The organism is Mycobacterium sp. E787, assembly GCF_001668725.1.
GTDB lineage: Bacteria > Actinomycetota > Actinomycetes > Mycobacteriales > Mycobacteriaceae > Mycobacterium.
In genome coordinates, this window is the sequence record NZ_LZKL01000042.1 from 1 (window position 1) to 100,707 (window position 100,707).

General features: G+C 68.4%; 92 protein-coding genes and 1 pseudogene. 54 read left to right on the plus strand and 39 right to left on the minus strand.

What is annotated here, in order from left to right; translation table 11 throughout:
• On the plus strand, positions 1-77 hold a 77-nt coding region (locus A5705_RS28480), incomplete at its 5' end, for a hypothetical protein (RefSeq protein ID WP_231982335.1).
• Between the two features lie 114 nt (positions 78-191).
• Here the strand turns inward: A5705_RS28480 and A5705_RS08740 are convergent.
• The 3 genes from A5705_RS08740 to mhuD are packed head-to-tail and all read right to left on the minus strand — an operon-like array spanning position 192 to position 2,611.
• Positions 192-947 (minus strand): hypothetical protein, encoded by a 756-nt coding sequence (locus A5705_RS08740; RefSeq protein ID WP_067872942.1) that lies wholly within the window; start codon positions 945-947, stop codon positions 192-194.
• Between the two features lie 4 nt (positions 948-951).
• A complete protein-coding gene (locus tag A5705_RS08745) occupies positions 952-2,280 on the minus strand; it encodes a serine hydrolase (RefSeq protein WP_067872957.1) in 1,329 nt (442 codons plus the stop codon).
• Positions 2,281-2,290: 10 nt separating this feature from the next.
• Positions 2,291-2,611, minus strand: a complete 321-nt coding sequence (gene mhuD, locus A5705_RS08750) for a mycobilin-forming heme oxygenase MhuD (RefSeq protein ID WP_067872960.1) — start codon at positions 2,609-2,611, stop codon at positions 2,291-2,293.
• Positions 2,612-2,674: 63 nt separating this feature from the next.
• Between mhuD and A5705_RS08755 the strand changes: the two genes are divergently transcribed.
• Positions 2,675-3,442: an alpha/beta fold hydrolase gene (locus tag A5705_RS08755; RefSeq protein WP_068276873.1), complete on the plus strand. Its 768-nt coding sequence runs from the start codon at positions 2,675-2,677 to the stop codon at positions 3,440-3,442.
• Here the strand turns inward: A5705_RS08755 and A5705_RS08760 are convergent.
• Positions 3,426-5,123, minus strand: coding sequence for a GMC oxidoreductase (locus A5705_RS08760; protein WP_156738224.1), 1,698 nt, complete (start codon positions 5,121-5,123; stop codon positions 3,426-3,428). The two genes, A5705_RS08755 and A5705_RS08760, sit on opposite strands and share 17 nt — an antisense overlap.
• Positions 5,116-5,904, minus strand: a complete 789-nt coding sequence (locus A5705_RS08765) for a gluconate 2-dehydrogenase subunit 3 family protein (RefSeq protein ID WP_067872968.1) — start codon at positions 5,902-5,904, stop codon at positions 5,116-5,118. The genes A5705_RS08760 and A5705_RS08765 overlap by 8 nt, the downstream gene beginning before the upstream one ends.
• Before the next feature lie 174 nt (positions 5,905-6,078).
• Between A5705_RS08765 and A5705_RS08770 the strand changes: the two genes are divergently transcribed.
• The 7 genes from A5705_RS08770 to A5705_RS08800 are packed head-to-tail and all read left to right on the plus strand — an operon-like array spanning position 6,079 to position 13,431.
• Positions 6,079-6,414 (plus strand): lsr2/espR transcriptional regulator, encoded by a 336-nt coding sequence (locus A5705_RS08770; protein WP_067872971.1) that lies wholly within the window; start codon positions 6,079-6,081, stop codon positions 6,412-6,414.
• Positions 6,415-6,419: 5 nt separating this feature from the next.
• Positions 6,420-6,899 carry an NADH-quinone oxidoreductase subunit B family protein gene (locus tag A5705_RS08775; protein WP_068276876.1) on the plus strand — a complete coding sequence of 160 codons (480 nt, stop codon included), beginning with the start codon at positions 6,420-6,422 and terminating at the stop codon, positions 6,897-6,899.
• 41 nt (positions 6,900-6,940) lie between these two features.
• On the plus strand, positions 6,941-8,872 hold the full coding sequence (locus tag A5705_RS08780; RefSeq protein ID WP_067873276.1) for a proton-conducting transporter membrane subunit: 1,932 nt from the start codon (positions 6,941-6,943) through the stop codon (positions 8,870-8,872).
• Positions 8,873-8,877: 5 nt separating this feature from the next.
• A complete protein-coding gene (locus A5705_RS08785) occupies positions 8,878-9,828 on the plus strand; it encodes a respiratory chain complex I subunit 1 family protein (RefSeq protein ID WP_068276958.1) in 951 nt (316 codons plus the stop codon).
• Positions 9,825-10,487: a hypothetical protein gene (locus A5705_RS08790; protein WP_067872976.1), complete on the plus strand. Its 663-nt coding sequence runs from the start codon at positions 9,825-9,827 to the stop codon at positions 10,485-10,487. The genes A5705_RS08785 and A5705_RS08790 overlap by 4 nt, the downstream gene beginning before the upstream one ends.
• Positions 10,487-11,956 (plus strand): proton-conducting transporter membrane subunit, encoded by a 1,470-nt coding sequence (locus tag A5705_RS08795; protein WP_067872979.1) that lies wholly within the window; start codon positions 10,487-10,489, stop codon positions 11,954-11,956. The genes A5705_RS08790 and A5705_RS08795 overlap by 1 nt, the downstream gene beginning before the upstream one ends.
• On the plus strand, positions 11,953-13,431 hold the full coding sequence (locus A5705_RS08800; RefSeq protein ID WP_067872982.1) for an NADH-quinone oxidoreductase subunit C: 1,479 nt from the start codon (positions 11,953-11,955) through the stop codon (positions 13,429-13,431). Before A5705_RS08795 ends, A5705_RS08800 begins: the two co-directional genes overlap by 4 nt.
• A gap of 20 nt (positions 13,432-13,451) precedes the next feature.
• On the opposite strand, the gene A5705_RS08805 is transcribed toward A5705_RS08800, so the two are convergent.
• Positions 13,452-14,351 carry an A/G-specific adenine glycosylase gene (locus A5705_RS08805; protein WP_067872984.1) on the minus strand — a complete coding sequence of 300 codons (900 nt, stop codon included), beginning with the start codon at positions 14,349-14,351 and terminating at the stop codon, positions 13,452-13,454.
• Here A5705_RS08805 and A5705_RS08810 point away from each other — a divergent pair.
• Complete coding sequence (locus A5705_RS08810; protein ID WP_067873279.1) at positions 14,350-14,967, plus strand: carbonic anhydrase; 618 nt, start codon at positions 14,350-14,352, stop codon at positions 14,965-14,967. The genes A5705_RS08805 and A5705_RS08810 overlap by 2 nt on opposite strands.
• Before the next feature lie 105 nt (positions 14,968-15,072).
• Complete coding sequence (locus A5705_RS08815; protein ID WP_156738229.1) at positions 15,073-15,888, plus strand: hypothetical protein; 816 nt, start codon at positions 15,073-15,075, stop codon at positions 15,886-15,888.
• Positions 15,889-15,894: 6 nt separating this feature from the next.
• On the opposite strand, the gene disA is transcribed toward A5705_RS08815, so the two are convergent.
• From disA to A5705_RS08830, 3 genes are read right to left on the minus strand one after another with little or no spacing between them, the layout of a single operon-like run.
• Positions 15,895-16,968: a DNA integrity scanning diadenylate cyclase DisA gene (disA, locus tag A5705_RS08820; RefSeq protein WP_067872989.1), complete on the minus strand. Its 1,074-nt coding sequence runs from the start codon at positions 16,966-16,968 to the stop codon at positions 15,895-15,897.
• Positions 16,969-16,995: 27 nt separating this feature from the next.
• Positions 16,996-18,399: a DNA repair protein RadA gene (gene radA, locus A5705_RS08825; RefSeq protein WP_068276879.1), complete on the minus strand. Its 1,404-nt coding sequence runs from the start codon at positions 18,397-18,399 to the stop codon at positions 16,996-16,998.
• A 59-nt stretch (positions 18,400-18,458) separates the two neighbouring features.
• Positions 18,459-18,977, minus strand: a complete 519-nt coding sequence (locus A5705_RS08830) for a hypothetical protein (protein WP_067872996.1) — start codon at positions 18,975-18,977, stop codon at positions 18,459-18,461.
• 321 nt (positions 18,978-19,298) lie between these two features.
• Here A5705_RS08830 and carD point away from each other — a divergent pair, with 321 nt between their 5' ends.
• The 6 genes from carD to A5705_RS08860 all read left to right on the plus strand — a co-directional run bounded on the left by carD (position 19,299) and on the right by A5705_RS08860 (position 24,434).
• The gene (carD, locus tag A5705_RS08835) at positions 19,299-19,787 is read left to right on the plus strand and encodes an RNA polymerase-binding transcription factor CarD (RefSeq protein ID WP_003419482.1); all 489 of its coding nucleotides are present in this window, start codon (positions 19,299-19,301) and stop codon (positions 19,785-19,787) included.
• A gap of 15 nt (positions 19,788-19,802) precedes the next feature.
• Positions 19,803-20,483: a 2-C-methyl-D-erythritol 4-phosphate cytidylyltransferase gene (gene ispD / locus A5705_RS08840; protein ID WP_067872999.1), complete on the plus strand. Its 681-nt coding sequence runs from the start codon at positions 19,803-19,805 to the stop codon at positions 20,481-20,483.
• Positions 20,480-20,959: a 2-C-methyl-D-erythritol 2,4-cyclodiphosphate synthase gene (gene ispF, locus A5705_RS08845; RefSeq protein ID WP_067873002.1), complete on the plus strand. Its 480-nt coding sequence runs from the start codon at positions 20,480-20,482 to the stop codon at positions 20,957-20,959. The genes ispD and ispF overlap by 4 nt, the downstream gene beginning before the upstream one ends.
• 110 nt (positions 20,960-21,069) lie before the next feature.
• The gene (cysS, locus tag A5705_RS08850) at positions 21,070-22,476 is read left to right on the plus strand and encodes a cysteine--tRNA ligase (protein WP_067873005.1); all 1,407 of its coding nucleotides are present in this window, start codon (positions 21,070-21,072) and stop codon (positions 22,474-22,476) included.
• Entirely contained in the window at positions 22,477-23,406 is a 930-nt protein-coding gene (gene rlmB / locus A5705_RS08855) for a 23S rRNA (guanosine(2251)-2'-O)-methyltransferase RlmB (protein ID WP_067873008.1), read from the plus strand.
• Positions 23,407-23,480: 74 nt separating this feature from the next.
• Positions 23,481-24,434 (plus strand): glycerophosphodiester phosphodiesterase, encoded by a 954-nt coding sequence (locus tag A5705_RS08860; RefSeq protein WP_068276882.1) that lies wholly within the window; start codon positions 23,481-23,483, stop codon positions 24,432-24,434.
• 62 nt (positions 24,435-24,496) lie between these two features.
• On the opposite strand, the gene A5705_RS08865 is transcribed toward A5705_RS08860, so the two are convergent.
• Positions 24,497-25,891, minus strand: a complete 1,395-nt coding sequence (locus tag A5705_RS08865; protein ID WP_068276961.1) for an NAD(P)/FAD-dependent oxidoreductase — start codon at positions 25,889-25,891, stop codon at positions 24,497-24,499.
• 300 nt (positions 25,892-26,191) lie between these two features.
• On the opposite strand from A5705_RS08865, the gene A5705_RS08870 reads away from it, so the two are divergent.
• From A5705_RS08870 to A5705_RS08880, 3 genes are all read left to right on the plus strand, one after another.
• Positions 26,192-26,389 carry a hypothetical protein gene (locus A5705_RS08870; RefSeq protein ID WP_068276885.1) on the plus strand — a complete coding sequence of 66 codons (198 nt, stop codon included), beginning with the start codon at positions 26,192-26,194 and terminating at the stop codon, positions 26,387-26,389.
• Between the two features lie 102 nt (positions 26,390-26,491).
• Complete coding sequence (locus tag A5705_RS08875; RefSeq protein ID WP_067873017.1) at positions 26,492-29,119, plus strand: LuxR family transcriptional regulator; 2,628 nt, start codon at positions 26,492-26,494, stop codon at positions 29,117-29,119.
• 87 nt (positions 29,120-29,206) lie between these two features.
• A complete protein-coding gene (locus A5705_RS08880) occupies positions 29,207-30,574 on the plus strand; it encodes a cytochrome P450 (RefSeq protein WP_067873020.1) in 1,368 nt (455 codons plus the stop codon).
• On the opposite strand, the gene A5705_RS08885 is transcribed toward A5705_RS08880, so the two are convergent.
• The 4 genes from A5705_RS08885 to A5705_RS08900 are packed head-to-tail and all read right to left on the minus strand — an operon-like array spanning position 30,571 to position 34,259.
• On the minus strand, positions 30,571-31,812 hold the full coding sequence (locus tag A5705_RS08885) for an SLC13 family permease (protein ID WP_067873023.1): 1,242 nt from the start codon (positions 31,810-31,812) through the stop codon (positions 30,571-30,573). The two genes, A5705_RS08880 and A5705_RS08885, sit on opposite strands and share 4 nt — an antisense overlap.
• Before the next feature lie 5 nt (positions 31,813-31,817).
• Positions 31,818-32,738 (minus strand): MBL fold metallo-hydrolase, encoded by a 921-nt coding sequence (locus A5705_RS08890; RefSeq protein ID WP_067873026.1) that lies wholly within the window; start codon positions 32,736-32,738, stop codon positions 31,818-31,820.
• Positions 32,738-33,496, minus strand: a complete 759-nt coding sequence (locus A5705_RS08895; protein WP_068276887.1) for a LamB/YcsF family protein — start codon at positions 33,494-33,496, stop codon at positions 32,738-32,740. The genes A5705_RS08890 and A5705_RS08895 overlap by 1 nt, the downstream gene beginning before the upstream one ends.
• Positions 33,497-33,548: 52 nt before the next feature.
• The gene (locus A5705_RS08900) at positions 33,549-34,259 is read right to left on the minus strand and encodes a sensor domain-containing protein (protein ID WP_068276891.1); all 711 of its coding nucleotides are present in this window, start codon (positions 34,257-34,259) and stop codon (positions 33,549-33,551) included.
• A gap of 252 nt (positions 34,260-34,511) precedes the next feature.
• On the opposite strand from A5705_RS08900, the gene A5705_RS08905 reads away from it, so the two are divergent.
• Entirely contained in the window at positions 34,512-35,591 is a 1,080-nt protein-coding gene (locus A5705_RS08905) for a LacI family DNA-binding transcriptional regulator (protein ID WP_068276895.1), read from the plus strand.
• A gap of 7 nt (positions 35,592-35,598) precedes the next feature.
• On the opposite strand, the gene kstR is transcribed toward A5705_RS08905, so the two are convergent.
• Positions 35,599-36,204, minus strand: a complete 606-nt coding sequence (gene kstR, locus A5705_RS08910; RefSeq protein ID WP_197507172.1) for a cholesterol catabolism transcriptional regulator KstR — start codon at positions 36,202-36,204, stop codon at positions 35,599-35,601.
• 280 nt (positions 36,205-36,484) lie between these two features.
• Between kstR and A5705_RS08915 the strand changes: the two genes are divergently transcribed.
• The 7 genes from A5705_RS08915 to A5705_RS08945 all read left to right on the plus strand — a co-directional run bounded on the left by A5705_RS08915 (position 36,485) and on the right by A5705_RS08945 (position 50,738).
• Positions 36,485-38,608 carry an acyl-CoA dehydrogenase gene (locus tag A5705_RS08915; protein WP_068276898.1) on the plus strand — a complete coding sequence of 708 codons (2,124 nt, stop codon included), beginning with the start codon at positions 36,485-36,487 and terminating at the stop codon, positions 38,606-38,608.
• A gap of 407 nt (positions 38,609-39,015) precedes the next feature.
• Positions 39,016-40,308 carry a cation:proton antiporter gene (locus A5705_RS08920; RefSeq protein WP_067873039.1) on the plus strand — a complete coding sequence of 431 codons (1,293 nt, stop codon included), beginning with the start codon at positions 39,016-39,018 and terminating at the stop codon, positions 40,306-40,308.
• 284 nt (positions 40,309-40,592) lie between these two features.
• Positions 40,593-42,359 carry an NAD(P)/FAD-dependent oxidoreductase gene (locus A5705_RS08925; RefSeq protein WP_068276901.1) on the plus strand — a complete coding sequence of 589 codons (1,767 nt, stop codon included), beginning with the start codon at positions 40,593-40,595 and terminating at the stop codon, positions 42,357-42,359.
• 142 nt (positions 42,360-42,501) lie between these two features.
• Positions 42,502-48,069: a type I polyketide synthase gene (locus A5705_RS08930; protein ID WP_082956380.1), complete on the plus strand. Its 5,568-nt coding sequence runs from the start codon at positions 42,502-42,504 to the stop codon at positions 48,067-48,069.
• Positions 48,066-48,917: an ABC transporter ATP-binding protein gene (locus tag A5705_RS08935; protein WP_067873060.1), complete on the plus strand. Its 852-nt coding sequence runs from the start codon at positions 48,066-48,068 to the stop codon at positions 48,915-48,917. The genes A5705_RS08930 and A5705_RS08935 overlap by 4 nt, the downstream gene beginning before the upstream one ends.
• Before the next feature lie 113 nt (positions 48,918-49,030).
• On the plus strand, positions 49,031-49,771 hold the full coding sequence (locus A5705_RS08940; RefSeq protein WP_231964208.1) for an ABC transporter permease: 741 nt from the start codon (positions 49,031-49,033) through the stop codon (positions 49,769-49,771).
• A 154-nt stretch (positions 49,772-49,925) separates the two neighbouring features.
• Positions 49,926-50,738 (plus strand): slipin family protein, encoded by an 813-nt coding sequence (locus tag A5705_RS08945; protein WP_067873066.1) that lies wholly within the window; start codon positions 49,926-49,928, stop codon positions 50,736-50,738.
• 49 nt (positions 50,739-50,787) lie between these two features.
• Here the strand turns inward: A5705_RS08945 and A5705_RS08950 are convergent, their stop codons facing one another.
• Both A5705_RS08950 and A5705_RS08955 read right to left on the minus strand, forming a co-directional pair.
• Positions 50,788-51,321 (minus strand): hypothetical protein, encoded by a 534-nt coding sequence (locus A5705_RS08950; RefSeq protein WP_067873068.1) that lies wholly within the window; start codon positions 51,319-51,321, stop codon positions 50,788-50,790.
• A gap of 28 nt (positions 51,322-51,349) precedes the next feature.
• Positions 51,350-52,432: a ferredoxin--NADP reductase gene (locus A5705_RS08955; RefSeq protein ID WP_067873070.1), complete on the minus strand. Its 1,083-nt coding sequence runs from the start codon at positions 52,430-52,432 to the stop codon at positions 51,350-51,352.
• A gap of 147 nt (positions 52,433-52,579) precedes the next feature.
• Here A5705_RS08955 and hsaA point away from each other — a divergent pair, with 147 nt between their 5' ends.
• The 5 genes from hsaA (at position 52,580) to A5705_RS08980 (ending at position 57,019) form a co-directional block, all read left to right on the plus strand.
• Positions 52,580-53,764 (plus strand): 3-hydroxy-9,10-secoandrosta-1,3,5(10)-triene-9,17-dione monooxygenase oxygenase subunit, encoded by a 1,185-nt coding sequence (gene hsaA / locus A5705_RS08960; protein WP_067873074.1) that lies wholly within the window; start codon positions 52,580-52,582, stop codon positions 53,762-53,764.
• Entirely contained in the window at positions 53,764-54,642 is an 879-nt protein-coding gene (gene hsaD / locus A5705_RS08965) for a 4,5:9,10-diseco-3-hydroxy-5,9,17-trioxoandrosta-1(10),2-diene-4-oate hydrolase (protein ID WP_068276908.1), read from the plus strand. The genes hsaA and hsaD overlap by 1 nt, the downstream gene beginning before the upstream one ends.
• Positions 54,639-55,553 (plus strand): iron-dependent extradiol dioxygenase HsaC, encoded by a 915-nt coding sequence (gene hsaC, locus A5705_RS08970; protein ID WP_067873081.1) that lies wholly within the window; start codon positions 54,639-54,641, stop codon positions 55,551-55,553. The genes hsaD and hsaC overlap by 4 nt, the downstream gene beginning before the upstream one ends.
• 10 nt (positions 55,554-55,563) lie before the next feature.
• The gene (hsaB, locus tag A5705_RS08975; protein ID WP_067873084.1) at positions 55,564-56,127 is read left to right on the plus strand and encodes a 3-hydroxy-9,10-secoandrosta-1,3,5(10)-triene-9,17-dione monooxygenase reductase subunit; all 564 of its coding nucleotides are present in this window, start codon (positions 55,564-55,566) and stop codon (positions 56,125-56,127) included.
• Positions 56,128-56,188: 61 nt separating this feature from the next.
• Entirely contained in the window at positions 56,189-57,019 is an 831-nt protein-coding gene (locus A5705_RS08980) for a CHAD domain-containing protein (RefSeq protein ID WP_231982392.1), read from the plus strand.
• 60 nt (positions 57,020-57,079) lie between these two features.
• Here the strand turns inward: A5705_RS08980 and A5705_RS08985 are convergent, their stop codons facing one another.
• The gene (locus tag A5705_RS08985; RefSeq protein ID WP_067873090.1) at positions 57,080-57,535 is read right to left on the minus strand and encodes a hypothetical protein; all 456 of its coding nucleotides are present in this window, start codon (positions 57,533-57,535) and stop codon (positions 57,080-57,082) included.
• A gap of 102 nt (positions 57,536-57,637) precedes the next feature.
• A pseudogene (locus A5705_RS28080) lies at positions 57,638-57,919 on the minus strand (kelch repeat-containing protein); the annotation flags it as partial.
• A 449-nt stretch (positions 57,920-58,368) separates the two neighbouring features.
• Here A5705_RS28080 and A5705_RS08995 point away from each other — a divergent pair.
• Together A5705_RS08995 and A5705_RS09000 are read left to right on the plus strand one after the other, a co-directional pair.
• Positions 58,369-59,199 carry an arylamine N-acetyltransferase gene (locus tag A5705_RS08995; protein WP_067873096.1) on the plus strand — a complete coding sequence of 277 codons (831 nt, stop codon included), beginning with the start codon at positions 58,369-58,371 and terminating at the stop codon, positions 59,197-59,199.
• Positions 59,200-59,307: 108 nt separating this feature from the next.
• Entirely contained in the window at positions 59,308-61,140 is a 1,833-nt protein-coding gene (locus A5705_RS09000; RefSeq protein WP_231982394.1) for a fatty acyl-AMP ligase, read from the plus strand.
• On the opposite strand, the gene A5705_RS09005 is transcribed toward A5705_RS09000, so the two are convergent.
• From A5705_RS09005 to fadD3, 5 genes are read right to left on the minus strand one after another with little or no spacing between them, the layout of a single operon-like run.
• Positions 61,130-62,299, minus strand: coding sequence for a pyridoxal phosphate-dependent aminotransferase (locus tag A5705_RS09005; protein WP_156763071.1), 1,170 nt, complete (start codon positions 62,297-62,299; stop codon positions 61,130-61,132). The two genes, A5705_RS09000 and A5705_RS09005, sit on opposite strands and share 11 nt — an antisense overlap.
• Positions 62,296-63,264 carry an acyl-CoA dehydrogenase family protein gene (locus tag A5705_RS09010; protein WP_067873102.1) on the minus strand — a complete coding sequence of 323 codons (969 nt, stop codon included), beginning with the start codon at positions 63,262-63,264 and terminating at the stop codon, positions 62,296-62,298. Before A5705_RS09010 ends, A5705_RS09005 begins: the two co-directional genes overlap by 4 nt.
• On the minus strand, positions 63,261-64,196 hold the full coding sequence (locus A5705_RS09015; protein WP_067873105.1) for an acyl-CoA dehydrogenase family protein: 936 nt from the start codon (positions 64,194-64,196) through the stop codon (positions 63,261-63,263). The genes A5705_RS09010 and A5705_RS09015 overlap by 4 nt, the downstream gene beginning before the upstream one ends.
• On the minus strand, positions 64,196-65,329 hold the full coding sequence (locus A5705_RS09020; RefSeq protein ID WP_067873109.1) for an acyl-CoA dehydrogenase family protein: 1,134 nt from the start codon (positions 65,327-65,329) through the stop codon (positions 64,196-64,198). The genes A5705_RS09015 and A5705_RS09020 overlap by 1 nt, the downstream gene beginning before the upstream one ends.
• Complete coding sequence (fadD3, locus tag A5705_RS09025) at positions 65,329-66,864, minus strand: 3-((3aS,4S,7aS)-7a-methyl-1,5-dioxo-octahydro-1H-inden-4-yl)propanoate--CoA ligase FadD3 (protein WP_068276920.1); 1,536 nt, start codon at positions 66,862-66,864, stop codon at positions 65,329-65,331. The genes A5705_RS09020 and fadD3 overlap by 1 nt, the downstream gene beginning before the upstream one ends.
• Before the next feature lie 120 nt (positions 66,865-66,984).
• Here fadD3 and ipdE1 point away from each other — a divergent pair, with 120 nt between their 5' ends.
• From ipdE1 to A5705_RS27735, 3 genes are read left to right on the plus strand one after another with little or no spacing between them, the layout of a single operon-like run.
• Positions 66,985-68,133, plus strand: a complete 1,149-nt coding sequence (ipdE1, locus tag A5705_RS09030; protein ID WP_068276928.1) for an acyl-CoA dehydrogenase IpdE1 — start codon at positions 66,985-66,987, stop codon at positions 68,131-68,133.
• Complete coding sequence (ipdF, locus tag A5705_RS09035; RefSeq protein WP_067873117.1) at positions 68,130-68,918, plus strand: (5R,7aS)-5-hydroxy-7a-methyl-1-oxo-2,3,5,6,7,7a-hexahydro-1H-indene-carboxyl-CoA reductase; 789 nt, start codon at positions 68,130-68,132, stop codon at positions 68,916-68,918. The genes ipdE1 and ipdF overlap by 4 nt, the downstream gene beginning before the upstream one ends.
• Positions 68,919-68,954: 36 nt before the next feature.
• Positions 68,955-69,131, plus strand: coding sequence for a hypothetical protein (locus tag A5705_RS27735; protein WP_156763072.1), 177 nt, complete (start codon positions 68,955-68,957; stop codon positions 69,129-69,131).
• A gap of 373 nt (positions 69,132-69,504) precedes the next feature.
• On the opposite strand, the gene A5705_RS09040 is transcribed toward A5705_RS27735, so the two are convergent.
• Positions 69,505-71,157: a PPE family protein gene (locus A5705_RS09040; protein WP_068276931.1), complete on the minus strand. Its 1,653-nt coding sequence runs from the start codon at positions 71,155-71,157 to the stop codon at positions 69,505-69,507.
• A gap of 293 nt (positions 71,158-71,450) precedes the next feature.
• Between A5705_RS09040 and kstR2 the strand changes: the two genes are divergently transcribed.
• The 3 genes from kstR2 (at position 71,451) to A5705_RS09055 (ending at position 74,268) form a co-directional block, all read left to right on the plus strand.
• A complete protein-coding gene (gene kstR2 / locus A5705_RS09045; RefSeq protein WP_156763073.1) occupies positions 71,451-72,053 on the plus strand; it encodes a TetR family transcriptional regulator KstR2 in 603 nt (200 codons plus the stop codon).
• A 3-nt stretch (positions 72,054-72,056) separates the two neighbouring features.
• Positions 72,057-73,217: a steroid 3-ketoacyl-CoA thiolase FadA6 gene (fadA6, locus tag A5705_RS09050; protein ID WP_067873123.1), complete on the plus strand. Its 1,161-nt coding sequence runs from the start codon at positions 72,057-72,059 to the stop codon at positions 73,215-73,217.
• Between the two features lie 142 nt (positions 73,218-73,359).
• On the plus strand, positions 73,360-74,268 hold the full coding sequence (locus A5705_RS09055) for an endonuclease domain-containing protein (RefSeq protein ID WP_068276935.1): 909 nt from the start codon (positions 73,360-73,362) through the stop codon (positions 74,266-74,268).
• A gap of 21 nt (positions 74,269-74,289) precedes the next feature.
• On the opposite strand, the gene A5705_RS09060 is transcribed toward A5705_RS09055, so the two are convergent.
• Genes A5705_RS09060 through echA20 form a run of 7 tightly spaced genes read right to left on the minus strand, consistent with a single transcriptional unit; the run spans position 74,290 to position 79,646 of the window.
• Positions 74,290-75,030, minus strand: a complete 741-nt coding sequence (locus A5705_RS09060) for a hypothetical protein (RefSeq protein WP_068276944.1) — start codon at positions 75,028-75,030, stop codon at positions 74,290-74,292.
• Positions 75,027-75,674, minus strand: coding sequence for a SatD family protein (locus A5705_RS09065; protein WP_068276946.1), 648 nt, complete (start codon positions 75,672-75,674; stop codon positions 75,027-75,029). Before A5705_RS09065 ends, A5705_RS09060 begins: the two co-directional genes overlap by 4 nt.
• A gap of 42 nt (positions 75,675-75,716) precedes the next feature.
• Positions 75,717-76,139: a nitroreductase/quinone reductase family protein gene (locus A5705_RS09070; protein WP_082956378.1), complete on the minus strand. Its 423-nt coding sequence runs from the start codon at positions 76,137-76,139 to the stop codon at positions 75,717-75,719.
• Between the two features lie 39 nt (positions 76,140-76,178).
• Entirely contained in the window at positions 76,179-77,267 is a 1,089-nt protein-coding gene (gene ipdC / locus A5705_RS09075; RefSeq protein WP_068276949.1) for a (3aS,4S,5R,7aS)-5-hydroxy-7a-methyl-1-oxo-octahydro-1H-indene-4-carboxyl-CoA dehydrogenase, read from the minus strand.
• Positions 77,264-78,010, minus strand: coding sequence for a cholesterol ring-cleaving hydrolase subunit IpdB (gene ipdB, locus A5705_RS09080; RefSeq protein ID WP_067873137.1), 747 nt, complete (start codon positions 78,008-78,010; stop codon positions 77,264-77,266). The genes ipdC and ipdB overlap by 4 nt, the downstream gene beginning before the upstream one ends.
• Entirely contained in the window at positions 78,007-78,891 is an 885-nt protein-coding gene (gene ipdA, locus A5705_RS09085; RefSeq protein ID WP_068276951.1) for a cholesterol ring-cleaving hydrolase subunit IpdA, read from the minus strand. Before ipdA ends, ipdB begins: the two co-directional genes overlap by 4 nt.
• Positions 78,888-79,646 (minus strand): (7aS)-7a-methyl-1,5-dioxo-2,3,5,6,7,7a-hexahydro-1H-indene-carboxyl-CoA hydrolase, encoded by a 759-nt coding sequence (gene echA20 / locus A5705_RS09090; RefSeq protein WP_067873142.1) that lies wholly within the window; start codon positions 79,644-79,646, stop codon positions 78,888-78,890. The genes ipdA and echA20 overlap by 4 nt, the downstream gene beginning before the upstream one ends.
• A gap of 57 nt (positions 79,647-79,703) precedes the next feature.
• On the opposite strand from echA20, the gene A5705_RS09095 reads away from it, so the two are divergent.
• Positions 79,704-80,501, plus strand: coding sequence for an SDR family oxidoreductase (locus tag A5705_RS09095; protein WP_156738228.1), 798 nt, complete (start codon positions 79,704-79,706; stop codon positions 80,499-80,501).
• Between the two features lie 14 nt (positions 80,502-80,515).
• The gene (locus tag A5705_RS09100) at positions 80,516-81,421 is read left to right on the plus strand and encodes an SDR family oxidoreductase (protein WP_068276954.1); all 906 of its coding nucleotides are present in this window, start codon (positions 80,516-80,518) and stop codon (positions 81,419-81,421) included.
• Positions 81,422-81,631: 210 nt separating this feature from the next.
• On the opposite strand, the gene A5705_RS09105 is transcribed toward A5705_RS09100, so the two are convergent.
• From A5705_RS09105 to A5705_RS09115, 3 genes are read right to left on the minus strand one after another with little or no spacing between them, the layout of a single operon-like run.
• On the minus strand, positions 81,632-82,078 hold the full coding sequence (locus tag A5705_RS09105) for a nitroreductase family deazaflavin-dependent oxidoreductase (RefSeq protein ID WP_067873152.1): 447 nt from the start codon (positions 82,076-82,078) through the stop codon (positions 81,632-81,634).
• Positions 82,079-82,090: 12 nt separating this feature from the next.
• Entirely contained in the window at positions 82,091-82,477 is a 387-nt protein-coding gene (locus A5705_RS09110) for a hypothetical protein (protein WP_067873155.1), read from the minus strand.
• Between the two features lie 7 nt (positions 82,478-82,484).
• The gene (locus A5705_RS09115) at positions 82,485-83,660 is read right to left on the minus strand and encodes a steroid 3-ketoacyl-CoA thiolase (protein ID WP_067873158.1); all 1,176 of its coding nucleotides are present in this window, start codon (positions 83,658-83,660) and stop codon (positions 82,485-82,487) included.
• Between the two features lie 181 nt (positions 83,661-83,841).
• Here A5705_RS09115 and A5705_RS09120 point away from each other — a divergent pair, with 181 nt between their 5' ends.
• The 7 genes from A5705_RS09120 to A5705_RS09150 all read left to right on the plus strand — a co-directional run bounded on the left by A5705_RS09120 (position 83,842) and on the right by A5705_RS09150 (position 90,827).
• Positions 83,842-85,095 (plus strand): cytochrome P450, encoded by a 1,254-nt coding sequence (locus A5705_RS09120; protein ID WP_067873161.1) that lies wholly within the window; start codon positions 83,842-83,844, stop codon positions 85,093-85,095.
• Between the two features lie 17 nt (positions 85,096-85,112).
• Positions 85,113-86,183 (plus strand): acyl-CoA dehydrogenase family protein, encoded by a 1,071-nt coding sequence (locus A5705_RS09125; RefSeq protein WP_067873164.1) that lies wholly within the window; start codon positions 85,113-85,115, stop codon positions 86,181-86,183.
• Positions 86,174-87,337, plus strand: coding sequence for an acyl-CoA dehydrogenase FadE29 (gene fadE29, locus A5705_RS09130; RefSeq protein ID WP_067873167.1), 1,164 nt, complete (start codon positions 86,174-86,176; stop codon positions 87,335-87,337). Before A5705_RS09125 ends, fadE29 begins: the two co-directional genes overlap by 10 nt.
• Positions 87,334-88,287, plus strand: a complete 954-nt coding sequence (locus A5705_RS09135) for a bifunctional MaoC family dehydratase N-terminal/OB-fold nucleic acid binding domain-containing protein (protein ID WP_067873170.1) — start codon at positions 87,334-87,336, stop codon at positions 88,285-88,287. The genes fadE29 and A5705_RS09135 overlap by 4 nt, the downstream gene beginning before the upstream one ends.
• Before the next feature lie 8 nt (positions 88,288-88,295).
• Positions 88,296-88,685 (plus strand): MaoC family dehydratase, encoded by a 390-nt coding sequence (locus A5705_RS09140; protein WP_197516875.1) that lies wholly within the window; start codon positions 88,296-88,298, stop codon positions 88,683-88,685.
• Positions 88,685-89,854, plus strand: a complete 1,170-nt coding sequence (locus A5705_RS09145; protein ID WP_067873176.1) for a lipid-transfer protein — start codon at positions 88,685-88,687, stop codon at positions 89,852-89,854. The genes A5705_RS09140 and A5705_RS09145 overlap by 1 nt, the downstream gene beginning before the upstream one ends.
• A 127-nt stretch (positions 89,855-89,981) precedes the next feature.
• Positions 89,982-90,827: a DUF559 domain-containing protein gene (locus tag A5705_RS09150; RefSeq protein WP_067873179.1), complete on the plus strand. Its 846-nt coding sequence runs from the start codon at positions 89,982-89,984 to the stop codon at positions 90,825-90,827.
• Between the two features lie 104 nt (positions 90,828-90,931).
• Here A5705_RS09150 and A5705_RS09155 read toward each other — a convergent pair whose 3' ends face one another.
• From A5705_RS09155 to kstD, 4 genes are all read right to left on the minus strand, one after another.
• The gene (locus A5705_RS09155) at positions 90,932-91,879 is read right to left on the minus strand and encodes an adenylate/guanylate cyclase domain-containing protein (protein ID WP_067873182.1); all 948 of its coding nucleotides are present in this window, start codon (positions 91,877-91,879) and stop codon (positions 90,932-90,934) included.
• 78 nt (positions 91,880-91,957) lie between these two features.
• The gene (locus tag A5705_RS09160; RefSeq protein WP_067873185.1) at positions 91,958-93,712 is read right to left on the minus strand and encodes a patatin-like phospholipase family protein; all 1,755 of its coding nucleotides are present in this window, start codon (positions 93,710-93,712) and stop codon (positions 91,958-91,960) included.
• Positions 93,713-93,798: 86 nt separating this feature from the next.
• Entirely contained in the window at positions 93,799-94,659 is an 861-nt protein-coding gene (locus tag A5705_RS09165; protein ID WP_067873188.1) for a MaoC/PaaZ C-terminal domain-containing protein, read from the minus strand.
• 1 nt (position 94,660) lies between these two features.
• Positions 94,661-96,343: a 3-oxosteroid 1-dehydrogenase gene (gene kstD / locus A5705_RS09170; protein ID WP_068276977.1), complete on the minus strand. Its 1,683-nt coding sequence runs from the start codon at positions 96,341-96,343 to the stop codon at positions 94,661-94,663.
• A 72-nt stretch (positions 96,344-96,415) separates the two neighbouring features.
• Here kstD and A5705_RS09175 point away from each other — a divergent pair, with 72 nt between their 5' ends.
• The 4 genes from A5705_RS09175 (at position 96,416) to A5705_RS09190 (ending at position 100,567) form a co-directional block, all read left to right on the plus strand.
• Positions 96,416-97,201, plus strand: coding sequence for a 2-keto-4-pentenoate hydratase (locus A5705_RS09175; RefSeq protein ID WP_067873191.1), 786 nt, complete (start codon positions 96,416-96,418; stop codon positions 97,199-97,201).
• 41 nt (positions 97,202-97,242) lie between these two features.
• Positions 97,243-98,163 (plus strand): acetaldehyde dehydrogenase (acetylating), encoded by a 921-nt coding sequence (locus A5705_RS09180; RefSeq protein WP_067873194.1) that lies wholly within the window; start codon positions 97,243-97,245, stop codon positions 98,161-98,163.
• A complete protein-coding gene (dmpG, locus tag A5705_RS09185; RefSeq protein ID WP_068276957.1) occupies positions 98,160-99,224 on the plus strand; it encodes a 4-hydroxy-2-oxovalerate aldolase in 1,065 nt (354 codons plus the stop codon). Before A5705_RS09180 ends, dmpG begins: the two co-directional genes overlap by 4 nt.
• 137 nt (positions 99,225-99,361) lie before the next feature.
• The gene (locus A5705_RS09190; RefSeq protein WP_067873201.1) at positions 99,362-100,567 is read left to right on the plus strand and encodes a PPE family protein; all 1,206 of its coding nucleotides are present in this window, start codon (positions 99,362-99,364) and stop codon (positions 100,565-100,567) included.
• Positions 100,568-100,707: the final 140 nt, after the last annotated feature.

A 100,707-nucleotide genomic window follows, 5' to 3' on the forward strand; every position in this document is an offset into this window, starting at 1 on the left:
CCGGACCCCTCGGCGAGCGCGCCGACTGGTGGTGGTACGACCCCTTCCAACCCCAACCACCACCATCGACCAACTAGGTTGATTGGGGCATAAAGAATTTCGTTTGCGTTACCCGCTGCCCAGACCATGCGGCTTGCTTGAAAGTTGGTAGCGCATACGCTATCGAATTCGTAAGTCGCCGATGCCCGGAGTCAAGCCGGACCCGGCGCCGGTGCGAATTCGAAACTCGGCGGTTCGCGCAGCCACGCCGTCGAGACGGCGGACCAGTCCGCGACGCTGACGTAGGGTCCCGCCGGGCTGTGCGCGTGGCCCGAGCCGTCGGCCGTGCTGAACGGGGTGACCGAGATCTTGGGATGGGCCAGCAGCAATCCCGCGGGTGACAGGTGCACCGCGTCCCAGGACTGCGCGATCGCGCGCCAGTCCGGGTACCTGCAGCCGTTCGCCGTGGCTGCATGCGAGTCGATCAAGTCGGCCCAGTCGCGGGCCGAGTCGATCAGGGCGACGCGAACGCGCGCGGTGTCGAAACGCACTTCCCAGCGCGGGCTTTCGCGAGCCAGGTTCTCGCCGCACAGGGTCCAGCTGTCGTCGTTGTCGGTGATCGGGGTGGACGTCCAGAACGCGCCCTTCGGCAACGCGCTCAACGGCTCCCGGTTGCTGACGTTCGGCGCGCGCAGTTCGCCGAGCGCGCCCTGATGGATCTGCGGCGACCCGAACGTGGGCAGCGCCGACAGGGCCGAGAGCCCGGCCTCGTCGTACGCGCGCAGCTCCAGGTCGTCGACGTCGAAGTCCGCGACGTCCAGACAGCGATCGGAGTACAGGTAGCTGCCGACCGCCCGGCTCGCGGCCGAAATCAGCTCCTCCGGCGCGCCGAGGCCACCGACCGACCGCATGCGTTCGATGAACAGCCGCCCGGGAAAGGTGTCCAGCAGCGACTCTGCGTTGCTCACCTGACTATCGGGGCGCGATAAGCGCGAAAACCTGCTTGGCCACCTGCAACATCCAGCCGGTCACTGTCGGCCCGTGATCGCGCGGCCAGTTGAGCTGGAAACTGACCACCCACGGCTGCCGATTCTTGTCGACGGCGTACCAGCTGAAGGTCAGATCACCAGGCAGGCCACCGGCTTTCGCGCCGATATACGGCCACACGTTCCGGTCGAGCTGGATGCCGGCCACGGCGGACAGGATCTGTCGGACGGGCGCGGCCGGGCCGACCGCGTCGGCCTGCAGCGCGGCATGCACCCGGCAGATGTCCTCGGCGTTGCCGTACCACTCGGCGCCGTACGTCGAGGCCGGCGTGTGGGCGCGGGTCGGATCGGGTTGGTAGGAAGTGGAATTCGCCTGCGCCAGCAACCGGGCGCGGACCTCTTGGGAGCCCTGCTTCCATTGGTCGCGCAGATCGGGTTGGCCCCAGCCGACGGAGAACAGCTCGTACATGGTCGGGAACGGCGTCATGCTGGCCGGGTCGTGATGGCCTGCGGTCGCGAGCGCTTCCTCGATGGCGTGCGTGCCCAGCCGCCCGATCAGCAGGTCGGTGGCCATGTTGTCGCTCGTGGCGATCATCTTCTCGGCGGCCGTGCGCACCGAAACCTGCGCTCCGGCAGGCAAAGCCAAGCCCGACGAGCCCACCGCGCGGCTCTTGTCGGTGACGGTGAGCTGATCGTCCCACGACACCGTCCCGGCCTTGACGGCGCCGGCCACCGCGTGCAGTACGTACAGCTTGAAAATCGATGCCAGCGGCAGGGATTCGCCGGTGTTGGTACCGGCCACGGGGTCGCAGTGGCCGTCGTTCACCTTGGCGATCTGGTAGGAGTAGCGGGCCCCGGTCTTGCTCAGCACGGCGTCGACGTCGTGCCAGGAGCTGACCTTCGGGGGCAGGGTGTCGACGTCGAACCGGTCGACCCGGCCCTCGTCGTCGGTGTGGATCCGGATGTCTTGGCGCGCGCCGTAGGAGGTGATCAGGTGCAGGGTGGCCACGCTGGCGCCGAGGTCCACGCCGTCGAGGGTGAACGGACGGTCCCACCACAGTCCCTCCATGGTGGTCTCGACCGACTCGACCTTGTCCGGCGCGGCGAGGGTGCCGACCCCGACCGGGCCGATGGGCCAGTCAGAGTTCAGCATGTCCAGGGTCTGCTGGGCGCGGATGCCGGGCGGCGTCCGGGTGTCGATCTGGCGGCCCGCGTTGGCCGCGTTCGCGTGCGGCGCGGGGGAGGGCGCGCAGCCCGGCGCCAGCGTCACGACCAGGGCCGCGGCGGCGCCCAATGCCACCGCGCGGCGCCGCATCGACCGCCCGCTAGCCACCCTGCTTGGTGCCGGCAACGTCCATCACGACCTCGAACTCCAGCAGCGACGCCCCGGTCGCCACCGGATTGGCCCGCTCGCCGGCGTGGGCCTCGATCGCGGGCCCCTTCGCCCACGCCTGGAAGGCCTCCTCGGACTCCCAGTGCGTCACCACGAAGTAGCGGTTCTCACCCTTGATGGGGCGCAGCAGCTGGAAGCCGAGGAAGCCGGGCTGGCTGTCGACGGCGTGCGCGCGGTGGGCAAACCGCTTCTCCAGCTCGGGGCCGGCATCCGCGGGCACCTCGATTGCGTTGATCTTCACCACATGCGGCATTCCGCTAGGCTACCGCGCGGCCGAGTCTGTCCAACCCCCGGGCGGGACACGCAAGATGGGGGTATGCCCGGCGATCTGTTGACCTGCCACGGCGGCCAGGGGGAGCCGTTGGTGCTGGTCCACGGCCTGATGGGCCGCGGCACCACCTGGTCGCGGCAGCTGCCGTGGCTGACCCGGCTGGGCACCGTCTACGCCTACGACGCCCCGTGGCACCGGGGCCGCGACGTCGACGATCCCCACCCCATCAGCACGGAACGCTTCGTGGCCGACCTGGCCGACGCGGTCGGGACCCTGGGGGCGCCGGCCAGGCTGGTGGGGCATTCGATGGGCGCCCTGCACTCGTGGTGCCTGGCCGCGGAACGCCCGGACCTGGTCACGGCGCTGGTTGTCGAGGACATGGCGCCGGACTTCCGCGGCCGCACCACCGGTCCGTGGGAGCCGTGGTTGCACGCCCTTCCCGTCGAATTCGATTCCGCCGAAAAGGTTTTCGGTGAATTTGGACCGGTCGCCGGCCGGTATTTCCTGGACGCCTTCGACCGCACGGAACGCGGGTGGCGGTTGCATGGGCACACCTCCCGGTGGATCGAGATCGCCGCCGAATGGGGCACCCGGGACTACTGGGCGCAGTGGGAGGCCGTGCGAGCCCCGGCGCTGCTCATCGAGGCGGGCAACTCCGTCACCCCGCCGGGGCAGATGCGCGCCATGGCCGAAACTGATTCGCCGACAACATATTTGCGCGTTCCGGAGGCCGGCCATCTGGTGCACGACGAAGCCTCGGAGGAATACCGCGACGCGGTGGAATCTTTCCTGGCGGCTACCGCCGGCCGGTGAGCCCAAAGGCGGTGCGCAGCGCCACCGCCATGAGCGTGTTGGTCGGGTTCTGGCAGCCCGAGGTGACGAACACGCTGCCGTCGGCGACGTAGACGTTGTCCATCTGGTGCATCCGCCCGTTCGGGTCGACGACGCTCGTCGCCGGGGACACCCCCATCTGCATGCCGCCCATCACGTGCTTGGTGTTCGGTGGGGTGCCGCCGCCCAGTTTCCGCTCCAGGCCGTCGGGGATCGCGGCGAACAGCTGCGCGCCGGCCGCCGCCATCATCGCGGTGATGGGCACCAGATAGAAGGCCTGCGCGACCGCCTCGTGCTTGCCGGGCGCCCAGGTCACGCGGGCCACGGGCTGGCCGTTGAGGTCGGTGACCGTCGGGTCGAGGGTGACGTTGTTGCTCAGGTAGGGCAGGTCGGTGCCGATGAAGTTGACGCCGGCGAGCCGGTCTCGCAGCAGCGAGGCGCGCATCAGGTCCTTGAACGGGCTGCCGAACAATTGCACCCCCGGCAGGAATCCCAGGATCTCCTGGTAGAACTTGCCCTCGGTGATCGGGTCCTGGCTCCCGCCCAGCTCGCACAGGCCGCCGCGGATGTAGGGCAGCCCGGCCAGTTTCGCCGCGAGCCGCGCTCCGGGGAAGTTCGGGTCGCAGAAATCCTCCATGCACTGGGTGATCGAGCGGCCGCGGTAGGCGTGCACCCGCTGGTCGAGGTAGATGCCGAACCCGTCGACGAAGTTGTGGAACATCAGGCGGGCGCCGATCCGTCCGCTGGCGTCGGGCAGGCCGGAGAGCAACGCCAGGCGCGCCGTCTCGATCGCCGAGGCGGCCAGCACCACCAGGTCGGCGCTCTCCCCGCCGGGATTACCCCTCGGGTCCAGATAGGAGACGCCGGTGGCGCGCCGGCCGGTGAAGTTGACCTTGGTGACCGTGGTTTCGGGGCGCAGCTGCGTCCGCCCGGTCCGCAGCGCCCGGCGCAGCGGCGCCAGCGCGCCCACCCGCGCCGAGATCGGGCAGCCGTAGTTGCTGCAGAACCCGCAGTTGTTGCACGCCGGGCGGCCGTCGTACTCGACCGAATTGATCGCGGTCGGGAACGGATACGGGTGCAGCCCGATGCGCCTGGCGCCCTTGGCGATCAGCGTGGACGAGCGCTGCTGCGGCCCGGGCGGCATCGCGTACTGCTGCGTGCGCGGCGCGTGCCTGAAGGAGAGGCTGGGTATCGACCGGACGTCGCCCTGCGTCCCGAGCAGCGTTTCGATCGCGTCGTAGTACGGCGCGATCTCGTTGTATTCGAACGGCCAATCCTGCACGTCCGCGCCCGGTTGCGGGCCGAGCATCGACAGTCCCTTGAAGTCGATGTCCCAGAACCGCGGCACCTTCGCGTCCCAGTGCACGGTTCCACCGCCGACGGTCACCGGAAGCTCGTTGACCGGGCCGACGTAGCCGGCGGGCTGGCTGGCGCTGGTCCGATATGTGCGCGGGTAGGCCAGTGGGTCCGGCTGCTCGAAATAGCGGTACAGCGCCTTGAGTTCGTCGTTGGCGAACGTCGTCCCGAGCGGCCCGGTCCCGTCCAGGTTGGTGAAGTAGTTGGATCCTTTCTCGAATATCACTACGTCCCAGCCGTTCTCGGCGAGCTCCATCGCCACCGTAGATCCGCCGGCGCCGGAGCCGACGATGACCGCCTTAGGCACTCACGCCGCCCCTCCCGCCGAGTTTGGCGACGACGCCCTCCCAGCCGCGGCGCAGGCGGTTGACGATGTCGGTGACGACGACGACGTCCCACTGGGTCGCCTCCACCTCGGCGGGCGTGTATCCCCGCGGCTGGGAGTCCCCGGGGTACTTGATGTCCTGCCAACCGACCAGGTTCGCGTTGCCGCCGTACTCGGGGACGCTGTACATCGCCTCGATGGTGTGACCGAACAGGACGTTGGCGAAGGCAGCCGCCGGCCCATGGGCCAGGATGAGGTCCTGGCGGACCGGCTGCACCGCGGTGAAGTCGCCGCCGGCCTGCTGGTCGAGCAGCGCGATGCCGCTGGTGTACTGGTTGCGCAGCTGCGTCAGCCGCTGCTGCCATCCGTAGGCCTGGGCGCGGTTGAGCGGGACGAAGGTGGCCATGTAGTCCTGCGAACCGCCGGCGCGGTTGCTCCACGGGCCACCGGCGTGCACGTCGGCGGGCGTGACGTCGAAGACCGACAGCATCCGGTCCAGGTAATTGACCACGTTCGCCTCGTGCGCCCCGGGGCTGCCGAGTTCGACCGGGCAGTCTTGCGGCCCGGGGATAAGCCGGCGGGTGGCCGCGTCGAGCACCGCGGCCTGGTGCGGCGACAGGAACCGGTAGCCCGCGTCGGCGGAAGCGATGGGCAGGGAGCCGCGCATGGCGGCGGCCAGCGGCAGCAGGCTCAGGCCGCCGAGCACCGCGCGCCGGGACACCGGCGGCAAGCGGGATCCCTCGGCGGCCTCCTCGCTGGGCACATCGGCAGGGTAAGGCGCGGATATGAGTCCCACGTGGAACGCTTGCGCGGCGGCGTGTCGGGTTGTGCGGGTGCGAGCCTTTGCGCTAACGCCCCCCGAGCGCGCAGCTACACCATCTGATAAATTCTTCAATTGTTCAAGCATAGGAAGCATCGAATCTTCAGGAGATCCCGCGTGTCGGTGCCGCTGTACAAGGTCAAGGCCGAGTTCTTCAAGACATTGGGGCATCCGGCGCGGATCAGGGTGCTCGAGCTGCTCGTCGCCGGGGACAAGTCGGTGGCCGAACTGTTGCCCGAGGTCGGGGTGGAGTCATCGAACCTGTCCCAGCAACTGGGTGTGTTGCGCCGGGCCGGCGTGGTGGAAGCGCGCCGGGACGGCAACACGATGATCTACTCGATCGCCTCACCGGACATCGCCGAGCTGCTGTTGGTCGCGCGCAAGGTTCTCACCGGGGTGCTCAGCGACCGGGTGGCGGTGCTGGAGGAGATGCGCGCGGGGAGCGCGCAGTAGCGGTCATGGGCTGGATTTCGAAGGCCTTCCGTGTCGGCCGGATCACCGAAACCGCGGAACCATTACCGCCGCAGGCGATGAAACCGGTTGCGGGAGTGCGTGGTTCGCTTCAGATCCGGCACGTCGACGCCGGCTCTTGCAATGGGTGCGAAGTGGAGATCGCCGGAGCATTCGGGCCGGTGTATGACGCCGAGCGGTTCGGTGCGCGCCTGGTGGCCTCGCCGCGGCACGCGGACGCGCTGCTGGTGACCGGCGTGGTGACGCACAACATGGCGGGTCCCCTGCGCGCCACGCTCGACGCCACTCCTCGGCCGCGCCGGGTGATCGCCTGCGGGGACTGCGCGATCAACAGGGGTGTCTTCGCCGATGCCTACGGGGTGGCCGGCGCCGTCGGTGAGCTGGTGCCGGTCGATCTGGACATTCCCGGCTGCCCGCCGACGCCCGGCGAGATCGTCGCGGCCCTGCGATCGGTGACCGGCAAGTGACCACGGAACTGGCCACCCGCCCGGTCGTCGCGCCAAACTCCCTGGGCTCCAAGGACTTCAGGCCCGCGGCCGCGGGGGCGCTGACGTCGTTGCTGGGCGCGATCGGAGTATGGGCGGGCCTGCAGGGAATGTTCGGTTCGGTGCCCGCGGTGCGCATCGGGTGGCTGCTCCCGTTGTCGGGGGTGCGGCTGAGCCTGGAGCCCTTGGGCGGATTCTTCGTGGCGCTCACCGGCGCGGTCGCCGTCGTCGTCGGGCTTTACACGATCGGCTATGCCCGGCGGGGCCACCTGGGCGGGGTGCCGCTCGCGGTGTTGCCGTTGTTCGTCGCGGCGATGCTCGTCGTACCCGCGGCGGGGTCGGTGACCACCTTCCTGCTGGCGTGGGAACTGATGGCGGTCGCATCACTGGTGCTGGTGCTGGCCGAACACACCCGCCCGCAGGTGCGCTCCGCCGCGCTGGTGTACGCGGTGATGACCCAGTTGGGGTTCGTCGCGATCCTGATCGGGCTGGTGGTGTTGTCCGCGGCCGGCGGCGCCGACCGGCTCGCCGACCTGCACCGGATACCGGAGGGTGCGCGCACCGCGGTGTTCCTGCTGACGGTTGCGGGGTTCGGTTCCAAGGCCGGGCTGGTTCCCCTGCACGCCTGGTTGCCGCGCGCCCACCCGGAAGCCCCCAGCCCGGTGTCGGCCTTGATGAGCGCCGCGATGGTCAACCTCGGCGTCTACGGCATCTGCCGTTTCGATCTGCAACTGCTGGGCCCGGGTCCCCGCTGGTGGGGCCTCGTCCTGATGGTCGTCGGCGGGGTGTCGGCGCTCTATGGCGTGGTGCAGGCCTCGGTGGCCACGGATCTCAAACGGCTGCTTGCCTATTCGACCACCGAGAACCTCGGGCTGATCACGCTGGCCTTGGGCGCCGCCACGCTGTTCGCCGCCGCCGGTGCAACCCGGGCTGCGACGATCGCCGCGGCCGCGGCCATGCTGCACCTGATCGCGCACGCGGCGTTCAAGAGCCTCGGATTCCTGTCCGCGGGCTCGGTGCTGGCCGCCACCGGGCTGCGCGACCTCGACCGGCTGGGCGGTCTGGCCCGACGGATGCCGGTCACCACCACCCTGTTCGGGGTGGCGGCGCTCGGGGCGTGCGGGCTGCCGTTGGGCGCCGGATTCGTCAGCGAGTGGCTGCTGGTCCAGTCGCTGATCCACACCGCCCCCGAGCACGTCGCCGTCTTGGCGTTGACCACGCCGCTGGCGGTCGGCGCGGTCGCGCTCACCACCGGGCTGGGGGTCGCGGCGATGGTCAAGGCGTTCGGCATCGGATTTTTGGCGCGGCCGCGCTCGGAGCAGGCCGCCGGGGCCCTCGAGGCGCCGCGCAGCATGCTGGCCGGCATGGCGCTGGCGGCGGCCGCGTGTGTGACGCTCGCGGTGGCACCGGTGACCGTCGCACCCGCGCTGCGCCGGGCCGTCGCGGCGCTACCCGCGGCCCGGGCGGTGGAATTCACCGACCTGGGCGCGTTCGTCCGGCTGCCGGGGCTGCAGGGCTCGATCGCGCCCGGGGTGATCGCCGCCGGCCTCTGCGGGGCGGCGCTGGCCGCGGCCGCACTCACCCGGTGGCGCCGGGCGCGGCGCCCCGAGCCCGTCACGTCGCCGCTATGGGCCTGCGGCGCGGACGATCTCACCCCACGCATGCAATACACGGCGACATCCTTCGCCGAGCCCCTGCAACGGGTCTTCGACGATGTGCTGCGCCCCGACACCGACATCGAAGTCACGCACAGCGCCGAGTCCCGCTACCTGGCCGACAAGGTCACCTACAGCACCCGGATCACCGACGCGATCGAGGAACGCTGCTACGCGCCGGTGATCCGGGCGATCTCGGCCGCGGCGGAATGGGTACGGCGCGCACACACCGGCAGCGTCCACCTGTATCTGGCCTACGGCGCGCTCGGTGTGTTGACCGTGCTGGTGGTCGCCCGATGAACGTGCTGTCCTACGTCGCGGGCGCGGCGCAGATCGGCGCCGTGATGGCCGGGGCGCCGCTGGTGGTCGGCCTGACCCGCCAGGTGCGCGCCCGCTGGGAAGGCCGCGTCGGTGGCGGCATCCTGCAGCCGTGGCGCGACATCGTCAAACAGCTTGGCAAGCAACGGATCACACCGCGCGGAACGACGGTGGTGTTCGCGGCCGCGCCCGCCCTCGTCGCCGGCTCGGCTTTGCTGATCGCCGCCATCGCGCCGCTGGTCGCGACCGGATCCCCCCTGGATGCCAGCGCGGACTTGTTCGCGGTGGTGGGCCTGCTGTTCGTCGGCACGGTCGCGGTGACCCTGGCCGGGATCGACACCGGCACCTCCTTCGGCGGCATGGGCGCCAGCCGTGAGATCACCATCGCCGCGCTTGTCGAGCCCACCATCCTGCTGGCGGTGTTCGCGGTGTCGATGCCGGCGGGGTCGGCCAATCTCGGTGCCCTGGTGTCGCACACCGTCACCCACCCCGGGCAGGTGGTGTCGCTCGCGGGCGTGTTGGCGTTCACCGCGCTGGTGATCGTCATCGTCGCCGAAACCGGGCGCCTGCCCGTGGACAACCCGGCCACCCATCTCGAGCTGACCATGGTCCACGAGGCGATGGTGCTCGAATACGCCGGGCCGCGGCTGGCGCTGGTCGAATGGGCGACGGGGATGCGGCTCACGGTGTTGTTGGCGTTGCTGGCAAACCTGTTCGCGCCGTGGGGCATCGCGGGCGGCCGGCCCGGCGCGGTGGACCTCGCCGTCGGCCTTGCGGCGGTGGTGGCCAAGGTCGCGCTGCTGGCGGGGCTGTTGGCGACCGTCGAGGTGTTCGTCGCCAAACTGCGGCTGTTCCGGGTCCCCGAGCTACTGGCCGGATCGTTTCTGCTGGCGCTGCTCGCGGTCATCGCGGCCAACTTCTTCGCGGTTCCGGCATGACGTACAACACTTTTGCGGTCTCGGTCGACCTCGCCGCCGGGGGGCTGCTGTTGGCCGCGGTGCTGATCGTGTGGCGCCGCGACCTGACCGCCATCACCCGCCTGCTGGGCTGGCAGGGCGCCGCCCTGGCGGCGATACCGGTGCTGCGTGGCGCGTATGACGGCGACAGGGCCCTCATCGGCGTCGGTGTCGCCGTGCTGGTGTTGCGGGCCGCGGTGCTGCCGCGGCTGCTGGCGCGCGCGGTCCGCGCCGAGCCGCAAGGCCGGCGGGAAGCCACCCCGCTGGTCAACACCGCGACCTCGCTGCTGATCACCGCCGGCCTGACCCTGGCCGCCTTCGCCACCACCGGCGCCCTGGTGAACCTGCAGCCCGCGGCCACCACCACCGCGGTGCCGGCCGCCACCGCGGTGGTGCTCATCGCCCTGCTCGTGATGGTGACGCGGCGTCATGCGGTGTCGCAGGCCGCGGGATTCCTGCTGCTGGACAACGGGATCGCCGCCGCCGCGTTTCTGCTGACGGCCGGCGTGCCGCTGATCGTCGAACTCGGCGCCTCGCTCGACGTGCTGTTCGCGGTCATCGTGATCGGCGTCCTGACCGGCCGGCTGTCCCGCACGTTCGGCGGCGCCGACCTGGATGCGTTGCAGGAGCTGCACGACTGATGACCGGTTTACTGCTCGCCGCGATCCTTGCGCCGGTCGGCGCGTCGGTCGCCACCCTGATCGCCGGATGGCGCAGGGCCAGCGCGACGCTGATCGTCCTGTCGGCGGTGTGCGTGCTCGGCTGTGGCGCCGCACTCGGTTTCGGTGTCGGATCGGGGACGCGGCTCGCCCTGGGCGGCCTGCTGCGGGTCGATGCCCTGACCGTCACGATGCTGATCGTCATCGGAAGCGTTGCGACACTGGCCACTTGGGCCAGCATCGGTTACATCGACGCCGAGCTCGCGCATCGGCACACCGATCCGCTCGGCGCCCGCGTGTATGGGGCGCTGACCGCGGCCTTCCTGGCAGCGATGGTTGTCGCTGTGTGCGCCAACAACATCGGCGTCATCTGGATCGCCGTCGAAGCCACCACGGTGATCACCGCGTTCCTGGTCGGGCACCGGCGCACCCGCGGCGCGCTCGAGGCGACCTGGAAGTACGTCGTGATCTGCTCGGTCGGCATCGCCATCGCCTTCCTGGGCACGGTGCTGCTCTACTACGCCGCCGAGCACGCCGGCGCCCCGGCCGCGGCAGCCCTGAACCTCGACGTCCTCACCGGGCATGCCGGCGGGCTCAACCCCGACATCGCCCGGCTCGCGGGCGGGTTGCTGCTGATCGGCTACGGCGCGAAGGTCGGACTCTTCCCGTTCCACACCTGGTTGGCCGACGCCCACAGCCAGGCCCCGGCACCGGTTTCGGCGCTGATGAGCGGGGTGCTGCTGTCGGTGGCGTTTTCGGTGCTGATCCGCATCAAACCGGTCATCACCGCAGCGGCCGGGCCGGCGTTCATGCGGTCCGGGCTGCTGGTGATCGGGTTGGCGACCCTGGCGGTCGCGGCCCTGATGCTGACGGTGACACCGGACATCAAACGGATGCTGGCGTATTCGTCGATGGAGAACATGGGCCTGATCGCGATCGCCGCGGCCGCCGGAACCACATTGGCCATCGCCGCGCTGCTGTTGCACGTGCTGGCCCACGGTATGGGCAAGACCGTGCTGTTCCTGGCGAGCGGCCAGCTGCAGGCCGCGCACGGCTCCACCGCGATCGCCGACATCGGCGGCGTGCTGCGGCGCTCCCGCCTCATCGGCTTATCGCTCGGCGTGGGTGTCATCGTGCTGCTCGGGCTGCCACCGTTCGCGATGTTCGCCAGCGAGTTGGCCATCGCCCGCTCGCTGGCCGACGCCCGACTCACCTGGGCCCTGGCTCCTGCCCTGCTGCTGATCGTCGTCGCCTTCGCCGCGCTCGCACGCAATTGCGGCCGCATCCTGCTGGGCGACGGCCCCGTGGCCGCACCCGAGATCAGAGTGCCCCGGACGGTGGCCGCGGCCCTGATCGTCGGCGTCGCCGCATCGCTGGCCCTCGGTGTCACGGCCGGCCCGCTCACCGGCCTGTTCACCACCGCCGCAAGCCACGTCGGGGTGCCGCGTTGAGCCGGAACTGGTTGCGCCACAGGCTCTCCCAGCACAGTCTCGCCGAGACGGCAGAAGACTTGCTGGACAGGGGGTTTCGCCTGGCCCTGGTGGCCGCCCACGACGACGGCGACGCCCTGCGGGTTGTCCACCTGTTCCTGGCCGGCCGGCCCGACCGCCGCATCGAGCTCGAATGCGTCGTGAACAAGAACGACCCGGTCCTGCATTCGCTGGCGTACCTGTCTTTTGTCGCCGGCCGCTTCGAGCGCGAGATGGCGGACCTGTACGGGATCCGGCCCCTAGGGCATCCCAAAGCGCGCCGACTGGTGCGGCATGCGCACTGGCCCGAGGAGTGGTACCCGATGCGCGGCGAAGCCGGACCCGCGCCGCGCTTCGACAATGTCGGTCATTTCCCCTTCGTCACCGTCGAAGGTCCCGGGGTGTATGAGATCCCGGTGGGCCCGGTGCACGCCGGGCTGATCGAGCCCGGCCATTTCCGCTTCTCCGTCGCCGGCGAAAGCGTGTTGCGGCTGAAGGCCCGGCTGTGGTTCGTGCACCGCGGCGTGGAAAAGCTGTTCGAGGGCCGGCCGGCCGAGGGCGCGGTCGACCTCGCCGAACGCGTCAGCGGTGACACCTCCGTCGGGCACGTGCTCGCCCACAGCCTGGCCGTCGAAGACGCGCTCGGGATCGAGCTGCCCGACGAGGCACAAGGCCTGCGGGCCCTGCTCGTCGAACTCGAGCGGCTCTACAACCACGCCGCGGATCTGGGGGCGCTGGCCAACGACGTCGGGTTCGGCCTCGCGCACGCACACACGCAGCGCGTCCGCGAACAACTGCTGCGGCTCAACGCGAATGTCACCGGACACCGGCTGCTGCGCGGCGCGATCCGCCCCGGCGCGGTCGCGCTGCGGGCGCTGCCCGACGCCGACGAGCTGCGATCGATCGCGGCCGACGTCACCGAGATCGCCGAACTGACCCTGCGCAACTCCCTGGTGTACGACAGATTCGCGGGAACGGCCGTGCTGCAGCGTGAAGACGCGCAGGCCCTCGGCTGCCTGGGCTATGTCGCGCGGGCCAGCGGCATCCGCACCGACGCCCGCCTCGAACACCCCACCACCGCGCTGCCCGTCACCGAGATCGGCGCCGGCGATGGTGACGTGCTGGCCCGCTACACGGTGCGGCGCGACGAATTCACCGCGTCCACCGAGCTGGCCTGCCACCTCATCGAATCACACTCGGGTGCAATAGAATACGGCGGCTCGGCGCCGGTTCAGCACGCGGCGCGCAGCGGGATCGGCATCGTCGAGGGCTGGCGCGGCACCGTCGTTCACCGCGTCGAGATCGACGCCACCAATCGCCTCACCCGCGCGAAGATCGTCGACCCGTCCTGGTTCAACTGGCCCGCGCTGCCCGTCGCGATGGCCGACACGATCGTCCCCGACTTCCCCTTGGCCAACAAAAGCTTCAACCAGTCCTACGCCGGCAACGACCTCTGAAGACCTCTGATCGACGCAGGTCACCCCTCGCCCAGCAACGCGAACCGGCCGTCGGCGGTCCTGGTCACCAGGCCGTCGGCCAGCAACGAATCCAGCGCCCGGTCGCGCTGCACGGGATCGGTCAACCAGGCCACGTCCAGATCCGCCCTGGTGACCGGGAAGTCATTGGCGCGCAAGACATCCAGCAGCCGGCCGCGCACCTGACGGTCGGTGCCGGCGTAGGTCTGCGCCCGGCGGCCCGGCCCCTGCGCCGGGGGACAACCGGCACGGCGCCACGCGCAGCCGTCAAGCGGGCACAGCCCGCAGCGCGGCGCCCGGGCCGTGCACACGATCGCGCCGAGTTCCATCAGCGCCACCGAAAACCGCGGCGCCCGTTCGTCTTCCGGTAGCAGGGCGGAGACGTCGGCGTGGTCGCGTGCGGCGGACGGCGCGCCGGCGTCGGCCAGGCCGTGAACCGCGCGGGCCACGACGCGGCGCACGTTCGTGTCCACCACCGGCACCGGGCGGCGGTAGGCGAAGCACGCGATCGCGCGCGCGGTGTAGCTACCGACGCCCGGCAGCGTCATCAGGACGTCGACGTCGTCGGGCACCACGTCGCCGTGGTCGCGCGCGATCACCGTCGCGCACTCGTGCAAGCGCTTGGCCCGCCGGGGATAGCCGAGCTTGCCCCAGGCGCGCAGCACGTCGGCGGCGCTGGCCGCCGCGGTGGCCGACGGCGTCGGCCAGCGGCGCACCCAGTCCGGCCAGATCGGTAGCACCCGAGCCACCGGCGTCTGCTGCAACATGAACTCGCTGACCAGGATCTGCCATGCCGTGACATCAGGGGCCCGCCAGGGCAAGTCGCGGCGCGACCGCTCGTACCAGTCGATGATCTCGTTCGCGGCGAAGTTCATGCGTCCGTGCGGCATGATGGGGGCCATGCCAAACACCAGCCCGGTAACAGCATGGAAAGCACTCAAAGAGGGTAACGAGCGGTTCGTCGCCGGCCAGCCCCTGCATCCCAGCCAAAGCGTCGACCACCGGGCCAGCCTCGCCGCGGGCCAGAAACCCACCGCGGTGGTGTTCGGCTGCTCCGACAGCCGCGTGGCCGCCGAGCTCATCTTCGACCAGGGCCTGGGCGACATGTTCGTGGTTCGCACCGCCGGTCAGGTCATCGACTCGGCGGTGCTGGGCTCCATCGAGTTCGCGGTGACGGTCCTCGACGTGCCGCTCATCGTCATCCTCGGCCACGACAGCTGCGGCGCCGTCAAGGCGGCGCTGGCGGCGATCCATGACGGCGCCATACCGGGCGGCTTCGTGCGGGACGTGGTGGAGCGGGTCGCGCCGTCGATCCTGATGGGGCGCCGCGACGGCCTGAGCCGTGTCGACGAATTCGAGGAACGCCACGTCAAGGAGACGCTGGCGCAACTCATGGCGCGCTCCTCGGCCATCGCGGAGCGGGTTTCCGCCGGCACGTTGGGGATCGCGGGCGTCACCTACCACCTTTCCGACGGGCGCGCCGCGCTGGTCGAGCACGTCGGTGACATCGGCGAATAACGACCGCCGTTCGACCCGCCACTAACACGGCCGTCGGCCGGCAAACAGGGCGACACGCCGAGGCGGATCGAACAAATCCGCGTGACCTGGGCCTACGGTGTGATCGTGCTGGATCTGGAACCGCGTGGCCCGCTACCCACCGAGATCTATTGGCGGCGCAGGGGCCTGGCCCTGGGACTCGCGGTCGTCGTGGTCGGCGTCGTGGCCGCCATCGTCGTCGCCTTCATGGGCAACAAGTCGGGCGCCAAGCCCGCCGGCGCCGACAAGGCCAACTCCGCCCAGAGCAAGCCTGCGGCGCCCCCGAGCCAGGCGCCGCCCCCGGCGGGGCAGGAGGGTGCCACCCCGGTGGCGCCGCAGGGGCAAAACCCCGAGTCGCCCACGCCCACCGCCGCTGTGCAGCCGCCGCCGGTGCTCAAGGAGGGCGATGACTGCCCCGACTCGACCCTCGCGGTCAAGGGCCTGACCAACGCGCCCCAGTACTTCATCGGTGACCAGCCGAAGTTCACCATGGTCGTCACCAACATCGGCCTGGTGTCCTGCAAACGCGACGTAGGCGCGGCGTCGCTCGCCGCCTACGTGTACTCGCTGGACAACAAGCGGCTGTGGTCCAACCTGGACTGCGCGCCGTCCAACGAGACGCTGATCAAGACCTTCACGCCGGGCGAGCAGGTGACGACGGCGGTCACCTGGACGGGCATGGGGTCCGCGCCGCACTGCCCGCTGCCGCGACCCGCGATCGGGCCGGGCACCTACAACCTCGTCGTGCAGCTGGGCAACCTGCGTTCGCAGCCGGTCCCGTTCATCATGAACCAGCCGCCCCCGCCGCCGGGGCCGGTGCCGGGGCAGCCGGGTCAGCCGGCGCTCGCGCCGCCGCCCGAGGCACCGCCGGGCGTCGCCCCCGGCCCCGTTCCCGCCGGCTGATCGGGTTCAGCTGAGCGGATCGGCGATCGTCGACTCGGCCAGCTGCGACAAGCCTTCCCGCACGTGGCGGGCCCACATCCCGCCGATGCCGTCCACCGACTCCAGGTCGTTGGCGCTGGCGGCCAGCAGGTCCTGCAGCGTCCCGAACGTCCGGACCAGCAGATCCACGTGGGCGAACTGCAGGCGCGGGATCCCGGCCATCGCGCGGTAGCCGCGCGGGCTGAGCGCCGAATCCTGCGCCTCCGCCGTCGTCGGATATCCGAAAACCTTTGCCAGCGAGGTGAAGTCGAGCAGCTCGGTGTCCGACAGGGCGTCCAGCTCGTCCAACGTGGCGGTCATCTGCCCCTCGGACAGCGGCTCGGGGCTGGCGTGATAATCCCGGACGATCAGCTCGCGGGCGATGTCGTTGCCACCCAACAGCTCTTCGAGCTGCAGCCGCAACTGGCGCCCGTCGGTGCCGAGCTCGACACAGTCGTAGTCGATGGCCAGGCCGATGCGCCGGACCAACTCCAGCCGCTGCACCACCGTCATCACGTCGCGCAGCGTGACGAAGTCCTCGATCTCGGCCCGCGACAGCTGCCTGCTGACCTCGTCGAGCCTCATCTTGTACCGCTCCAGGGTGGCGATCGCCTGGTTGGCCCGCGACAGGATGGTCGCGGAATCGGCCACCACGTGGCGCTCGCCGGCGACGTAGACGGTCACGATGTTCATCGAGTGACTGACCGAGATCACCGGGTAGCCGGTCTGGATCGCGGCCCGCTCCGCCGACCGGTGGCGGGTGCCCGACTCGTCGGTGGGTATCGAGGGGTCCGGGACCAACTGGACGTTGGCGCGCACGATGCGGCTGCCGTCGGTGGACAGGATGACGGCGCCGTCCATCTTGGCCAGCTCGCGCAGCCGCGTCGGCGCGTACCGGACGTCGAGGGCGAAGCCGCCGTCGCAGATGGCCTCGACGTTCTCGTCATTGCCGAGCACGATCAACGCGCCGGTGCGGCCGCGCAGGATGCGCTCGAGGCCGTCCCGCAGCCCGGTGCCCGGCGCCAGCCGGGCGACGGTCTCACGCAGTGTCGGACGGGTCACAGCGTGTCATTGTGCGGCCCCACGGCGTTATGCGTCCAGCCTGGGGCTCTCGGCGAGGGCTTTCATGTGTTGCAGGGCCGCGACGATGGTCGGTGCCCGCAGCGCCCGCATACCGCTCGGCACTATCTCGCGCCGGGGGTCGTCGCCGTCCGGGATGAGCGCGACGCTGAACCCCTGGCGTGCGGCTTCGGCCAGCCGCCGCTCCATCCCGCTGACCCGGCGCAGGTCGCCCGCGAGCCCCACTTCGCCGACCATCACCGCGGTGGTGGGCAGCGGCAGGTTCGTGTAAGCCGAGGCCAGGGCGATCGCGACGGCGAGATCCGAGGACGGGTCGGTCAACCGCATGCCCCCCACGGTCGACAGGTAGACGTCGTTGACGGCGATGTTGCACCGGGCGTGTTTTTCCAGCACGGCGGTGATCATCGCCGCCCGGGCGTGGTCGATGCCGCTGACCGCGCGGCGCGGCGAGCCGCCCGCCGGGGTCGCCAGCAACGCCTGCACCTCGCCGATCAGCGGCCGCTTGCCGTCCAGCGCCACCGTGATAGCTGTGCCCGGGACCGGCGCCGGCCGCTGATCCAAAAAGAGGCTCGACGGGTCGTTGACGTCCTCGATCCCGTTGTCGTGCAGCGTGAAACACCCCACCTCGTCGGCGGCGCCGAACCGGTTCTTGATCCCGCGGACCATCCGCAGCGACCCGTTCCGGTCGCCCTCGAAGTGCAGCACCACGTCGACGAGGTGCTCCAGGGAGCGCGGCCCGGCGATCGCCCCGTCCTTCGTGACGTGGCCGACCAGGATCAGGGCGACGCCGGCGGCCTTCGCGGCGGCCGTCAAGGCGGCCGTCACCGCGCGCACCTGGGTGACGCCGCCGGCCACGCCGTCGGCCTCGGTGGTGGACATGGTCTGCACCGAGTCGACGATCACCAGCGCCGGGCGGACCGTCGCGATGTGGTCGAGCACCGTGTGCAGGTCGGACTCGGCGGCCAGGTACACCTCGTCACCGCCGCAGTTGATGCGGTCGGCGCGCAGCCGGATCTGGCCGGCGGACTCCTCGCCCGAGATGTACAGCGCCCGGCGGCCCGCCTGGGCCCAGCGGTGGGCGACCTTGAGCAACAGCGTCGACTTGCCCACGCCGGGATCGCCCGCCAGCAGCGTGACCGAGCCGGGGACCACGCCGCCCCCGAGCACCCGGTCCAGTTCGGCGACGCCGGTGGAACGGTGCTGCGCGCTGTGCGCCTCTATCGAGCTGATCGGGACGGCCCGTGAGGCCGAGGCCGCGGCCGTCCCGGTGCGACGTCGCGCTCCGCCGACCGCGGCCAGCACCGCCACCTCGTCGACGGTGCCCCAGCTGCCGCACTCCAGGCAGCGGCCAACCCACTTGGCGGTGACGTGTTGGCATTCCGAGCAGCGGTATTGCGAGCGTGCATGTGCCACGCCATGACGGTATCGGGAGGGTGCGACAAGCCCGGTGTGACAGGCCGGGCCGGTCCTCGTCAGACCTTCTGTGGGCCCAATCCGGCCGAAATCGGCACCATCACGCTGGCCTGCCCGGCCTTTTCGAAGTTGAAGGTGAAGTTGTAGTTCAAGCCGTTGCTGATGGGCTTGGACAGGGCGACGGTCGCGTTGACGGCGTTGTTGGGCTCGAGCGGGCCGGGGGCCACGTTCTGGCCCTCGGGCTTGCCGATGAACAGCATTCCCCCGGCGGGAAGCCGGCCGTCACCGGCGATGGTCACCGTGCCGACGTCGCTGGTGATGCTCACCAGCCGGTCCGGCACATCCGGCGACTGGTTGACGGCCACCGCCACGAGGTTCACGGTCCGCCCCGGCTGCAGGAAGTCACCGGTCTGCACGGCCTGCATGCGGATGTCGCGCACGGCGACGTTGTTGATGGTGACCCGGTTGCCGTTGACGGCGGGCTCCTGGGTGGCCATTTGGGAGATCTGACCCGCTCCGCAACCGCTGAGCAGCGCGGTGACCAGGGCGACCAGACCGACGACGGCGAAGCGGTTCACTCAATGCCTCCTGCTCGGCTCGCGCCCTCACGACGCACCATGACTTGTCATTTCAGCGGTTCGACTATGCAACTATGCACAGTAGTAGGAACGCCGTGGCGGCGGTAGCGCAGGGCGCCAGACCAGCCTGGCGAGGTCTCGTGGGGCCTGGGTGGGGTGCTTGCTCGGGACGAATGAGGACAAGCGTATTGTGAGCCCTTGCACGTCTTGCTCCGCCTGTCAACCCCTAACCTGCGCGCGATGTGCCCCTGACCTGCAACGTTGTTCCACAAGCCTGGGGCCGGCGTGTTAGACTGAAGTAACGAAAGGGGCTCTAATCAGATGATCTTCAAGGTCGGCGACACCGTTGTCTATCCACACCACGGTGCTGCGTTAGTCGAGGCGATCGAAACCCGCACCATCAAAGGGGAACAAAAAGAGTATCTCGTCTTGAAAGTTGCGCAGGGGGATCTGACCGTTCGAGTGCCCGCAGAAAACGCCGAATACGTCGGTGTCCGCGATGTCGTTGGGCAAGAGGGCCTCGACAAGGTGTTCCAGGTGTTGCGCGCGCCGCACACGGAAGAGCCGACCAACTGGTCCCGCCGTTACAAGGCCAACCTGGAAAAGCTCGCCTCCGGCGATGTGAACAAGGTGGCCGAGGTGGTGCGCGACCTGTGGCGTCGTGACCAGGAGCGCGGCCTGTCCGCCGGCGAGAAGCGCATGCTGGCCAAGGCCCGTCAGATTCTTGTCGGTGAGTTGGCGCTGGCCGAGAGCACCGACGACGCCAAGGCGGAGACCATCCTCGACGAGGTTCTGGCCGCCGCTTCCTGAAGGCCCTGAGCTCCGGTGGTCGGGGGCACAGTTGTCGCAGTGGTCCCCGCCGCGGGGTCAGGGGAACGGCTGCGGGCCGGCATTCCGAAAGCATTCTGTGAGCTCGACGGTCACACGCTGCTCGAACGCGCCGTCGCGGGGTTGCTGGAGTCCGGGGTTGTCGACCATGTCGTGGCGGCCGTCCCGGCCGATCGCATCGACCAAGCCAAGCAAGTCCTCGGCGGCCACACTACGGTCGTCGCCGGCGGGGCCGGCCGTATCGATTCGGTCCGTCTTGCTTTGGCAGTGCTTCCCCAATTGCCCGCGCCCGCTGATTTCGTGTTGGTCCACGACGCCGCCCGGGCACTCACCCCACCTGGGCTGATCGTGCGGGTGGTCGACGCGCTGCGTTCGGGCCACGGCGCCGTCGTGCCCGCGCTGCCGCTGTCTGACACCATCAAGGCCGTGGATGCCAACGGGGTGGTCCTGGGCACGCCGGAGCGGGCGGGCCTGCGGGCGGTGCAGACGCCGCAGGGCTTCGCCACCGGCTTGCTGCTGCGTGCCTATGAACGCGCGGTCACCGCGGATTTCACCGACGACGCGTCCCTCGTCGAGCATGTCGGCGGCCAGGTGCAGGTGGTCGACGGCGACCCGCTGGCGTTCAAGATCACCACGCAGCTCGACCTGGTGTTGGCCCAAGCGATCGTGCGCCGGTGACCGGCCTGCCCCGGGTCGGGCTTGGCACCGACGTGCACCCGATCCAAGCAGGGCGCCCGTGCCGGCTGCTGGGCCTGCTGTTCGCCGGCGCCGACGGCTGCGCCGGCCACTCCGACGGGGACGTGGCGGCGCACGCACTGTGCGACGCGCTGCTGTCGGCGGCGGGGCTGGGCGACATCGGCGCCGTGTTCGGTGTCGACGACCCGCGCTGGGCGGGCGTCAGCGGCGCCGACATGCTGCGCCACGTGGTCGGCCTGATGGCGGGGCAGGGCTATCGCGTCGGCAACGCCGCCGTCCAGGTGATCGGCAACCGGCCGAAGGTGGGTCCGCGGCGCGCGGAGGCGCAGAGTGTCCTGTCCGATCTGCTGGGGGCGCCGGTATCGGTGTCGGCGACGACCACCGACGGCCTCGGCCTGACCGGACGGGGCGAGGGACTGGCCGCCGTCGCCACCGCGCTGGTGTTCCCCACCGACTAGCTCCGCGAGACCCGAACGACTCGCCGGGGTGGCGCTCGGTGCCGACGGTCACTCCGCCGTGACGCTCGCCGTCGCAGGTCGCGGCAATTGGGCAGGTAAGCTGGCACGTCGTGACCGATCGCGCCCGCCTGCGGCTACACGACACGGCAGCCGGTGCCGTGCGTGACTTCGTCCCGCTGCGCGACGGGCACGTTTCCATCTACCTGTGCGGCGCCACGGTCCAGGGACTGCCGCACATCGGGCACGTCCGCAGCGGGGTGGCGTTCGACATCCTGCGCCGCTGGCTGATCGCGCGCGGCTACGACGTCGCGTTCATCCGCAACGTGACCGACATCGAGGACAAGATCCTGGCCAAGGCCGCCGCGGCCGGCCGGCCGTGGTGGGAGTGGGCGGCCACCTACGAGCGCGCTTTCTCCGCCGCCTACGACGCCCTGGACGTGATGCCGCCGTCCGCCGAGCCGCGAGCCACCGGGCACATCACCCAGATGGTCGAGTTAATGGAACGCCTGATCGAAACCGGCCATGCGTACGCCTCGGCCGGCGACGTCTACTTCGACGTGCTCAGCTACCCCGAATACGGCCAACTGTCCGGGCACAAGATCGACGACGTCCATCAAGGTGAGGGCGCGGCGACCGGCAAGCGCGACCAGCGCGACTTCACGTTGTGGAAGGGCGAAAAGCCCGGCGAGCCGTCGTGGCCCTCACCGTGGGGCCGCGGCCGCCCGGGCTGGCACCTGGAATGCTCGGCGATGGCCCGCACCTACCTCGGCCCGGAATTCGACATCCATTGCGGCGGAATGGATCTTATCTTCCCGCATCACGAGAACGAGATCGCGCAGAGCCGCGCCGCCGGTGACGGATTCGCCCGCTACTGGCTGCACAACGGCTGGGTGACCATGGGCGGCGAGAAGATGAGCAAGTCGCTCGGCAACGTGTTGGCCATCCCGGCGATGCTGCAGCGCGTGCGCCCGGCCGAACTGCGCTACTACCTGGGCAGCGCCCATTACCGGTCGATGCTGGAATTCTCCGAAACGGCCCTGCAGGATGCGGTCAAGGCCTATGTGGGCGTGGAGGAGTTCCTGCACCGCGTGCGCAGCCGGGTCGGTGCGGTCGAGCCGGGGGAGTGGACGCCGAAGTTCGCCGAGGCGCTCGACGACGATCTGGCGGTCCCGGCCGCGCTCGCCGAAATTCACCACGTCCGCGCCGAGGGGAACCGGGCGCTGGAGTCCGGCGACCACGAGGGCGCGCTGAAACACGCCGGCGCGATCCGGGCGATGATGGGGATCCTGGGCTGTGACCCCCTCGACGAGCGCTGGGAATCCCGCGACGAGACGTCGGCCGCGCTGGCCGCCGTCGACGTGCTGGTGCAGGCCGAAATCGAAAACCGGGAAAAGGCGCGCCAGCAACGCAATTGGGCACTGGCCGACGAGATCCGGGATCGGCTCAAGAACGCCGGTATCGAGGTCACCGACACCGCCGACGGGCCGCAGTGGACGCTGGGCGGTGACGGCAAGTAGATGGCCGGTAACTCGCGGCGCCGCGGGGCGGTACGCAAATCCGGCACCAAAAAGGGCCCTACCGTCGGCTCCGGTGGCCAGCGCCGCCGCGGGCTGGAGGGCCGCGGGCCCACGCCGCCGGCGCATATGCGCCCCCACCACCCGGCCGCCAAGCGGGCCCAGTCGCAGCCGCGCCGTCCCGCCAAGCGCACCGACGAGGCCGAAACCGTGCTGGGCCGCAACCCGGTGCTGGAGTGCCTGCGCGCCGGTGTCCCGGCGACCGCACTGTACGTCGCCCTCGGCACCGAAGCCGACGAGCGGCTCACCGAATCCGTCGCCCGCGCCGCCGACTTGGGCATCGCCATCCTGGAGGTGCCACGCGCCGACCTGGACCGGATGACCGCCAACCACCTGCACCAGGGCATCGCGCTGCAGGTGCCGCCGTACAACTACGCCCACCCCGACGACCTGCTCGCGGCGGCTCTTGACAGTCCGCCCGCGTTGCTGGTCGCCTTGGACAACATCTCCGATCCCCGCAACCTCGGCGCCATCGTGCGCTCGGTCGCCGCGTTCGGCGGCCACGGCGTGCTGATCCCGCAGCGGCGGTCGGCCTCGGTGACGGCGGTCGCCTGGCGCACCAGCGCCGGCGCCGCGGCGCGCCTCCCGGTGGCCCGGGCCACCAATCTGACCAGGGCGCTGAAGGGTTGGGCCGACGCCGGGATCCGCGTCGTCGGGTTGGACGCCGGCGGGGACACCGCCGTCGACGAGCTGGACGGCACCGACCCACTGGTCGTGGTCGTCGGCTCGGAGGGCAAGGGCCTGTCGCGGTTGGTGCGGCAGACCTGCGACGAGGTGGTATCGATTCCGATGGCGGGTCGCACCGAATCGCTGAACGCCTCGGTTGCCGCCGGGGTGGTGCTCGCCGAAATCGCCCGTCAGCGCAGGGGGTGACGTCTCTGCGCGGGCAGACACAAAAGCCCCCGACACGCCGATGTTTTCGGGGCTTTTGCGTCTGCTCGCGAAGTTTGGGCGCGCTGCTGGCGCTGGCTGTGCTTGTCGCGCCGCCGGCTTCGGCGCAACCGGCCGAGTTCGACCTGCAGGCCCATCGCGGCGGACGCGGGGAGACCACCGAGGAGTCCCTGCGGGCGTTCGCCAAATCGCTCGAATTGGGCGTCAGCACACTCGAACTCGACATCGGCATAACCAAGGACTCCGAGCCCCTGGTGTGGCACGACCCGACGATCGACGCGGAGAAGTGCGCCGACACGGCGCCTGCCTTCGCGGGCGACCCGGCGTATCCCTACGTCGGCAAGCGCGTGCACGACCTCACGCTCGCCGAGATCCGCACGCTCGACTGCGGCGAGCGCCTGGCCGAGTTCCCCGACGCGGAAGTGGTGCGCGGCAACAAGATAGCGACGTTGCCCGACGTCTTCGCGCTCACCGACTCCTATCACGCCGGGGTGCGCTTCAACGTCGAGACGAAGGTCGAGGCCGACAAGCCGGACGCCTCGGCCGGACCCCAGGAATTCGTCGACGTGATACTGGCGGCGGTCAGGTCGGCGGGCAAGGTCGACCGGGTGGAAATTCAGAGCTTCGACTGGCGGACCCTGCCCATGGTGCGCCGCGCGGAGCCGTCGATCCCGTTGGTGGCCCTGTACAACGAGCAGACGTGGGCGCCGGGCTCGCCGTGGCTGAACGGCATCGACGCCGCCGTGGTCGGTGATCCGATGATCGGCGCGCTGCTGGTGGGCGCCAACATGGTCTCGCCGAACTACGCGCTGGTCACCGGCAAGGCCTACGTCGACCGCGCGCATGCGTTGGGGCTCAAGGTGATTCCATGGACCGTCAACGACGCCGGCGCCATGCGCACACAGATCGGATACGGCGTCGACGGCATCATCACCGACTTCCCGACGCGGCTGCGCGGCGTCATGGCCGGCCTCGCGATGCCGCTGCCGCCTGCCTACCACCGTGGTTAGTCACGACATCGACGCACTGCGTGCAGGCCAGCGCGGCAGTCATGGGCCCGGCAATAGGGTGCTTACCAGCTCAAGATGACGCTGTCATCCGCATCGGCCGGCTCCGGCGAGCGGACTGCCGGAAAGACGATCGGCCTCTCGGTCACGCCGATCGATCGATCACGCGGCTTACGTAGGCGCGCGCGGGCAACCCGGCAGATCATCTCCGGGCGCAACAGCCGGGACGCGGGGTCGAGCAGCGAAGTCACCCTGGTGAACTGATCGACGATGACCGCGTCGGATTCCGCCGCGGCCAGAACGCGTTCGACGTATCCGTTCAGCAGTCTCGACATCAGCGGTGGGGTGCCCTCGACCTCCGGCAGGGCGAGGTCGGGGTTGGCCCCCAGCTGCCACGCCTGTCGGATCGGTGCTGCCGCCGCGCGGAAGAACCGCCGCGCCAAATCCTCGGTGCCGCCGGACAAGCAATCGCGCAGCGCCAGCGCCTCGAGCGCGGCAACCGTCATGCCTTGGCCGTAGATCGGGTCGAAGCTGCAGATCGCATCGCCGGTGACCAGCAGCCCAGCCGGGAAGCGGCTCAGCTTGTCGTAACGGCGCCAACGACTGCACGGCATCTTGTGCCGCACCGGCTCGCCGACGGGTTCGGCGCGGCGCACCGCGTCGAGCAGGTGCGCGGGTGCACAGTCCGCCACGAACTCGCACATGGCGGCAAGGTCGTGGGCGGGCTCGTGGCCGGCTATGCCGATCACGGTGAACAGCCACGTGTCGTTCTCGCAGTGCAGCAGGCCAACGCCTCTCGGCCTGCCTGGTACGACCCCGACGAGGAAACCCATCTCGTGTGGCAGATCCCTGGTCATGCGCAGCCGCTGGCTCGCGTAGGTCAGGTGCACCACCACGCGATCCTCACGCGGACGCTCGTACCCCAAAGCCTCCAGCCACGTCGGGGTGCGAGCACCGCGCCCGGTGGCATCGACGACCAGATCGGCGTCCAGCGCGGTGCGTTCGCCGGTCCCGCGGCTGCTCACCCGCGCCCCCGTGATGCGTTGCCGATCGCGCGTCGCGGTCAGCGCCACGAAGTCGTGCTCGTCCAGCACGGTGACATTGGCGATGTCGCGCACTCGCCTGCGGACGTGACCCTCCAGGAACGGCCGTGTCGCGCAGTAGGCCGAAAACGACGGGGCGCTGCCGGTGCGCGTCAGCAGGTGCCCGCCCACGTTGTAGTGCAGCCGGGACAGGTCGCGCCCGTCGAAGTACTGCGCGCCGTCGCGGACCAGCTCGTCGAGTATGCCCGGGAAAAATTCGCTGAGCACCTGGGCCCCACGGGGCAACAGGGCGTGCAGGTGCCGGCCCTGCGGCACACCTCGGCGATCGCCGTCGGTGTCCGGCAGGGCGTCGCGCTCCACCACCGTGACCGTGTCGAAGAAGTCGGCGAGCGACCGCGCGGCCAGCAGGCCGGCCATGCTTGCTCCCAACACCACCGCGTGATTGCCGATCCTGGCCTCGGTGTTACCCACAGCGCACCGCCTTCGCCGGTCCTCCAGCTAACGAAAGCCATGTTCACAGCGGACCACTGGCGCCGATAGCGTAGTGCGCTACGCAATTGAATCGGCGCGTAACCGGAGTGCTTAGGAAACGCGCACGAATTGGCCCGTTCGCTGCGGATACGACCGGTTGTAGACCCCCAGTGACCAGCGGCGGGCCGCTGGCGGCGAATCCGCGCGCGTTGCCCCGCGGGGCGTTCATCGGCCTGCTCGGAGGCGATGCCGGATCCGATGACAAACGGGCGGCGCGTGATCAATTCCTTTGTCGCACAACAACACCGCGGCCGCTTCGTGGTTGGCGTCGATGACGCGCACCTGTTGGACGGATCGTCCGCCCTTGTCGTTCGTGAGCTGGCGCTGTCGGGCGGGGGTGCGGCTGTGTTCGAGCAGCGCGTGCTCGGCATCAACGCCCGCTGACGTCAGCAAAGCGGTGGCGGACGCATAGCGGCGCACCGAAACGCCGATAACTCGGCCGCCGGATGCCGCCCGCGCGGGCCTGGGCGCCGTTATAGTCGCCACGTGATCAGCGGCGAGCCGTTGACCGGGCGCGACAGTGAGCTGGGAATCATTCACCGCGCCCTGAGCGGCGCTGGCAGGCACTCCGGCGTGTTGATCGCCGGAGCCGCGGGCGTGGGCAAGACCCGCCTGGCCCGCGAGGTGCTGCGCCGCGCCGAGGAGTCGGGTGAGCGGACGAAGTGGATCGTCGGCACCGAATCGGCGTGCGCTCTGCCGCTGGGGGCGTTCATCGGCTCGCTCGGCGAGGCGATGTCGGATCCGCTGGCCAACGTGCGCCGGGTGATCAATTCGTTCGTCGCGAAGCAGCGTCGGGCGCGGGTGGTGCTCGGGGTCGACGACGCCCACCTGCTGGACCGGTTGTCGGCCCTGGTCGTTCACCAGCTCGCCCAGTCGGGCGGGACCCGCCTGGTCGTCACGATGCGGACCGGCGCCGAGGAGCCCGACGCGGTGACGGCGTTGTGGAAGGACGGTTTGCTGGCCCGCCTCGATCTCGAACCGCTGTCGGCCGCCGCGACCCGCGAACTGATCGAAAGCACGCTCGGCGGTCCGGTCGATGCGCGCAGCGCGGCCCGGTTCCAAAAACTCACCGGGGGCAACACCCTGTTCCTGCGGCAGCTGCTCAGCGATCAGATCGCGGCGGGGCGGATGCGGCAATTGGCCGGGGTGTGGATGTGGGACGGTGACGTCGCGGTCTCGGCGAACCTGTCCGACACGGTGGCACGCCAGATGGGTCGGCTCAGCCCCGGTGTGGCATTGGTGGTCGACACGCTGTCGCAATGCGAGCCGTTGGCCGTCGACGTGCTGATCGATCTGGTCCGCCGCCGTGATCTGGCGGTCGCCGAGAGCATGGGCATGGTCAGCGTCGAGCGTGCCGGCGGCGGCCTGATGGCCCGGCTGGCGCACCCGCTGTTCGGTGAGCTGCGCCGCGCGAGCGCCGGGGAGATGTATCTGTCGGCGATCCGGGGCAGGCTGGCGACTCGATTGGCGCGCGAGGGCGACCCCGACATGCAGGCAACCGTGCGACGCGCGCTGCTGACGCTCGAATCGGATCTCGACCCCGAGCCCGAGCTGTATCTGGATTCCGCGCGACACGCCATGACCATGCTGGATCTGGATCTGGCCGACCGGTTCGCCGCGGCGGCCACGGAAGCCGGGGCGCCCGGAGCGGCCGGGGTGCGGGCCATGAACCTGGTGCTGCTCGGGCGCGGCGAGGAGGCCGAGACGGCGCTGCGCGACTTGGCCGACACGGCCTCGCCCGACCGCCACCACTGGGCGACGGTACGCGCGGCCAACCTGACGTGGATGCTGGGCAAGCCGCAGGTGGCGGCGGCGATCCTGGAAGACCTCGCCGCAGGCGACGAAACCCCCGCGCAGACGGCGGAGCGTCTCGCCGTGCAGGCCTGCCTGGACGCGGTGTCGGCGCGCTGCGGAGTCGCGGCCGAAAGGGCCAGAGCCGCATTGGATTTCGACGCCCTGCCCGGCTTCCACGCAATGATGGCGTCAATGGCGCTGATCATGGCGATGGGGGCGTTGGGGGAGGTCGACGAGCTGGCGGTCGTGGCCGAGCAGGCCTTGCGGCGCGCGACGACGTCGTTCCAGGCGTCGCACATGCGGTTCTGGTTCGCGGCCGTCTACGGCCGCGCCTGCCGGTTGACCGGACGCATCGACGAATTCGTCAGCACGGCAAAGCAACTGGCCGATTCGTCCCGCGATGTTCCGGGTCTGGCGTACGCGAACCTGGCCTTGATGTTGGGCAACGCCGAACTGGTTCGCGGCGCCGCCGCCGCGGCGGCCCGCTTGGTGCACGAGGCGCTTGCCGGGGCCGAAAGGCACGCAGTCACAAGCGGTTTGCGGGCGGCCAGTTACTTCGCGCTGGCCGAGGCGCATGCCAAGCTGGGACAGGTCGCCGAGGCGAATGACGCCGTCGACGGGGCGCGGTCATGTGTGCAGCCCGACTTCTTGTTCATGCACACCGCGTTCTCGTTGGCCGGTGGGTGGGCGATGGCGGCGAGCGGACGGCTGAGCGAGGCGGTGACGAGTGCCCGGGAAGCGGCGCAACTCGCCCGCGATCGTGGCCAGCCCACGCATGAACTGGCCTGCGTCCAGGCCGCGGCGCAATGGGGGGATGCCTCGCAGGCGGCGCGGGCCCGCGAACTCGCCCGGGCGTTGTCGCTGCCGCTGGCCGACGCCGTGGCGCTGCATGCCGAGAGTCTGCTCGCCGGCGACGGGGAGGGCCTGCTGGCGGCATCGGCGGCGTACCGGCGGATCGGCGATCGGGCCACGGCCGCCGACGCTGCGGCTCAGGCCTCCGTCGCGTTCGACCAGAGCCAGCGGCATCGGCGCGGACTGTATGCCGCGGCGCTGGCCAAGGAACTGGCCGACCAATGTGGCGGCTTGTGCACTCCGGCGCTGCGCACTCCGGCGGGTCTCAAGCTGTCCGGCCGCCAGCGCGATGTCGTCGAGCTGGTCGTGGCCGGCCTGTCCAACCGCCAGATCGCCGAGAAGCTGGTGATGTCGGTGCGGACGGTGGAGGGCCACGTGTACCGGGCCTGCCAGCGCGTGGGGGCCCAGTCCCGCGAGGAACTGGCATCGATCGTCAGATCCGGGCCGGGCGACGGCGGGACGGGCTGACGCCGGGCCCCGCTCATTGGGGTAGCCGACTACGCATGCGGACACATCGATTGCGGCCGTACGGTGCCATGCGACAAAGGAGTCCGCATGGTCGAGATGCTGGAGAAATCCGAAGCTCGTTCGCTGGCCCCCAAGAATCCGCTGCCGTATTGGCGGCAGGTCAAGGCGGTGCGGTCCTATATCGACGGTATGCAGGCGTTGGTGGATGCCGGCGGACCGATCACCAGGATCGTGCTCGGTCCGAAGTGGCTGCTGCCCAACCTGGTGCTGATCTCCAGCCCGCAGGGCGCCCGCGACGTGCTGGGGCGCACCGACGAGGTCGCCGACCGTGGCCGCACCCGCACCATGGTCGAGATGCACGCGCTGATGGGTGGCAACCTGCTTGATCTCCCGCACGAGCGCTGGTTACCGCGGCGGCGCGCGCTGCAGCCGATGTTCACCAAGCGTCAGGTGGCCGACTACTCGGGGCACATGGCGGCGGCGGCGCAGTCGGTCGCCGACGGTTGGTGCGACGGCGCGGTCGTGGACCTCGACAGCGAGTGCCGCAAGCTGACCCTGCGCGCCCTGGGGCGCTCGGTGCTCGGCCTCGACCTCGACGAGCGCGCCGACGAGGTGGGCCGTGCGCTGCGCACCTCGCTGACATGGGTCGGCGACCGCGCGGCGCGGCCGGTGAACCCGCCGCGGTGGCTGCCCACGCGCGGCCAGCGCGCCGCCCGCCGCGCCAACGAGACCCTGCACCGGCTGGCGGCCGAGATCCTGCACGCCGTGCGCGACGATCCCGACCGGGACGCCCCGTTGGTGCGCTCCCTCATGGCGGCGATCGATCCCGAGACCGACAGGCCGTTGACCGACGACGAAATCTGTCACGAGCTGGTGCTCTTCATGCTCGCGGGCCACGACACCACCTCGACGACGCTCACGTACGCGTTGTGGTCCCTGGGCCACCACCGCGACATCCAGGAACGGGTGCGCGCTGAGGTCGCCGCGCTGGGCGAACGGGCGCTGACCCCGGAGGACGTGCCGGGCCTCGGACTGACCGTGCGGGTGTTGCACGAGGCGCTGCGGTTGTGCCCGCCCGCCGCGGGAACGATGCGGGCGCCCACCTGCGACATCGTGGTGGACGGTCACCGGGTCGAGGCCGAAACCATGGCCATGGTGAGCTTTTACGCCTTGCACCGCGATCCCGCGGCGTGGGAGGACCCGCTGCGCTTCGATCCGGACCGCTTCCTGCCGGAGCGATCGAAGGGCCGAAGCCGTTGGCAGTACCTGCCATTCGGCGGCGGGCCGCGCTCCTGCATCGGCGATCACTTCGCGATGCTGGAGGCCACGCTCGCGCTGGCGACGATCGTGCGTGCGGCCGACATCGAATCGCTGGAGTCCGATTTCCCGCTGGACACGCCGCTCACGGTGGTCGCCGCGCGACCCATCCTCGCCCGGTCGCGGGCCTGCGCCTAGACGCCGAGCAGCCGCATCGAGGCCCACAGCGCCAGCACCGCGACCACGAGCGACGCCGGCACCGTGCACAGCCCGAGGCGGGTGTACTCGCCCACACCTGCCTCGACGTCGTGCCGGCGCAGCACGCGCCGCCACAACAGGTTTGACAGCGAACCCACGTAGGTCAGGTTGGGGCCGATGTTGACCCCGATCAGGACGGCCAGGATGGCCGCCGCCCCGCCCGGCGCGACCAGCGGCAGCAGCACCAGCGTCGCGGGCAGATTGTTGACCACGTTGGCCAGCGCGGCGGCCATCGCGGCGATCGCGAGCAGCGCGGGCAGGCCCGACCCGGACGGCAGCACCGACGACATCGCCCTGTCCATCCCGTTGACCATGACCGCGCGCACCACCACGCCCAGCGCCAGCACGAATACCAGGAACGACACGTGCGCCGAGCGCGCGATGTCGACCACCGAGGTGTGCCCGCGGCTCAGGCTGCGCACCGCCAGCACCGACGCGCCGGCGATCGCCACCCACGCCGGGTCGACGCCGACGGACTGGCCGACCGCGAAACCGGCCAGCGTCAACCCGACCGCCACCAGCACGAACAGCGGCGGCCGGGGTGCGGGTCCCAGTTCCTCCGGGTCGGGCTGCACGCGCAGATCGGCGGCGAAGAACCACCGGAAGATCACGTACAGCGTGGCCACCGCGCCCAGCCACGGCAGCGCCATCAGCGCGGTGAACTTCGTGAATGAGACGTGGGCGGTGTGAAACGCCAACAGGTTGGTCAGGTTTGAGACCGGCAGCAGCAGCGAGGCCCCGTTGGCCAGATGGGCCGTGGCGTAGGCGTACGGCCGCACCGGGGTGCGCAGCCGGCGGACGGCGGCCAGCACCACCGGGGTCAGCAGTACCACCGCGGCGTCCAGGCTCAGCACGGCGGTGATCAGCGACGCGATGACGAACACCCGCAGCAGCAGGCCGCCCGACCCGACGCGCCCCCGCGCTATCGCCGCGCCCGCCGCCTCGAACAGGCCCTCGTCGTCGCACAGCTTGGCCAGCACCAGCACCGCGCCCAAGAAAGCGACGACCCCGGCGAGCCCGGCCACCTCCTCGGTGGCCTGATGCACCGAGACCGCGCCGATCGCCACCAGGATGAGCGCCGCCGGGACCGCAGCCACCGCCTCCGGCAGCCCCCGCGGGCGGGCGACCGCGAACACCAGCACGGCAGCAAGCAGCAACAGCGCGGCGGCCAACGACATGCGTGCTACGCCCAGGGGTCTTCGCGTCGCCACACCGTCGGCATCTGCAGCGCGACGCCGTCGCGGGTGGCCAGCTCGTCGAGGATGCGGAGGGAAACGTCCAGGTCGTCGCCCGCATAGGGCAAGGCCCGCAAGGGCTTTGACAAGGGGCTGAAGAAGTCGTCCCAGTGGATCAGGATCACCCGACGCGCGCCCACCGCGCGGACGGTCTCGGCCCAGTAGTCGAGCAGGTAGGTCCGCGGCCGCAGGCCCAGCTGGCCGACGCTCAGATATGCGGCGTCCGCGCGCTCGCCGGCCAGCGCGCCCCTGACGAAGCCGGCGCTGCCCTGAATCAGCAGCCGCCGCCCCGACGGGCGGTGATGCACCAGTGCCGACCACGCCTCACCGCAGCGGTACGCCGACGCCCGCGCCGGCGGCCGCAGCGGTGCGTCGATCACGCCGGGGAAACGGTCCGGCGGGCAATGGTGCGACTTCACCAGCGTTACGTCGAAGGCGCCCAAGCGAATTGGCTCACCGGAGGTCGCTACCACGATGCGATCCTCGGGCAGCCCGTACCCGCGGCCCACGTTGGCCGCCGACTCGCCGCCGACCAGCAGCGCGCCGGTGCGGTCGGCCACCAGCGCGGAGTCCAGCGCGTGGTCGATGTGGGTGTGCACCGGGATGACGGCCTGCAGCCGCGACACCTTGGCGCGGGCCAGGCAGCCGTCCACGCGCGCCGGCGCCGGCGCCACCTTGCCGGCCGCCACCCGTGCCAGGCTGGGCCGTGAGAAGTAGCCGTCGGTCAGCAGCGCCGAGGACCCGTCGTCGAGCAGCAGCGTTGCCACCCCCAGCCACGTCGCCGACAGCGGCGACTCGGGGCCGGCGGCGGGCACATCGAACCGGTCGGAATACCGCGCCAGATCGGGCCGGCCGGGTTTGAGTCGCATCAGCAGAACGCCCTGACGTCGGCGCCGGCCGCGGCGAGCTGATCCCGCACCGCCGTCGCGATCCGCACGGCGCCTGGCGAATCACCATGCACGCAAACCGATTCCACGGTGATGGGGACCTGTGTGCCGTCGATCGCGGTGACCCGCCCGGAGGTCACCATCGCCACCACGCGGTCGGCGACCTCGGCCGGGTCGTGCAGCACCGCGCCGGGTTCCCGACGGGAAACGAGGCGGCCGTCGGGTTGGTAGGCGCGATCGGCGAACGCCTCGGCCACGGTGCGCAGGCCGGCGCGGGCGGCCTCGTCGAAGAACGCCGAGCCCGCCATGCCCAGCACCGGCAGGCCCGGGTCCAGCATGCGCACCGCCTCCGCCACGGCGGCGGCCTGTTCGCGGTCCGTCACGATCGTGTTGTAAAGCGCGCCATGGGGTTTGACGTAGCCCACCGTCGAACCGGCCGCCTCCGCGATCGACCGCAGCGCACCGATCTGGTACACCACGTCGGCGACCAGTTCGTCGGCGTCGACGTCGATGTAGCGTCTGCCGAACCCGGCCAGGTCGCGGTAGCTCACCTGCGCCCCGATCCGCACGCCGCGCTCGGCGGCCGACCGGCACACCCGCAGCATGCCCACCGGGTCTCCGGCGTGGAACCCGCACGCCACGTTGGCACTGGTGACGATCCCCAGCATCGCGTCGTCGTCGCCGAGGCGCCAGACGCCGAAGCCCTCACCCAGGTCGGCGTTGAGGTCGATACCGGGCACCCGTTCAGCTTATGGTCCGCGTGAAAGCCGCCGCGCGCCCCACCGCCGAGCGCTATTGCCGGGCCACCTTGGCCGCGATCTGCTCGGCGATGTTGACCGCCGACCCGTCGGTCAGGGGTGAGGCGCAGGCCAAGACGTCGATGGCGACGTTGTTGCGCACCGTCAAAGCCCGTTGACACGACCACCCGTCGCCACCTTCCTGAACCTCGGATGTGCTCAGCGTGCCGCTGACCTTGTTCACCCCGGCCACCGTCCACACGATGGGCGACTTGCCCTCGGGCAAATCCGAGAAGCGGCGATTGGCGCAGGCGGACCAGCCTTGCATAGAGGAGTCGTAAAAGGCGTTGGCGTCGTGCGCGGAGGGGTACGCGACCACCGCCTGGATGGCGTAGTGGTCGCGGTTGTTGGCGTCGCCGACGCTGTCGTCGAGCCGCTGGCCGCGGATGGCGGTCCATCCGGTGCCGGCATAGACCTTGTCCTGTGCGGGCCCGTCGAGCGGCAGGCAGTCCTTGTCGCTGATGGTGGAGCTCCAGTCCCACATCGCCTTGGCGCTGAACCACACCTTCATCGCCGTCGCGTTCAGCGCGCTGTTGATCTGGCCCGCGTCGAGCAGCAGCCCCTCGAGGGCCGATACGGCAACCGGATTCTGCGACACGGGGCCGGAATGGTCGGCGGGAACGGCCTTGCCGCCCACGACGGTGGTGCAGCCGGCGGCGAGCGCGGAGACCCCGGCGAGCACAATCGCGGTGAGTCGCTGGCGCACTGCCGGCCCCCTCCCCAGTTCGTGCGACCAGCTTAAGTGGCAACCTCACGACGCCGCCCGACGAGCCGGCAGGACAGGTGGGTGGCAAACGAGATCGTCCCGACGGACACCGGGATGGGATGCCGGGCGCAAGACGACAGGATCCCGCCAGCGCGCCGGCCAACCCAACACTAATGAAAATTGTTTCCATTAGAAAGTGGGGCCGCGAAGCCGCGTGTGCGCCCACCCGATCCCGCTGTAGCGTCAGCGAACGTGAGTCCCACCCCGCGCCGGCGTGCGACTCTGGCGTCGTTGGCCGACGAACTGAAGGTTTCGCGCACCACGATCTCGAATGCCTTCAACCGGCCGGACCAGCTCTCCGCCGACCTTCGCGAACGGGTGTTGGCGACGGCGAAGCGGTTGGGTTACCCGGGACCGGACCCGGTGGCGCGGTCGCTGCGGACCCGCAAGGCCGGCGCGGTGGGCCTGGTGATGGCCGAGCCGCTGACCTACTTCTTCAACGACCCGGCGGCGCGGGATTTCGTCGCGGGGGTGGCGCAGTCCTGCGAGGAACTCGGACAGGGGTTGCTTTTGGTCGCCGTCGGGGCCGGCCGCAGCCGCGACGACGGAACGGCCACCGTGCTCGGCGCGGGCGTGGACGGATTCGTGGTGTATTCGGTCTGCGACGACGATCCCTATCTGCAGGTGGTGCTGCAGCGCCGGCTGCCGGTCGTGGTGGTCGACCAGCCCAAGGGCCTGGCGGGTGTGTCCCGGGTCGGGATCGACGACCGGGCGGCCATGCGCGCGCTGGCCGACTACGTGCTGGGCCTGGGGCACCGCGAGATCGGGCTGCTGACCATGCGGCTGGGCCGGGAACGCCGGCAGGGGCTGGTGGACGCCGAGCGGCTGCGCTCGCCGGCCTTCGACGTCCAGCGCGAGCGCATCATCGGCGTCTGGGAGGCGATGACGGCCGCCGGCATCGACCCGGACTCGCTGACCGTGGTGGAGAGCTACGAGCATCTTCCCGAGTCGGGCGGCACCGCCGCCAAGGTGGCGCTGGAGGCCAATCCGCGAATCACCGCGCTGATGTGCACCGCGGACATCTTGGCGCTGTCCGCCATGGATTACCTTCGCGCACATGGCATTTACGTGCCCGGCCAGATGAGCGTCACGGGTTTCGACGGCGTGCCCGACGCGCTCGGCCGCGGGTTGACCACGCTCGCGCAGCCGAGCCTGCAGAAGGGCCGTCGGGCGGGTGAGCTGCTGCTGAAACCTCCGCGGTCGGGCCTGCCGGTAGTGGAACTCCTTGAGACGGAGCTGATTCGGGGCCGCACCGCCGGGCCACCCGCCTAGATCGCCATTACGCCTTGGGGGACTCCTGGTCGCCGATCAACAACCGCACGGCCAGGTCCAGCCGCTTGCTCACGTCGGTCGCCGAGGCCCGCCGGGTGAGCCAGGCGAGCAGATTCGACAGCCACACGTCGGAGATCACCCGGGCGATGTGGTACTGGTCCTCCGTCGGTTCGCCGTCGGCCATCGCCCGCGCGAACATGCTGTCGATGAGCTTCTCCACCTGGTCGACCTCGCTGGCCGCCGACGCGTCGGCGAAGACGTAGGCGCGCGTCATCGCCTCGGTGAGCAGCGGATTGCGCTGCATCGCCCGGTTGAGCTTGCCGACCATGAAATTCAGCCGCTGAAACGGGGTGCCGCCGGCGACGGAGGAGCGATCGGTCTTGGCGTCGATGCGGCTGAACTCGCGGCCGAGGGCCGACACCAGCAGGTGCACCTTCGAGGGGAAGTACCGGTAGAGCGTCCCCACCGCCACGTCGGCGCGATCGGCGACGGCACGCATCTGCACCGCCTCGTAGCCCCCTTTGGACGCGATGGCCATAGTGGCGTCGAGGATGCGCTTGCGGCGCTCCCGCTGCGCTTCCGAGCCGAGCTCGGACTCAGCCAGTACCGCCACGTTCATGACCTCGCGCGGCTGCGAGTCAGGAACGCGGGCAGAACCCGGGTTGGCTGACGACATCTCAGGAAGCGCTCCTCTTTCAGGTGGTTCGTTCGCAAACGATACGCAGGCTGTGCGTAAATCTCCCACCTCCCCGCAGCAGGGACAACGACGTGTACTGCTGTAATCGCGTTCGACTTGACGTTCGATCGCTGGCACTATTAGAACACGTTCTAGTGGGCTTTCAAGCAAGAAGAGCGCCCCTTCATCCCGAACCAGGCACGCGGAGGACCCGAGGGTGGTAGCGACCGTCACCGACGAACAGTTCGCCGCGCGTGCGCTGGTGCGGGATTGGGCGCGCAATCCGACGTCGGGGCCGGGCGGAACCGCGGCGATTCGCGCCGTCGAGCAGGGCAACCCGGACGCCTGGCGGCCGGTGTTCGCCGGCCTGGCCGACCTGGGGTTGTTCGGGGTGGCGATCGGCGAGGACCGCGGCGGGGCGGGCGGCAGCATCGAGGATCTGTGCGCGATGGTCGAGGAAGCGGCCAAGGCGCTGATCGCTGGGCCGGTCGCGACCACGGCCCTGGCGACGCTCGTGGTCGAGGACCCCGGATTGTTGGCCGCGCTGGCCGCCGGGGAGCGCTTCGCCGGTCTGGCGCTGGAAGGGGACGTCGAGTTCGACGGCGCGACGGGACGGGCGTCGGGCACGCTGCCGTGGGTGCTGGGCGCGGCCGACGGCGCCGTCGTGGTGGTGCCCGCCGACGGAAAGTGGCTGCTCGTCGACGCCGGGGCCGACGGCGTGCGGGTCGAGCCGCTGCGCGCCGCCGACTTCTCCCGGCCGCTGGCCAAGGTGGTGCTGACGTCGGCGCCGGCCACCGTGATCGGGGCGTCGGGGCCGCGGGTCGAGGAATTGGCCGCGACGGTGCTGGCGGCCGAGACCGCCGGCATCGCCCGGTGGTCGCTGGACACCGCCGTCGCCTACGCCAAGGTGCGCGAGCAATTCGGCAAGCCGATCGGCAGCTTCCAGGCGGTCAAGCACCTGTGCGCGGAGATGCTGTGCCGCGCCGAGCAGGCCGAGGTGGCCGCCGCCGACGCCGCCCGCGCCGCCGGCGATCCCGACGCCGACCAGTTTTCGATCGCCGCCGCCCTGGCCGCCGGCATCGGCATCGCCGCCGCCAAGGCCAACGTCAAGGACTGCATTCAGGTGCTCGGCGGCATCGGCTGCACCTGGGAGCACGACGCGCACCTGTACCTGCGCCGGGCCCACGCCATCGGCCGGTTCCTCGGCGGCCCTGAACGCTGGCTGCGCCGCATCACCGCCCTGACGCAGGCCGGGGTGCGCCGCCGCCTCAGCATCGACCTGTCGGAGGTCGAGGGCCGGCGAGCCGAGATCGCCGCGGCCGTCGCCGAGGTCGCCGCGCTGCCTCAAGCCCAACGCCAGGCCGCCCTGGCCGAGGCCGGGCTGCAGGCGCCGCACTGGCCGCCGCCGTACGGGCGCGGCGCTTCCCCGGCCGAGCAGTTGCTGATCGACCAGGAGATGGCGGCGGCCGGCGTGGTGCGCCCGGACCTGGTGATCGGCTGGTGGGCGGCGCCGACCATCCTCGAGCACGGCACGCCGGAACAGATCGAGCGGTTCGTGCCGGCCACATTGCGCGGTGAATTCCTGTGGTGCCAGCTGTTTTCCGAGCCCGGCGCCGGGTCCGACCTGGCGTCGCTGCGCACCAAGGCGGTGCGGGGGGACGGCGGCTGGCTGCTCACCGGGCAGAAGGTGTGGACGTCCGCCGCGCATAAGGCGCGGTGGGGCGTGTGCCTGGCACGTACCGATCCCGAAGCGCCGAAACACAAGGGCATCACGTACTTCCTGGTGGACATGCGCTCACCGGGCATCGAGATCCGGCCGCTGCGCGAGATCACCGGCGACTCGCTGTTCAACGAGGTCTTCCTGGACAACGTGTTCGTGCCCGACGAGATGGTGGTCGGCACGGTGAACGACGGCTGGCGGCTGGCCCGCACCACCCTGGCCAACGAGCGGGTCGCGATGGCGACCGGCACCGCGCTGGGCAACCCGATGGAGGAGCTGCTCAAGGTGCTGGCGCAGATGGACCTCGACGCCGCGCAGCAAGACCGGCTGGGCCGGCTGATCGCCATCGCCCAGACCGGCGCGCTGCTGGACCAGCGCATCGCCCAACTCGCCGTGGGCGGCCAGGATCCCGGGGCCCAGTCCAGCGTGCGCAAGCTGATCGGCGTCCGCTACCGCCAGACGCTGGCCGAGTACGCGATGGACGTCTCCGAGGGCGGCGGTCTGGTGCACAACCAGGCGGTCTTCGACTTCCTCAACACCCGCTGCCTGACGATCGCCGGCGGCACCGAGCAGATCCTGCTCACGGTGGCCGCGGAGCGGCTCCTCGGCCTGCCGCGTTAGCGGGCGGTGACAGCCGCCGCGAGCGGCCGAACTTCCATTGAGGCGTTGCAATCCAAGTCGGCAGCGGCAACGAATGACTCACGGGTCCCTACAGCTGGCCCTCGGTTGCCCGCGGTGGGGTGACCCTTACCAGCGACCGCTGAGAGGAAGAAGTGGTAGCCGCACACCAGTTCTGCGACGCCGGCGCCTGGCCGCCACTCGATTACGGCCGGCTAAGCCGGTTTTCGATGGCTGTAACCCGTGCGCCGATCCGACATCCAGGGCTCCGCCGCCACCCGTCGGCCAACGACCCCGCTTTAAACGCGTTTCCCGGGTGGTCGGCCGCCCTCGACGCACCGCCCGACGAAAACAGTCCGCGGCACCCCTCCTCCCGGCCTGTCAGCACCTCGAACTCCGGGACCTGACCGATGCCCGCAGCAACCGCTGTCCACTTTTTCCTCGAATTGGCCGTCATTCTCGGAACCTGCCGTTTCGTTGGGCTGGCGGCGCAACGCCTCGGACAGCCGCAGGTTGTCGGCGAAATGGTTGCCGGGGTACTCCTGGGGCCCTCACTGTTGGGACGGATAGCGCCCGGGGTGCAACACCAATTATTTCCGCCGGAACAAGCGAACACCGTGCTGTACACGGCAGCGCAAATTGGCTTGGTGCTCTACATGTTTCTGATCGGGCTCAACCTCGACATCAATCTCATCAAGCACCGCGCCGGCACCGCGGCCGCGGTCTCGGCGGCAGGCATCCTCACGCCACTCGCCCTGGGAGCGCTTATCGCCATGCCCCTTTCGGCGCACGGAAATTACTTCGAAAAAGGCGTTCCACTCGTCCTGGCAATGATGTTTCTGGGGGCGTCGATCGCCACCACCGCGTTTCCTATGCTCGCCCGGATAATCTTCGAACAACGCCTTTCCGGGACACCGTTGGGCACCCTCGCGTTGGTATGTGGTGCGACTGACGATGCACTCTCCTGGTGCATCCTCGCCGTGGTGCTCGCTATCCACCGCGGTAACCCGACAACGGCCACGACCGCGATAGTCGGCGGAATTCTCTATGCTCTGCTGCTCTTGACGGTTGGGCGGAAAGCCCTGGCGGGCCTGGGCGTCAGAACCCAGCGCCGGAACGCGATAACCGCACCGGTGTTGAGCACCGTTCTCATTCTGCTCATGCTCTGCGCATGGTTCACGGACACTATCGGGATTTACGCGATATTCGGTGCCTTCATCCTCGGTGTCGCCATGCCCTCCGGTGCCTTCGCGCAAAAACTCACGGCCAGCCTCGAACCACTGGTCACCACGTTCTTGCTGCCGTTGTTCTTTGTCTACTCGGGGCTGAACACCCAGATCGGTCTGGTGAACAGCTCGACACTATGGGCGGTGACGGCGGGACTCCTCATAGCTTCGATCTCAGGAAAGGGGATCGCGTGCACGTTCGCCGCGTGGCTGAGAAAAGTGCCGTTCCGCGAATCCGTTGCGCTCGGCTCGTTGATGAATGCTCGCGGGTTGATTGAACTTATTCTTCTCAACATCGGTCTTCAGGCCGGCATCATCACTCCGACGCTCTTCAGCATCCTGGTCCTGGTTGCCATCGTCACCACGCTTATGGCCACACCGATATTCGAATTCGTCTACGGGCGACACCGGGCGAACGACCCGCCCACTGATACCGGAGCCATGAAAGAGGTGCCAAGCCCGAGCGCTGCTGTGTAATGCCGCCGAGTCCGCAGTCGGCGCTGTGCAAGCACGGCGTCGATGCGTTCGCTGTTTCCCAACAATCAGAAGGGCAACCCGGTATCGCCCACACTCTCTGGCCACGAACGATGGAGATGCATTTGGACATCGAGAATTGTTGTCCCTTAACGTATCTGGCTTCGATCCGGCAAGTCGACCCTGCCGCTTAAACTGTGTGCTTCGCCCGCTTGCCAGGCAGCCAGATTGGTGTAGATTCTTAAATATTAATTAACTGAACCGAACGGCTTTCGGAGGTGGAACCTGTGGACGCGCGAGCGCAGCTGTCGCATTTGAGCTCGGAGGCGCGCCAGGCCTTGGCGCACAGGATCAAGACTCTGCTGGACGCCGATACGGCGGTCCCGGACCACGATGTCACGATCATCGGCGGCGGCGTGGCGGGGTTGACTCTGGCGCTCGAGATTCGCGGCGCGCGGCCGCAGACACGAATACTGATCATCTGCCCGACCACTCACCCGGTGTCCGAGATCACCCACACGGTAGGCGAGTCGACGGTCGAGGTCTCCGCCCATTACCTGCGGGACCGCCTTGGATTGGGCGACCATCTGCAGACCTCACAGCTTCGCAAAATGGGGTTGCGAATGTTCTTCACACACGACCGGAACACCGACATTGCCCGACGGACGGAACTCGGCAGCTCCGCGTTCGTCCCTCAGGTGACCTACCAGATCGACCGCGGCAGATTAGAGAACGAGCTCAATCGGCGTTGCCTGACCGAAGGCATCGAAATCGCTTCCGGCCGAGCGGTGTCCGTCGAATTCGCCCCCGGGGGTCGCGCAACGAAGGTTACTTTCCAGAGCGGCGACACGGTCACGCACACGATGACTCGGTGGGTGGTCGACGCGTCGGGGCGAAACCGGACACTGGCCAGGATGCTGGGCCTGAGGCGCGTAAACGAGCACAACTGCAATGCCGTATGGCTCCGCGTCGGAATGGAAATAGATATCGGCAAGTGGAGCGATAACCCGAGTTGGCAGGCGCGGCTCGTCGAGGGCGACCGTGCGCTGTCCACGAATCATCTGATGGGGGAGGGGTACTGGGTGTGGCTGATACGGCTCCCATCCGGATCGACCAGCGTCGGCATCGTCGCAGACCCAACCGTCCACGATTTCGGCGGGTTCAACACACTCGCGAAAGCACTTTCCTGGCTTCACGCGCACGAGCCACAGTGTGCCGCGGTTCTGGCGGAAAATGAGCACCTCATCAAAGACTTCAGGGTCATGAGGAACTACAGCCACGGCGCCACGAAAGTCTATGATGGCCGCGACCGTTGGTGCCTCACCGGTGACTCCGGAATTTTCCTGGATCCTTTGTACTCATCGGGACTGGACCTGGTGGCGATTGGCAACGGCCTCATCACCGACATGATTGCCCGCGACCTCGACGGTGAGGACGTCGTCGCGCGGTCGGTAATCAACGACTCTCTGTTTCGATCCCTCACCGACATGTGGCTCGCCGTGTACTGCAACCAATACACGCTGATGGGCTCACCAGTTGTGATGTCGGCGAAAGTGATCTGGGACATCGCGTTCTATTGGGGCTTCGTGGGTTTCCTCTACAGGAACGGCGGGTTCGTCAGCGTGGCCGACGATCCTCAGCTGGTGCCTCACCTGGAAGGGCTCATCAAGCTCAGTAACCGCATGCAGAGATTCTTCCGAGAATGGGCCGCAGTCGAGAGCGCGCGTCCCTCGGCGCGGTTCGTCGATTTGTACTCGCCGCTGAATTTCATGGTGACGCTGCACACGGTGATGATGGAGCAAGCCGCCGAGTTCATCGCCCGCTTCGACGCCAACGTCCGGCTGCTGAATCAGCTCGCGGGCCAGCTGGTCGAGACCGTCGTTTCGGAGAAAAGCGGTCGCTTCGCCGAAGACGACGTCATTCGGCAGGCGCAGGCCTGGCAACGGGACCCCTTCCTGCGGGAACTCCGATCCGTGTACCGCCGCGAACAGACAACCAATCCGATCAGCCAAGATTGGATTCTCGGGATGGCTCCGGCACTCGAATTCAGTTGACTTCACTCATGTTCCCGGCTCCCCGTCAAGCTGCTCGACGTCAACATCACGACTGTCGGCGCAGCCGATGGCCCCACGCTGATCGGCTGCGGGTGTCGGATCGGGATGATGTCGTGACACGTTTAGGGGCGAGAGGATGAACATGTCTTGTGACCACGGCACCCGCGAACCTCTGGCTATAGTCGGGATCGGATGTCACTTGCCCGGCGACGCCCACGACTCGGAAAGCTACTGGAACCTGCTGTGCAGTGGCACCGATGCCACCTGTCCGGTCCCCGAATCACGCTGGAATGCCGAAAAATACTACGATCCGAACCGGGAGAAAGTCGGCAAGATGGTGACCCGCCGAGGCGGGTTTCTCAGCGAAATAGACCAATTCGACCCGCAGTTCTTCGGGATCTCCCCTCGAGAGGCGAACCTGCTCGATCCGCAGCAGCGCCTTCTGCTGCAGACCACGTGGGAGGCACTGGAAGACGGTGGAATACCCGCTGACAGTCTCGCCGGCACTGAGGTCGGGGTGTTCGTCGGTGGTTTCACCCTCGACTACCAACTGCTGCAAAATCAGGGGCGCACCAGCCGGTACCGATTCAAAACCCATTCCGCCACGGGAATGATGATGACGATGCTGGCGAACCGGATTTCGTTCGCCTTCGACTTCCGCGGACCGAGCATGACAATCGACACGGCATGCTCGAGCTCGCTCGTTGCGGTACACCTTGCGGCGCTGAGCATTTGGAACGACGAGTGCGATCTCGCGCTTGCCGGCGGCGTCAACATCATGATCGGACCCAACACGGCGATCGCCGAATCGAAGAGCGGATTCCTCAGTCCGGAGGGGCGCTGCAAAGCGTTCGACGATTCCGCCGATGGTTATGCGCGGGGAGAGGGCGCCGCGGTCGTCGTCATCAAACCGCTCGAGCACGCACTCAACGATGGCGACGAAATCTACGCACAGATCCTGGGTACCGCGGTGTCCCAGGACGGCCGCACCGACGGTATCACCGTACCCAGGGCCCAGGCGCAACAAGCCGCAATCACAACGGCCCTGCGCCGAGCGGGCGTTCGCCCCGACGAGGTCGGCTATGTCGAGGCGCACGGTACCGGAACCCCGGTCGGCGACCCGATCGAGGTCCAGGCCCTCGCCAACGCGCTCGGCGCGGGGCGGCCGACGAGCAATCCGCTACCGATCGGATCGGTCAAAACCAACATCGGACACCTCGAGGCGGGCGCAGGGGTAGCCGGATTGATCAAAGCGGCGTTGGTGGTCAAACACGGTCACATTCCGGCGAATCTGCATCTGAAGACCCCGAACCGCCGAATCTCGCTCAGCGACCTGAATATTGAGATCCCCCGAACCGGTCGCCCGTTTCCCGACACGAAACGGCGTATAGCCGGGGTCAACTCCTTCGGCTTCGGGGGCACAAACGCCCACGTCGTGCTCGCTGAGCCTCCCGACCCGGTCGGCGGCGCCGCCGAGAACAATCCTCCGCCACCACCGTTGGCCGTGTTGCCGATCTCGGCGCGCAGCGAGGAAGCGTTGGTAGCTACGGCCGGCCAATTGGCCGAATACGTGAGCGCTCACCCCGGCCTCACGCTGCGGGATTTCGGCTACACACTCAGCCGGCGTCGCACTCACATGAATTACCGGCGTGCCGTCGTCGCGGGCAGCATGGCCGAGGCGCGAGAACAACTACAGGCCCTCGCGGAAAGCGGGCGAAGCCCCGCGGGACGCACACCGCTGACCTCGGCCAAGTTGGCGTTCGTCTTCGGCGGCATGGGCCCCCAGTGGTGGAAGATGTGCCGAGACCTACTTGAGGTCTATCCCGCTTTCACCGAAAGCATCGTGCGGAGCGACCGCGAGCTCTCCCGTTACACCGGTTGGTGTTTGATCGACGAACTCCAAGCCGACGAAACCCGTTCTCGGATGGCCGAAACGGACGTCGCGCAGCCCGCCAACTTCGCCGTCCAAATAGCTCTGGCCGAGCAACTCAAGCAATTCGGCATCAAGCCCGACGCCGTCGTCGGTCACAGCGCCGGTGAAGTGGCTGCCCACTATCTCGCCGGCGTCCTCACCTTCGAGCAGGCGATCCGGGTGATCTATCACCGAAGCCGCCTCCAACAACGCACCAGCGGGCAGGGCCGCATGCTCGCGGTCGGCCTCGACGCCGAATCGCTCATGCAGGCCATCGACGACACAGCGCTCGCGAACATCGGGCGGCTGGTATCCATCGCCGCCGTCAACAGCCCGGCGGCGGTAACCCTCGCAGGCGACAGCGCAGTCCTCGATGACATTGCACGCCAACTCGATGAGCGCAGAGTGTTCAATCAGTTCCTCAGCGTGAAGGTGCCGTACCACACCCACTACATGGACGCGGTCAAAGATGACCTCTGCACCTCCCTGGAAGGGCTGTCTTCGGCCGCGGCGAGGGTCCCGCTCTACTCCACCGTGACCGGCGAGCGGCTGGACCGATACGCCGCCGGCGCCGCCTACTGGTGGCAAAACACTCGCACCACAGTACTTTTCGAGCCAGCGATCCGCCAGATGCTCGACGAAGGATACACTCACTTCGTCGAACTCGGTCCACATCCCGTTCTGGCAACATCGATCGCGGAGGTCGCCGCGTCCCACCAGACGGACGTGGTCGTCCTGGCGACCCAGCGACGCCATCACGACGACGGTCGCACGCTGATGAACTGCGTCGGCGCGCTGCACTGTCACGGCCACCCGGTGGCGTGGGACGCGCTGTACCCCCGCCAGGGGGCGCGGTTGCTGAAGCTGCCTTCGTACCCGTGGCAATCCAAGCGGTACTGGAACGAGCCCCCGGAAGCCGTCGAGGAATTGCACTACAACCCGGTGCATCCGCTGCTGGGGCAGCCGGTGAGCGCCGTGCACCCGACCTGGGAGGTGGAATTGAGCGCTACCCGCGTTCCCTTCCTGGCCGATCACGAGGTGCAGGGAAGTGTCCTGCTACCCGGGGCGGTATACGTCGAAATGGCCCTGGCCGCAGCAGAACAAGCCTACGGGGCGGCGGACCACAGCGTTGACAACCTGACGCTGAAACGCGCCCTCATCCTTGACGACTCCTGCGACCCGTTGCTCAGGACCACGCTCGACCAGGACAGGGGCACAGTGGAATTCGCTGCGTTCACGGCAACTGCCGGCGGGGACCTGCGGTGGACGATAACAGCGACAGCGGAGCTCAACACGGTGTCCGGGTCGCCGCACCGCGTCGATCCCCCAGGGGGCGCCCAGGTGGTCACCATCGACGGCGACGAGTTCTACGCCCGCACCCGAGCCGTCGGTTTGGCATACGGTGGCGCGTTCCGCACCGTCACCGGCGTCACGGCCGGAGCTGGCTGGGCGACAGCCCGACTCGCCGTTCCCGCACCGCTCGCCGACCAACTCGAGGAATACCGATTCCACCCGGCCCTCATCGATGGTGCCTTCCAAACGCTGCTCGGCACACCTCTTTTCGGTTCCGAGGCAACGGAAAGCCCGTACCTTCCCGTTCGGATCCGGCGCAGCGTTGTCTACCGTCCGCCCGAAGCAAGCATGTCGGTTCACGTACGTGTCGTAACCGCCGGTCAAGACGAGATCGAAAGCGACATAACCATCACCGGCGACGACGGCGAGCCGCTCGCTGTCTTCCACGGCTTCACCGTGCAATCACTGAGCGCTTCATCGCGCATGTCGCCCGAACACGTCGACAAGGGTCTCCTCGAGATTCACTGGGTCGCGTCTTCCGGCGCCCAGTATGACCAGCGTGAGAACTCCACTGTGACAGACAGTTCATCGTGGCTGATCTTCACCGACGCCTCCGGCTTCGGGACGACGCTCGCCGCGCAGATGCACCGCAGCGGCCAGCGTGTCCACACGGTCGTGCATGAACCCGTCGAAACGCTTACACAAGTCGACGGGGGATACGCGCTCAACCCGCGGCATCCCCGGCAACTACACCAACTGCTCGAAACTCACCTCGACCAAGAGGGCAACCTCGCCGGGATCATCAACTGCTGGCCCCTGGACATCCGCGCTCACCCCGATACCCACTCACTGCGCGGGCCCGCGGATGCAGACGCCGGCGAAAGCAGCGACCCTACCGGGCTTTTCGCAATACTCCACCTCGTCAAGGCCTTGGCGGACCACGACACCGTTCGGCCGCGCCTCTATCTGATAACCGCCAACGCGCAACCGGCACTTCCGAGCGATGCGCTTGCGGTTGAGCAATCGACGATTTGGGGGCTGGGTCGAGTCGTCGGCCATCAGGAACTCGTCAAACACTGGGGCGGACTGATCGACATCGACAGAGCCGACGACCCCGTTCAGAGTGCTGCGCATGTCTGCGAACACATCCTCAGGGATGACCCCGAGGATCAGATCGCCATCCGCGGCAGCACGACGTTCGTTCCGCGTCTTCGCCCGAGCAGCAGCCTGACGCAACCCTTTCCCACCAAACTCACCCCCGATGCGACCTACGTGATCACAGGCGGTACCGGAGCGCTGGGCCGCGTCGTCGCGGCATACCTTGCCGAGCGTGGGGCACGGCACATCGCCCTGCTGTGCCGAAGCGAGATCCCGCCGAGAAGCCGCTGGGCGCTGATCCCGCACGACGACGCTCACCGCGCAACGATCGACACAGTTCGAAAAGTCGAACGTCTCGGTGTTCGAGTCACGATCGCCACCGTCGATGTCACCGACGTCGAGCAGGTGAACACCTGGTTGAGCGATCACATCCGAGAAGGGGGGCCACCGGTCCGGGGCATCCTCCACGCCGCAGGTTCTGTTCACGACCAACTCCTCGTCAACATGACCGAAGCCGACTTCACCGAAGTGATGGCCCCCAAGATCAGCGGTACCCGCGCGCTCCACAACGCGTTCCTGGGGCAGGATCTCGAATTCTTCGTCATGTTCGGATCGGCAGGGTCGGTCATCGCCTCGCCCGGTCAAGGCAACTATGCCGCCGCCAACGCGTTCCTCGACGCCTTTGCGCACTACCGGCGCGCCGAGGGGCTCCCGGCCCTCACCATCGGATGGGGCCCCTGGTCGGTCGGCATGGTGGAAGAGCTCGAGCTCGAGAAAATCTACGCACAGCGAGGGATTGAGCTCATCACGCCCGCGTCGGGCACCCAGATCCTCGATCGGCTCATCAACCAAAAGGTGCCGAACGTCATCGCTCTCAGCGCGGACTGGACGCGGGTCCGCCGCGGGCTCGGCGGGCAGTTGCCGCGGATGTTCTCCGAGCTGGGAACAGCCGAAACGCCCACTGGCGCCATAGATTCGGAATCGCCCCTCCTCGAGTTGCTCTCGGCATGCCCGGAGGCTGACAGGCTCGGCGTGGTCGCACGCCAGGTTCGCCAAGTCGTCTCCGCCGTCTTCGATCTCGCCGTCACCGAGATCGGATCCGACGACGCCCTCGACGACCTCGGCCTGGACTCGATGATGGCGATGGATTTCAGGGCCAGGATCAACGCGCTGTTCGCCATCGATCTGCCCGTGCTGGAACTGCTCAAGGGCGTCAGCGTCAATTCAGTGGCCGGTCGCATACTCGCTGAGCTCCAACCGGCCGGTGCGGATGCGCCGCCTGCGATCGCCCAACAGCGACCAGAGCCGACGCCGGCCGACGACGTCGACCGACTGATCGAACAGTTATCGGATGCCGACCTCCGAGCAGTGCTGGCCGAGCTCGAAATGCCCGAGCAGGGGCGATGACTCACAATCACCCGTCCGCTGTTCACGTGCGAGGGCTGTCGAAGGCCTACGGGCAGCGACAGGCGGTGTGCAATATCGACTTCGACGTCGGCTATGGCGAGATTTTCGCGATCCTCGGGCCCAACGGTGCGGGTAAGTCAACGACCATCGAAATCCTCGAGGGGCATCGGCAACGCGATTCCGGACAGGCCCGGGTACTGGGCGAAGACCCCGGCACCGCGGGCCGTAGCTGGCGCGCCAAGATCGGCATAGTGCTGCAGGAAGCCAGCGACGCCGGGATGCTCACCGTGTCGGAAACCGTGCGCATGTTCACCAAATCCTATGGGAGGGCCCGAGATCCCGAGGACGTGCTGGGCCTCGTCGGGCTCACCTCCGCATCGGAGTTGAAAGTCAGGACGCTGTCCGGCGGGCAGCGCCGTCGGCTCGACGTCGCTCTGGGCATCATCGGCATGCCCGAACTGCTCTTCCTGGACGAGCCGACAACGGGATTCGATCCGGACGCCAGACGCAAATTCTGGGACCTCATCAGGCTGCTGGCGGCCGATGGCACGACCATCCTCCTGACTACGCACTACCTGGACGAAGCCGCCGCCCTGGCCGATCGGGTCGCCGTCCTGGCGGGCGGCGAGGTGGTGGCCATCGACTCGCCGCCGAAACTCATCGAATACGTGAACTCGGCCGCGACGGTCCGCTGGATGGAGGGAGAGCAGGTCCACGTGGAGGAGACCGATCACCCGACCGAATTGATCAGGCAGCGGTCGAAAGACGGGACGGAACTGGCTCAGCTGACAGTCTCTCGACCGACGCTCGAAGACGCTTATCTGCATCTGATCGGCCACGCACGATGAACATCGGTCAGGTGCAGAGTTCCCCGCCGCGGCGACACCGCGCAATCGAGTCGGAGTCGCCGCTCCCCACTCCGCTCCGCATCGGGTTGTCGCGGGTCGTCCCCGAGTTGAAGATGTTCTACCGCCGGCCTGAACAAGTGGTCCTGACCTTCTCGATGCCCGCCGTGATCGGCATATTGCTCGGTTCGATCTTCTCGACGAAACTGCCGCACAGCGATACCAGCACGGGCGCCGTGATCGCGGCAAGCATCCTCGCCTACGGCATTCTCTCCACATCCTTCATCAACCTCGGCATAAGCATCGCATCCGACCGCGACACCGGCGCCTTGCGGCGACTTCGTGGGACGCCGACGACCGCGACCTCGTACTTCATCGGGAAGATCGTTCTGGTCGCCGCCGCCAGTCTCGCCGAGGCCGTCGTTCTCCTGTCGGTGGGCGTCCTCGTGTTCAAACTCCATCTACCTACCGACGCTTTCGGATGGTTCACGCTCACCTGGGTCTTCGTCCTCGGAATCCTCAGTTGTTCGTTGCTGGGTATCTTCGTCAGCAACTTGGCGAGCAACGCGGTTTCCGCCGCGGTCATCACCAACGGCCCGGCGGTCGCCTTGCAGTTCGTTTCGGGCACCTACGTGCCGCTCATCGCCTTGCCCGGGTGGATGTTGACACTGGGTTCGTTGTTCCCCGTCAAGTGGATGGCGCAGGGATTCCGGTCGGTCCTGTTACCGCCTGACATGGCCGCCTTCGAGCCGGCCGGCAGCTGGGAACACTGGCAAACATTCTTCGTGCTGACGGCGTGGACTATCGGTGGGCTGATCGCCTGCCTCCGGGTGTTCCGGTGGTCGGACACCCGATAACGCGATCGGACCGGCGGAATCCTGATCGCGCAGACCGGTGCGCCGCTCGATCAGCGGATCGCGGCGGTTCGGTTCCGGGGAAAGGCCTTTTGACCATGCGTGCCGTGACTTGTGGCCGCTGACCGAGCCGGGCGGTGCTCCTAGGGTTGGCTGGGTGAGTTCTACAGCCGTTACTGCGACCGCCGTCGCCGTTTTCGTCGCTCTGGGGTTGCTGGCCGCCTCGATCCGGATTGTCCAGCAGTATCAGCGCGGCGTGCACTTCCGCCTGGGCCGGGTGATCGGCGTCCGCGAACCCGGGCTCCGGTTCATCATCCCGGTGATCGATCGGCTGTGGCGGGTGTCTATGCGCATCGTGACCATGCCGATCCAGTCGCAGGGCATCATCACCCGCGACAACGTCAGCGTCGACATCGCCGCGGTGGCCTACTTCCGCGTCGTCGACGCCCGCAAGTCCGTCGTCGTCATCGAGAACGTCAACGCCGCCATCAACCAGATCGCCCAGACGACCTTGCGCAACGTCGTCGGGCAGCACTCCCTCGACGAGGTGCTCGCCAAGACGGAGAAGATCAACGGCAGCATCCGCCAGATCCTGGACACCACCACCGTCGAATGGGGCGTCGAGGTCACCCTGGTGGAGCTCAAGGACATCCAGCTGCCCGACAGCATGAAGCGCGCGATGGCGCGCGAGGCCGAAGCCGAGCGGGAGAAGCGCGCCAAAATCATTGCCGCCGAAGGGGAAGCGCGCGCGGCCGCGGCGCTGGGCGAGGCGTCCGACACCATGATGCGCCACCCACTGGCCCTGCAACTGCGGAACCTGCAGACTCTGCTGGAGCTTGGGGTCGAGAAGAACACGACCATCGTGTTCCCCGCGCCGCTGATGAACGCGATCGGGGAGCTCACCGGCTTCCTGACCCGGGAGGCGAGTGCCGCCAAACCCGCCGTGCCGAGCGAGCTTTCACACGTCTGACCCGAAGTGATATCGCAGGCCGCGCCCGAGCCGGTCGGCCGACGCGGGATCAGGAAAAGGTTGTCTGCGCGCAGGTGCTGGGTGAGGTGATGTTCACCCCGCCGTAGACCACCTGGATGTGGGTGCAGGTGATGACGTTGATGTCGGTCTTCGGCTGGCCGGTCTGCCAGTCGGTCGAGTCGATGCGTCCGCTGGTCTGGTACTTGTCCGGTGGGCCGCCGCCGAAGTACACGGTGGTGACCTCGTCGTTGCCCATCGCCTTGTGGACCCGTTCGTACTGACCATTTGCGTGCGCGTCCAGGTAGGCCAATCGGTTCGACGACCGGATCTCGGTGGTCTGCCGGGCCCACAGGTCGTTCGGGAATCCGGTGACTCCGTCGGGGGTCTGCATGTCGGCGCCGGCGGTGAAGTTGCAGAAGCCGCCGGACTTGAAGCACTCCAGGGTCATGTGCGTCTCCAGCTGGTTGGGGCCGTCCAGCGGGAACAGGGTGGTGGCGGTGTTGCTCGCCGCCGAAGCGGACGGAGGAGGCAGGACCGCCAGCACCGCTCCGACGACCGCAAATCCCGGCAACAGCCGCTTCATCGGCGCCCCCTTCCGGTTCGCTACGCGACTACTCGTCGTAGGTGACTTCTACCGAATCAGATTCCGGGCGAGATTGACAGGCCAAAATCAGGCCTTCGTCGAGATCCTGTTGTTCCAGGACGTCGTTGACCTCCATGTCGACCTTGCCCTTGCGCAGGGTGCAGGCGCACGCGCCGCAATGGCCCTCGCGGCAGGAGAACGGCGCGTCGAGACCCTTCGCGAGCAACACGTCGAGCAGCTTGGCGTGGCGCGGCCACGACACGGTGTGCGTTTCGCCGTCCAGCTCCACGATCGCGGTGGCCGGCGGCTGGTCCCCTTCGGCGGTGTCGTCGATCTTGACCGCCGCGAACGGGTCCGACTCCAGCGACTTGAACACCTCGATATGCACCTGCGCGGCAGGAACTTTCAGGCCCTCCAGCGCTACGCGTGCCGCCTCCATGAAAGGGCCCGGGCCGCAGACGAAGACGGGCCGGTCGGTGAAGGGCGCGGCCAGCTTGCCCAGCGCGCCCGCACTGGGCAACCCCTGCAGCGATTCCAGCCAGTGCAACACCGTGAGGCGGTCGGGATACTTCGCCGACAGCTCGCGCAGCGCGTCGGCGAAGATGACCGAGCGGTCGTCGCGGTTGGCGTAGAGCAGCGTCACCTGCCCGCTGCCCTCGGCGAGCGCCGACTTGCAGATCGACATGATCGGGGTGATCCCGCTGCCGGCCGCCATCAGCAGGAAGTCGTCGTCGAGCGTCTTGGGCACGAAGTTGCCCGACGGCGCCAGCACGTGGATCCGCATGCCCGCGTGCGCGTGGTCGCACAGCCAATTCGACGCGTAGCCCTCCGCGGTCCGTTTCACCGTGACGGTGAGCGCGTCGTCGGTGAACGGCGAACTGCACAGCGAGTAGCAGCGCGCCACCGAGCCGGTGCGCTCACTGGGAACGCGCAACGTCAGGAACTGCCCGGGGGCGTAGCGCAGCCGCTCCGGCGGGATGGCCGGATCGCCGGGCGCGTCGGGCACCGCGAACACCAGTGAGCGCGCCTCGTCGGTTTCCGCGATGACCTCGGCGATCTGCAGCTCCAGGACGTGGTCGCCGAGCGGCTCGTCGGGAATCGCTTCCGTCACGACCCGTCCTCCCTTTCCTCGCAACTAGAACATGTTATAGAAAACCGGATTCGCACCGCTACCAGCCGCAGGAATACCCTGCTCGACACGAATCGGAACGTGTTCTAGTCTTCTGGGTAAGTCCGCACTCCCGGGGAGGCAAACTACGTGACGTCCATTCAACAGCGTGACGCGCAGTCGGTGTTAGCTGCCATCGACGATCTACTGCCGCGGATTGCCGGGCGTGCCCAGGCGACGGAGGATCTGCGCCGGCTGCCCGACGAGACCGTTCAGGAACTCGAGGAGGTCGGGTTCTTCACCCTTTTGCAGCCCGAGCAGTGGGGTGGGCTGCAGTGCGACCCCGCGCTGTTCTACGAGGCCGTCCGCCGGCTGGCCAGCGCCTGCGGCTCCACCGGCTGGGTGAGCTCGATCATCGGCGTGCACAACTGGCACCTGGCGCTGTTCGACCAGCGGGCCCAGGAGGAGGTCTGGGGCGAGGACCCCAAGACCCGGATCTCGTCGTCGTACGCGCCGATGGGCGCGGGAGTGGTGACCGACGGCGGCTACCTGGTCAACGGTTCGTGGAACTGGTCCTCGGGCTGTGACCACGCGACGTGGACGTTCGTGGGCGGCCCGGTCATCAAGGACGGCAGGCCCGTCGACTTCGGCAGCTTCCTCATCCCGCGCAGCGAGTACCGCATCGACGACGTGTGGCACGTGGTCGGCCTGCGCGGCACGGGCAGCAACACGCTGGTCGTCAAGGACGTGTTCGTGCCCCGGCACCGCTTCCTGTCGTACAAGGCGATGAACGACGGCACGGCCGGCGGATACGAGACCAACAGCGCGCCGGTTTACAAGATGCCTTGGGGCACAATGCATCCCACCACCATCTCGGCGCCGATCGTCGGCATGGCCTACGGCGCGTACGCCGCTCACGTCGAGCACCAGGGCAAGCGGGTGCGCGCGGCGTTCGCCGGCGAGAAGGCCAAGGATGACCCGTTCGCCAAGGTCCGCATCGCCGAGGCGGCCAGTGACATCGACGCCGCGTGGCGACAACTCAGCGGCAACGTCGCCGACGAGTACGCGCTGCTGTCCGCCGGCAAGGACATCCCGTTCGAGCTGCGCGCCCGCGCCCGGCGCGACCAGGTGCGCGCCACCGGCCGGTCCATCGCCGCCATCGACCGTCTTTTCGAGGCGTCCGGCGCCACCGCGTTGGCCAACGACCAACCGGTGCAACGGTTTTGGCGCGACGCGCACGCCGGCCGCGTGCACGCGGCCAACGACCCCGAGCGCGCCTACGTGATCTTCGGGAACAACGAGTTCGGGTTGCCGCCCGGCGACACGATGGTCTGATGCCCACTGCCACGGGGGAGCTCACGTTCGAGTCGACCTCGCGCTTCGTCGACGTGGACGTGGACGGCCCGCTCAAGCTGCACTACCACGAGGCGGGTGCCGGCAGCGACCAGACCGTGGTGCTGCTGCACGGAGGGGGTCCGGGCGCGTCGAGCTGGACGAACTTCTCGCGCAACATCGCGGTGCTGGCCGAGCGCTTTCACGTGCTGGCCGTCGACCAGCCCGGCTACGGACATTCCGACAAGCGGGCGGAGCACGGGCAGTTCAACCGCTACGCCGCGCGGGCGCTCAAGGGGCTCTTCGATCAGCTGGGCCTGGGACGCGTCCCGCTGGTGGGCAATTCGCTGGGCGGGGGCACCGCCGTGCGGTTCGCCCTCGACTACCCCGAGCGGGCCGGGCGTCTGGTGTTGATGGGCCCCGGCGGCCTGAGCGTGAACCTGTTCGCGCCCGACCCGACCGAGGGCGTCAAGCGGCTGGGCAAGTTCTCCGCCGAACCGACCCGGCAGAACCTCGAGGCCTTCCTGCGCGTGATGGTCTACGACCAGAAACTGATCACCTCCGAGCTGATCGATCAGCGCTTCGAGCTGGCCGGCACGCCGGAGTCGCTGACGGCGACGAGGGCGATGGGAATGTCGTTCGCGGGGGCCGACTTCGAACAGGGCATGATGTGGCGCGAGGTGTACAAGCTGCGCCAGCCGGTGCTGCTGATCTGGGGGCGTGAGGACCGGGTCAACCCGCTGGACGGCGCGCTGGTGGCGCTCAAGACCATCCCGCGTGCGCAGCTGCACGTCTTCGGGCAATGCGGGCACTGGGCGCAGGTGGAGAAGTTCGACGAGTTCAACAAGCTGACGATCGATTTTCTTGGAGGCACGCGATGAGTATCCGGTCGCTGGGCTATCTGCGCATCGAGGCCACCGACATGGCGGCCTGGCGCGAGTTCGGCCTGAAAGTGCTCGGCATGGTCGAGGGCTCACCTGGCTCACAAGGCAGCACCGAGGGTGCCCTGTATCTGCGGATGGACGACTTCCCGGCCCGGCTGGTCATCGTTCCCGGCGAGCAGGACCGCCTCTCCGAGGCCGGCTGGGAATGCGCGAACGCGCAAGGCCTGCAAGAGATCCGAAATCGGCTCGATGTGGAGGGCACGCCGTACAAGGAGGCCACCGCGGCCGAGCTGGCGGACCGCCGGGTGGACGAGATGATCCGGTTCTCCGACCCGTCGGGCAACTGCCTGGAGGTCTTTCACGGCGCCGCCCTGGAACACCGCCGGGTGGTCAGCCCGTACGGGCACAAGTTCGTCACCGGCGAGCAGGGCCTGGGACACGTGGTGCTGACCACGCGCGACGACGACGAGACGCTGCACTTCTACCGCGACGTGCTCGGCTTCAAGCTGCGCGACTCGATGCGCCTGCCGCCGCAGGTGGTGGGCCGGCCCGCCGACGGGGCGCCGGTCTGGCTGCGGTTTTTGGGCTGCAACCCGCGCCATCACAGCCTCGCCTTCATGCCCGGCCAGACGCCCAGCGGCATCGTCCACCTGATGGTCGAGGTCGAAGAAGCCGACGACGTCGGGCTGTGCCTGGACCGGGCGCTGCGCCGTAAGGTGCCGATGTCGGCCACCCTGGGCCGTCACGTCAACGACCTGATGCTGTCGTTCTACATGAAGACGCCCGGCGGCTTCGACGTCGAGTTCGGTTGTGAGGGAAGGAAAGTCGACGACGACGACTGGATCGCCCGGGAGAGCACCGCGGTGAGCCTGTGGGGTCATGACTTCACGGTCGGCTTCCGCGCCTAACCTGGAAGCCATGTCAGGTCAGATCGATCCGCGGGCCTTCCGGCAGGTGCTGGGTCAGTTCTGCACCGGGATCACCATCATCACCACCGTGCACGACGAGGTGCCGGTCGGCTTCGCCTGCCAGTCGTTCGCGGCGCTGTCGCTGGACCCGCCGCTGGTGCTGTTCTGCCCCACCAAGGTGTCGCGGTCGTGGCAGGCCATCCAGGCCACCGGCCGGTTCTGCGTGAACGTGCTGAGGGAGAAGCAGAAGGACGTGTCGGCTCGGTTTGGCTCGAAGGAGCCTGACAAGTTCGCCGGAATCGACTGGCATCCTTCGGAATTGGGTTCGCCGATCATCGACGGGTCGCTCGCCTACATCGACTGCACGGTGGCCTCGGTGCACGAGGGCGGGGACCACTTCGTGGTGTTCGGTGCGGTCCAGTCCCTGTCGGAGGCCCCCAGGATCAAGCCCCGGCCGCTGCTGTTCTACCGCGGCGACTACACCGGCATCGAACCCGACAAGACCACGCCGGCCCAGTGGCGCGACGACCTGGAGGCGTTCCTCACCACGACCACCCAGGACACCTGGCTGTAGCGACGCGCCCCGCGTCCGGCCGATGTTTGACGGCCACCGGCTTCCGGGAATGCGTGACCTCATGCGCTCACCGGCCACCCGAGCGTTGGTCGACTATCTCAACGCCCAGATCGAGCAGATCGAACACGGCGATGCGGAACTGCGTGACGGGGAAACCCCGGAGACCATTCACGACACCCGCGTCGCGATGCGACGCATCAGAAGTACTCTGCGCGTCTTCGCCACGGTCCTCGACGGGCCGGCGGTAGGCGACATGGACGGCGAACTGAAGTGGTTCGCCGCGCTGCTCGGCGACGTCCGCGATTGCCAGGTTCAGCAGCGCCGATTCAGCGAGGCGCTGGACGCGATGCCCGAGGAGCTGATCCTGGGTCCCGTCCGTTCACGGATCCGCGCCGATCTGCAGGCGATCGAGCTTCCCGCCCGCGCCCGGCTCAGCGAGGCCATGGAGTCCGACCGCTACCGCGCGTTGCTGGCGGCGCTGCGCGATTGGCGCGACGCGCCGCCCGTCGACCAACCGATCTCCGTCGAGGCGCTGCGCAAGCCGGCCCGCAGGGCGCAACTCAAGGCGGATCGGCGGCTGGCCGCGGCGCTCGCGTCCGGTGACGACGTCATGCTGCACAAGGCCCGCAAGGCCGCCAAGCGCGCCCGCTACGCCGCCGAACTGCGCAAACACCTGAACAAGGGGGCCAAGCGCACCGTCCGGCACTACAAGCAGATTCAAAGCCTGCTCGGTGACCACCAGGACACCGTCGTCGCCGCGGATGCGCTTCGGCAGATGGCGGTGACGGCGGGGACGACGGTAGGGGAGAACGGCTTCAGCTACGGCATGTTGTATGCGCGCGAGCAACAGATCGCCCGGCAATGCCGCGAAGACGCCTTGCAGCTTGTGTGAGGGAGGCACACCCGATGGCCCGCATGAGGGGGGCGGGCCATCGGGTGTGCCCGGGCTTGTTCAGCTTGATGCCGGCCGGTGCGGGCGGGCGTGCTCTGTTCCGGCCACCGGGTCGTGCGGCGTGTCGCCGAGCGAGCCGTCACGACGCTCGGCGGTCGCCTCGCCCGACTCCGTGACGTTCGGGTCGAGGCTGTCGGCCCGCTTCCAGTGATCCTCGAGTTGCTCACGCGACGCGGCCACGTCGCGCTGATGGGTCGACGCCCGCTCCTGCAGCCGCGCGGCCTCGGCGGCCTTGGCTTCGGCCTCGGCCTGCGCGGCCCGCGCCCGGGCGGCCGTTTCGTCGGCGAGCGTTTGGCGCCGCTCGACGCGGGACGACTCCAGTTTCGCCTGTTCGCGAATCTCCTCGGCCTGCCGTTGGCGGCGTCGACGCGACGCCTTGCTCGCCGCGAAAATCACCGCTGCGATCACCAGGACCGCCACGATCGCGGCGATCACAATCCAAACAGTGCTGCTCATAGGGGGCTCCGTACGTTTCGTGGGTGTGTGCTGCAGCCCGTCCGTACCGGTTTCCCCATATTCGACAGATATAAAACAAGGATTGGCTCAGCAGGTGCGCCGCTACCTGAAATCGAGCGCCTCGACCGTCGCGATGGGCCCTTCGTGGGTCGGCCGGTCAGCGCCGCCGATGCAGTAAACCGTGTTACCCACCGTCGCCACCACCTCGGCGTGACGCGCGGTCGGCATCGGGGCGATCGTGCTCCACTTGCCGGCGGAGATGTCGTACATCTCGACCACGTCGAGCACCATCGTCGGCTCCTCGCCGCCCACCACGACGATCCGGCCATCGATGTACGTGGCGCCATAGCTTCCCCGCGGCGTCGGCATGCCCACCAGCTTCGTCCCGATGAATGGCCGTTTACTGGCTGTCATGCCGACGCGCAAAATGTTGACGATGTTCGGATGTCCGGACAGGACGCCCATCGCATAGCCCTCGCGCAGGAAACGTTCGCGGCTGTCCTCGTCGATGTGGGACGGCAGCACCTTTACCGCGACGCTTCTGCCCAGTGCCGTCTCGTAACAGCAGTAGATGACGCCGGCGCCGCCCCGGGCCACCTGACGTGCCTCCTCGAAACCGGCGGCCGCCAACTCCGCGGCGATTCCGCCGGATACCGACGCCACGCCGTCGGACCTGGGTTCTTCGGGCATTCCCCGGCGCTTGACCTCCGGTCCATGAAGCTCAGAGAGCTCAAGAGTAACGCTCGGGACCTCCCGGGGATATCTTTCGGCGCGCTTCGTTATCAAGCGATTTGGCAACGGCGGTCGGGGCGCAATGGGGCCAGAATGGCGGTATGACGCTGGACCTGAACGGCTACTTCGACCGCATCGACTTCCGCGGCGCCCCCGAGCCGACCCTTGACGTGTTACAGCACCTGATGACCGCCCACACGCACTCGATCCCGTTCGAGAACCTCGATCCGCTGATGGGGATGCCGGTCGAAGACTTCAGCCCAGAGGCCTTGACCGACAAGCTGGTTCACCGGCGCCGGGGCGGCTATTGCTACGAGCAGAACGGGCTCATGGGTTACGTGCTTTCCGAAATCGGCTTCCGCGCGCGACGATTGGCCGGCCGGGTGGTCTGGATGCGCCCGCCCGACGCACCGTTGCCGGCGCAGACGCACACGGTGTTGGCGGTGACGTTTCCCGGGTCGCAGGGGTCATATCTCGTCGACGTCGGCTTCGGCGGCCAGACACCGACCTCTCCCCTGCGCCTCGAAACCGGCAGCGTCCAGCAAACGACGCGCGAGCCGTACCGGCTGGAAGACCGTCGCGACGGGCTGGTTCTGCAGACCCTCATCCACGACCGGTGGGTGCCGCTCTACGAATTCACCACACGGACTCAGCCGGACGTCGATCTGAAGGTGGGCAGCTGGTTCGCCTCCACCCACCCCTCGTCGGACTTCGTGACCGGGCTGATGGCCGCGCGAGTCAGCGAGGACGCCCGATTGAACCTGGCCGGCCGCGACCTCACCATCCACCGCGCCGACGGCAGCGAGAAAATCCGGCTGGCGGACGCCGCCGCCGTCGTGGACACCCTCGTCGAACGGTTCGGGGTCAACGTGGCGGATGTCGGCGAGCGCGGTGCGCTGGAGGCCCGCCTGGACCGGGTCCTCGCCGCCTAATCCGCACGTCATGCGACGTGACGACCGCCATACCGTGGTAAATGCGGCGAATTATAAGAAGGTCTATTAATCTGTCCCGACGTGAGTCGGGATCACGGGTCAACCAATATCGTCAGAGCCGCCTCGGAGAGCGTAGCCGCTGACGGCGCCCCCGTCGCCAGGATCGTGGTGCCCGAGGGCGTGACGTTGACCTCGAATTTCGATCTCAATCGTGCCCAGCTCGGAGACAGCCCGGCTTACCGCTTCCTCGACTACTCGCACGACCAGGACGGCCGGGTCGTCGAGCTCACGTGGAACGAGCTGTGGTCGCGGGTCTGCGCGATCGGTGCCCGCCTGCAGCAGGTCACCCAACCGGGGGATCGGGTGGCGATCCTGGCACCACAGGGGCTCGATTATGTGGCGGGTTTCTTCGCCGCCATCCATGCGGGCAATGTCGCGATTCCGCTCTTTGCGCCGACCTTGGCCGGGCACGGCGAGCGGTTGGCGGCGGTGCTGGCCGACGGGCGGCCGGCGGCCGTCTTGACGACGACGGCGGCGGCCGAATCGGTGCGGACGTTCATCCGGACTCTGCCCCCGCACGCGCGGCCGCGGATGATCGCCGTGGATGCGGTGCCCGCAACGCTCGCCGCCACCTTCACCGACCCGATCCGCGACACCGACGATCTCGCGTATCTGCAGTACACGTCCGGATCGACGCGCACGCCGGCCGGGGTGGAGATCACGCATCGCGCCGTGTACACCAACGCGATGCAGATGATCCTGCACGGCGGGCTGAACACCGACGTCCAGTGCGTGAGCTGGCTGCCGCTGTATCACGACATGGGATTGATGATGATCGTGTTCACGGCCTATTTCGGAGCGCACGTCACGCTCATGGATCCCATGGCGTTCCTTCGCCGGCCCTACCGATGGATCAAGCAACTGGGCATCGCGGCGACCCGCGGCCGGACAATGGCCGCGGCGCCGAACTTCGCCTTCGAGTTGACGGCGCAGCGCGGCCTGCCTCCCAGGGGGGACGACCTCGACCTCAGCAACGTGGTGTGCCTGCTCAACGGGTCGGAGCCGGTGAGCATGTCGGCGATCGAGCAGTTCACGAAAGCGTTCGCCCCGTACGGCCTGCCGGCGACGGTGGTCAAGCCGTCCTACGGGATGGCCGAGGCGACGCTGTCGGTCGCCAGCATCGCCTCGGACGCCGCGGCGAGCGCGATCTTCCTCGACCGTGAACAACTCGGCGCGGGTCGCGCGGTGGTCGTCGACCCGTCGGCGTCGGGGGCGCTCTCCCTTGTCTCTTGCGGCCAGCCGATCCTCGAACAGTGGGCGGTGATCGCCGACCCAGACGGCGCGGAGGTGCCCGACGGCACAGTGGGCGAGATCTGGTTGCACGGAAACAACGTCGGCCGAGGGTATTTCGGCCGCGAGGAAGAGACGCGACGCGTGTTCGGCAACAAGCTGCGGTCCCGGCTGGACGTGGGCAGCCACGCCGAGGGCGCTCCCGACAACGGGTCTTGGCTGGCGACCGGCGACCTCGGCGTCTACGTCGACGGTGAGTTGTATCTGACGGGCCGGATCAAGGACCTGATCATCATCGACGGCCGCAATCACTACCCGCATGACATCGAAACCACCGTCAGCGAAGCTTCGCCGGCGATCCGCACCGGCTATGTCGCCGCGTTTTCCGTTCCAGCCGAGGCGGTTTCATCTCTTCCCGGGAGCAGCGGCTCCGGTGAGCAGGTGGTCGTCGTCGCCGAGCGCGCCGCCGGCGCCGGCCGCGACCTGGGGCCGATCGCCGAGACGGTGCGGGCGGCGATCTCGCGGCATCATCAGATCCGTGTCGCCGATGTGCGCCTCGTGGCCGCCGGCGCCATCCCCCGCACGACGAGCGGCAAGCTTGCCCGCAACGCCTGCCGTGCCGAGTACCTCGAGGGACGGTTCAACCGCTGACCGGCAGCCAGGCGCCCATCCGGCGCAGGGCCTCCTCGATGTCGCTCGTGGGGCCGGCGAACGACAGCCGGACGAACGAGTGGCCGCGCGCGGTGTCGAAGTCGATGCCGGGCGCGATGGCAACGCCGGTGTCGTTCAGCAACTTTGAGCAGAACCCCAGCGAATCGCCGGTGAATTCCGAGACGTCGGCGTACACGTAGAACGCGCCGTCGGTGGGCGCGAGCCGGTCGAGGCCGATCGCACGCAGCCCGTCCAGCAGCAGCGAGCGGTTGACGCTGTAGTGGCGCAGATTGCCGTCGGCTTCCGCGGCCGCCGCCGGGGTGAACGCCGCGACCGCGGCGAGCTGCGACAGCACCGGCGGGCAGATGGTGAAGTTGCCGGTGAGGCAATCCACCGCCCGGCGCAGCTCGCTCGGCACCAGCAGCCAGCCGAGCCGCCAGCCCGTCATCGCGTAATACTTCGAAAAGCTGTTGACCACCACGGCGTCTCGTGACGTCTGCCAGGCGCAGCTGGTCTGCGGGGCCCCCTCGTAGACCAGTCCGTGGTAGACCTCGTCGCTGATCAGCCGCACTCCGGAGACCTCGCACCAGGAGGCGATCGCGGCCAGCTCGGCCGGGGGGATGACCGTCCCGGTGGGATTGGCGGGGCTGGCGACGATGACGCCCTGCACCGGCGGGTCCAGCTCGGCGAGCATCCGCGCGGTGGGCTGGAATCGGGTCTCCGGCCCGCAGGGGATGTCCACCACCTCACATCCCAACGCCGAGAGGATGTTTCGGTAGCAGGGGTAGCCGGGGCTGGCCAGCGCCACCCGGTCGCCCACGTCGAAGCACGCCAGGAAGGCGAGCAGGAACCCGCCGGACGAGCCCGTGGTCACGACGACCGCGTCGGGTTCCACGTCGATGCCGTGCTTGCGCTGGTAGTCCGCCGCTATCGCGGAGCGCAGCTCCGGAATGCCCAGCGCCACGGTGTAACCCAGCTGGTTGAGGTGTAGCGCGGAGGCCGCGGCCGCGCGCACCGGCTCGGGCGCGCCGACGCTGGGCTGGCCCGCCGACAGGTTGACCAGGTCGCCGTGGCTGCGCTGGCGCTCCGCGGCGGCCAGCCAGACATCCATCACATAAAACGGCGGGATGCCGGCGCGCAGTGCGACGTGCCCGTTCACGGTGCCAGGAGCACCTGGGATTCGAGCTGGCGCAACAGCTCTCGCGGCGAGCCGAGCAGTTGCGCGCTGCCGTGTGCGCGCTTGAAATACAGGTGCATGTCGTGCTCCCAGGTGATCGCGATGCCACCATGCAGCTGAATCCCCTCGGCCGCAACGGCGTTCAGGGCCTCGGTCGCGGCAAGGCGGGCGGTGGCGGCGTTGGTGGGAGTGGGGTCGTCGCACGCGTCGGACACCACAGCCTTGGCCGCGGCGACGGCGACATACAGATCGGCCATCCGGTGCTTGAGCGCCTGGAAGCTGCCGATCGGGCGGCCGAATTGCACCCGGTTCTTGGTGTATTCGACGGTCAGCTCCAGGCAGCGTTCGGCGGCGCCGATCTGCTCGGCCGCCAGCAGGATGGCCGCGACGTCTGCGATGCCCGGGTCGGGGCCGATCGGCGTGATCTCGGCGCCCTCGTCGGGCCGCAGCCGGGCCAGGCGCCGGGTGGGGTCCATCGTCGCCACCGGCTGCGCGGTGAAGCGTGTCCACCTGCTGATCTCACCGCCCTGGCCGTCGGGCGCGGCGATCACGACGTCGGCGATGTCGCCGTTGACCACGTAATCGGCGTCGAGCACCAGCGCGCCGATCGCACCGCCCTCGGCGAGCCCGGCCAGAGTCTCGGCGTCGGGCTCTGCCGCGGCGAGCAACGCCAGTTCCGCCAGCGTGGTGCCCAGCAGCGGCGACGGCACCAGGGCCCGGCCCAGTTCCTGCAGAACCGTTGCAGCGTCGGCCAATTCGCCGCCCGCGCCGCCCAGCTCCTCGGGGATCACCAGCGCGGCGGCGCCCACCTGCTCACAGAGCAACCGCCACAGCGATTCGTCGTAGCCGCGCTCGGACACCATCGCGGCGCGCACCGCCGCCGGGTCCGCGTGCTTGGCCACCAGGGCCGCCACGGTCTCGCGCAGCAGCTGACGTTCTTCACTCATAGCGCCTCCAGCACTCGGCGCCGATGCGCCTCGGGCGTGCCCCAGGCCGAGCGTAGCGCCTGCACCCGCAGCAGCCACAGCGACAGGTCGTGTTCCTGGGTGAAGCCGATCGCGCCGTGGGTCTGCAGCGACGCGCGCGCCGCCACCAGGGCCGCCTCGGACGCGGCGGCCTTGGCCGCGCTGACGTCGCGCGGCTCGAGCGACAGGGCCGCGCCGTACACCAGGGGGCGGGCCAGCTCGATCGCGATGTGCACGTCGGCCAGCTTGTGCTTGATCGCCTGGTAGGAACCGATCACCCGGCCGAACTGGCTGCGCTGCTTGGCGTAGTCGACGGCGCCGTCCAGCAGGGCCTCGGCTGCGCCGAGGCATTGCGCCGCGGTCGCCAGTGCGCCGAAAACGTAGGCGCGCTTAACGTCCGCTCGCCAGGTCGCGCCGGTCGCGGTCACGTCGTAGAGGCGCCGGCTGGGGTCGACGGACTCGTGCCGCACGCCCAGAGCGGCTTCGGTGACGCCGTCGTCGGTCGCCAGCAGCACCAGCCCGGCCGCCTCGCCGTCCACCGCGCGCGGTGCGTGCGGCGGGTATGCGACGGTCGCGATGAGCTCGCCGCACGCCAACCCCGCGCTGCGCTCGTCATCAGCCAGCAAAACCGGTGCCACGGCGATGGATTCGGCCACCGGGCCCGGCACGCACCAGCGGCCGAGCCGTTCCAGCGCGACCACCAGGTCGACCGGGTCGGCGCCGATCCCGTCGAATTTCTCCGGCACGGCCAGCGCGGTGACGCCGAGGTCGGCCAGCTGCTCCCACACCTTGCGTCCCGGCGCGGTATCACCCGCCGACCACGCGCGGATGGCGCCCGGCAGGTCCGCAGCGCCCAGCGCCGCGTCGATGCTGGCCGCGAAGTCGCGCTGCTGTTCGTCTGGTGCGAAGTCCATTACCTCTTCTCCCGGGGCAGACCCAGCAGACGTTCCGAGATGATGTTGCGCTGGATTTCGTTGGTGCCGGCGTAGATCGGTCCGCCCAGGGCGAACAGCAGCCCGTCGGTCCACGGCCCGGCGAGCTCCCCGTCGGCCCCCTGGAGGTCGATCGCCGTCTGGTGTATCGCGACGTCGAGATCCGACCAGAACACCTTGGTCACCGACGATTCGGCGCCGAGCTCGCCGCCGGCGGCCAGCCTGGTCACCGTGCCGAACGTCTGCAGGCGGTAGGCCTGCGCCTTGATCCACGCATCGGCGACCCGGTCGGCGAACGCGTCGGGGGAGCCCCGGTCCTTCCAGAGGCGCACCAGTCGTTCCGCCGCCGCCAGGAAGCGGGCGGGGCTGCGCAACGACATGCCGCGCTCGTTGCTCGACGTGCTCATGGCCGCCCGCCAGCCCTCGTTCGGGGTGCCGATGACGTCCTCGTCGGGGACGAAGACGTCGTCGAGGAAGATCTCTCCGAATCCGGTGTCGCCGCCGAGCTGGACGATGGGCCGCACGGTCACGCCCCTGGCCTCGAGGTCGAACATCAGGTAGGTCAGGCCGTTGTGCCGCTCGGCCGAGGGATCGGAACGGAACAACCCGAATGCCATCTCGGCGAACGGCGCACGCGAGCTCCAGATCTTCTGGCCGTTGAGCAGCCAGCCGCCGTCGGTCCGGGTGGCCGTGGACCGCAGCGAGGCCAGGTCGCTGCCGGATTCGGGCTCCGACCACGCCTGCGCCCAGATCTGTTCGCCGCTGGCCATTTTCGGCAGGATCCGGTCGAGCTGCTCGGGGGTGCCGTGCGCGAACAGCGTCGGGGCCAGCATGGAGGTGCCGTTGGCGCTGGCCCGTCCGGGCGCCCCGGCGCGGAAGTACTCCTCCTCGAACACCACCCAGTGCAGCAGCGGCGCGTCGCGCCCGCCGTACTTCTTCGGCCAGGTGATGACCGACAGGCCGGCGTCGTACAGGACCTTGTCCCAATGCCGGTGCTGGGCAAAGCCTTCGGCGTTGTCGTAGGACTTCGTCGGGATCTCCGCGGCGTTGGCCGACAGGAAGTCGCGGACTTCTGCCTGGAAGGCCAGCGTGTCGTCGTCCAATTGCAGGTCCATCAGGGCAGCTCCCGCAGTTGTGGTTTGACCACCTTGCCGCCCGGGTTGCGCGGCAACGCGACGACGAACCGCACCGACCGCGGGGCCTTGAAGTTCGCCAGATGCTCACGGGTGTAGGCGATCACTGACTCTTCGTCGAGGTTGGCACCCGGTCGGGCCACCACGAACGCGCGGCCGACCTCGCCGAGGCGCTCGTCGGGAACGCCGATCACCGCGGCGTCGGCCACGCCCGCCATGCGGGCCAGGACCTGCTCGACCTCGGCGGGGTAGACGTTGAATCCGCCGCAGATGTACATGTCCTTGAGCCGGTCGGTGATGCGCAGGTTGCCGGCCTCGTCCACGGCGCCGATGTCGCCGGTGTGCAGCCAGCCGTCGGCGTCGATCGCGGCAGCCGTCGCCTCCGGGTCGTCGAGGTAGCCCAGCATCACGTTCGGGCCGCGCAGCAGCACCTCACCCGCCTCGCCGGAATCACTTGAGGCGATGCGCAATTCGAAGTCGGCGAAGGGCCGTCCGCAGGTGGTGGCGACGGTGACCGCGTCGTCGTCGGCGCGGCACATGGTGCCCATGCCGTTGGCTTCCGTCAGCCCGTAGGCCGTCAGCACGATGTCGATGTCGAGTTCGGTTTGCATGCGTTCGACCAATACGACAGGAACGGTGGCCGCGCCCGTCACCGCGAACCGCAGCGAGCTCAGGTCGTAGTCCTTGCGCGCGGGATGGTCCAGCAGGGTCTGGTAGATGGTGGGCGGTCCGGGCAGCACGGTGATGCGGTGTTGCTCGATCGCCTGCAGAGCACGCAGCGGGTCGAAGGTCAGGTGCGGGATCAGCGTCGCGCCGGTCTGCAGGCAGGCCAAAATGCCCGCCTTGTAACCGAAGTTGTGGAAGAACGGGTTGATGCACAGGTAGCGGTCGTCGCTGGTGATCTTGCCGTTGGCCGCCCACGACGCCGAGGCCGACAGCGACTGCCGATGGGCACACAGCACGCCTTTGCTGCGGCCCGTCGTGCCGGAGGTGAACAGGATGTCGCTGACGTCATCGGGGGTGACGGCGGCGGCGCGGGCAGAGACCGCGTCGAGGTCTGTGCCCCGCGCGATGAAGTCTTCCCACGTTCCGTCGTCGGTCTCGATCGGAATGCGCACCACGTGCCGCAGCGCCGGCAGGGCCCCGCGGTCGAGGCCGGTGGCGCGATCGTTGCCGAGGAACCGACCCATCGCGAACAACACCGGCGCGCCGGTGCGCGCCAGGATGTCGCCGGCCTCTTCGGCGGTGTAGCGGGTGTTCAACGGCACCATGGCGGCCCCGGCGTGGTGGATGGCGAGGCAGGCGACCACCCAGTGCCAGGTGTTGGGCGACCAGATCGCGACCCGGTTTCCGGCCCGGACGCCCAGCGAGATGAGCGCCGCCGCCGCCCGGTGCACCTCATCGCGCAGCGCGGCGGACGTGAAGGACCGCTCCTCGGTGATCAGCGCGTCGTGGTCGGGGAGCTGTTGCGCCAAACGATCGAGCGCCGCGGGCACGGTGCGCGGATCGGTGGTCATCGGGTGCTCCTCTGGGACCGCTCGGGGCCTGATTGCCCGGCTCCTCCGCACGCCGCTGCGCGGCGCACATCGTCGGCCCGGGCCACCAAAGCAAGTGCTTGGTAGGTTAGCCTACAGGGCATGCAGGACGTCGAGGAGTTCCGGGCCGAGGTCCGCCAGTGGCTCGCCGACAATCTGGTCGGCGAATTCGCGGCGCTCAAGGGACTCGGCGGGCCGGGACGCGAGCATGAGGCGTTCGAGGAGCGCAGGGCGTGGAACCAGCACCTCGCCAAGGCCGGGCTGACCTGCCTGGGCTGGCCGGTCGAGCACGGCGGCCGCGGGCTGTCGACCGCGCACCGGGTGGCGTTCTACGAGGAGTACGCCCGGGCCGACGCGCCGGACAAGGTCAACCACTTCGGCGAGGAGCTGCTGGGGCCGACGCTGATCGCGTTCGGAACCCCCGAGCAGCAGCAGCGCTTCCTGCCGCGCATCCTCGACGTCACCGAACTGTGGTGCCAGGGATATTCGGAGCCGGGCGCCGGCAGCGACCTGGCCAACGTCTCGACGACCGCCGAGCTCGACGGCGACCAATGGGTGATCAACGGCCAGAAGGTGTGGACGTCGCTCGCGCACCTGTCGCAGTGGTGCTTCGTGGTCGCGCGCACCGAGAAGGGCTCCAAGCGGCACGCCGGACTGTCGTACCTGCTGGTGCCGCTGGACCAGCCCGGCGTGCAGGTCCGGCCGATCGTGCAGATCACCGGTACCGCGGAGTTCAACGAGGTGTTCTTCGACGATGCCCGTACCGACGCCTCGATGGTCGTCGGCCAGCCGGGCGACGGTTGGCGCGTCGCGATGGGGACGCTGACCTTCGAGCGCGGCGTCTCCACGCTCGGACAGCAAATCCGTTACGCGCGTGAGCTTTCCAACCTGGCCGAGCTGGCGCAGCGCAACGGCGCCGCCGACGACCCGTTCATCCGCGAGCGGCTGACCCGCGCGTGGACCGGGCTGCGGGCCATGCGGTCGTACGCGCTGGCCACCATGGACGTCGAGCAGCCCGGCCAGGACAACGTGTCGAAGTTGTTGTGGGCCAACTGGCATCGCGCCCTGGGCGAGTTGGCGATGGACGTGATCGGCAAGGCCGGGATGACGCTGACCGACGGGGAGATGGACGAATGGCAGCGGCTGTTCCTGTTCACCCGCGCCGACACCATCTACGGCGGTTCCAACGAGATCCAGCGCAACATCATCGCCGAGCGGGTGCTCGGCTTACCCCGAGAGGTAAAGGGATGACGCTCTCCGAAGCTCCGAAAGAGATTGCCGGACATGGCCTGCTGGAGGGCAAGGTCGTCGTCGTCACCGCTGCGGCGGGAACCGGCATCGGTTCGGCGACCGCCCGCCGGGCGCTGGCGGAGGGGGCCGACGTGGTGATCTCCGACCACCACGAACGACGACTGGGGGAGACCGCCGACGAGCTCGCCGCGCTGGAACTGGGCCGGGTGGAGAAGGTGGTGTGCGACGTGACGTCCACCGCGCAGGTCGACGCGCTGATCGACTCGACGACCGCGCGGATGGGCCGCCTCGACGTACTGGTGAACAACGCCGGCCTGGGCGGGCAGACGCCGGTGGTCGACATGACCGACGACGAATGGGACCGCGTGCTGGACGTCACGCTGACGTCGGTGTTCCGGGCCACCCGCGCGGCGCTGCGGTATTTCCGCGAGGCGTCGCACGGCGGCGTGATCGTCAACAACGCCAGCGTGCTGGGCTGGCGCGCCCAGCACTCGCAGTCGCACTATGCCGCCGCCAAGGCCGGCGTGATGGCGTTAACCCGTTGCAGCGCAATCGAAGCCGCCGAGTACGGGGTCAGGATCAACGCAGTGTCGCCCAGCATCGCGCGGCATAAGTTTCTGGACAAGACCACCTCGACCGAACTCTTGGACCAGCTGTCCGCTCGCGAGGCGTTCGGCCGTGCCGCCGAGCCGTGGGAAATCGCCTCCACCATCGCGTTCCTGGCCAGCGACTACTCGAGTTACCTGACCGGAGAGGTGATTTCGGTTTCCAGTCAACACCCGTGACCGGGTTACAGGCGGGCCGGGTTGAAGAGCCCCGCGATGCCGGTGCCGATGTTGAGCAGGCCCGAGTTGGAGCCGCTGACCGTGCCGATGGGGAATATGCCGAGCGGCTGCGTAACGCCCGTATTGAAGAAGCCCGACGAAAAGCCGTCGCTGGCCGTGTTGAAGAAGCCGGAGCTGCCGCCGTTGATCAGGCCGCCAGTGGCACGGTTGTAGAAGCCAGACGTAGCGTCGCCGGTGTCCCATTGGCCCGCGTTGCCGACGCCAGTTGAGAAAACGCCCGAGTCGACCTGCCCGGCCGGCTCCCGGAAGGCGCTCCCGTCGCCGAGTCACCCCGCTACGACATCAATTGGCTTGGACAAAAGCTGAGGCTGAACAGCCCGGATATCAAGCTGCCGGCGTTGAGCACACCGGAGTTGAAGCCGGCATCGCCCGGGTCGATGAACCCCGAGATGCCCTGTTTCCGAAGCCGGAACCGTCGCCGTTGACGTTGCCGCCGGTCGATACGTTGTGCAAGTCCCGGGTTCCCGAAGCCCGTGTTGCCGGCCGTGACCGGCCTTGCGGGACAGTGGGTCTCGCTACCGATCGGTTACGGCAACATCCGGCTGAGACCGAACACGCCGGATGCGCCGGTGATCGCGTTGAACATGCCCGATGCGTATCCGCTGGCGGCGGTGCCCAGGATGCCGTTCGGGTCGGGCAGGATGTGGTTTCCGATGCCCGAGACGTGGTAGTTGAAGACCGATCCGCCGGTGACCGAGTTGAAGAAGCCGGAAACGAAACCGTTGAAGTTCGCTCCGCCGCTGGCCGTGTTGAAGAAGCCCGAGACGTCTTCACCGACGTTGCCGAAGCCCGAGTTCTGCAGTCCCGAGTAGTTGGTGAAGCCGACGCCGGTGTTCGTGAGGCCCGAGTTCCACATTCCGGTGTTGACGGAGCCCGAGTTCCCATCACCCGTGTTGTCGCTGCCCGCATTCCAGTTCCCCGTGTTGTCGAGGCCCGCGTTGCCGAAGCCGGTGTTCTGAGCGCCCGAGTTCCCGAAGCCCGTGTTGAACTCCCATGAGTTGCCGAAGCCGTTGTTGCCGAGGCCGGAGTTCCCCACCCCGATGTTGTTGCTGCCCGAGTTTCCGAAGCCGATGTCGTTGATGTGGCCGAGGTTGAGGGTGTTGGCACCCGTGTTGAAGATGCCGACGTTGCCGCTGCCGGAGTTGAAGAAGCCGATGTTGTTGTTGCCGGAGTTGCCGATCCCGATGTTGCCGGCGCCCGAGTTCAGTCCGCCGAAGTTGAAGTGGTTGGTCGCGGTGTTGAAATAGGTGTTGCCGATGCCGATCTCGTTGGTCCCGGTGAGCCCGAAGCCGATGTTGTTGTTGCCGGTGTTCCCGCCGCCGATGTTGTTGTTGCCGAAGTTCCCGCCACCGCGGTTGCCGTTGCCGCTGTTGCCGAACCCGAAGTTGTTGTTGCCGTTGTTACCCATGCCGACGTTTTGACCGGTGGTGGCCGAGCTGCCGGCGTTCCCGAAGCCGATATTGCCGAAGCCGGCGTTTCCGGCGCCGAGGTTGCGGTTGCCGGTGTTCCCGTTGCCGACGTTGTGGTTGCCGATGTTTCCGCTGCCCAGGTTGGAGCTGCCGGCGTTGCCGTTGCCGGCGTTGCCGCTGCCGGTGTTGCCACCGCCGAGGTTGGCATTGCCGATGTTGCCGACGCCGAGGTTGGGCAGGCCGGCGAGCAGGTCCTGCAGCGTCTGCGCGGGTGCCAACTGCGCGGCCGCCGCGGACGCATCGCCGTGGTAGCCGACCATCGCCGCGACGTCTTGGGCCCACATCGCCTCGTAGTCGCCCTCGAGCTGGGCGATGGCCGGCGCGTTGAGGCCGAACCAGTTCGACATCACCATCTGCACCAGCGAGTTGCGGTTCAGTTGCACCAGCATCGGGTGCACCGTCGCCGCCCGCGCCGCCTCGAACGCGCTGATCACCGCGCGGGCCTGCCCGGCCGCCGAAGCCGCCTGCGACGCCGCCGCGCTCAACCACCCGCTGTACGGAGCCGCCGCCGCGGTCATCGCCTGTGCCGCCGGGCCCTGCCAGGACTGGCCCGCCAACCCGGACGTCACCGACGCGAAGGATGAGGCCGCCGAGCTCAGCTCCGAGGCCAACCCGTCCCAAGCGGCCGCCGCTTCCAGCATGGGAGCGGATCCCGCACCAGCAAAGATCAATGCCGAATTCAACTCCGGGGGCAGAACCAAAAAGCTCATTTCAGTAGCCTCCTAGCCGTTCGGCCTGCCGCCGCCGCGGCCGGCCTTAGTTGATGGGGGACTGCTCCTTTGGTAGCGATTGCTGCAGGGCGTGCCTCAGCCGGGGGCCACGAAAGACGTGGCGCATCGGTCGGCTAACGGTGTGTCGCCCACCCCACAGCAAATCGGCACGTTGCGAGATTACGACGCGACGTCCGAGAGCGGGCGTTTTCGGGGAAATTGACCGACGATTCGATGGGCGGGAGGGTGGCGCCGCATTGGCCGAGCAAGCGCTTGGTTGATACCCTGATCGAGTGGACCGTGTGGCCGGTCAGGCAAACAGCCGCCGCGACGAGTTGTTAGAGCTCGCCGCGACGATGTTCGCCGAGCGCGGTTTGCGCGCCACCACGGTGCGCGACATCGCCGACGGTGCCGGCATCCTTTCCGGCAGCCTGTATCACCATTTCTCCTCCAAGGAGGAGATGGTCGACGAGCTGCTGCGCGGCTTCCTCGATTGGTTGTTCGCCCGCTACCGCGAGATCGTGGACAGCGAATCCAATCCGCTGGAGCGACTCAAGGGGCTGTTCATGGCGTCGTTCGAGGCCATCGATGATCGCCATGCCCAGGTCGTCATCTACCAGGACGAAGCCAAGCGGCTGCTGTCGCAACCGCGGTTCTCCTACATCGAGGACATGAATCGCCAGCAGCGAAAGATGTGGGTCGAGGTGCTCAATCAGGGCATCGATGAGGGTTACTTCCGGCCGGACGTCGACGTCGACCTCGTCTACCGTTTCATCCGTGACACCACCTGGGTGTCGGTGCGCTGGTATCAGCCCGGCGGACCGCTCACCGCGCAGCAGGTGGGGCAGCAATATCTCGCCATCGTGCTTGGCGGCATCACCAAAGAAGGAGTCTGAATCATGCCCGAGGCGTACGTCATTGACGCTGTACGTACCGCGGTTGGCAAGCGCAACGGCGCCCTGGCCGGGGTGCACCCCGTCGACCTCGGGGCCTATGGCTGGCGCGGACTGCTCGACCGTGTCGACGTCGACCCCGCCGCCGTCGACGACGTGATCGCCGGTTGCGTCGACGCGATCGGGGCGCAGGCGGGCAACATCGCCCGGCTCTCGTGGCTGGCCGCCGGCTACCCCGAAGAGGTTCCCGGTGTCACCGTGGACCGGCAGTGCGGCTCCAGCCAGCAGGCGATTTCCTTTGGGGCGCAGGCGATCATGTCCGGCACGGCGGACCTCATCGTGGCCGGCGGCGTGCAGAACATGAGCCAGATCCCGATCTCGTCGGCGATGACCGTCGGCGAGCAGTTCGGGTTCACCTCACCGACCAACGAGTCCAAGCAGTGGTTGCACCGGTACGGCGACCAGGAGATCTCCCAGTTCCGTGGCTCGGAGCTGATCGCCGAGAAGTGGAACCTGTCTCGCGAGGAGATGGAGCAGTACGCGCTCACCAGCCACGAGCGCGCGTTCGCGGCGATCCGCGGCGGGCACTTCGACAACGAAATCATCGCCGTGGAAACCGAATCCGGGCCGTTCCGGGTCGACGAGGGCCCCCGCGAGTCGTCGCTGGAGAAGATGGCCGGGCTCAAGACGCTGGTCGAGGGTGGCCGGCTGACCGCGGCGATGGCCAGTCAGATCTCCGACGGCGCCAGCGCGGTGCTGTTGGCTTCCGAGCAGGCCGTCAAGGACCACAAGCTGACCCCGCGGGCGCGCATCCACCACATCAGCGCCCGCGCCGCCGACCCGGTGTTCATGCTGACCGGACCCATCCCGGCCACCCGGTACGCGCTGGACAAGACCGGCCTGTCGATCGGTGACATCGACACCGTCGAGATCAACGAGGCCTTCGCGCCGGTGGTTATGGCCTGGCTCAAGGAGATCAAGGCCGACCCGGAAAAGGTCAACCCCAACGGCGGCGCGATCGCACTCGGTCATCCCCTCGGCGCGACCGGCGCCAAGCTGTTCACCACGATGCTAAACGAGCTCGAGCGCATCGGCGGCCGCTACGGCTTGCAGACGATGTGCGAGGGCGGCGGCACGGCCAACGTCACGATCATCGAGCGGCTGTAGCTCTCTCGGCCGAACCCTTCGCGCCGAGCCCTTCGCGCCGAGCCCTTCGCGCCGAGCGTGAAATCCACGACGCTTCAACGGCGTGCCGCGTCGTGAATTTCACATTCGGCGGCTTGTCGGTCCGGGTTGGCAGCATGACTGCATGGCGGAGCTGTTTTTAGTCACTGAGGCGTTGGCGGCCAAGGCCATGCCCGAACGGGCGATGCGGTCGCTATACGAGGTGGTCTACCCGGGCGTTTACGGTTCCGTCGGCGTCGAGCTGACCGCTCGCGAGCGAGCGCGGGCGGCATGGCTCTGGTCGCGACGCCAGGCGGTCATCGCCGGCACATCGGCGGCCGCGCTTCTCGGCGCCAAGTGGATGAGCCCAGCACTCGATGCGGAGCTGATTCACGGCAACCGGCACCCGCCGCGTGGCATCGCAGTGCACTCCGAAAGCTTGCTTCCCGCGGAGGTTGCCGAAGTCGAAGGTATGCCCGTAACAAATGCCGCACGAACGGCTTTCGACATCGGGCGGTGGACGTCCTCGCGGCTGCATGCTGTCCAGCGGCTCGATGCGTTGACGAATGCGACCGACGTCAAGATCGCTGAGATCGAGGCCGTAATCGCTTCGCATCGCGGTGCCCGGGGCTTGGCACGCCTGCGAGGCGTAACGCCCCTCGTCGACGGCGGCGCGGAATCGCCGCAGGAGACGCGAACCCGGCTGGTGTTGATCGACGCCGGACTTCCCGCGCCAAAAACGCAGATCAGGGTGTGCGACGAATACGGTGACTTCGTTGCGCGCATCGACATGGGGTACCGCGAGCTGCTCGTCGGCATCGAGTACGACGGACCGCAACACTGGACCGACCCGGCCCAGCGCCAACGCGACATTGATCGGCACGCCGCATTGCTCGACTTGGGCTGGACGATCATCAGGGTGAGCAGCGAGCTGCTCCGTCATCGGCAAGGCACGTTCATTGCCCGGGTGGTCGCCGCGATGCGAGCCGCGGGCTGGCGACCCTGTTCGCCGAGCGTGAATCCCACGACGCTACAACGGCGTGTCGCGTCGTGAATTTCACACTCGGCGCTGAAGTTATCGGGCGGCCAACACCAACGCAATCCCGGTGAGCGCCAGCAGCCAACTTGTGAAGCTGCCCACCAGAAAGTATTCGGTCACCTCGTCGATCCCGACGTCACCGTTGCGGTTCTTCTGCGCGCTCAGCTCGGGAAAGCGGATGATGCCCTTGGCGGCGACCACGGCGCTGGCCGCGGCCACCTGCCCGCCCATGCCGAGGCTGAGGATCAGCAGCCGTTCCATCGGGCCCAGCAGTCGGCCGCCCTTGAGCCGGTCCGACGGCTGGGGCTCGCCGGCCGGGCGCACCGCCCCCACCGAGCCGAGCACCAGGCGCACCAACTGATTTCCGGTGGCAAACTGCACTAGCACCACCCCGATGACCATGACCAGCCGGGTGGGCGTTACGTGGCTCAGGGGCAGCTGCACCCAAGCCGACCACCGCCCGATGACGCCACCGACCGCCGACGGCCATCCGGACAGCACGATCAGCAGCGTCAACGCCGCGGCGAACACGGCCAACGGGGCCGCTTGCTGCCGGCCGCTGCGCTCGCTGCGCAGGCACAGCCACTCCCAGGCGACCGCCGCGACCGCGGCGACCACGAGCAGCGGGATATCGCCGCGGTGCCACAGTGCGCCCAGCGCCGCGCACGCCCCCACCACGACGGGTCCGGCCGCCAGCGGGAACCACGCCGCGCCGACCACCCGGCGGCACAGGTCGGCGATTCCGACGGCGAGCAGCAGGACCGCAACGGCACTCACGGCACATCCCGAAGATACTGGGAGGCAACGACAATCAGGTCCAAACCGTCGCGGGCGGCCCGCTGGGACACCGCGGACGGGCTGATGCCCTCGGCCACCGCGAGCTCCTTTTTGGTGCGCCCCGTCATCAAGCCCCTCACAATCCGCAACGATCTTTCATCGAGCGATCCAAGCAGATGGTCCCGACAAAACAGGGCCGCGTTGACGGCCGCGACGTCGGTGCGCGTGTCGCCTGCTGCCCGGAACGTCGTGCGCACCAGCGTGAAGCCGGGCTGTCGCTGAGTCTCGGCGGTCTGCTGGATGGCCTCTCGGGCGGTCCACCAGCCCGGGCCGTCCTGGATTCCGGCATCGGCGTCCAGCACGGTGACCGCGCCCCAGCCGATGCCGAAACGGACGTCGATCTCCGGGGCAAGCAGGAGGCGGACGGTCAAGGCCGCGTCGATGGCGGCGCCCACCGTGGGGTAGCTGCCCTGGAATTCGTCACCGACGGTGAAGGCGGGTGGGGCGGTGGCGCCGGCGGCGACCCGGTCCAGCGCGGTGGCGACGCGGAGCTGAAGCGCGACCCGGTCGTCGGCGCGCCTGGATCCCACCACGTCGCCGATCAAGGTCGCACGAAGTGAAGGGGAGCCCTTCACCTTAGCCATATGAAGACTATAGCTTAACTAACGCGGAAATTAGAGCATAGCTTAATCGGCGGTGCGGTCTCGGACCTTGAGGAACTGCTCTATGCCGACCCGCTGGAAGGTGCGGCGCCGTTGGTCGGACAACAGCGGCAGGGCCGCGGCCGCGTCGATGATCTCCGGCTGGACCACGTCGTAGCTCTCGCCCTGGACCGCGATCGTCGCGCGACCCGCGGCAAGGACGTTTTGCAGCCAATCCACCCGGGTGCCATACGGCAGCGGGACGACGAAGCCGTCGGCCACGCGCTCGGCGACGACGGGTGTGGCGTACTGCTTGCCGGACCGCCGTCCGGTGTGCGTGATCGCCGCCGCATACCAGTTCTTGTGGCCGGCCAGGCGCAACATCAGGGGGTTGAGGAGGTATCTGTTGGAGGTGCGAAGCGCGTTCAACAGCGGGGTGGGCCAGGAGCTCGGGGCCAGCGTCATCATGCATCCAGGATGCCGCCGCGCGAGCCGCCGGGGCCAGGGTCATTGGTCCCCGGGTGATGCCTCCTCGATGTGCGCCGCCGCGGCCTTCAAGTGGGTGACGGCGTCCCGGACGATCGCCTCGATCAGTTCCGCGCACGACGGCAGGTCGTCGAGGATCCCGGCGACCTGCCCGGAGGCCAGCACGCCCGCCTCGGTGTTGCCCTCGACCAGCCCGGCTTTGAGCAACATCGGGGTGTTCGCCGCCATCACCACCTGCGACCAGGTCAGGTCCTTGCCGTGCCGCATCGCGAGGCCGTCGCGGATCATCGACGCCCAGGTCATCTGCGACATCTTCTTGAACTTCGCCGCGTTGCCCACCGCCGCCGCGAAACCTCTTACCGGCGAACCGCTTTCCAGCCTCTCGACCAGTCCGGTGCGCAGCACCCGGTGCGGCATGCCGTCGACCCGCGTGGTGACCACGGTGCCGTCCAGTGCCGCCTCGAGGTAGCGCCGTTTCACCGCGTCGGGCACGGTGGAGTCCGAGGTGAGCAGGAAACGGGTGCCCATCGCCACGCCGGCGGCCCCGTAGGACAACGCCGCCGCGAGCCCGCGGCCGTCGAAGAATCCGCCCGCCGCGATCACCGGGATCCCGGTGCCCTGCACGGCGTCCAGCACGGACGGCAGCAGCAGCGTGGTCGCGACGGGTCCGGTGTGCCCGCCGCCCTCGCCGCCCTGCACGATCATCGCATCGGCGCCCCAGCCCGCCACCTTGCGCGCGTGTTTGGCCGCCCCGATCGACGGGATCACCACGGCCCCCGCCTCTTTGAGCCGGGCGATCAGCTCCTGCTTCGGCGCCAACGCGAAGGACGCCACCTTCACACCCTCGCGGATCATCAGCTCCACGCGGTCACCGGCGTCGGCGGCGTCGGCGCGGATGTTCACGCCGAACGGCTTGTCGGTCGCGGACTTGACCTTGCCGATGGCCGTGGCCAATTCGTCCAGCGTCATCGTCGCCGAAGCCAGGATGCCCAGTCCGCCCGCGTTGGCCGTGGCCGCGACCAGCCGGGCTCCGGCCACCCAGCCCATCCCGGTCTGCACCACCGGATGCTCGACACCGACCAGCTCGGTCAGCGGCGTGCGCAGCCTCATGAACGTATCTCTCGGTCGCGCAACGCCTTCGGGTCGATCACCTCGCGGATCAGGTGCAGCTCGTCGTCGGTCGGGAGCCTGCTCTCCTCGGCCTCGTCGAGGCCGTCCACCTCGAACGACGTGTTCTCGCGGACATCGGCGGCCGCCACGCCGGGGTGCAGGGACACCGCCCGCATGGTGTGATCGGGGCCGTTGAAGTCGAACACCCCGAGGTTGGACACCACCCGATACGGGTTGGCGAAGCGGAACGCCGGGTTGCCGGCGTCGATCTTGTCCCAGCCGATGCCGCAGACCACGTCGACCGTCTCGCAGAACACCCGCTTGGAGTGGTTACCGACCCAGTAGCTGGTCGCGTGGTTGATCGCGTTGCCGGGCGCGCCGCGCAGCCCGAACATCTGCCTGGTCGGGTGCTGCAGCGGGCCGAACGCCGAGATGTTCTGATTGCCGTATCGGTCAACCTGATTGGCGCCCATCACGACATGCCGCCGCCCCCAGGCCAGCGTCTCGAACACCCGGCCGAACGGCATCCAGCCCTCGACAGGTCCGGTCTTGCCCAGAGCCGGAGTGTCCGCCAGCAGCTGCGCCTCGCCGTCGGTCAGCAGGATGTCCGGCGAAAAGGTCAGCCGGGCCAACCGGGCGCCGACGGAGGCCATGTTGGTCATGGGGCTGACCATGATTTCGCCCGCGTCCCTGAACAAGTCGGCGCAAGCCACCGCGCAGATCTCGGCTCGGGTGCTGCTCACTTGACGGCCTCCTCTGCGAACGCGCGCACCGCCGCCTGATAGTCATCCTCGCCGCCGGACAGGTAGGTCTGGACGAACTTCCGCCAGCCGTCATCGGTCGAGGCGGCTTCGGCGTAGTGCCGCTGGAACTTCTCGTCGCGGCCGTAATCGGGTGCGGCGGTGGTGAAGTGGGCACCACCGGGCGCTTCGACCACCGCGTCCACCATCATCCGGTTCACCAGCAGCGCCTGCGGTGGCACCGCCTTGACCAGCTCCTCGGTGGACACCACCCGCTCCACGGACAGGTAGCGCCGTTCGGCGGCCATCAGGTAGAGGTCGTCGAAGTAGGGGTCGATGCCGGTGTAGGCCGCGTTGCCGCGGCTGTCACCGAGATTGAGATGCACGAAGGCGGCGTCCAAGCGCAGCGCCGGCATGGCGATCAGCGTCTCGTGCCCGCCGCCGGGCGCCGGATAGGGGCTGGTCACCGTCTGCAGCTCGCCCGCCCAGAAGTCCGGGACCGAACTGCCCAACCCGGCGCGAATCGGCAGGAACGGCAACCGGTTTGCGGCGGCCTGCAGCCCGCACCGCAGCATGCCCTCGTCCATCTCCCGGGCTTCGACGGCTCCGCTGGTGCGGGCCTTGGCGAACCAGGGGTCGTAGAACGGCGGGGAGTCCAGCGACACGAAGCCGTAGTAGGCGCGCTTGACCTTGCCCGCCGAGCACAGCAGTCCCAGGTCGGGCCCGCCGTAGCTGACCACGGTCAGGTCCGTGACGTCGGTGCGCAGCATCGCGCGCACGAACGCCATGGGCTTGCGCCGCGATCCCCAGCCGCCGATGCCGATCGTCATGCCGCTGCGCAGTTGCGCGACGGCCTCGCCGAGGGTGGTCCGCTTGTCGCTCAAGACTTTTCGCCCTTCGTCGTGCCGGCGAACGCGTCGCGGTGTTCGTCGGACACCCCGGCGAGGTTGAGCTCGAACGTAAAGCCCTGTTCCATGCGGTAACTCGAGTTGACCCGCTGCACGTCGATGAGGTTGAGCGCCTCCTTGGCGGCGCGGATGACGCGCGTGTCCTTGGCGGCGATGTCGCGGGCCACCCGCAACGCGGCCTCGTCCAACTGATCCCGGGGCACCACCTCGTGCACCGAGCCGAAGTGCTGCAGGGTGGCGGCGTCGACGGTGGCGGCGGTGAAGAACAGCCGCCGCATCATGTGCTGCGGCACCAGCCGGGACAGGTGGGTCGCCGCGCCGAGCGCGCCGCGCTCGACCTCGGGCAGGCCGAAGGTGGCGTCATCGGAGGCCACGATGACGTCGGAGTTGCCCACCAGGCCGATGCCGCCGCCGACGCAGAACCCGTTCACCGCGGCGATCACCGGCACGGCGCATTCGTAGACGGCGCGGAACGCGGCGAAGCAGCCGCGGTTGGCATCGATCAGGGCGGTGAATCCCTCGGTGCGCTGCATCTCCTTGATGTCCACACCGGCGTTGAAGCCCCGGCCCTCCGCCCGCAGGATCACCGCGTGGGTCTCGGGATTGGCGCCGGCGGCCGTGATCGCGTCGGCGAGTTCGAACCAGCCGCGCGACGGAATGGCGTTGACGGGCGGGTAGTCGACGGTGACCGCGACGATGCCCGGCTCGGTGGTGGTGGATGTGATCGTCATTGCACTTCCTGGGTGGGCTGACTACCTAAGCAAGCACTTGCTTGGTACGCTAGCACAGTGACTCCCGCCGAAGCAGGCTCGCCCCTTTCGGAAGGCATCAACCTGGGGCTGGCCGGGCGGGTGGTGTTGGTTACCGGGGGAGTGCGCGGCGTCGGCGCCGGAATCAGCTCGGTGTTCGCCGAGCAGGGCGCGACGGTGATCACCTGTGCGCGACGGCCCGTCGAGGGCTTGCCCTACGAGTTCCACTCTTGCGACGTGCGCGACGACGACGCGGTCAAGGCGATGATCGATGCGATCGTCGACGCGCATGGCCGGCTCGACGTCGTCGTCAACAACGCGGGCGGTTCGCCGTACGTGCTGACGGCTGAATCCAGCGCGAAGTTCAACCGCAAGATCATAGAGCTCAATCTCATTGGCGCGCTGTGGGTTTCGCAGCATGCCAACGACAAGATGCAAAACCAAGCGCGCGGCGGGTCGATCGTCAACATCTGCAGCCTGTCGGGGCGGCGGCCGTCCCCCGGCACGGGGGCGTACGGGGCGGCCAAGGCCGGACTGGAAAGCCTCACGCAGACACTGGCGGTGGAGTGGGCGCCGAAGGTCCGGGTGAACGCCTGCGTGGTCGGGATGGTGGAAACCGAACAGTCGGAACTGTTCTACGGTGACGCCGACTCGATCGCGGCGATCTCGAAGAACGTGCCCCTGGGCCGGCTGGCCAAACCGCGGGACGTTGGTTGGGCCACGGCGTTTTTGGCCTCGGATGCGGCGTCCTACATCAGTGGCGCCACGCTGGAGGTGCACGGCGGCGGAGAGCCGCCGCACTACCTGGCCGCAACGAACGCGAGCGCGATCAAGTAGAGGAGACAAGGAATATGGGATTGGTCGACGGCCGTGTCGTCATCGTCACCGGAGCGGGCGGCGGTATCGGCCGCGCGCACGCACTGGCCTTCGCGGCCGAGGGCGCGCGCGTGGTGGTCAACGACATCGGGGTGGGCCTGGACGGTTCGCCCGCCGGCGGCGGCAGCGCGGCGCAGGGCGTGGTCGACGAGATCAAAGCGGCCGGTGGGGAAGCCGTCGCCGACGGATCGAACATCGCCGACTGGAATGAAGCCGCCGGTCTGGTCCAAAACGCGATCGAAACCTTCGGTGGGCTCGACGTTTTGGTGAACAACGCCGGCATCGTCCGGGACCGGATGATGGCCAACACCAGCGAGGAAGAGTTCGACGCCGTCATCGCCGTGCACCTGAAGGGCCACTTCGCCACGATGCGCCACGCCGCGTCGTACTGGCGGGGCCTGTCGAAGGAAGGCAAGAAGGTCGACGCGCGGATCATCAACACCAGTTCCGGCGCGGGGCTGCAGGGCAGCGTCGGGCAGGGCAACTACAGCGCCGCCAAGGCGGGGATCGCGGCGATGACCCTCGTCGGCGCGGCCGAAATGGGGCGGTACGGCGTGACCGTCAACGCGATCGCGCCGTCGGCGCGCACCCGCATGACCGAGACCGTCTTCGCCGAGATGATGGCAACGCAGGACCAGGATTTCGACGCGATGGCGCCGGAGAACATCTCGCCGCTGGTCGTCTGGCTCGGCAGCGCCGAGTCCCGCGACGTCACCGGCAAGGTGTTCGAGGTCGAGGGTGGCAAGATCCGCGTCGCCGAGGGCTGGGCGCACGGCCCACAGATCGACAAGGGCGCCCGCTGGGATCCGGCCGAGCTCGGTCCCGTCGTCGCCGACCTGCTGGCCAAGGCGCGGCCGCCGGTCCCCGTCTACGGCGCGTAAGGCGCCTCGTCCGCGCCGAGCGTGCACTCACGGCAAGATTTCCGCCCGCCGATTTTGCGCGCTGGCTTCACGCTCGGCGCGGCGGTTCGCACACCACCAATGGGATCACCCGCGCCGACCCGGCCGCACACCCCGATGCGGACGCGCGCAAGTACTTGAGCAGCAGCGCTATTGGTCGGGAATCGCGGATACCGTGTCGGCTCGACAACGTTACGGGTCGCAGATGACGATCGGGATGGTCCGGTCGGTCCAGGATTGATAGTCGTCGAACGACGGATACATGTCGACCAGCTTCGGCCAGTACTCCGCACGCTCTTCGGCCGTCGCGTCGCGTGCCTGCAACTGCAGCACCTCGTCCTTGATCTGCACGGACACTTTCGGCTCCGCCTTGAGGTTGAGGTACCACATGGGGTGCTTGTCGCTGCCGCCCCTGGAGGCAACGAGGATGACGCGGTCACGCTCCCGCAGGTAAAGCAGCGGGCTGACCCGCGGTTCGCCGGTCTTTCGTCCGGTCGTGGTCAGCAGGGCGACCGGGCTCTTTTGGAAAGTGCCGCCGAGCTTTCCGTTGCTGCGCTTATAGATCCAGGCGTTGCCGCGTGACATCCACTTCATGAAGACGGTGACCCAGGGCGAATTCAGTGCTCGTGGTTTTTCCATGTACTCGATGCCTCAACGCTGAATGAATGGGTGGAACCGAACCTTGATGTGGTGGATTGCCGCCTCGCCGCTTGGGCTTTCGGCCGGGATGACGAAGGTCTCGTCGACCCGCGCCCCCAGGCGACGACCGCCGACGGCCGCCTTCGTCAGCACCGCGTAGGTCGCGTGCACCTCGTCGCCCGCGATGCGGTAATCCGGCGGCGTCGCGTCGGCGATGACCCGGTACTGAGGTCCGCGATTGAGGCTGCGCCGCAAATGCTTTCCCGAGAACCCGTTCTTGATCCCCTGCTCGATGCGAGTACAGCCGTCCGCGAAGGGAACGGCATCGCCGTCGTGGCTGACGAGCGCGTCGATGTAGGCCTGCGCCGCGGCGATCCGGCTCTCCTCCGGGACGTCCACCGACGCGCTAGATGCGCTCGATGATGGTGCCGGTGGACAGGGCGCCGCCCGCGCACATGGTGATCAGGGCGGTGGTCTGGTCGGTGCGCTCCAGCTCGTGCAACGCGGTGGTGATCAGCCGGCTGCCGGTGCTGCCCACCGGGTGCCCGAGCGCGATCGCCCCGCCGTTCACGTTCACCTTGGCCATGTCGGGTTCGTGCACCCGTGCCCAGGACAACACCACCGACGCGAAGGCCTCGTTGATCTCGGTGATGTCGATGTCGCCCATCTTCATCCCGGCCTTCTCCAGCACCTTAGCCGTCGATTGCACGGGACCGTCCAGGTGGTAATAGGGCTCGGCGCCGACGAGCGCCTGGCTGACGATCCTGGCCCGCGGCCGCAGTCCGAGCGCCTTGGCCTTGTCCTCGTCCATCCACAACACCGCCGCGGCGCCGTCGGAAATCTGCGACGACGTCCCCGCCGTGTGGATGCCGCCCTCGAGGACCGGCTTGAGCTGGCTCAACCCCTCCATCGTGGTGTCGCGCAGGCCCTGGTCGCGGCTCACCATGTGGCGTTCGCTGGTGGGCTGCTTCTGCTCGTCGAGCACCGGCGCCTCGATCGGCGAGATCTCGCGGTCGAAGCGCCCCTCCTCCCAGGCCCGCTTGGCGCGCAACTGCGACTGGAAGCCCCAGGCGTCGATGTCCTCGCGGGTGATGCCGCGGCGCTTGGCGATTCGCTCCGCCGCGGTGAACTGGTCGGGCAGATCGATGTCCCACGACGCGGGCCGCAGGATGCTGCGGTCGGGACCGGCGTTGGCGCCGAGCCCGACGCGGCTCATGGCCTCGATTCCGCACGCGATGCCGATGTCGATGGCGCCCGCCGCGATCAGGCCGGCGACGAGGCCGTTGGCCTGCTGGCTGCTGCCGCACTGGCAGTCGACGGTCGTGGCGCCGACGTGCTCGGGCAGGCCCGCAACGAGCCAGCTCACCCGGGTGATGTTGTTGGACTGTTCGCCGAACTGCGTGACGCAGCCGCCGACTACCTGCTCGACGTCGCCCGCGTCAAAGTCGGCTTGCAAGCCAGCCTTTTCGACCAGTGCCTTTTGCACCGCGCCCAAAAGCTCGGTGGCGTGCAGTCCTGAGAGCCATCCATTGCGTTTGCCGATCGGGCTGCGGGTGGCTTCAACGATTACCGGGTTACCCATGGGGCCAGGCTAGAACACGTTTCATTACTATGACAAGCGACGATGCTTCGTCGCCTTTTTTCTACGGTGGAGGCATGTTTTACTGGCAACAGAGCTCCACTAGGAGAGCTAGTGTCCTGGGATCGCCGATCAGAGGCCAGTCGCCGGACCAGCATAGGACCAGCAGTTAAGGAGAAGCAGCGTGCCCAGCCCCAACCTTCCGCCCGGGTTCGATTTCACCGACCCCGACATCTACGTCGAGCGGATCCCCGTCGAAGAGTTTGCCGAGGTGCGCGCCTCCGCCCCGATCTGGTGGAACGAACAGGCCCCCGGCAAGGGCGGCGGCTTCCACGACGGTGGCTTCTGGGCGATCACCAAGCTCAACGACGTCAAGGAGATCTCGCGGCGCAGTGACGTCTTCTCCAGCTACGAGAATTGCGTCATCCCGCGGTTCAACGACGACATCGCGCGCGAGGACATCGACCTGCAGCGGTTCGTCATGCTGAACATGGACGCGCCGCACCACACCCGGCTGCGCAAGATCATCTCCCGCGGTTTCACACCCCGCGCCATCGGCCGCCTGCGCGGCGAACTCAACGAGCGCGCCCAGAACATCGCCAAGGCCGCGGCGGCCGCCGGCTCCGGCGACTTCGTCGAGCAGGTCGCCTGCGAACTGCCGCTGCAGGCGATCGCCGATCTGCTCGGTGTGCCGCAAGACGACCGCGACAAGCTCTTCCGCTGGTCCAACGAGATGACCGGCAGCGACGATCCCGAGTACGCCGACATCGACGCCAAGGCGTCGTCGATGGAGGTGCTCACTTACGCGATGCAGATGGCCGCGCTGAAGTCGGAAAATCCCGGCGACGACATCGTCACCACTTTGATCAACGCCGACATCGATGGCGAAAAGCTCTCCGACGACGAGTTCGGCTTCTTCGTGATGATGCTGGCGGTGGCGGGCAACGAGACCACCCGCAACTCGATCACGCAGGGAATGATGGCCTTCGCCGACTTCCCCGACCAGTGGGAGCTCTTCAAGAAGGAACGCCCGGAAACCGCGGCCGACGAGATCGTCCGCTGGGCCACCCCGGTGACGTGCTTCCAGCGCACCGCCCTCGAGGACTATGAACTGTCCGGTGTGCAGATCAAGAAGGGCCAGCGGGTGGTGCTGTTCTATCGGTCGGCCAACTTCGACGAGGAAGTCTTCGAAGATCCGTTTACCTTCAACATCCTTCGCGACCCCAACCCGCACGTCGGCTTCGGCGGCACCGGAGCGCACTACTGCATCGGCGCCAACCTGGCCAAGATGACCATCAGCCTGATCTTCAACGCCGTGGCCGACCACATGCCCGACCTGAAACCGCTGTCGAAACCCGAACGCCTGCGGTCCGGTTGGCTCAACGGCATCAAGCACTGGCAGGTCGACTACACCGGAAAATGCCCGGTGAGTCATTGATAGATTCGAAAACGACGATGGACTTCGACCTCACCGCCGAGCAGCAGGCCGTCGCCGATGTGGCGACCGCCGTGCTGGCCCGCGATTTGAGTTGGGACGCCCTGGTCGGCGGCGGCCTGACCGCGCTGCCGGTGCCGGAACGCCTCGGCGGCGACGGCGTGGGGCTGCCCGAGGTCGCCACGGTGCTGACGGAAGTCGGTCGCCACGGCGCGATCACGCCGGCGCTGGCCACGCTGGGATTCGGCGTGGTTCCGCTGCTCGACCTGGCGTCCGACGAGCAACAGGACCGCTTCCTGGCCGGGGTCGCCGAGGGGGGCGTGCTGACCGCGGCGCTCAACGAGCCGGGTGCGGCGCTGCCCGACCGGCCCGGCGTGACGTTCGCGGGCGGCAAACTGTCGGGCACCAAGATCGCCGTTCCCTATGCCGAGCAAGCGGATTGGATGTTAGTGACCGCTGACAGCGCGGTCGTGGTGGTGTCACCCAAGGCCGACCGCGTGCGGTTGCTGCGCGCCCCGACGTCCAACGGCTCGGACGAGTACACCGTCACGTTCGACGGTGTGGCGGTTGGTGATTCGGACGTGCTGGCGGGTGCCGCGGCGCACCGGGTCAACCAGCTGGCGCTGGCCGCGACGGGCGCCTACGCGGACGGGCTGGTGGCCGGGGCGCTGCGGCTCACCGCCGACTACGTGGCCAACCGCAAGCAGTTCGGCAGGCCGCTGTCGACGTTCCAGACCGTGGCGGCGCAGCTCTCGGAGATCTACATCGCCTCGCGCACGATCGATCTGGCCGCGAAGTCGGTGGTGTGGCGGTTGTCCGAGGGTCGCGACGCGGACGACGATCTGGATGTGCTCGGCTACTGGATCGCCTCGCAGGCGCCGCCGGTCATGCAGCTCTGCCACCACCTGCACGGCGGCATGGGCATGGACATCACCTACCCCATGCACCGGTACTACTCCACGATCAAGGACCTGTCCCGGCTGCTGGGCGGGCCCTCTCATCGCCTCGATTTGGTGGCGATCGCGAGCGCGGCGGAGCCGGGCGCGGCGGGTCGCCACCCAGATGACCTGGTGGGAGCGCAATGTTCATAGACCTGACCCCGGAGCAGCGTCAGCTGCAAGCCGAACTGCGGGAATACTTTTCGAACCTGATCTCGTCCGACGAGATGAAGGCGATGGAGCAGGACCGGCACAACGAGGCCTATCGCGCGGTCATCCGGCGGATGGGGCGGGACGGCAAGCTCGGGGTCGGGTGGCCGAAGGAATTCGGCGGCTTGGGCTTCGGGCCGATCGAGCAATCGATCTTCGTCAACGAGGCGCATCGGGCCGACGTGCCGTTGCCGGCGGTGACGTTGCAGACGGTCGGCCCCGTGCTGCAGCAGTTCGGCAGCGAGGCGCAGAAGAAGAAGTTCCTGCCGGCGATCCTGGCCGGCGAGGTGCACTTCGCGATCGGTTACAGCGAGCCCGAGGCCGGGACCGACCTGGCTTCGCTGCGCACCACCGCCGTGCGCCAGGGCGATGAGTACATCGTCAACGGCCAAAAGATGTGGACCACCGGCGGGCACGACGCGGACTACATCTGGCTGGCCTGCCGCACCGACCCGGAAGCCGTCAAGCACAAGGGCATTTCGATCCTGATCGTCGACACGAAGGATCCCGGCTACTCCTGGACGCCGATCATCCTCTCCGACGGTGCCCACCACACCAACGCCACCTACTACAACGACGTGCGGGTGCCCGCCGACATGCTGGTCGGCGAGGAGAACGGCGGATGGCGGCTGATCACCACCCAGCTCAACAACGAGCGGGTGATGCTGGGCCCGGCGGGACGGGTAGCCGGCATCTACGACCGGGTGCACGCCTGGGCGTGCAAGCCGGGCAGTGACGGCGTCACGCCGATCGATCACCACGACGTCAAGCGGGCGCTCGGCGAGATCAAGGCGATGTGGCGAATCAACGAGCTGCTGAACTGGCAGGTGGCCGCTGCGGGCGAGGACATCAACGTAGCCGACGCCGCGTCGACCAAAGTGTTTGGCACCGAGCGCATTCAGTACATCGGTCGGCTGGCCGAGGAGATCGTCGGCAATTATGGCAACCCCGCCGATTCGGACACCGCGGAACTGCTTCGGTGGCTCGACTCGCAAACCAAGCGGAACCTGGTCATCACCTTCGGTGGAGGCGTGAACGAAGTGATGCGTGAAATGATCGCGGCCGCCGGCCTCAAAGTGCCGAGGGTGCCCCGATGACGGATATCGCCGACGCCGTCGCGGAGATCAAGGCGGCCGGCGATCCCAAGCCGCGCGCCGGCCGCGACCCGGTGAACCAGCCGATGATCAACAACTGGGTCGAGGCCCTCGGCGACCGCAACCCTATCTATGTCGACGAGGACGCGGCCCGCGCGGTCGGTCACCCCGGAATCGTCGCGCCGCCGGCCATGATTCAGGTGTGGACGATGTTCGGCCTCGGCGGGGAGCGTCCGAAGGACGATCCGATGGGCCCCATGATGAAGCTGTTCGACGACGCCGGCTACATCGGCGTGGTCGCCACCAACTGTGAGCAGACCTACCACCGCTACCTTCAACCGGGCGAGCAGGTCAGCATCACCTCCGAGATGGGCGACGTGGTCGGGCCCAAGCAGACGGCGCTGGGCGAAGGTTATTTCATCAACCAGCACATCATCTGGCGGGTAGGTGACGAGGACGTCGCCGAAATGAACTGGCGCATCCTCAAGTTCAAGCCGTCCGCGCCGGGGCGCGCCGTCCCCGACGACCTCGATCCCGGCGCCCTGATGCGTCCCTCGTCGTCGCGGGACACCGCGTTCTTCTGGGAGGGCGTCAAGGCGCACGAATTGCGGATTCAGCGCCGTCCGGACGGAAGCCTGCAGCACCCGCCGGTGCCGGCGGTGTGGCAGGCCAAGTCCGATCCCATCGACTACGTGGTGGCCGGCGGCACGGGCACGGTGTTCAGCTTTGTGGTGCACCACGCGCCGAAGGTGCCCGGACGCACGCTGCCCTTCGTCATCGCCCTGGTGGAGCTCGACGAAGGGGTGCGCATGCTGGGCGAGCTGCGGGGGATCGAGCCGGCCCGAGTGCAGATCGGAATGCCCGTGCGCGCAACGTATATCGACTTCCCGGCCGGGGACAGCGGACCGGAATGGACCCTCTACGCCTGGGAGCCTGCGGAGGCCGGGGCATGAGCGCACCGGTGATCGAGGTGGGCACGGTGTTGCCCGAGCTCAAGCTCCACGGGGATCCCACTTTCATCATCTCGACGGCGCTGGCCACCCGCGACTTTCAGGACGTGCACCACGACCGGGACAAGGCGCAGGCCAAGGGCTCGAAGGACATCTTCGTCAACATCCTCACCGACACCGGGCTGGTGCAGCGCTATATCACCGACTGGGCCGGTCCGTCGGCGCTGATCAAGTCGATCGGGCTGCGGCTCGGGGTGCCGTGGTACGCCTACGACACGGTGACGTTCTCCGGTGAGGTGACCGCCGTGGAGGGCGGGTTGATCACGGTGAAAGTGTTCGGCCGCAACAGCCTTGGCGACCACGTCATCGCGACGGTGACGCTGACGATGGGGGATGCGTGATGTTTTCCGGCCGGGCCGCCATCGTCGGGATCGGGGCAACCGACTTCTCGAAGGACTCCGGGCGCAGCGAGCTGCGGTTGGCGGCCGAGGCGGTGCTGGACGCGCTGGGCGATGCCGGCCTGAGCCCTGCCGACGTCGACGGGCTGACCACGTTCACGATGGACAGCAACACCGAGGTCGCCGTCGCGCGTGCGTGCGGGATCGGTGACCTGAAGTTCTTCTCCAAGATCCACTACGGCGGCGGGGCGGCGTGCGCGACCGTTCAGCAGGCCGCGATGGCCGTCGCGACCGGGGTGGCCGACGTCGTGGTCGCGTACCGGGCCTTCAACGAGCGCTCCGGCATGCGGTTCGGCCAGGTGCAGAGCCGGTTGGCCGGTGACGGTGGGGCCCAAGCCGATTCGACGACGGCCGACAACGCCTTCTCATATCCGCACGGGCTTTCCACGCCGGCCGCGCAGGTCGCCATGATCGCCCAGCGCTACATGCACCTGTCCGGCGCGACGAGCCGGGATTTCGGGGTGATCTCGGTGGCCGACCGCAAGCACGCCGCCAAGAACCCCAAGGCGTACTTCTACCAGAAGCCGATCACCATTGAGGATCACCAGAATTCGCGGTGGATCGCCGAGCCGCTGCGGCTGCTGGACTGCTGCCAGGAGACCGACGGTGCGGTCGCGATTGTGGTGACCTCCGTCGAACGCGCGCGGGACCTCAAGCAGCGACCGGCCGTGATCGAGGCGGCGGCGCAGGGTTCCAGCGCCGACCAGTACACGATGGTCAGCTACTACCGGCCCGAGCTCGGGCTGCCCGAGATGGGTGTCGTGGGCCGGCAGCTCTGGGAGCAGTCCGGGTTGTCGCCGTCGGACATTCAGACCGCGATCTTGTACGACCACTTCACGCCGTTCACCCTGATTCAGTTGGAGGAGTTGGGATTCTGCGGTCGCGGCGAGGCGAAGGACTTCATCGCCGACGGCGCCATCGAGGTGGGCGGACGGCTGCCGATCAACACCCACGGCGGCCAACTCGGTGAGGCCTACATCCACGGGATGAACGGTATCGCCGAGGGCGTGCGGCAATTGCGCGGCACCTCGGTAAACCCGGTGCCCGACGTCGAGCATGTGTTGGTCACGGCCGGCACGGGTGTGCCGACGTCGGGCCTGATCCTGGGGTAATCCTCTGCTGCCGTGCCGAACGCGCGGCTAGCCGCACGTTCGCGTTCGAGTGTGCGGCCAGCCGCACGTTCGGCGAACTGTTGATAGTTGAAGTGACGTTGATGGCACTGCCTGCGAGGCTGCCGTCGTGCGCGAGCCATTCATCGGCAACGAGGCCATCGCGGCAGGCGCGATGTCCAAGTCCCAATTGGCTACCCGCTTTCGTCGATTGTTCCCAGACGTCTACGTGGAGCGTGATGTCGGCATCACCGCCGCCCTACTCGCCAAAGCCGGGTGGCTGTGGACCGGACGCCGAGGTGTTGTCGCGGGATTTGCCGCGGCCGCTCTGCATGGCAGCAGATGGGTCGATGATGGACTGGTCGTGGAGTTGATTCACGACAATCGGCGCACTCCGCCTGGAATCCAGGCACACGGGGACCGTATCGACGAGGACGAAATCAAGCTGGTGGGCGGTGTGCCGGTCACTTCGTCGGTCAGGACGGCACTGGACTTCGGCTGTTGGTATCCGACCATGACGGCGGTGGCCGGCATCGACGCCCTCGCCAGAGCAACAGAGATCAAAGCTGCCGATGTTGAGCTGCTGGCTCGGAGATACCCCGGGCGCAGAGGCATCGTGCGAGCCCGCCAAGCGGTAACCCTGTTCGATCCGGGTGCACAGTCGCCCAAAGAGTCCTGGTTGCGCATCGTGTTGATCCAGGCGGGCCTGCACAGACCGCAGACACAGATTCCGGTGCGCGACGAGGCTGGCAATGTGTTCGCTTACCTCGACATGGGCTGGGAGGACCTCAAGATCGCCGTCGAATACGACGGCGATCAGCATCGCAGCGATCGCCGCCAATACAACTGGGATCGCCGGCGACTGGAGAGGCTCGACCGACTCGGGTGGACCGTCATCCGGGTGGTGTCAGGGGACCGGCCCGCCGATATCGTTTGCCGTGTTCGTGACGCAATGGCCGGGCGAGCGTGCGGCTAACCGCACACCCGCCGCCGACGGTGCGGCCAGACGCACGTTCGGCGCGCAAAGAAGGCGCCCAAAGAAGGCGCCCAAAGAAAGGCGCCCAAGGAAGGTGCGGTCGGCTACGACCGCGCCAGGACCGGAAAGACGGTCTCCATTCCGCGCCGGCCCTTGATCGCTACCTGCTCGGCGTGGCCCCAGGCGTAGTGCGCCTCGACGGCAGCGTGCACGCGGGAGCTCACCATCACGTCGGGATGCCCGGCCCGCCCTGCGATGCCGGCCAACCGGAACGCCACGTTCGTCGCGTCGCCGATCACGGCCGTTACCGTCCTCGTCATCGCGGCGATCGCGGCACGGCCCTGCACCACCCCCCAGCCCATGCGGATCGGCGAACCGTCCGGTGCGCGCAGCGGGAGCGTGGGCCCGAGCTCCCCGACCCTCCGGTTGGCGGCGAGCGCGAAGTCGATGGCGAGCTCGTTGGCCGTGGGAATCGTCCGCAGTTCCCACACCGCATACAGCGCGTCGCCGGCGTAATGGTTGAGCGTGCCGCGGTGGGCGCGCAGCACGAGGTTGAGCTCGTGCCACAGATAGTTCAGGCTCCGGGCGATCACCCGGTTGTCGGTGACTTCCGAGATCGTCGAGTAGTTGGTGATGTCCCCGACCACCATCACCATCGTCTCCTCGACGATCCGGGTCAGGGTCGGGCTGGTGTTGGTCACCCCGGCGGCGTTGAACCGGTCCGATCGGAAGATCAGCACGGCGTCGCCGACGGAGATCTGATCGTCGGGCCTGAGGGGGACCTGCACGGCCCGCTCCAGCGGCATGCCGTTGAGCAACGTCCCATTGGTGCTGACGTCGATGAGGAACGCCCGGTCGGTGGCGACGTCCAGACGGATCTCGAGGTGGTTACGCGAGATGTTCGGATCGGGGATCACCAGTCGGCGGTGTTCGTCGATCCCGGCGCACTGCCGGCCGACGAACAGCTGATCGAAAATCGGTACGCTCTTCTCGCCGCCGTTCATGTGCATGACGAGATGGGCCAACGGCTTGTCCCACCAATCGGAGCGCATCGCTTGACGACCTAGCTGCACACGAAGCTGTCTGCTGCAGAGGTAATAGTACAAGCTGCGGAGAACGCGAACAGCCGGTCAGCCAACGAGCGTCGGCTGTGCCTCGAGGGCCGCCCGGGCGGCGATCCGTCCGGCTTCCAGGGCGGCATCGATGTTTTTGAAGTCCAAGGGACCGATCGCCGAGACGTCCGGCTCGATGATCGCCGTCACCCGGGGCATCTCGCGTAGGTTTCCCTTGGGCGCGGCCAACTCAACGCTGCGAAGCAACGTCTCCTGCAGCGGCGGCAGGGCTGCGTCCGTGCCGGTCAACAGCCGCCGGACCACCGCGGGCGGCTGCAGCTTTTCCGGCAGCGGACCAAAGCCCTTCGACGGCACATACGTTCGGCGGAGATCGACGCAGATGACCTCGCCATCCGGGTCCGCGCACATGACGTCGGCCGGCAGGATGTTCAGCAGTCCACCGTCGACGAGCAGCCGCTCGCCATACCGCACCGGCGGCAGCAGACCGGGGATCGAGATCGATGCGCGCACGGCGACCCACAGCAGCCCCCGCCGATGGATGACCTGATCGCCCGTGATGATGTCGGTAGAGACTGAGAAAAACTCTTTCGGCAGATGCTCGATCAAGGTGGTGCTGCCGAAGAATCCTGCAATCAGCCGGTCGACACGGCGACCTCGGGTCAGGGCGACCGCAGGGATCGTGTAGTCGCTGACCGGCCTGGTCTCCGCAACGTACTTCCGTGCCGCGGCGGTGCAATCCCTTGCGTCCAACCCGAGCGCGAACGTGGCGGCAGCCAGGGCACCGGAACTGGTTCCGGCGAACCGGTCGATGACGACGCCCGCGCGGGTGAGCTCCTCGTAGACGCCGTAGTGCGCGAGCCCCCGCGCGCCGCCACCGCCCAGCGCGAGGCCCAGGGATCGGCCGGCAATTCTGCGGGCCAGAGCGCCGATGCCGTCGTTGTCGGCGGCGTGATGCGAGACCGGGTGCAGCAGATCGAACCAGCTCGGATCCGGTACGACGTTGCACGTGACGAGGTGGACCGGCCGTTGGGTGGCGGGTGGATCGAACCCTTCCGGGTGATGGGCTTGATCCGCCAGGACCACGAGTCGATCGCTTTGCGCGACGACGTATCGGCGCCAGACATCGCCCGAACCTCGATCGGCCACCAGCAAGACCCAATCGTTGCTGCGCTCCACCCGATCGAGGGTCTCGCTGAACGCTTCGACGAGCTCGCCATAGTGACCGGCTGTGGCCGTCGTGTCGACGGGCGGCGCAACCACCGCGGTCCGACCGTACGAGCCCAAACGGGTCGCGATGGCGTCGACGATCGGGGCCGCGGCCACATCCCCGGTCGACAGCACACTGACGACTCGAAGACCCCGAGAGACGTTGGCGGATCGTGACTCGCGAAGCGTGCCGGCCATCGCTCGGAACATCGCCGATTGCAGCTGCGGAGCCTTCGCCAGCACCTCGGTGAACGTGTCAGCGGCGATCCGCCAGACGACGCCGTCCCGAAGGGCCCGTATCCCGGCCGACCGAACGGCGCCGGTGATCACGCCCAGCTCTCCGATCGACTCACCGGTCGCCATCTCGCGAAGCACCTGTCCATCGGGGCCGACGGCCGCGAATCGCCCGGAGGCGATGAGATAGACGGCGTCGGAGGGTTCTCCCATGTGAAAGAGCCAGTCGTTGGCGGGGACGTGTCGGCGATCTACGGCGAGCGAAAGTTGGTCGAGTTGTTCGTCGTCGATCTCAGCGAATATCGGGATACTGCGCAGCGCGGTTCGTTCGTCGGTCACATTCGGTTCGGGTGACCGCCCGTCGGGGCTCATGGGGTGCAGCTGTCAGTGTCCCTGCCCGCAACCTGGGCGCCCAGCATATTCCGCAGTTTAGCTGTAATCGGCCCGCGGCAAAGGCGCTACGCAGGGACCAGTTCGACCCCGGAGAGCACGACGGCGTTGTCGCGCGACGGCGCGACGACGCCGGCCAGGAACCGGCCGTTCTCCTTCCAGATGCCGACCTTGAGCGTCTCGCCGGGATAGGCCACGCCGGCGAAGCGCGCGCCGTAGGCCGCGACGGCCCCGGCGTCGCCGTCCAGCAGCGCGTCGGTGATCGCCTTGCAGGTCATGCCGTAGGTGCACAGGCCGTGCAGAATCGGCCTGGGAAAGCCTGCGGCGGCGGCGAATTCGGGGTCGGAGTGCAGCGGGTTGCGGTCGCCGCAGAGCCGGTACAGCAGCGCCTGCTGCGGCAGGATCGGCACGTCGACCTCGAGGTCGGGCGCCCGATCCGGCGTCGCGTCCGACGAGGACGGGCCGCGTTCGCCGCCGAATCCGCCCTCGCCGCGGGCGAAGATCGACCGCCGCTGCGTCCACAGCAGGGTCCCGTCCAGGGCGCTGGCGGTCGTCTCGCTCCAGATCACCGCGGCCTTGCCCTTGTCCCAGATGTCGGTGAACCGGGTGACGGCGGTGGCCGAGCCCGACGGCGGCAGCGGCCCGGGCACCTCGACGCGTTCGCTGGCGTGCAGCACCCTGCTCAGCTCGATGTCGATGCCGGGAAACTGCACCGTCGGCGGCTTCGTCATGTGGAAGGAAGCCGCGACGTTGGCGAACGTCGGCAGCACCTGCGGGGTGTCGTCGACAAGGTAGCGCAGCTCGCGCGGGTCCATCGGATCCGCACCGGCCCCCAAACCCAGGTGGTACAGCTGGATGTCGCTACTGCTCCAAGAGAATTCGATGGGCTCCAGCTCGGCGCTCAGCGCCACGTCTACATCGATCGGCATGTCAGTTACCCCCCGCGATGTGAAGCGCGGCCAGGTAACCGAAGGTCATCGCCGGCCCGATGGTGCCGCCCGGGCCGGGATAGGTGTGCCCCATCACGGGTGCGCTGACATTGCCCGCGGCGTAGAGGCCCTCGATGATGCTGCCGTCGTCGCGCAGCGCGCGGCCGTGCACGTCGGTGCGGATGCCGCCCTTGGTGCCCAGGTCGCCGGGCACCATCTTGGCGGCGTAGTAGGGCGCGTGGCTGATCTCGCCGAGGTTGGGATTGGGCTTGTTGGTGGGGTCGCCGTAGTAGCGGTCATAGGCGCTTTCCCCGCGGTGGTAGTCCTCGTCGACGCCTGAGCGCGCGAAGCCGTTGAAACGCTGCACGGTGGCTGCCAGCTCATCGCCCGGCAGGCCGGCCTTCTCGGCCAGCTGCGCAAGGGAATCGGCCTGCACGATCACGCCTGAGTCCAGCCACTTGCGTGGAATGCGTTGTCCCGGTTGCAGTCCCGCGAAGATGTAGCGGTCGCGGTATTGCTGGTCGAACACCAGCCAGGCCGGGATGTTCTCGCCGGGCCCCGGGCCCTGGCCGTATTCGCCGCCGTACATGTGATGGCAGGCCTCGACGTAGGGCATCGACTCGTTCATGAACCGCTTGCCCGACATGTTGACGATGATCGAGCCCGGGGAATTGCGCTCCGACAGGGCGAACCACGGCGCGCCCACCAACGGCACCGTCGGGCCCCACCAGGCGTCCTCCATCAACTCCAGTGCGGCACCGAGCTTTTCGCCCGCGACGATCCCGTCACCGGTATTGGCCTTGGCGCCGACCGTCCACTCCGTGGTGATCGGGGCGCGCTGGTACTTCACCCGCATCTGCTCGTTGTGCTCGAACCCGCCGCTGGCCAGGATCACGCCGCGCCTTGCCCGGATCAGGCGCGGCTCAGCCGATTCCGACGTGCCGGTGTCGCGGACGTAGACGCCCCGCACCGCCCCGTCCTCGACGTAGAGGTCCGTGAGCGCGGTGTTCAGCACGACCGGAACGCCGGCGCGCTGCAACCCGATCCGCAACGGCCCGATCAGCGCGCGTCCCATGCCCACCAGGTTCTTGCCGGTCGCCTTGGCCCACATGGTCCGCGCGCCGACCTTCAGGCTGCGCGCCACGCCGCGCGGGTGCCGTTTGAGCTGGTTGAGGCGCACGTAATCCTGTTGCATCACAACCACGTTGAGCGGGACCTTGCCGTAGGCCGGTTCCAGGCCGGCTTCGTCGGGGCCCAGCTTGCGGGCGTTGAACGGCTTGGGTTCGATCGACCGGCCCTCCGCGCGGCCACCCGGCGCCTCGGGGTAATAGTCGGAGTAGCGCGGCACCCAGCACATCTTCAAGGGCGTGTGCTTGAGCACGAAGGAGAGCATCTCGGGTCCGCGCTCGAGGTAGGCGTCGATGCGCTCCGGTTCGACGATGTCGCCGATGATGCCGTGCAGGTATGTGCGGGCGGCCTCCGGGGAGTCCCGCACGCCGTCGCGCTTGAGCACCTCGTTGTTGGGAATCCAGACCCCGCCGCCCGACCGCGCCGTGGAGCCGCCGAAATGGGGGGCCTTCTCGATGACTACTGTCGATAGGCCGTGGTGCGCGGCGGTGAGGGCGGCCACCATGCCGGCGCCGCCGCTCCCCACCACGACGACGTCGTACTCCTGCGCTGTCATGTAGAACACGTTATAGAATTGCTCGGGTTGGGCGCTACCGGCCCGGTCACAAGAACGAGGGGACTTCGGTAAATGCTCACTGTTGCGATCCGCGACGAGCTGGCCGCCGACCTGGCGCAGGCCGAGCGCAGCCGCGAGCCCATCGCCCCGCTGACCGCCCGATACCCCGAGATCGACGTCGTCGACGCCTACGAGATTCAGCTGATCAACATCCGCCAGCGGGTGGCCGAAGGCGCGCGGGTGCTCGGGCACAAGGTGGGCCTGTCGTCCCTGGCGATGCAACAGATGATGGGCGTCGACGAGCCGGACTACGGCCACCTGCTCGACGAGATGCAGGTCTTCGAGGACACCCCGGTCAAGGCCGGCCGCTACCTGTATCCGCGGGTTGAGGTCGAGGTGGGTTTCATCCTCTCCGAGGACCTGCCGGGAGCGGGTTGCACCGAGGACGACGTGCTGGCGGGCACCGCGGCCCTGGCCCCGTCGATCGAGCTGATCGACACCCGCATCACCGACTGGAAGATCGCGTTGTGCGACACCATCGCCGACAACGCCTCGTCGGCCGGCTTCGTGCTGGGCGAGGCGCGAGTGTCGCCGGCCGACATCGACGTCAAGGCGATCGACGCGGTCCTCAGGCGCAACGGCGACGTGATCGCCGAGGGCCGCAGCGACGCCGTGTTGGGCAATCCGGTGACCGCGGTCGCGTGGTTGGCCCGCAAAGTGGAAAGCTTCGGGGTGCGGCTGAAAAAAGGCGACATCGTGTTACCCGGATCGTGCACGCGAGCGATAGATGCACGCGCCGGCGATGAATTCGTCGCCGATTTCTCGGGACTCGGTTCCGTGCGGTTGTCCTTTGAATAGCGTCGGATTAGTTTTGAATTAGTCCAAAAACAAGGAGCATCATGCCGTCCAAGGCGAGTGTGGCGATTGTCGGGTCGGGAAATATCAGCACCGATCTGCTGTACAAACTTCTCCGATCGGACTGGCTGGAGCCGCGCTGGATGGTGGGCATCGACCCGGAGAGCGAGGGCCTGGCGCGGGCCCGCAAGCTGGGCCTGGAAACCACTCACGAAGGGGTCGACTGGCTGCTGGCGCAGTCCGAGAAGCCCGATTTGGTGTTCGAGGCGACCAGCGCCTACGTGCACCGGGACGCCGCGCCCAAGTATGCGGCCGCGGGAATCCGGGCCATCGACCTGACACCGGCCGCGGTGGGCCCCGCGGTGATCCCGCCGGCGAACCTGCGCGAGCATCTCGACGCGCCCAACGTCAACATGATCACCTGCGGGGGACAGGCGACCATCCCGATCGTCTACGCCGTCAGTCGCGTCGTCGAGGTGCCGTACGCCGAGATCGTCGCCTCGGTCGCGTCGGTCTCCGCGGGGCCGGGCACCAGGGCCAACATCGACGAATTCACCAAGACCACCAGCAAGGGCGTCGAGACCATCGGCGGCGCCAAACGCGGCAAGGCGATCATCATCCTGAACCCGGCCGACCCGCCGATGATCATGCGCGACACCATCTTCTGTGCCATCCCCGAGGACGCCGACCGCGACGCGATCGCGAAGTCCATCCGCGATGTGGTGGCCGAGGTGCAGACCTACGTGCCGGGGTACCGGCTGCTCAACGAGCCGCAGTTCGACGAGCCCTCACTCAACTCCGGGGGCCAGGCCGTCGTCACGACGTTCGTCGAGGTCGAGGGCGCCGGCGATTACCTGCCGCCGTATGCGGGCAACCTCGACATCATGACCGCCGCGGCCACCAAGGTCGGCGAGGAGATAGCGAAGGAATCGCTGTCGACGACGGCGGGAGGAGCGCAAGCATGAGCGTGCAGGACGAGATTTTCTTCAACCCGATCTGGGACGTGCGGATGACCGACACGTCGCTGCGGGACGGTTCCCATCACAAGCGCCATCAGTTCACCAAAGACGAAGTGCAAGCCATCGTGGCCGCGTTGGACGCCGCGGGCGTGCCGGTCATCGAGGTGACGCACGGCGACGGGCTCGGCGGGTCCAGCTTCAACTACGGGTTCTCCAAGACACCCGAGCAGGAGCTGATCAAGCTCGCGGCCGAGACCGCCAAGGAGGCCAAGATCGCCTTTTTGATGCTGCCCGGGGTCGGCACCAAGGAGGACATCAAGGAGGCCCAGAACAACGGCGGGTCGATCTGCCGCATCGCCACCCACTGCACCGAGGCGGACGTCTCCATCCAGCACTTCGGGCTGGCGCGCGAGTTGGGCCTGGAGACCGTCGGGTTCCTCATGATGGCCCACACCATTCCGCCGGAGAAGCTCGCGCAGCAGGCGCGCATCATGGCCGACGCCGGCTGCCAGTGCGTCTACGTGGTCGACTCGGCCGGGGCGCTCGTCCTCGAAGGCGTGCGCGACCGGGTGGCGGCGCTCGTCGCCGAGCTCGGCGACGACGCCCAAGTGGGCTTCCACGGCCACGAAAACCTCGGGCTGGGGGTGGCCAACTCGGTGGAGGCCGTCCGCGCCGGAGCCAAGCAGATCGACGGCTCCTGCCGCCGCTTCGGGGCCGGTGCGGGTAACGCGCCCGTCGAGGCGCTGATCGGGGTGTTCGACAAGATCGGCGTCAAGACCGGCATCGACTTCTTCGACATCGCCGACGCCGCGGAGGACGTCGTCCGACCGGCCATGCCCGCCGAATGTCTGCTCGACCGCAACGCGCTGATCATGGGCTACTCGGGCGTCTACTCCAGCTTCCTCAAGCACGCCGTGCGCCAGGCCGAACGCTACGGCGTGCCCGCGGCGGCGCTGCTGCACCGGGCCGGTCAGCGCAAGCTGATCGGTGGCCAGGAAGACCAACTCATCGACATCGCTTTGGAAATCAAGCGTGAGCAGGAAAGTGGCGCCGTCGTAACGCACTGACACGGGCGTTCTCATCGGGTTCCGGTGTGTGCCGGGGGCCGTAGCTCTAGAATTCTTTGAATCTGGCGAAGGCGCTGAACCTCCGCCGGTTTTGGCTTAGCTTCGTTGTATCGACTGATGCGCTGCTAGGGGATGATGTGAGCTTCTTTGGGTTGCCGCCGGAGATCAATTCGCTACTGATGTACTCGGGAGCGGGTTCGGGTCCGATGCTGGAGGCCGCGGCGGCCTGGAACGGGCTGGCGTCCGAGTTGTCGTCCGCGGCCCAGTCGTTCGCGTCGGTCACCTCGAACCTGGCGAGCCAGGCGTGGCAGGGCGCGGCCGCGCAGGCGATGGCACAGGCGGCGGCCCCGTATGCCTCGTGGCTGAGTGCGGCGGCAACTCAAGCGGCCGGGGCGGCGGCACAGGCCCAGGCGGTCGTCAGCGCGTTTGAGAGTGCGGTGGCGGCGACCGTGCATCCGCTCGCGGTGCAAGCCAACCGCAACGGCCTGGTTCAGCTGGTGATGAGCAACCTCTTCGGCCAAAACTGGCCGGCGATCGCGGAGACGGAATTCAACTACCTGGAGATGTGGGCCCAGGACGTGGCGGCGATGGTGGGCTATCACGGTGGCGCCTCGGCGGCAGCCGGGCAACTGCTGGCGGGCCAGGCCAGCCTGCCGGCCATCCCCAGCCTCCCCGGCCTCGGGGGGATCGGCGGCAACTCGAATCCCGCGGGCGGCACCGCCGCCGTCGCGGGTGCGGGTGGAGCGGCCGGTGCGGGCGGCGGTGGCACTCAGGCCAACGCGAACGTGGGCGGCGGCAGCAGCGGAGCGGGGGCCGTCAGCGCGGGCGCCGCGGCGAGCACCGGAGGTGTGGACAGCAGCTACGCCGGCGCCGCCCCGGGCGCCGACGCCAATGCCGACGTCGCTGCGACGGGTACGGGCGGCACCTACCTGGGCACCGGAAACGTCGGCGCGGCGAACGTCGGCGCGATGAATGTCGGCGGCATGAACCCCGGCATGATCGGCGCCGGCGGCATGGGAGCGATGATGATGGCGTCCGCGGCGATGAACTCGTCGGCTTCGGGGACCCCGGGGACGGGCATGCCGGTCCCCGCCACGGCGCCCGCGGAGGAAACCGAGACGCCCGCCGTGCCGCCGGTCGAGGAAGCGCCGGCACCGGAAGTCGTAGAGGCGCCGGTTCCGGTCGCCGCCACACCTCTCGCGAGCACGCAGGCCGCGGCGGGACCGGCCGCAGAGATCTCGGCCATCAAGCCGAAGGCGGCGGAGGCGCCGGAGGCCGGCGAGGGCGAAAGGCTGGCCGTGGAGGCACCGATGCCGGAGCCCCCACAGGCCCGGGCCAACTGAGATCCGCGCGCATCGGCCACCCATTTTCGACCGTTTTCGCGCACGTAGCCGTAGTTGAACGCGGCGACGAAATGGCTCGGCCTCTTCGATGTGGGCACGGCCATGCCGGGCTGTTCGGCCTCGGCCGGTTTTGGCGCGGG

Excerpts from the sequence above, each read along its gene's own strand:
- A5705_RS08745 (WP_067872957.1), bottom strand. The coding sequence starts at position 2,280 with ATGCGGCGCCGCGCGGTGGCATTGGGCGCCGCCGCGGCCCTGGTCGTG.
- mhuD (WP_067872960.1), bottom strand. The coding sequence starts at position 2,611 with ATGCCGCATGTGGTGAAGATCAACGCAATCGAGGTGCCCGCGGATGCC.
- A5705_RS08755 (WP_068276873.1), top strand. The coding sequence starts at position 2,675 with ATGCCCGGCGATCTGTTGACCTGCCACGGCGGCCAGGGGGAGCCGTTG.
- A5705_RS08775 (WP_068276876.1), top strand. The coding sequence starts at position 6,420 with ATGGGCTGGATTTCGAAGGCCTTCCGTGTCGGCCGGATCACCGAAACC.
- A5705_RS08790 (WP_067872976.1), top strand. The coding sequence starts at position 9,825 with ATGACGTACAACACTTTTGCGGTCTCGGTCGACCTCGCCGCCGGGGGG.
- A5705_RS08795 (WP_067872979.1), top strand. The coding sequence starts at position 10,487 with ATGACCGGTTTACTGCTCGCCGCGATCCTTGCGCCGGTCGGCGCGTCG.
- A5705_RS08810 (WP_067873279.1), top strand. The coding sequence starts at position 14,350 with ATGCCAAACACCAGCCCGGTAACAGCATGGAAAGCACTCAAAGAGGGT.
- A5705_RS08805 (WP_067872984.1), bottom strand. The coding sequence starts at position 14,351 with ATGGCCCCCATCATGCCGCACGGACGCATGAACTTCGCCGCGAACGAG.
- carD (WP_003419482.1), top strand. The coding sequence starts at position 19,299 with ATGATCTTCAAGGTCGGCGACACCGTTGTCTATCCACACCACGGTGCT.
- rlmB (WP_067873008.1), top strand. The coding sequence starts at position 22,477 with ATGGCCGGTAACTCGCGGCGCCGCGGGGCGGTACGCAAATCCGGCACC.
- A5705_RS08865 (WP_068276961.1), bottom strand. The coding sequence starts at position 25,891 with ATGGCCGGCCTGCTGGCCGCGCGGTCGCTCGCCGACTTCTTCGACACG.
- A5705_RS08870 (WP_068276885.1), top strand. The coding sequence starts at position 26,192 with ATGCCGGATCCGATGACAAACGGGCGGCGCGTGATCAATTCCTTTGTC.
- A5705_RS08880 (WP_067873020.1), top strand. The coding sequence starts at position 29,207 with ATGGTCGAGATGCTGGAGAAATCCGAAGCTCGTTCGCTGGCCCCCAAG.
- A5705_RS08885 (WP_067873023.1), bottom strand. The coding sequence starts at position 31,812 with ATGTCGTTGGCCGCCGCGCTGTTGCTGCTTGCTGCCGTGCTGGTGTTC.
- A5705_RS08890 (WP_067873026.1), bottom strand. The coding sequence starts at position 32,738 with ATGCGACTCAAACCCGGCCGGCCCGATCTGGCGCGGTATTCCGACCGG.
- A5705_RS08920 (WP_067873039.1), top strand. The coding sequence starts at position 39,016 with ATGCCCGCAGCAACCGCTGTCCACTTTTTCCTCGAATTGGCCGTCATT.
- A5705_RS08930 (WP_082956380.1), top strand. The coding sequence starts at position 42,502 with ATGTCTTGTGACCACGGCACCCGCGAACCTCTGGCTATAGTCGGGATC.
- A5705_RS08935 (WP_067873060.1), top strand. The coding sequence starts at position 48,066 with ATGACTCACAATCACCCGTCCGCTGTTCACGTGCGAGGGCTGTCGAAG.
- A5705_RS08940 (WP_231964208.1), top strand. The coding sequence starts at position 49,031 with ATGTTCTACCGCCGGCCTGAACAAGTGGTCCTGACCTTCTCGATGCCC.
- A5705_RS08950 (WP_067873068.1), bottom strand. The coding sequence starts at position 51,321 with ATGAAGCGGCTGTTGCCGGGATTTGCGGTCGTCGGAGCGGTGCTGGCG.
- hsaD (WP_068276908.1), top strand. The coding sequence starts at position 53,764 with ATGCCCACTGCCACGGGGGAGCTCACGTTCGAGTCGACCTCGCGCTTC.
- hsaC (WP_067873081.1), top strand. The coding sequence starts at position 54,639 with ATGAGTATCCGGTCGCTGGGCTATCTGCGCATCGAGGCCACCGACATG.
- hsaB (WP_067873084.1), top strand. The coding sequence starts at position 55,564 with ATGTCAGGTCAGATCGATCCGCGGGCCTTCCGGCAGGTGCTGGGTCAG.
- A5705_RS08980 (WP_231982392.1), top strand. The coding sequence starts at position 56,189 with ATGCGCTCACCGGCCACCCGAGCGTTGGTCGACTATCTCAACGCCCAG.
- A5705_RS08985 (WP_067873090.1), bottom strand. The coding sequence starts at position 57,535 with ATGAGCAGCACTGTTTGGATTGTGATCGCCGCGATCGTGGCGGTCCTG.
- A5705_RS08995 (WP_067873096.1), top strand. The coding sequence starts at position 58,369 with ATGACGCTGGACCTGAACGGCTACTTCGACCGCATCGACTTCCGCGGC.
- A5705_RS09010 (WP_067873102.1), bottom strand. The coding sequence starts at position 63,264 with ATGAGTGAAGAACGTCAGCTGCTGCGCGAGACCGTGGCGGCCCTGGTG.
- A5705_RS09015 (WP_067873105.1), bottom strand. The coding sequence starts at position 64,196 with ATGGACTTCGCACCAGACGAACAGCAGCGCGACTTCGCGGCCAGCATC.
- A5705_RS09020 (WP_067873109.1), bottom strand. The coding sequence starts at position 65,329 with ATGGACCTGCAATTGGACGACGACACGCTGGCCTTCCAGGCAGAAGTC.
- fadD3 (WP_068276920.1), bottom strand. The coding sequence starts at position 66,864 with ATGACCACCGATCCGCGCACCGTGCCCGCGGCGCTCGATCGTTTGGCG.
- ipdE1 (WP_068276928.1), top strand. The coding sequence starts at position 66,985 with ATGCAGGACGTCGAGGAGTTCCGGGCCGAGGTCCGCCAGTGGCTCGCC.
- ipdF (WP_067873117.1), top strand. The coding sequence starts at position 68,130 with ATGACGCTCTCCGAAGCTCCGAAAGAGATTGCCGGACATGGCCTGCTG.
- A5705_RS27735 (WP_156763072.1), top strand. The coding sequence starts at position 68,955 with ATGCCGGTGCCGATGTTGAGCAGGCCCGAGTTGGAGCCGCTGACCGTG.
- A5705_RS09040 (WP_068276931.1), bottom strand. The coding sequence starts at position 71,157 with ATGAGCTTTTTGGTTCTGCCCCCGGAGTTGAATTCGGCATTGATCTTT.
- fadA6 (WP_067873123.1), top strand. The coding sequence starts at position 72,057 with ATGCCCGAGGCGTACGTCATTGACGCTGTACGTACCGCGGTTGGCAAG.
- A5705_RS09055 (WP_068276935.1), top strand. The coding sequence starts at position 73,360 with ATGGCGGAGCTGTTTTTAGTCACTGAGGCGTTGGCGGCCAAGGCCATG.
- A5705_RS09065 (WP_068276946.1), bottom strand. The coding sequence starts at position 75,674 with ATGGCTAAGGTGAAGGGCTCCCCTTCACTTCGTGCGACCTTGATCGGC.
- A5705_RS09070 (WP_082956378.1), bottom strand. The coding sequence starts at position 76,139 with ATGATGACGCTGGCCCCGAGCTCCTGGCCCACCCCGCTGTTGAACGCG.
- ipdC (WP_068276949.1), bottom strand. The coding sequence starts at position 77,267 with ATGAGGCTGCGCACGCCGCTGACCGAGCTGGTCGGTGTCGAGCATCCG.
- echA20 (WP_067873142.1), bottom strand. The coding sequence starts at position 79,646 with ATGACGATCACATCCACCACCACCGAGCCGGGCATCGTCGCGGTCACC.
- A5705_RS09100 (WP_068276954.1), top strand. The coding sequence starts at position 80,516 with ATGGGATTGGTCGACGGCCGTGTCGTCATCGTCACCGGAGCGGGCGGC.
- A5705_RS09105 (WP_067873152.1), bottom strand. The coding sequence starts at position 82,078 with ATGGAAAAACCACGAGCACTGAATTCGCCCTGGGTCACCGTCTTCATG.
- A5705_RS09115 (WP_067873158.1), bottom strand. The coding sequence starts at position 83,660 with ATGGGTAACCCGGTAATCGTTGAAGCCACCCGCAGCCCGATCGGCAAA.
- A5705_RS09125 (WP_067873164.1), top strand. The coding sequence starts at position 85,113 with ATGGACTTCGACCTCACCGCCGAGCAGCAGGCCGTCGCCGATGTGGCG.
- fadE29 (WP_067873167.1), top strand. The coding sequence starts at position 86,174 with ATGTTCATAGACCTGACCCCGGAGCAGCGTCAGCTGCAAGCCGAACTG.
- A5705_RS09135 (WP_067873170.1), top strand. The coding sequence starts at position 87,334 with ATGACGGATATCGCCGACGCCGTCGCGGAGATCAAGGCGGCCGGCGAT.
- A5705_RS09145 (WP_067873176.1), top strand. The coding sequence starts at position 88,685 with ATGTTTTCCGGCCGGGCCGCCATCGTCGGGATCGGGGCAACCGACTTC.
- A5705_RS09155 (WP_067873182.1), bottom strand. The coding sequence starts at position 91,879 with ATGCGCTCCGATTGGTGGGACAAGCCGTTGGCCCATCTCGTCATGCAC.
- A5705_RS09160 (WP_067873185.1), bottom strand. The coding sequence starts at position 93,712 with ATGAGCCCCGACGGGCGGTCACCCGAACCGAATGTGACCGACGAACGA.
- A5705_RS09165 (WP_067873188.1), bottom strand. The coding sequence starts at position 94,659 with ATGCCGATCGATGTAGACGTGGCGCTGAGCGCCGAGCTGGAGCCCATC.
- kstD (WP_068276977.1), bottom strand. The coding sequence starts at position 96,343 with ATGACAGCGCAGGAGTACGACGTCGTCGTGGTGGGGAGCGGCGGCGCC.
- A5705_RS09175 (WP_067873191.1), top strand. The coding sequence starts at position 96,416 with ATGCTCACTGTTGCGATCCGCGACGAGCTGGCCGCCGACCTGGCGCAG.
- A5705_RS09180 (WP_067873194.1), top strand. The coding sequence starts at position 97,243 with ATGCCGTCCAAGGCGAGTGTGGCGATTGTCGGGTCGGGAAATATCAGC.
- dmpG (WP_068276957.1), top strand. The coding sequence starts at position 98,160 with ATGAGCGTGCAGGACGAGATTTTCTTCAACCCGATCTGGGACGTGCGG.